Origin of the sequence: Klebsiella sp. Lac1 (genome assembly GCF_009825425.1) — a bacterium.
GTDB classification, from domain to species: Bacteria; Pseudomonadota; Gammaproteobacteria; order Enterobacterales; family Enterobacteriaceae; genus Klebsiella; species Klebsiella electrica.
The window spans coordinates 741089-856431 of record NZ_VJZJ01000001.1; the positions used below are offsets into that span (position 1 = coordinate 741089).

Annotated in this window: 94 protein-coding genes (2 of these 94 running past the window's edge); 52 read left to right on the forward strand and 42 right to left on the reverse strand. The window is 55.7% G+C overall.

Translation table 11 applies throughout. The features are described 5' to 3' along the window. A protein-coding gene (poxB, locus tag FNY10_RS03590; RefSeq protein WP_160703993.1) for a ubiquinone-dependent pyruvate dehydrogenase crosses the window boundary here: on the reverse strand, positions 1–583 show its beginning. It extends 1136 nt beyond the left edge of the window; 583 of the gene's 1719 nt are visible here — the first part of the coding sequence; its start codon is at positions 581–583; the stop codon falls past the left edge of the window. 151 nt (positions 584–734) lie between these two features. On the opposite strand from poxB, the gene FNY10_RS03595 reads away from it, so the two are divergent. After that, a complete protein-coding gene (locus tag FNY10_RS03595) occupies positions 735–1169 on the forward strand; it encodes a DoxX family protein (RefSeq protein ID WP_141965013.1) in 435 nt (144 codons plus the stop codon). Between the two features lie 523 nt (positions 1170–1692). Here FNY10_RS03595 and hcr read toward each other — a convergent pair. The 4 genes from hcr to aqpZ form a co-directional block, all read right to left on the reverse strand. Further along, on the reverse strand, positions 1693–2661 hold the full coding sequence (gene hcr, locus FNY10_RS03600) for an NADH oxidoreductase (protein WP_160703991.1): 969 nt from the start codon (positions 2659–2661) through the stop codon (positions 1693–1695). A gap of 11 nt (positions 2662–2672) precedes the next feature. Further along, positions 2673–4325, reverse strand: coding sequence for a hydroxylamine reductase (hcp, locus tag FNY10_RS03605; protein ID WP_100685454.1), 1653 nt, complete (start codon positions 4323–4325; stop codon positions 2673–2675). A 198-nt stretch (positions 4326–4523) separates the two neighbouring features. Next, positions 4524–5423: a lysine exporter LysO family protein gene (locus tag FNY10_RS03610; protein ID WP_100685455.1), complete on the reverse strand. Its 900-nt coding sequence runs from the start codon at positions 5421–5423 to the stop codon at positions 4524–4526. A 143-nt stretch (positions 5424–5566) separates the two neighbouring features. Beyond that, positions 5567–6262, reverse strand: coding sequence for an aquaporin Z (gene aqpZ, locus FNY10_RS03615; RefSeq protein ID WP_131048311.1), 696 nt, complete (start codon positions 6260–6262; stop codon positions 5567–5569). Positions 6263–6655: 393 nt separating this feature from the next. On the opposite strand from aqpZ, the gene FNY10_RS03620 reads away from it, so the two are divergent. From FNY10_RS03620 to macB, 3 genes are all read left to right on the forward strand, one after another. Then, complete coding sequence (locus FNY10_RS03620) at positions 6656–8314, forward strand: ATP-dependent endonuclease (RefSeq protein ID WP_100685457.1); 1659 nt, start codon at positions 6656–6658, stop codon at positions 8312–8314. A 101-nt stretch (positions 8315–8415) separates the two neighbouring features. Further along, entirely contained in the window at positions 8416–9531 is a 1116-nt protein-coding gene (macA, locus tag FNY10_RS03625) for a macrolide transporter subunit MacA (protein ID WP_160703989.1), read from the forward strand. Then, entirely contained in the window at positions 9528–11474 is a 1947-nt protein-coding gene (macB, locus tag FNY10_RS03630) for a macrolide ABC transporter ATP-binding protein/permease MacB (protein WP_160703987.1), read from the forward strand. Before macA ends, macB begins: the two co-directional genes overlap by 4 nt. 68 nt (positions 11475–11542) lie before the next feature. Here macB and cspD read toward each other — a convergent pair whose 3' ends face one another. Then, positions 11543–11764 (reverse strand): cold shock-like protein CspD, encoded by a 222-nt coding sequence (gene cspD, locus FNY10_RS03635; protein WP_131048314.1) that lies wholly within the window; start codon positions 11762–11764, stop codon positions 11543–11545. 325 nt (positions 11765–12089) lie between these two features. On the opposite strand from cspD, the gene clpS reads away from it, so the two are divergent. Continuing rightward, positions 12090–12407, forward strand: a complete 318-nt coding sequence (gene clpS / locus FNY10_RS03640) for an ATP-dependent Clp protease adapter ClpS (RefSeq protein WP_004860017.1) — start codon at positions 12090–12092, stop codon at positions 12405–12407. A 30-nt stretch (positions 12408–12437) separates the two neighbouring features. Next, positions 12438–14717, forward strand: coding sequence for an ATP-dependent Clp protease ATP-binding subunit ClpA (gene clpA / locus FNY10_RS03645; RefSeq protein WP_100685460.1), 2280 nt, complete (start codon positions 12438–12440; stop codon positions 14715–14717). A 130-nt stretch (positions 14718–14847) separates the two neighbouring features. Here the strand turns inward: clpA and infA are convergent, their stop codons facing one another. The 5 genes from infA to trxB all read right to left on the reverse strand — a co-directional run bounded on the left by infA (position 14848) and on the right by trxB (position 20874). Continuing rightward, positions 14848–15066, reverse strand: a complete 219-nt coding sequence (infA, locus tag FNY10_RS03650; protein WP_002211347.1) for a translation initiation factor IF-1 — start codon at positions 15064–15066, stop codon at positions 14848–14850. Between the two features lie 373 nt (positions 15067–15439). Further along, positions 15440–16144, reverse strand: coding sequence for a leucyl/phenylalanyl-tRNA--protein transferase (aat, locus tag FNY10_RS03655; protein ID WP_131048315.1), 705 nt, complete (start codon positions 16142–16144; stop codon positions 15440–15442). 158 nt (positions 16145–16302) lie between these two features. Continuing rightward, positions 16303–18024: a heme ABC transporter ATP-binding protein/permease CydC gene (cydC, locus tag FNY10_RS03660; protein WP_160703983.1), complete on the reverse strand. Its 1722-nt coding sequence runs from the start codon at positions 18022–18024 to the stop codon at positions 16303–16305. Continuing rightward, the gene (cydD, locus tag FNY10_RS03665) at positions 18025–19791 is read right to left on the reverse strand and encodes a heme ABC transporter permease/ATP-binding protein CydD (protein WP_160703981.1); all 1767 of its coding nucleotides are present in this window, start codon (positions 19789–19791) and stop codon (positions 18025–18027) included. A gap of 114 nt (positions 19792–19905) precedes the next feature. Next, complete coding sequence (gene trxB, locus FNY10_RS03670; RefSeq protein ID WP_100685463.1) at positions 19906–20874, reverse strand: thioredoxin-disulfide reductase; 969 nt, start codon at positions 20872–20874, stop codon at positions 19906–19908. 534 nt (positions 20875–21408) lie between these two features. Here trxB and lrp point away from each other — a divergent pair. The 9 genes from lrp (at position 21409) to FNY10_RS03720 (ending at position 35118) form a co-directional block, all read left to right on the forward strand. Continuing rightward, positions 21409–21903 carry a leucine-responsive transcriptional regulator Lrp gene (lrp, locus tag FNY10_RS03680; protein WP_002439523.1) on the forward strand — a complete coding sequence of 165 codons (495 nt, stop codon included), beginning with the start codon at positions 21409–21411 and terminating at the stop codon, positions 21901–21903. 135 nt (positions 21904–22038) lie between these two features. Then, the gene (ftsK, locus tag FNY10_RS03685) at positions 22039–26094 is read left to right on the forward strand and encodes a DNA translocase FtsK (protein WP_160703979.1); all 4056 of its coding nucleotides are present in this window, start codon (positions 22039–22041) and stop codon (positions 26092–26094) included. A gap of 123 nt (positions 26095–26217) precedes the next feature. Next, on the forward strand, positions 26218–26829 hold the full coding sequence (gene lolA, locus FNY10_RS03690) for an outer membrane lipoprotein chaperone LolA (protein ID WP_100685466.1): 612 nt from the start codon (positions 26218–26220) through the stop codon (positions 26827–26829). An 8-nt stretch (positions 26830–26837) separates the two neighbouring features. After that, complete coding sequence (rarA, locus tag FNY10_RS03695) at positions 26838–28181, forward strand: replication-associated recombination protein RarA (protein ID WP_100685467.1); 1344 nt, start codon at positions 26838–26840, stop codon at positions 28179–28181. A 91-nt stretch (positions 28182–28272) separates the two neighbouring features. Further along, positions 28273–29565, forward strand: a complete 1293-nt coding sequence (gene serS / locus FNY10_RS03700; RefSeq protein ID WP_100685468.1) for a serine--tRNA ligase — start codon at positions 28273–28275, stop codon at positions 29563–29565. Positions 29566–29766: 201 nt separating this feature from the next. Next, positions 29767–32205: a dimethylsulfoxide reductase subunit A gene (dmsA, locus tag FNY10_RS03705; protein WP_160703977.1), complete on the forward strand. Its 2439-nt coding sequence runs from the start codon at positions 29767–29769 to the stop codon at positions 32203–32205. A 10-nt stretch (positions 32206–32215) separates the two neighbouring features. After that, positions 32216–32833: a DMSO/selenate family reductase complex B subunit gene (locus FNY10_RS03710; protein WP_100685470.1), complete on the forward strand. Its 618-nt coding sequence runs from the start codon at positions 32216–32218 to the stop codon at positions 32831–32833. Between the two features lies 1 nt (position 32834). Further along, entirely contained in the window at positions 32835–33698 is an 864-nt protein-coding gene (locus tag FNY10_RS03715; protein ID WP_131048320.1) for a dimethyl sulfoxide reductase anchor subunit family protein, read from the forward strand. 271 nt (positions 33699–33969) lie between these two features. Continuing rightward, positions 33970–35118: an MFS transporter gene (locus FNY10_RS03720; RefSeq protein ID WP_100685472.1), complete on the forward strand. Its 1149-nt coding sequence runs from the start codon at positions 33970–33972 to the stop codon at positions 35116–35118. Positions 35119–35174: 56 nt separating this feature from the next. Here the strand turns inward: FNY10_RS03720 and FNY10_RS03725 are convergent, their stop codons facing one another. The 5 genes from FNY10_RS03725 to FNY10_RS03745 are packed head-to-tail and all read right to left on the reverse strand — an operon-like array spanning position 35175 to position 38947. After that, a complete protein-coding gene (locus tag FNY10_RS03725) occupies positions 35175–35615 on the reverse strand; it encodes a PTS sugar transporter subunit IIA (protein ID WP_160703975.1) in 441 nt (146 codons plus the stop codon). Between the two features lie 52 nt (positions 35616–35667). After that, positions 35668–36579, reverse strand: a complete 912-nt coding sequence (locus tag FNY10_RS03730) for a transketolase C-terminal domain-containing protein (protein WP_160703973.1) — start codon at positions 36577–36579, stop codon at positions 35668–35670. After that, the gene (locus FNY10_RS03735) at positions 36579–37376 is read right to left on the reverse strand and encodes a transketolase (protein ID WP_044352287.1); all 798 of its coding nucleotides are present in this window, start codon (positions 37374–37376) and stop codon (positions 36579–36581) included. Before FNY10_RS03735 ends, FNY10_RS03730 begins: the two co-directional genes overlap by 1 nt. Before the next feature lie 12 nt (positions 37377–37388). Next, the gene (locus tag FNY10_RS03740) at positions 37389–38654 is read right to left on the reverse strand and encodes a PTS ascorbate transporter subunit IIC (protein WP_095095648.1); all 1266 of its coding nucleotides are present in this window, start codon (positions 38652–38654) and stop codon (positions 37389–37391) included. A 17-nt stretch (positions 38655–38671) separates the two neighbouring features. Then, positions 38672–38947, reverse strand: a complete 276-nt coding sequence (locus FNY10_RS03745) for a PTS sugar transporter subunit IIB (RefSeq protein WP_131048323.1) — start codon at positions 38945–38947, stop codon at positions 38672–38674. A gap of 122 nt (positions 38948–39069) precedes the next feature. On the opposite strand from FNY10_RS03745, the gene FNY10_RS03750 reads away from it, so the two are divergent. After that, positions 39070–39918: a MurR/RpiR family transcriptional regulator gene (locus tag FNY10_RS03750; RefSeq protein WP_131048324.1), complete on the forward strand. Its 849-nt coding sequence runs from the start codon at positions 39070–39072 to the stop codon at positions 39916–39918. Positions 39919–40007: 89 nt separating this feature from the next. On the opposite strand, the gene pflA is transcribed toward FNY10_RS03750, so the two are convergent. From pflA to ycaO, 4 genes are all read right to left on the reverse strand, one after another. Continuing rightward, positions 40008–40748, reverse strand: a complete 741-nt coding sequence (pflA, locus tag FNY10_RS03755; protein ID WP_131048325.1) for a pyruvate formate lyase 1-activating protein — start codon at positions 40746–40748, stop codon at positions 40008–40010. Between the two features lie 348 nt (positions 40749–41096). Beyond that, a complete protein-coding gene (gene pflB, locus FNY10_RS03760; RefSeq protein ID WP_100685475.1) occupies positions 41097–43379 on the reverse strand; it encodes a formate C-acetyltransferase in 2283 nt (760 codons plus the stop codon). Positions 43380–43430: 51 nt separating this feature from the next. Further along, positions 43431–44288, reverse strand: a complete 858-nt coding sequence (gene focA / locus FNY10_RS03765; protein ID WP_100685476.1) for a formate transporter FocA — start codon at positions 44286–44288, stop codon at positions 43431–43433. 384 nt (positions 44289–44672) lie between these two features. Beyond that, positions 44673–46433, reverse strand: a complete 1761-nt coding sequence (ycaO, locus tag FNY10_RS03770) for a 30S ribosomal protein S12 methylthiotransferase accessory factor YcaO (protein WP_131048326.1) — start codon at positions 46431–46433, stop codon at positions 44673–44675. A gap of 613 nt (positions 46434–47046) precedes the next feature. Here ycaO and serC point away from each other — a divergent pair. From serC to FNY10_RS03830, 12 genes are all read left to right on the forward strand, one after another. Next, positions 47047–48135, forward strand: a complete 1089-nt coding sequence (gene serC, locus FNY10_RS03775) for a 3-phosphoserine/phosphohydroxythreonine transaminase (protein ID WP_131048327.1) — start codon at positions 47047–47049, stop codon at positions 48133–48135. A gap of 72 nt (positions 48136–48207) precedes the next feature. Beyond that, positions 48208–49491: a 3-phosphoshikimate 1-carboxyvinyltransferase gene (gene aroA, locus FNY10_RS03780; protein ID WP_131048328.1), complete on the forward strand. Its 1284-nt coding sequence runs from the start codon at positions 48208–48210 to the stop codon at positions 49489–49491. A gap of 206 nt (positions 49492–49697) precedes the next feature. Continuing rightward, positions 49698–50381, forward strand: coding sequence for a (d)CMP kinase (cmk, locus tag FNY10_RS03785; protein WP_131048329.1), 684 nt, complete (start codon positions 49698–49700; stop codon positions 50379–50381). 113 nt (positions 50382–50494) lie between these two features. Next, a complete protein-coding gene (rpsA, locus tag FNY10_RS03790; RefSeq protein ID WP_004860074.1) occupies positions 50495–52168 on the forward strand; it encodes a 30S ribosomal protein S1 in 1674 nt (557 codons plus the stop codon). A gap of 151 nt (positions 52169–52319) precedes the next feature. Continuing rightward, entirely contained in the window at positions 52320–52607 is a 288-nt protein-coding gene (gene ihfB, locus FNY10_RS03795) for an integration host factor subunit beta (RefSeq protein WP_004100704.1), read from the forward strand. A 210-nt stretch (positions 52608–52817) separates the two neighbouring features. Further along, positions 52818–55079: a ComEC family protein gene (locus FNY10_RS03800; protein WP_160703971.1), complete on the forward strand. Its 2262-nt coding sequence runs from the start codon at positions 52818–52820 to the stop codon at positions 55077–55079. A 36-nt stretch (positions 55080–55115) separates the two neighbouring features. Continuing rightward, on the forward strand, positions 55116–56864 hold the full coding sequence (msbA, locus tag FNY10_RS03805) for a lipid A ABC transporter ATP-binding protein/permease MsbA (protein WP_141964997.1): 1749 nt from the start codon (positions 55116–55118) through the stop codon (positions 56862–56864). Beyond that, positions 56861–57841, forward strand: a complete 981-nt coding sequence (gene lpxK / locus FNY10_RS03810; RefSeq protein ID WP_160703969.1) for a tetraacyldisaccharide 4'-kinase — start codon at positions 56861–56863, stop codon at positions 57839–57841. Before msbA ends, lpxK begins: the two co-directional genes overlap by 4 nt. A gap of 55 nt (positions 57842–57896) precedes the next feature. Next, a complete protein-coding gene (locus FNY10_RS03815; RefSeq protein WP_160703967.1) occupies positions 57897–59126 on the forward strand; it encodes a winged helix-turn-helix domain-containing protein in 1230 nt (409 codons plus the stop codon). A 100-nt stretch (positions 59127–59226) separates the two neighbouring features. Then, the gene (locus FNY10_RS03820; RefSeq protein WP_004860086.1) at positions 59227–59409 is read left to right on the forward strand and encodes a Trm112 family protein; all 183 of its coding nucleotides are present in this window, start codon (positions 59227–59229) and stop codon (positions 59407–59409) included. Then, entirely contained in the window at positions 59406–60152 is a 747-nt protein-coding gene (gene kdsB, locus FNY10_RS03825) for a 3-deoxy-manno-octulosonate cytidylyltransferase (protein WP_131048333.1), read from the forward strand. The genes FNY10_RS03820 and kdsB overlap by 4 nt, the downstream gene beginning before the upstream one ends. A 143-nt stretch (positions 60153–60295) precedes the next feature. Beyond that, complete coding sequence (locus tag FNY10_RS03830) at positions 60296–61189, forward strand: YcbJ family phosphotransferase (protein WP_100685485.1); 894 nt, start codon at positions 60296–60298, stop codon at positions 61187–61189. Here FNY10_RS03830 and elyC read toward each other — a convergent pair. After that, positions 61166–61945: an envelope biogenesis factor ElyC gene (gene elyC, locus FNY10_RS03835; RefSeq protein WP_100685486.1), complete on the reverse strand. Its 780-nt coding sequence runs from the start codon at positions 61943–61945 to the stop codon at positions 61166–61168. The genes FNY10_RS03830 and elyC overlap by 24 nt on opposite strands. A gap of 121 nt (positions 61946–62066) precedes the next feature. On the opposite strand from elyC, the gene cmoM reads away from it, so the two are divergent. From cmoM to FNY10_RS03870, 7 genes are all read left to right on the forward strand, one after another. Further along, on the forward strand, positions 62067–62846 hold the full coding sequence (gene cmoM, locus FNY10_RS03840) for a tRNA uridine 5-oxyacetic acid(34) methyltransferase CmoM (RefSeq protein WP_100685487.1): 780 nt from the start codon (positions 62067–62069) through the stop codon (positions 62844–62846). A gap of 3 nt (positions 62847–62849) precedes the next feature. Next, positions 62850–64172 carry a chromosome partition protein MukF gene (gene mukF, locus FNY10_RS03845; protein WP_004860096.1) on the forward strand — a complete coding sequence of 441 codons (1323 nt, stop codon included), beginning with the start codon at positions 62850–62852 and terminating at the stop codon, positions 64170–64172. Then, positions 64153–64857, forward strand: a complete 705-nt coding sequence (gene mukE / locus FNY10_RS03850; RefSeq protein ID WP_100685488.1) for a chromosome partition protein MukE — start codon at positions 64153–64155, stop codon at positions 64855–64857. Before mukF ends, mukE begins: the two co-directional genes overlap by 20 nt. Next, positions 64857–69305 carry a chromosome partition protein MukB gene (gene mukB / locus FNY10_RS03855; RefSeq protein ID WP_160703965.1) on the forward strand — a complete coding sequence of 1483 codons (4449 nt, stop codon included), beginning with the start codon at positions 64857–64859 and terminating at the stop codon, positions 69303–69305. The genes mukE and mukB overlap by 1 nt, the downstream gene beginning before the upstream one ends. Positions 69306–69489: 184 nt before the next feature. Continuing rightward, entirely contained in the window at positions 69490–71280 is a 1791-nt protein-coding gene (gene ldtD, locus FNY10_RS03860) for a L,D-transpeptidase (protein ID WP_160703963.1), read from the forward strand. Between the two features lie 180 nt (positions 71281–71460). Next, positions 71461–72012 (forward strand): YcbK family protein, encoded by a 552-nt coding sequence (locus FNY10_RS03865; protein ID WP_100685494.1) that lies wholly within the window; start codon positions 71461–71463, stop codon positions 72010–72012. A gap of 13 nt (positions 72013–72025) precedes the next feature. Beyond that, a complete protein-coding gene (locus FNY10_RS03870; protein WP_160703961.1) occupies positions 72026–72673 on the forward strand; it encodes an MBL fold metallo-hydrolase in 648 nt (215 codons plus the stop codon). Positions 72674–72731: 58 nt separating this feature from the next. On the opposite strand, the gene FNY10_RS03875 is transcribed toward FNY10_RS03870, so the two are convergent. The 4 genes from FNY10_RS03875 to pncB all read right to left on the reverse strand — a co-directional run bounded on the left by FNY10_RS03875 (position 72732) and on the right by pncB (position 78560). Then, complete coding sequence (locus tag FNY10_RS03875) at positions 72732–73922, reverse strand: amino acid aminotransferase (RefSeq protein ID WP_131048338.1); 1191 nt, start codon at positions 73920–73922, stop codon at positions 72732–72734. A gap of 184 nt (positions 73923–74106) precedes the next feature. Beyond that, positions 74107–75189 carry a porin gene (locus FNY10_RS03880; protein ID WP_160703959.1) on the reverse strand — a complete coding sequence of 361 codons (1083 nt, stop codon included), beginning with the start codon at positions 75187–75189 and terminating at the stop codon, positions 74107–74109. Positions 75190–75780: 591 nt separating this feature from the next. Further along, entirely contained in the window at positions 75781–77181 is a 1401-nt protein-coding gene (gene asnS / locus FNY10_RS03885; RefSeq protein ID WP_100685600.1) for an asparagine--tRNA ligase, read from the reverse strand. Positions 77182–77357: 176 nt separating this feature from the next. Further along, positions 77358–78560: a nicotinate phosphoribosyltransferase gene (gene pncB, locus FNY10_RS03890; protein WP_100685601.1), complete on the reverse strand. Its 1203-nt coding sequence runs from the start codon at positions 78558–78560 to the stop codon at positions 77358–77360. Positions 78561–78891: 331 nt separating this feature from the next. On the opposite strand from pncB, the gene pepN reads away from it, so the two are divergent. After that, complete coding sequence (pepN, locus tag FNY10_RS03895; RefSeq protein ID WP_131048340.1) at positions 78892–81507, forward strand: aminopeptidase N; 2616 nt, start codon at positions 78892–78894, stop codon at positions 81505–81507. 91 nt (positions 81508–81598) lie between these two features. On the opposite strand, the gene ssuB is transcribed toward pepN, so the two are convergent. Genes ssuB through ssuE form a run of 5 tightly spaced genes read right to left on the reverse strand, consistent with a single transcriptional unit; the run spans position 81599 to position 85843 of the window. Then, positions 81599–82372, reverse strand: coding sequence for an aliphatic sulfonates ABC transporter ATP-binding protein (gene ssuB / locus FNY10_RS03900; protein ID WP_100685603.1), 774 nt, complete (start codon positions 82370–82372; stop codon positions 81599–81601). Continuing rightward, positions 82369–83160, reverse strand: coding sequence for an aliphatic sulfonate ABC transporter permease SsuC (gene ssuC, locus FNY10_RS03905; RefSeq protein ID WP_141964986.1), 792 nt, complete (start codon positions 83158–83160; stop codon positions 82369–82371). The genes ssuB and ssuC overlap by 4 nt, the downstream gene beginning before the upstream one ends. A 10-nt stretch (positions 83161–83170) precedes the next feature. After that, positions 83171–84316, reverse strand: a complete 1146-nt coding sequence (gene ssuD, locus FNY10_RS03910; RefSeq protein ID WP_160703957.1) for an FMNH2-dependent alkanesulfonate monooxygenase — start codon at positions 84314–84316, stop codon at positions 83171–83173. Further along, positions 84313–85275 carry a sulfonate ABC transporter substrate-binding protein gene (locus tag FNY10_RS03915; protein WP_160703955.1) on the reverse strand — a complete coding sequence of 321 codons (963 nt, stop codon included), beginning with the start codon at positions 85273–85275 and terminating at the stop codon, positions 84313–84315. The genes ssuD and FNY10_RS03915 overlap by 4 nt, the downstream gene beginning before the upstream one ends. After that, positions 85268–85843: an NADPH-dependent FMN reductase gene (gene ssuE, locus FNY10_RS03920; protein ID WP_100685607.1), complete on the reverse strand. Its 576-nt coding sequence runs from the start codon at positions 85841–85843 to the stop codon at positions 85268–85270. Before ssuE ends, FNY10_RS03915 begins: the two co-directional genes overlap by 8 nt. Before the next feature lie 250 nt (positions 85844–86093). On the opposite strand from ssuE, the gene pyrD reads away from it, so the two are divergent. Both pyrD and zapC read left to right on the forward strand, forming a co-directional pair. After that, positions 86094–87104 (forward strand): quinone-dependent dihydroorotate dehydrogenase, encoded by a 1011-nt coding sequence (pyrD, locus tag FNY10_RS03925; protein WP_160703953.1) that lies wholly within the window; start codon positions 86094–86096, stop codon positions 87102–87104. A 166-nt stretch (positions 87105–87270) separates the two neighbouring features. Further along, positions 87271–87813: a cell division protein ZapC gene (gene zapC, locus FNY10_RS03930; protein WP_100685639.1), complete on the forward strand. Its 543-nt coding sequence runs from the start codon at positions 87271–87273 to the stop codon at positions 87811–87813. A 6-nt stretch (positions 87814–87819) separates the two neighbouring features. On the opposite strand, the gene FNY10_RS03935 is transcribed toward zapC, so the two are convergent. Next, a complete protein-coding gene (locus tag FNY10_RS03935) occupies positions 87820–88935 on the reverse strand; it encodes a YcbX family protein (protein WP_160703951.1) in 1116 nt (371 codons plus the stop codon). Positions 88936–89033: 98 nt separating this feature from the next. On the opposite strand from FNY10_RS03935, the gene rlmKL reads away from it, so the two are divergent. From rlmKL to rmf, 6 genes are all read left to right on the forward strand, one after another. Then, positions 89034–91139, forward strand: a complete 2106-nt coding sequence (gene rlmKL / locus FNY10_RS03940) for a bifunctional 23S rRNA (guanine(2069)-N(7))-methyltransferase RlmK/23S rRNA (guanine(2445)-N(2))-methyltransferase RlmL (RefSeq protein WP_160703949.1) — start codon at positions 89034–89036, stop codon at positions 91137–91139. Between the two features lie 12 nt (positions 91140–91151). Beyond that, positions 91152–93059 carry an ABC transporter ATP-binding protein gene (locus tag FNY10_RS03945; RefSeq protein ID WP_160703947.1) on the forward strand — a complete coding sequence of 636 codons (1908 nt, stop codon included), beginning with the start codon at positions 91152–91154 and terminating at the stop codon, positions 93057–93059. 14 nt (positions 93060–93073) lie between these two features. Next, positions 93074–94342: a membrane integrity-associated transporter subunit PqiA gene (gene pqiA / locus FNY10_RS03950; RefSeq protein ID WP_100685612.1), complete on the forward strand. Its 1269-nt coding sequence runs from the start codon at positions 93074–93076 to the stop codon at positions 94340–94342. Then, positions 94332–95969 (forward strand): intermembrane transport protein PqiB, encoded by a 1638-nt coding sequence (gene pqiB / locus FNY10_RS03955; RefSeq protein ID WP_100685613.1) that lies wholly within the window; start codon positions 94332–94334, stop codon positions 95967–95969. Before pqiA ends, pqiB begins: the two co-directional genes overlap by 11 nt. Further along, positions 95969–96529: a membrane integrity-associated transporter subunit PqiC gene (pqiC, locus tag FNY10_RS03960; protein ID WP_131048347.1), complete on the forward strand. Its 561-nt coding sequence runs from the start codon at positions 95969–95971 to the stop codon at positions 96527–96529. The genes pqiB and pqiC overlap by 1 nt, the downstream gene beginning before the upstream one ends. Positions 96530–96784: 255 nt before the next feature. Then, on the forward strand, positions 96785–96952 hold the full coding sequence (gene rmf, locus FNY10_RS03965) for a ribosome modulation factor (RefSeq protein WP_004871568.1): 168 nt from the start codon (positions 96785–96787) through the stop codon (positions 96950–96952). Between the two features lie 67 nt (positions 96953–97019). On the opposite strand, the gene fabA is transcribed toward rmf, so the two are convergent. Beyond that, positions 97020–97538 carry a bifunctional 3-hydroxydecanoyl-ACP dehydratase/trans-2-decenoyl-ACP isomerase gene (gene fabA, locus FNY10_RS03970; RefSeq protein ID WP_100685616.1) on the reverse strand — a complete coding sequence of 173 codons (519 nt, stop codon included), beginning with the start codon at positions 97536–97538 and terminating at the stop codon, positions 97020–97022. 69 nt (positions 97539–97607) lie between these two features. Continuing rightward, positions 97608–99365, reverse strand: a complete 1758-nt coding sequence (locus FNY10_RS03975) for an AAA family ATPase (protein WP_141964983.1) — start codon at positions 99363–99365, stop codon at positions 97608–97610. Positions 99366–99550: 185 nt separating this feature from the next. Here FNY10_RS03975 and matP point away from each other — a divergent pair, with 185 nt between their 5' ends. Then, the gene (matP, locus tag FNY10_RS03980) at positions 99551–100003 is read left to right on the forward strand and encodes a macrodomain Ter protein MatP (protein WP_004860155.1); all 453 of its coding nucleotides are present in this window, start codon (positions 99551–99553) and stop codon (positions 100001–100003) included. Between the two features lie 105 nt (positions 100004–100108). Here the strand turns inward: matP and ompA are convergent, their stop codons facing one another. Continuing rightward, the gene (gene ompA / locus FNY10_RS03985) at positions 100109–101182 is read right to left on the reverse strand and encodes a porin OmpA (RefSeq protein WP_100685640.1); all 1074 of its coding nucleotides are present in this window, start codon (positions 101180–101182) and stop codon (positions 100109–100111) included. A gap of 352 nt (positions 101183–101534) precedes the next feature. Next, entirely contained in the window at positions 101535–102044 is a 510-nt protein-coding gene (gene sulA, locus FNY10_RS03990) for an SOS-induced cell division inhibitor SulA (RefSeq protein ID WP_100685619.1), read from the reverse strand. A gap of 459 nt (positions 102045–102503) precedes the next feature. Between sulA and FNY10_RS03995 the strand changes: the two genes are divergently transcribed. After that, positions 102504–103127, forward strand: a complete 624-nt coding sequence (locus FNY10_RS03995; RefSeq protein WP_100685620.1) for a TfoX/Sxy family DNA transformation protein — start codon at positions 102504–102506, stop codon at positions 103125–103127. On the opposite strand, the gene yccS is transcribed toward FNY10_RS03995, so the two are convergent. Together yccS and FNY10_RS04005 are read right to left on the reverse strand one after the other, a co-directional pair. Then, a complete protein-coding gene (yccS, locus tag FNY10_RS04000) occupies positions 103115–105250 on the reverse strand; it encodes a YccS family putative transporter (protein WP_100685621.1) in 2136 nt (711 codons plus the stop codon). The genes FNY10_RS03995 and yccS overlap by 13 nt on opposite strands. A gap of 17 nt (positions 105251–105267) precedes the next feature. Beyond that, positions 105268–105714, reverse strand: a complete 447-nt coding sequence (locus tag FNY10_RS04005; protein ID WP_100685622.1) for a YccF domain-containing protein — start codon at positions 105712–105714, stop codon at positions 105268–105270. A 122-nt stretch (positions 105715–105836) separates the two neighbouring features. Between FNY10_RS04005 and helD the strand changes: the two genes are divergently transcribed. Further along, on the forward strand, positions 105837–107891 hold the full coding sequence (helD, locus tag FNY10_RS04010) for a DNA helicase IV (RefSeq protein ID WP_131048349.1): 2055 nt from the start codon (positions 105837–105839) through the stop codon (positions 107889–107891). A 28-nt stretch (positions 107892–107919) separates the two neighbouring features. On the opposite strand, the gene mgsA is transcribed toward helD, so the two are convergent. After that, positions 107920–108378 carry a methylglyoxal synthase gene (mgsA, locus tag FNY10_RS04015; protein ID WP_100685641.1) on the reverse strand — a complete coding sequence of 153 codons (459 nt, stop codon included), beginning with the start codon at positions 108376–108378 and terminating at the stop codon, positions 107920–107922. Positions 108379–108531: 153 nt separating this feature from the next. On the opposite strand from mgsA, the gene FNY10_RS04020 reads away from it, so the two are divergent. Continuing rightward, positions 108532–108945 (forward strand): CoA-binding protein, encoded by a 414-nt coding sequence (locus tag FNY10_RS04020; protein WP_131048350.1) that lies wholly within the window; start codon positions 108532–108534, stop codon positions 108943–108945. A 36-nt stretch (positions 108946–108981) separates the two neighbouring features. Here the strand turns inward: FNY10_RS04020 and hspQ are convergent, their stop codons facing one another. Continuing rightward, the gene (gene hspQ / locus FNY10_RS04025) at positions 108982–109299 is read right to left on the reverse strand and encodes a heat shock protein HspQ (protein WP_160703945.1); all 318 of its coding nucleotides are present in this window, start codon (positions 109297–109299) and stop codon (positions 108982–108984) included. A 59-nt stretch (positions 109300–109358) separates the two neighbouring features. Beyond that, positions 109359–110561, reverse strand: coding sequence for a 23S rRNA (cytosine(1962)-C(5))-methyltransferase RlmI (gene rlmI / locus FNY10_RS04030; RefSeq protein ID WP_100685625.1), 1203 nt, complete (start codon positions 110559–110561; stop codon positions 109359–109361). Positions 110562–110751: 190 nt separating this feature from the next. On the opposite strand from rlmI, the gene FNY10_RS04035 reads away from it, so the two are divergent. From FNY10_RS04035 to yccX, 3 genes are read left to right on the forward strand one after another with little or no spacing between them, the layout of a single operon-like run. Continuing rightward, complete coding sequence (locus FNY10_RS04035) at positions 110752–111306, forward strand: kinase inhibitor (RefSeq protein WP_160703943.1); 555 nt, start codon at positions 110752–110754, stop codon at positions 111304–111306. A 20-nt stretch (positions 111307–111326) separates the two neighbouring features. Continuing rightward, positions 111327–112115: an AraC family transcriptional regulator gene (locus FNY10_RS04040; RefSeq protein ID WP_131048354.1), complete on the forward strand. Its 789-nt coding sequence runs from the start codon at positions 111327–111329 to the stop codon at positions 112113–112115. Between the two features lie 51 nt (positions 112116–112166). Continuing rightward, on the forward strand, positions 112167–112448 hold the full coding sequence (gene yccX, locus FNY10_RS04045; protein ID WP_100685628.1) for an acylphosphatase: 282 nt from the start codon (positions 112167–112169) through the stop codon (positions 112446–112448). Here yccX and tusE read toward each other — a convergent pair. Further along, entirely contained in the window at positions 112445–112774 is a 330-nt protein-coding gene (gene tusE, locus FNY10_RS04050) for a sulfurtransferase TusE (RefSeq protein WP_100685629.1), read from the reverse strand. The two genes, yccX and tusE, sit on opposite strands and share 4 nt — an antisense overlap. Positions 112775–112862: 88 nt before the next feature. Further along, a complete protein-coding gene (yccA, locus tag FNY10_RS04055; protein ID WP_004860189.1) occupies positions 112863–113522 on the reverse strand; it encodes an FtsH protease modulator YccA in 660 nt (219 codons plus the stop codon). Positions 113523–113790: 268 nt separating this feature from the next. Here yccA and FNY10_RS04060 point away from each other — a divergent pair, with 268 nt between their 5' ends. After that, positions 113791–115343, forward strand: partial view of an ABC transporter substrate-binding protein gene (locus tag FNY10_RS04060; RefSeq protein ID WP_160703941.1) — the 5' portion only. It continues 76 nt past the right edge of the window; only the first 1553 of its 1629 coding nucleotides appear in the window; the start codon lies at positions 113791–113793; its stop codon lies beyond the right edge, outside the window.

Genomic DNA, 115343 nt, shown 5'->3' on the forward strand with positions numbered 1-115343 from the left:
CCAGCTTTTTGATCTCTTCCTCCGGCGGCGTGACCGTCGGCAGCGGCGCGGCGTACCAGTGGGTGCTGGCGCTCTCCGGTGCGGCTTTCAGCGCCACGTCGCCGGGCAGCACCACCACCGATACGCCACGGTTAATCACCGCTTTACGCATCGCGATGGCCAGCACCTGTGGGATTTGCTCTGGCGTGGAGACCAGCTCGCAATAGTGGCTGCATTCACGAAACAGCTCCTGCGGATGGGTTTCCTGGAAATAGCCGCTGCCGATTTCACTGGAGGGAATATGGGCGGCGATGGCGACCACGGGAACATGATTGCGATGGCAGTCGAAAAGGCCGTTAATGAGATGGAGGTTACCCGGGCCGCATGAACCTGCGCATACTGCCAGCTCTCCGGTTAACTGCGCTTCGGCGCCAGCCGCAAAGGCGGCGACTTCTTCATGTCGGGTGGGCATCCAGGCAATGGTGCCCATCCGGTTCAGGCTATCGCTCAGTCCGTTGAGGGAGTCGCCGGTGACGCCCCATATGCGTTTTACGCCGGCCTGTTCAAGTGTTTTTGCTATATATGCCGCCACGGTTTGTTTCATGGTTCTCCAGCTCCTTTTTGTGATAACGCCTACAAGCTTAGATGAAACTGATGGGCATGCCGGTGAATCACCCTGATAAAAATCAATTCTTCATGCGCAATGATTAGGCATAATCTGATCGGGTCTCAGGTGCAAACAGGAATCATTTCAAATGATAAAGTCACTGTTAATCAATGTTAATAAAATGCTAGCGAAAGACGATGTCGGCAAACTCTTGTTACGACTTACCGTGGGCGGGCTGATGTTGTTTCATGGATTACACAAACTGTTTGAGGGGGTAGATGGCATCAGCGGCATGCTGGTGGCGAAAGGGTTGCCGGGATTTATCGCCTACGGCGTCCTGATTGGTGAAGTGGTTGCGCCGTGTCTGATTATTCTTGGTATCCTCACCCGACCAGCAGCGCTGGTGCTGGCGTTTACGATGATCGTCGCATGGCTGATGGTTGGCACCGGTGAAACTTTTGCGTTGGATGCGGTTGGTGCATGGGCGCTCGAAAGCCTGGTCTATTTCTTTACTGGCGCGCTGGCGATTGCCTGTCTTGGGGCGGGGCGTTTCTCGGTGGCGGGAAATTCGGTCTGGCGGTGAGGCATTGCCGGATGGCGCTGCGCTTATCCGGCCTACAACGACTACAGCGATTCCCACAGGCCCGGTAAGCGTCACCGGGCATTTTTATCGGTTGGCACGGAGTTTATCCGACCGACAAATGACAACGATTCTCGTCGGTGGGACACCTCCCGGTGGCGGGAAATGCGGTCTGGCGATGAGGCATTGCCGGATGGCGCGGCGCTTATCCGGCCTACAACGACTACAGCGATTCCCACAGGCCCGGTAAGCGTCAGCGCCACCGGGCATTTTTATCGGTTGGCACGGAGTTTACCCGACCGACAAATGACAACGATTCTCGTCGGTGGGACACCTCCCGGTGGCGGTAATTCGGTCTGGCAGTGAGGCATTGCCGGATGGCGCGGCGCTTATCCGGCCTACATCGACTACAGCGACTCCCACAGGCCCGGTAAGCGTCAGCGCCACCGGGCATTTTTTTCGGTTGGCACGGAGTTTATCCGACCGACAAATGACAACGATTCTCGCCGGTCGGACACGTCTACGATCAGGCGAGAACCAGATCGCCCTGTGGATGGCAGGAGCAGGCCAGCACGTAGCCGTCAGCGATTTCTGCCTCGCTCAGCGTCATGGTGCTGCTGACCGTGTAATCGCCGGAAACCACTTTGGTTTTGCAGCAGCCGCATACGCCTGCGCGGCAGGCGACGGTCACCGGCACCTGGTTGCTTTCCAGCGCCTCCAGCAGCGTGGTGCCGACCGGCGCATAAAACGCTTTCGCTGGCTGCAGTTTGGTGAACTTCAGTCCGTCGCTGGCCGCTTGTGCCACCGGCGTAAAGAACTTCTCTTTAAAGAAGCGGGTCACGCCAAGCGCGGCGACTTCCTGTTCGACCCAGTCCATATAAGGCGCTGGTCCGCAGGTCATGACCGTCCGGGCCGCGAGATCCGGCACGCTATTCAGTAACTCGGTGGTCAGACGCCCGGCGACAAAACCGTGGGCGGCGTTGTTTTCCGCGACCAGCGTCACCGGATACTGCCGCCACTCATCGGCGAAAATCACCTCCTGAGGCGAGCAAATATTGTAAATCACCTGCACATCGGCCTGCGGACGATATTTGGCCAACCAGCGGCGCATCGACATAATCGGCGTGACGCCGCAGCCGGCGGCCAGCATCAGGAACTTATCATCGGCTTTATCTTCACAGGTGAACTCACCCATCGCGTCGGACAGCCAGAGATAATCTCCGCGTTTGAGGTCACGGGTCAGCCACTGTGAGCCCGCGCCCTCGTCAATCCGGCGAACGGTCAGCGTAATGTATTCGCTGACCCCCGGGGTCGAGGAGAGGGTATAGGCGCGCAGCGTTTCCGCCGAATGTCGTACGCTCACCAGCGCATATTGCCCGGCGCGGTACGGATAATAGTCGTGACACAGCAGCGAAATTGTCCAGACATCCGGCGTCTCCTGATGGATGTGATGAACCTGCATCCGCCACGGGCACTGATGGGTTGGCATGGTCATTCTCTTACTCCTTACGCGCTCAACAGCTGCTGCATGTCTTGTTCTACGGTCGTCACTGAACGCAAGCCAAACTTCTCATTGAGAATCGCCAGCAGGTCCGGCGTGAAGAAGCCCGGGGCGGTTGGGCCGGTCACGATATTCTTCACCCCCAGCGAAAGCAGGGTCAGCAGAATCACGATCGCTTTTTGCTCAAACCAGGAGAGTACCAGCGAGAGCGGCAGATCGTTGACGCCGCAGCCCAGTTTCTCTGCCAGCGTCACCGCCAGAATAATCGCCGAGTAGGCGTCGTTACACTGACCGGCATCCACCAGACGCGGCAAACCTTCGATATCGCCGAACTCCAGTTTGTTAAAGCGGTATTTACCGCAGGCCAGAGTCAGGATCAGGCAGTCATCCGGCACGCTGGTGGCGAAATCGGTGAAGTAATTACGTTCGCCGCGCGCGCCGTCGCAGCCGCCAACCAGGAAGATATGGCGCAGTTTTTCACGGCTCACCAGGTCGATGAGGGTATCTGCAGCGCCCAGCAGCGTCTGGCGACCGAAGCCGACGGTGATCAGATGCGGAATTTCGCTGTACGGGAAGCCCGCCATCTGCTGCGCCTGAGCGATAACCGGAGCAAAATCATCCCCTTCAAGGTGACTGACGCCCGGCCAGCCGACAATGCTGCGGGTCCAGATACGGTCATCATAGGCGCCAACGGTCGGGTCGATAATGCAGTTCGAGGTCATCACCACAGGCCCCGGGAAGCGGGCAAATTCTACCTGCTGATTTTGCCAGCCGCTGCCGTAGTTACCGATCAGGTGTTTGAATTTACGCAGCTCCGGATAGCCGTGCGCCGGCAGCATTTCACCGTGGGTATAGACGTTAACGCCGGTGCCTTCGGTCTGCTCCAGCAGGTTGTACAGATCTTTCAGGTCGTGGCCGGAGATCAGGATGCACTTGCCTTCGCTCGCTTTGACGTTGACCTGAGTCGGCGTCGGGTGACCATATTTAGACGTTTCACCGGCATCCAGAATGCTCATCACGTTGAAGTTCATCTGGCCAATTTCCATTGAACACTCCAGCAGAGCGTTCAAATCGGCGGGCCAGGTACCCAGCCAGGCCATGATTTTGTGGTACTGCGCATAGATGTCATTGTCGTACTGACCGAGAACGTGCGCGTGCTCCATATAGGCCGCTGCGCCTTTCAGACCGTACAGACACAGCAGACGCAGGCCGAGGATGTTCTCGCCAATGGCCGCTTTATCTTTATTCGGGGTAAATTCGGCCGCCTGACGCTGCAGGTCGCCGAGATCATCGCTCACCAGTTGCAGATCGGCCATCGGGTTATCGACGCTGGCGGTCGCATCCACGCTCAGGCACCGTGCTTTCAGCGCCTCGCGCATGGCAATAGCCTCACGCGCGTAGCCGACAATCCGCGGGGAGTCGAAGTTAACGTTGGTCAGCGTAGAGAAAAATGCGCGCGGGGCAAAATTATCAACCTCATGATCGATGATGCCATATTCACGGGCTTTTACCGCCCAGGCAGACAGACCTTGTAGGGAAGCAATCAGCAGATCCTGGAGATCGGAGGTTTCTGCCGTTTTACCGCACATACCCTGCGCGTAAGAGCAGCCGTTGCCTGCCGGGGTACGGATGGTTTGTTCACATTGCACACAAAACATGGTCACACCTTTTAAAGTTATATTTGATATACATGTTTAAGGTTATGCCTGCAAAAGAAGGGAGAAAAGGTATTTCTGATACAATTTAAAGGGAGATTGATTTAGCGCAAATTTGGTAGCGACAGGCTACCGCCACGAGGAGCGATCTTTTCCCCCGACGGCGGCGAATACCGTCGCAGGGGGCAGAGCGAAGGCGCTTCAGGCGGTGAAGAGGGCGATCAGCACTGGCACCAGCAGGCTCAGCACAAAACCGTGAACGATGGCGGCAGGGACAATCTCGACGCCGCCGGAACGCTGTAAAACCGGCAGGGTAAAGTCCATTGAGGTGGCGCCGCACAGCCCTAATGCCGTGGAGCGGCTGCGGCGAACCAGGCCGGGGATCAGCATGATGGCCAACAGCTCGCGGGAAAGATCGTTGAAGAATGCGGCGCTGCCGATGACCGGGCCAAAGGATTCGGTCATCAGGATCCCGGAGAGCGAATACCAGCCGAAGCCGGAGGCCATTGCCAGACCGGTCTTCAGCGGCAGGTCGAGAATAAAGGCGTTAATCACGCCGCCGGCTAATGAACTCACGGTGACAACCACCGCCACAATCATGCCGCGGCGATTAAGCACAATTTGACGTAAGGTCATTCCGTTATTACGCAGCTGAATACCAATCAGGAACAGCAGGAAGATCAGCGTATATTCGCTCGCCTCGGTGGCATGCTGTAAAAATGACAAACCGCTCAGACCAATCAGAAAACCAATAAGCACCACGCCGCACAGCTGCAGGGATTCCATCGCCATTGCGATGCGGGAAGGTAATTTCTCCTGCCGGTGCTGGTGGCGCCACGGCATTTTCTGCTCCAGCCACATTAATGCGGCAATATTACACAGTAGAATAACAACCACGCTGACCGCCGCATAATGAAGAATGGACAGCAGGTTGCTGGATAAATTGTCGAGGAAGGCGAGACTAATCCCCATGAAAAAGAGGATGACGTAGACAATCCAGCTCAACAGTCGCGCAATAAGTTTTAGTGCCGAAGGGTGACGCAGAGGAATAAGGTAGCCGACAATCAATGGCAGCAGAATGATTAATAATCCCGAAAACATGAACGATCTGGTCCTTGCAGAATGAGTTGAGCGCCACTGACACTACCCAAATCAGAGAACCGAGTAAAGCTGTGCCTGAAAAGAAAGGCCCGGCATTGCGGTAATGCCGGGCCTTGCGTGAAAGCAGATAACCCGATAAATGGTTAATCGCGTTTTTCCAGCAGCGTGCGATACAACACGCCGCCAAGGATACCGCCGATAATCGGCATCACCCAGAATAACCACAGCTGCTGCAGCGCCCAGCCGCCCTGGAAAATCGCCACCGCGGTGCTTCGCGCCGGGTTAACAGAGGTATTGGTAACCGGAATGCTGATCAGGTGGATTAAGGTCAGCGCCAGGCCAATCGCAATCGGGGCAAAGCCGGCCGGCGCGTTTTTATCCGTTGCGCCATGAATCACCAGCAGGAAGCCGCAGGTCAGGACAATTTCAATCACCATGGCCGACAGCATGGAGTAGCCGCCCGGCGAGTGTTCCCCGAAGCCGTTGGAAGCAAAGCCGCTGGCCGCGGCATCAAAACCGGCTTTACCGCTGGCAACCACATACAAAACGGCGGCAGCAATAATACCGCCCACAACCTGAGCGATAATATAGCCAACCACGTCCTTCGCCGGGAAACGACCGCCGGCCCACAGGCCTAAAGTGACCGCCGGGTTGAAGTGTCCGCCGGAAATATGACCGACGGCAAATGCCATGGTTAATACGGTTAAACCGAAGGCTAAAGCCACCCCGGCAAACCCAATTCCCAGCTCCGGGAAGGCAGCGGCGAGCACTGCGCTACCACAGCCACCAAACACAAGCCAGAATGTACCAAAACATTCCGCTGCTAATTTTCTGAACATAACCACCTCAAAAGAATAATGTATACGGGCATACTTTTTGATGCCGTTCTTTATTTATCAACGTAAAGGATGATGATAAAAATAAAACGACGCTATTTTATGGGTGTTCGTCATACTGCGGCTAGCGAAATAACTCGATATAATTTGATTTGGGGCAATGTGTCTTAATCCTTACACCATTACCAATTGTAGAAAAGTGTAGAACAAAAATAATAAAGATAACCACGTTTGCGTATAAGTTATTTTCTAAATAAATGACATGATTAATAATTATAATTGATTATTATCATTCATCGTCCCGGAGCCGCGTGTGGGCCGGTAGTGTCATGTTGACGCATGTATCGCTATACTGCTGATTATTGAAGGAGAAAGTGGTTACTGAGCGGAGGAGATATGCATCTTGAGCGGGTAGAAATCGTCGGTTTTCGCGGCATCAATCGTTTATCGTTGATGCTGGAGCAAAATAACGTTCTGATCGGCGAGAATGCATGGGGTAAATCCAGCCTGCTGGATGCGCTGACGTTACTGCTTTCGCCGGAGTTCGAACTCTATCACTTCGTCCGCGATGATTTCTGGTTTCCGCCGGGCGATGTCCAGGGACGTGAACATCATCTGCATATCATTTTGACCTTCCGCGAGAATGAACCCGGTCATCATCGGGTACGTCGTTTTCGTCCGCTGAGCAACTGCTGGGTGCCCTGCGAGGATGGCTATCAGCGCATTTTTTATCGCCTGGAGGGCGAGCTGGCCGATGATAACAGCGTCATGACGCTGCGTAGCTTTATCAACAGCAAAGGCGAGGCGCTGGCGCTGGACGATATTGACGAGATGGTGTGCCACCTGGTGCGCCTGATGCCGGTTCTGCGCCTGCGCGATGCGCGTTTTATGCGGCGAATTCATAATGATTCCGTCCCGCACTCGCCGCAGATTGAGATAACCGCTCGCCAGCTGGATTTTCTCTCCCGCGAGCTGGTGAATCACCCGCAAAATTTAACCGATAGTCAGATACGCCAGGGGCTGTCGGCTATGGTGCAACTGCTGGAACACTATTTTGCCGAGCAGAGTAGCGCGCAATCCCGTCACCGCCTGATGCGTCGTCACTCGCATGATGAACAGCGCAGCTGGCGTTACCTGGATATTATCAACCGGATGATTGATAAACCCGGCGGCCGCAGCCATCGGGTTATCCTGCTTGGTCTGTTTTCAACCCTGCTTCAGGCAAAAGGGACGGTGCGGCTCGACCGCGACGCACGGCCTCTGCTGCTGATTGAAGACCCGGAAACACGTCTGCATCCGATTATGCTGTCGGTTGCCTGGCATTTACTGAATTTGCTGCCGCTGCAGCGCATCACCACCACCAACTCCAGCGAACTCCTGTCGTTGACGCCGGTGGAGCACGTCTGCCGACTGGTACGCGAATCCTCGCGCGTGTCGGCCTGGCGGCTTGGGCCGGGAGGAATGAATGCGGAAGACAGCCGGCGCATCGCTTTTCACATCCGCTTTAACCGCTCATCCTCACTGTTTGCCCGCTGCTGGCTGCTGGTTGAAGGGGAGACCGAGACCTGGGTGATTAACGAACTGGCCCGGCAGTGTGGACACCATTTTGATGCTGAAGGGATTAAGGTTATTGAGTTTGCTCAGTCGGGCCTGAAGCCGCTGATCAAATTTGCCCGTCGGATGGGGATCCAATGGCACGTGCTGGTCGACGGCGATGAGGCGGGGAAAAAGTATGCAGCGACGGTTCGTAGCCTGCTCAACGATGACCGCGATCTTGAACGCGATCACCTGACCACGCTTCCGGCGCTGGACATGGAACACTTTATGTATCGCCAGGGTTTTAACGATGTTTATCATCGGGTGGCGCAGTTACCGGCAAATGTGCCGATGAATATGCGACGGGTGATTACCAAGGCGATTCACCGCTCGTCAAAACCGGATCTGGCCATTGAGGTGGCGATGGAGGCCGGTCGCCGCGGCGTGGAGTCGGTGCCGACGCTGTTGAAGAAAATGTTCTCCCGCGTGCTGTGGCTGGCGCGCGGCCGCGCAGATTAAACGTGGCGACAATAAGAATGATTTAAATTTAGCGTTATGTTTTTACCCTCTGCGGATAGAATTACTACCTGGCTCTGCGGGTTAAAACATCAGGAATTTTTATGAAGCTCAATGGAAAACGCAGGAAAGTCTGGTGGCTGCTGGTCGTCGTGGTTCTGGCGCTGGCCTTCTGGGGATGGCGGATACTGAATGCGCCGCTGCCGCAGTATCAGACATTAGTGGGGCGCAAAGGCGATTTACAGCAGAGCGTGCTGGCCACTGGCAAACTGGACGCCCTGCGCAAAGTCGATGTCGGGGCGCAGGTGAGCGGACAGTTAAAAACGCTGCGCGTCAATATCGGCGACAAGGTCCAGAAGGATCAGCTGCTGGGGGTGATTGACCCCGAGCAGGCGCAAAACCAGATTAAAGAAGTCGACGCGACGCTGATGGAACTGCGCGCCCGGTTGAATCAGGCGCGTGCCGAACGCCAGCTTGCCGCGGCCACCCTCGCCCGCCAGCAGCAACTGGCCCGGCGCCAGCTGGTTTCCCGCCAGGATCTGGATACGGCGACGACCGATTTGGCGGTGAAAGAGGCGCAGATCGGTACCATTGACGCGCAGATAAAGCGTAACCAGGCGACGCTGGATACCGCCAAAACCAACCTCGACTACACGCGGATTGTGGCGCCGATGTCCGGTGAAGTGACGCAAATCACCACGTTGCAGGGGCAAACGGTGATAGCCGCCCAGCAGGCGCCCAACATTCTGACCCTCGCCGATCTCAGTACCATGCTGGTCAAAGCTCAGGTATCTGAGGCGGACGTGATTCACCTTCGTGCCGGGCAAAAAGCCTGGTTTACCGTGCTCGGCGACCCGCTGACCCGCTACGAGGGGAAGCTGAAGGATATTTTACCCACCCCGGAAAAAGTCAACGACGCCATTTTTTATTACGCCCGCTTTGAAGTGCCGAATCCGCAGGGGATCCTGCGTCTGGAAATGACGGCCCAGGTGCATATCCAGATGGCGGAAGTCAAAAATGTCATCACCATCCCGCTCAGCGCGCTGGGTGATGCCATCGGCGATAACCGTTATCACGTCCGCCTGCTGCGTAATGGCGAGGTGAAAGAGCGTGAAGTGACTATCGGCGCGCGCAACGATACCGATGTGGCGGTGGTGAAAGGGCTGGATGAAGGCGATGAGGTGATCGTCGGCGAAAGTCGTACCGGGACGGCAAAATGACGGCGTTGCTGGAACTGCGTGATATCCGCCGCAGCTACCTCTCCGGTGACGGCAGTGTTGAGGTGCTCAAGGGCGTGACGCTGAGCATTGCCGCCGGTGAAATGGTGGCGATTGTCGGGGCATCGGGTTCAGGAAAATCGACGCTGATGAACATTCTCGGCTGTCTCGATAAACCGACCAGCGGCAGCTACCGCGTCGCCGGAACCGATGTCTCCTTACTCAGCGGTGATGCGCTGGCCCGCCTGCGGCGAGAACATTTTGGCTTTATTTTCCAGCGTTACCATCTGCTCTCGCACCTGACGGCAGCGCAGAACGTCGAAGTCCCGGCGGTGTATGCCGGGCGCGAGCGACGAGAACGCCTGGCCCGGGCGCATGATTTGCTGGCGCGGCTTGGTCTGGGAGAGAGGGCGGAATATCAACCTTCGCAGCTCTCCGGCGGCCAGCAGCAGCGGGTCAGTATCGCCCGCGCGCTGATGAATGGCGGAGAGGTGATTCTGGCCGATGAGCCGACCGGGGCGCTGGACAGCCGCTCGGGTGAAGAGGTGATGGCTATCCTGCACCAGCTGAAAGCGCAGGGGCACACGGTGATTATCGTCACTCATGATCCGCAGGTGGCGGCACAGGCCGAGCGGATCATTGAGATCCATGATGGGGAAATTGTGCGTAACCCGCTGGCGAAAAGTCCGACTGGCGGCGGGGTCGTCCGCCCGTTGGCCGGGGAAGAGCCTTCCGCATGGCGCCAGTTTACCAGCGGTTTTCGTGAAGCGCTGGTCATGGCGTGGCGGGCGATGGCGGCCAATAAAATGCGCACGCTGTTGACCATGCTCGGCATCATCATCGGCATCGCCTCGGTGGTGTCGATCGTGGTGGTCGGCGATGCGGCGAAACAGCTGGTGCTGGCGGATATTCGCGCGATTGGCACCAACACCATCGATGTTTATCCCGGTAAAGATTTTGGCGATGACGACCCCCGCTATCAGCAGGCGCTGAAATATGACGATCTGCTGGCCATTCAGAAGCAGCCGTGGGTGCGTTCGGCGACGCCCGCGGTGTCAAAAAACCTGCGTCTGCGTGCGGATAACATCGATGTTGCCGCCAGCGTGGAAGGGGTCGGGCCGCAGTATTTTAATGTCTACGGCATGACCTTTAGCGAAGGTAATACGTTTAATGAACTGCAGCTCAACAGCCGGGCGCAGGTGGTGGTGCTGGATAGCAACACGCGTCGCCAGCTGTTTGCGCACAAAACGCGGGTTGTCGGGGAGATTATCCTCATCGGCAATATGCCGGCGACCATCATCGGCGTCGCCGATGAGAAGCAGTCGATGTTCGGCAGCAGTAAAATCCTGCGCGTCTGGCTCCCCTACACCACCATGGCCGGAAGAGTGATGGGGCAATCGTGGCTTAATTCGATTACCGTTCGCGTCCGGGAAGGGTATGACAGCGCCGCCGCCGAACAGCAGTTGCTGCGTTTGCTTGAGCTGCGCCATGGCAAAAAAGATGTTTTTACCTGGAATATGGACAGCATCTTGAAAACGGCGGAACGGACCACACATACACTACAACTGTTTCTGACTTTGGTGGCGGTGATTGCGCTGGTGGTGGGCGGAATCGGCGTCATGAATATCATGCTGGTGTCGGTGACCGAACGAACGCGTGAAATCGGGATTCGGATGGCGGTCGGGGCGCGGGCCAGCGACGTGCTGCAGCAGTTTCTGATTGAGGCTGTTTTAGTCTGTCTGGTCGGCGGCGCGCTGGGCGTGACGTTATCGCTGATGATTGCGGTGGTTCTGCAGCTGTTTTTACCCGGCTGGGAGATAGGTTTTTCTCCGCTGGCGCTGCTGACGGCGTTTTTGTGTTCGACGTTAACCGGCGTGCTGTTCGGTTGGCTGCCGGCGCGAAACGCCGCGCGTCTCGATCCGGTGGATGCGCTGGCCCGCGAGTAGAAACAAAAAAATGCCAGTCAGAAGGACTGGCATTTTACTGGCAGGATGTACACAATGAAGCAAAAGAGTTATGCAGCCGCTTCCGCTTCCACAGGAACAATCACGCTGGCGTGATTGCCTTTCGGCCCCTGGTGAACATCAAACCGAACGGTTTGTCCGGCTTTTAGCGTTCTGTAACCATCCATCTGGATGGTGGAGTAATGGGCGAAAATGTCTTCGCCGCCGCCCTCAGGGCAAATAAAACCGAACCCTTTGGCATTGTTGAACCACTTAACAGTACCCATTTCCATACTTCGACATCCTTCGTAAATCTTTATAGGTAAGATGGAATGAACCGGTGGTGGAGTGACGAGTTGTGCAAATGCTCGCCAACTCTCGCCAGTACAATTTAGAGAAATACGGAAATGCGTCAAGCAATTGACGGTGGCAGGAGGCGAAAAATGCGTCAAAATTTGAAGCAGTTAACGCTATTGCCGGGGAATGTGACAGACATCGCGGATGGAAGTAATAGATGATAGTTATCTATGATCTATTGTAGATTTGCGATGTGCATAGCCTCTGGTCATCGACAGGCCGCCGCCTGTTGGCAACAGCAACCGATGATGAATACTGACGATGAGTAAGAGAGATTGGCTGGACTTCGATCAGCTGGTAGAAGACGAAGTTCGTAATGAGCTTAAACCACCATCTATGTATAAAGTGATATTGCTCAATGATGACTACACTCCAATGGAGTTTGTTATTGACGTGTTACAAAAATTCTTTTCTTATGATGTAGAACGTGCAACGCAACTGATGCTGACGGTTCACTATCAAGGTAAAGCGATTTGTGGTGTATTTACCGCAGAAGTGGCGGAGACCAAAGTCGCGATGGTGAATGAATACGCGAAGGAGAACGAGCATCCATTGCTGTGTACGCTAGAGAAAGCCTGAAGACAGGCGTGAAAATTGGGGGAGGTGCCTATGCTCAATCAAGAACTGGAACTCAGTTTAAACATGGCTTTCGCCAGAGCGCGCGAGCACCGTCATGAGTTCATGACCGTCGAGCACTTGCTGCTGGCGCTGCTCAGCAACCCCTCGGCCCGCGAGGCGCTTGAAGCGTGTTCCGTGGACCTGGTGGCGCTGCGTCAGGAACTGGAAGCCTTCATCGAACAGACCACACCCGTTCTGCCCGCCACGGAAGAAGAGCGTGACACCCAGCCTACGCTGAGTTTTCAGCGCGTGCTGCAGCGTGCCGTCTTCCATGTACAATCCTCTGGCCGCAGCGAAGTAACCGGCGCTAACGTCCTGGTCGCGATTTTCAGCGAGCAGGAATCACAGGCGGCCTATCTGCTGCGTAAACATGAAGTGAGCCGTCTTGACGTCGTCAACTTCATCTCTCACGGTACACGCAAAGACGAGCCGAGCCAGTCTTCCGATAACAGCGGAAGCCAGCCCAGCAACGAAGAGCAAGCAGGCGGGGAGGAACGTATGGAAAACTTCACCACCAATCTTAATCAGCTTGCTCGCGTTGGCGGGATCGATCCGCTGATCGGCCGCGAAAAAGAGCTGGAGCGCGCGATTCAGGTGCTGTGCCGTCGGCGTAAAAATAACCCGCTGCTGGTGGGCGAGTCCGGCGTGGGTAAAACCGCGATTGCCGAAGGTCTGGCCTGGCGAATCGTTCAGGGTGACGTGCCGGAAATCATGGCCGATTGCACCATCTACTCGCTGGATATTGGCTCCCTGCTGGCGGGCACAAAATATCGCGGCGATTTTGAAAAACGCTTCAAAGCGCTGCTGAAACAGCTTGAGCAGGATACCAACAGCATTCTGTTCATTGATGAAATCCACACCATTATCGGTGCGGGCGCGGCGTCAGGCGGCCAGGTCGATGCCGCCAATCTGATTAAACCGCTGCTCTCCAGCGGCAAGATTCGGGTAATGGGTTCCACGACCTATCAGGAATTCAGCAACATCTTCGAGAAAGACCGGGCGCTGGCTCGCCGCTTCCAGAAGATAGACATTACCGAACCTTCCGTCGAAGAGACGGTGCAGATCATCAACGGCCTGAAGCCGAAGTACGAAGCGCACCACGATGTGCGTTATACCGCGAAAGCGGTGCGTGCGGCGGTGGAGCTGGCGGTGAAATACATTAACGATCGCCATCTGCCGGATAAGGCCATTGACGTTATTGATGAAGCCGGGGCGCGGGCGCGGTTAATGCCGGCCAGCAAACGCAAGAAAACCATCAATGTCGCCGATATCGAGTCCGTGGTGGCGCGTATCGCCCGTATTCCTGAGAAGAGCGTCTCGCAGAGCGATCGCGATACGCTGAAAAATCTCGGCGATCGCCTGAAAATGCTGGTCTTTGGCCAGGGTAAAGCGATCGAAGCGTTAACCGAAGCGATCAAGATGGCGCGCGCGGGCCTCGGTCACGAACACAAGCCCGTCGGTTCCTTCCTTTTTGCCGGGCCGACCGGAGTCGGGAAAACCGAGGTCACCGTACAGCTGGCGAAAGCACTGGGTATTGAGCTGCTGCGTTTTGATATGTCCGAATATATGGAACGTCATACCGTCAGCCGCTTAATTGGCGCGCCTCCGGGATACGTTGGTTTCGATCAGGGCGGGCTGCTGACCGATGCGGTGATTAAACATCCGCATGCGGTACTGCTGCTTGATGAGATCGAAAAAGCGCATCCGGACGTCTTTAACCTGCTGCTGCAGGTGATGGACAACGGTACGCTGACCGACAATAACGGTCGCAAGGCGGACTTCCGTAACGTGGTGCTGGTGATGACGACCAACGCCGGCGTGCGTGAGACCGAGCGTAAATCGATTGGTCTTATCCAGCAGGACAACAGCCCTGATGCGATGGATGAGATCAAGAAGATCTTTACCCCGGAATTCCGCAACCGCCTCGACAACATTATCTGGTTCGATCATCTGTCTACCACGGTTATCCATCAGGTAGTGGATAAGTTCATCGTCGAGCTGCAGGTTCAGCTGGATCAGAAAGGCGTCTCGCTGGAAGTCAGCCAGGAAGCGCGTGACTGGCTGGCAGAAAAAGGCTACGACCGGGCAATGGGCGCACGTCCGATGGCACGCGTAATTCAGGATAACCTGAAGAAACCGCTGGCTAACGAACTGTTGTTCGGCTCCCTGGTGGACGGCGGGCAGGTCACCGTTGCGCTGGATAAAGAGAAGGGCGCGTTGACCTATGACTTCCAGAGTGCGCAGAAGCACAAACCAGAAACGGCGCACTAAGACCGCTCTGTGAGAGGAAAAACCGGCCTGCGGGCCGGTTTTTTTACGCCGTTTTTAACCGGCTGCAGATATGAAAAGACCGGGAATTATCCCGGCCTTCAGCATCTGACGCCACGAGGGCGGAAAACTATCAGCGACTACGGAAGACAATGCGGCCTTTGCTCAGGTCGTACGGGGTCAGCTCAACAGTCACTTTGTCGCCCGTCAGAATGCGGATGTAGTTTTTACGCATTTTACCGGAAATATGCGCAGTTACCACGTGACCGTTTTCCAGTTCTACGCGGAACATTGTGTTAGGCAACGTGTCAAGTACGGTGCCCTGCATTTCAATATTGTCTTCTTTGGCCATCTAGTCCTCTGGGGTATCACTACCGTAGTTTTGAACCGGCAAGATAATGCCGAAGTTCAGCGCGTAAGTAAAGGTTTACGTTTGTGCACTTTATCTTTCAGGCTGCCTTCGCTCGCTCGGTTACATAGTTATTGACGCAGCCAGGCGCTTTGCGGTGCTACCTGACGCATCGAAAATTATTCATTGAAGTAGGTTTGGCGCATTGCCCGGAATTCACACGGATAAGCCGCATGACAGGCGCAAACGTAAAGGGGAGTGACAGAACGATGGGCGTTATCTGACTCTTATTATTCCCAAACGGCGGCGGGGCAACAGGCAGAAGCTACTCTACTGCGCAATTATACCATCACGATAAAAAATGTGCTGAAAACATTTACACATTGCCGGTAAATAGCTCCCTGGGCACCCAGAATCTTTCCGGCAGACGACGGGCGCGCAATACCGACAGCGCATCGAGATAATCGCGGCGGGGGATTTCGATGGCGCCCAGCGAAGCCGTGTGTTTATTCAGGACCTGGCAATCTATTAATTTCCCGCCGTCGCGGATAAATGCCTGGCAGAATATCAGCAAGGCCGTTTTCGACGCATTTTCCGCGCGGCTGAACATCGACTCGCCGCAAAACAACGCGCCTTGCGCTACGCCGTACATGCCTCCCACCAGCGTCTCGCCTTGCCACACTTCAATCGAGTGCGCATGGCCAAGCTCATGCAACTGGTGATAGGCCTTGACGATGCCGGGGGTGATCCATGTCCCTTCATCACGATTGTCGGCGCAACCTTCAATCACCTGACCAAATGCGTGGTTTAGCGTCACGCGATAGGGCGAGCGCTGGTGAAAACGCTTCATGCTGCGGCTGAGATGGAACTGCCCGGGCCACAATACCGCCCGCGGATCGGGGGACCACCATAAAATCGGATCGCCCGGAGAAAACCAGGGGAAAATCCCGTGCTGATAGGCCATAAGCAGACGCGACGGACTGAGATCGCCGCCGAGCGCCAGCAGGCCATTGGGTTCGCGTAACGCTCCCTCCGGGGAAGGGAAGGCAATGGACTGACGAGAGAGCTGAACCAGACGCATTTTAACCTCAATACGCACCAGGCAATTGTTCAATATATTCGCGGTTTTTCAAGCGCACGGTCCGTCGCCATGCCGGCAAAGCCAGCGCAGCGGACCGCTGTTTTCAGCACGCCAGAAACTCATTGAGTATATACGCAAAACGGCGTAAATCAGCCGGACTACAGACGCTGCTTAAACTGGTAGTAACGCCCCTGTTCAGCCAGCAGCTCCGCGTGACTACCTTGCTCAATAATCTTGCCGTTGTCCATGACAATTATCCGATTAAAACGCGCCAGTCCACGCAGGCGGTGGGTCACCATCAGCACGGTTTTTTCGCGCATCGCTTCAGCCAGTAAATCGAGGATCTGGCTCTCCGTCGTCGCATCAAGACCTTCGGTCGGCTCATCGAGCAACATCAGCGGCGCATCGTGCAGCAGCGCGCGGGCAATGGCCAGTCGGCGCAGTTCGCCGCCGGAAAGCTGGCGACCGCCTTCGCCCAGCCAGGCATTGAGACCGCTATCTTCCAGTAATTTTTCCAGCCCGACGCGTTCCAGCACTTTCATCAGCTGGACATCGCTGGCACCGGGGGCGGCCAGCGACAGGTTATCGCGCAGCGTGGCGCTAAACAGATGCACACGTTGCGGAACCACGCTCATCGCCTGACGCAAGGTTGCTTCATTGAGTCGGGTTAACGGCTGGTCGTTGAGTAGAATCTCGCCTTGAGCCGGATCCCAGGCGCGGGTCAGAAGCTGCAGCAACGTGGATTTACCGCAACCGGTGCGGCCCAGAATGGCAATATGCTGCCCTGCGCCAACCTGCAATGAGATATTTTCCAGCGCCGGGGAAGGCTGCTGCGGATAGCCGAAGGTGACCTGGTTCAAGGTCAATGACACCGGTCCGAAAGCCTGCGCGTCGCCGGCGGTGAAAGTGACTTCTGGCTGTTGCCCGGTAATCTGCGTGATTCGGCGGGCGGAAGCTATAACCTGTCCAAGATGCTGAAAGGCACCGGTGACCGGCGCCAGCGCTTCAAATGCCGCCAGCGCGCAGAAGACAAAAAGGGCGATCAGCGCGCCAGGCTGGCTGTTGCCGCCCACGCCAGCGGAGGTGAGCCACAGCATAGCAACCACGGCAACGCCACCAATCAGCAGCATCAACGCCTGCGACAGCGCCGTCAGCTCTGCCTGACGACGCTGGGCATCCTGCCAACGCTGCTCGGTTTTCTCCAGCTGTTTGCGGTAGCGGTCGCTGGCGCTGAACAGCATCAGTTCAGCCTGTCCTTGCAGCCAGGCGGTGAGCTGTTGACGGTACTGCCCGCGCATTTGCGTGATGTTCTCACCGGCGGGTTTCCCGGCGCGATAAAACAGCGGCGGCAGAACCAGCAGGGTCACCAGCATAATACCGCCCAACGTCAGCGCCAGCGTAACATCGAGCATGCTCAAGCCTGCGGTGACCACCACAATGACAACCAGCGCGCCAATCAGCGGCGAGATAACCCGCAGATAGAGATGATCCAGGGTATCGACATCGGCGACTACCCGGTTAAGGAGTTCGCCCTGGCGAAAACGCGCCAGCCCGGCAGGGGAGAGGGGGAGTAGTTTACTGAAGGTAAACACCCGCAGATGCTGTAACACGCGGAAAGTGGCGTCGTGGCTGACCAGACGTTCGAAATAGCGGCCGGCGGTACGGATAATCGCCGCGCCGCGAACGCCGGCTGCCGGCAGCATATAGTTGAAACTGTAAATACCGGCGACGCCAACGACGGCAGAAGCGGATAAGAACCAGCCTGACAGCGTCAGCAGGCCGATACTGGCCAGCAGGGTGACGATAGCCAGCACCACGCCGAGGATCAGCAGCCAGATGTGCCGTTTGTATAACGCCAGATAAGGTAATAGCGCGCGCATTTAAATCTCCTCCTGACGGTGGGCTAACAGGGCGGCAAAAGGCCCGTTGGCCATAGCCAACTGGCTATAGGTCCCTTGTTCAACAATCTGCCCATCCTGCATCACCCACACGGCATCCCAGTCGGCGATACCTTCCAGCTGGTGGGTCACCATCAGCGTCGTTTGCTGCGAAGAGGCGTTAAAGAGCGCCTGCATGACCCGCTGTTCGCTATGCGCATCAAGGCTGGCGGCCGGCTCATCCAACAATAACAGCCGGCACGGTACCAGCAGCGCCCGCGCCACGGCGATGCGCTGCGCCTGCCCGACGGACAGACCAGCGGCCTGATCGCCGACCGGCGTATTAATCCCCTGCGGCAACTGGGAGATGAATTCGCTGACCCAGGCCTTATCCAGCGCGAGCTGAAGCTGCGCTTCGCTGGCTTCCGGCCAGGCCAGCACAACGTTCTCGCGTAGCGTGGCGGCGGGGAGTTGCGGGTTCTGCCCGACCCAACTGAGCAGACGATGCCACCGGCCGGCGTCAAGCTCGCGCAGTTCAACGCCGTTGACCGTCAGCGAACCGTCGTAGGGCAGAAAACCGGTCAATGTATTCAACAGCGAACTTTTACCGGAACCGCTCTGCCCGACCAGTACGACGCGTTTACCGGCAGGGAGCGTAAAGTTCAGTGGCCCCGCCAGGACTTTACCTTCCGGCGATTTGACGACCACATCGCGCGCTTCGAGACGAATCAGTTCGTTGTCGCTGAGGGTCTTCTCACCACGAGTCTCCTGCGCCAGCGGTTTTTCCATAAACGTTTTCAGACTATCCGCGGCGCCGATAGCCTGCGCTTTGGCATGGTAAAAGGTGCCTAAATCGCGCAGCGGCTGGAAAAACTCCGGCGCCAGGATCAGGGCCAGGAAGCCGGACATCAGGGTGACGCCGATGCCGTAGTGGCCAAAGTTAAGCTCTCCGAGATAGGAGAAACCGAAGTAAACCGCGACCAGAGCAATGGAGAGCGAGGTGAAAAACTCCAGCACGCCGGAGGAGAGAAAGGCGAGGCGTAACACTTCCATCGTCCGCTGACGGAAATCCTGGGAAGCATGGCGAATATTGTCCGTTTCCGCTTCGCCGCGGTGAAAGAGGCGCAGCGTTTCCATCCCGCGCAGGCGGTCGAGAAAGTGGCCGCTCAGGCGAGCCAGCGCCAGAAAGTTGCGGCGATTCGCCTCCGCCGCGCCCATGCCGACCAGCGCCATAAACAGCGGGATCAGCGGGGCGGTGCCGAGAAGAATCAGCGCCGCCGCCCAGTTGATTGGGAAAATGGTGATCACAATCAGCAGCGGGACGCAGGCGGCGAGAGTCATCTGCGGGAGATAACGCGCGTAGTAATCGTGCATGTCATCAATTTGCTCAAGCACCAGCGTCGCCCAGCTTCCGGCGGGTTTCCCCTGAATCCACGCCGGACCGGCCTGCTGCAGGCGATCGAGCACCTTGCGGCGTATTTCATAGCGAATATGTTGCCCGGCATAGAAACCTACCCGCTCGCGCAGCCATATCACCCAGGCCCGAAGAACAAAAATCAGCACCAGGATGATAAACGGCAATAGCAACGCCGTCGCCGGAATATTTTCCATAATCATGCGATGAAGGATTCGCGCCAGTACCCAGGCCTGACCGACGATCAGCAGGCCGCTAATGACGCCCAGCGCGCGGGAAATCATCAACCAGCGACGGGAGAGAATGCTTTGCTCTTTTAACCAGCGGGTTAACTCTTGTTGACGGGTTTTATTCATTGCGCACTTAGCAGGTGTAGTTATGAGGTTTTTAGGCCACGCAATGTTACAACGAGGAAAAAATAAAGGCGACTTTTCGTCGCCTTCTTTACCTTTGTTACTGACTTGTAAAGATTATTTGCAGGCGTCAGCTAAACCATCAAGATAGCGTTCAGCATCCAGCGCCGCCATACAGCCGGTACCGGCAGAGGTGATGGCCTGGCGATAGATATGGTCCATCACATCGCCCGCGGCGAATACGCCCGGAATGCTGGTCTGGGTGGCATTGCCGTGGATCCCGGACTGCACTTTGATATAGCCGTTTTCCAGCGCCAGCTGGCCTGCGAAAATAGCCGTGTTAGGGCTGTGGCCAATCGCGACAAACAGGCCCGCGACCTCCAGAGACTCAATATTGTCGGCATTCTGCGTATCACGCAGACGCAGACCGCTGACGCCCATCTGATCGCCCGTCACTTCTTCCAGCGTGCGATGGGTATGCAGCACGATATTGCCATTGGCCACTTTATCCATCAGACGATTGATCAGGATTTTTTCCGCGCGGAAAGTGTCACGGCGGTGAATCAGGTGGACTTCGGAGGCGATGTTAGAGAGGTACAGGGCTTCTTCCACCGCGGTATTGCCGCCGCCGATGACGGCCACTTTCTGGTTGCGATAGAAGAACCCGTCACAGGTCGCGCAGGCGGAAACGCCGCGTCCTTTGAAGGCATCTTCTGACGGCAGCCCCAGATAGCGCGCGGAAGCACCGGTGGCGATAATCAGCGCGTCGCAGGTGTATTCGCCGCTGTCGCCGACCAGACGGAAAGGACGGTTTTGCAGATCGACGCTATTGATATGGTCGAAAATAATCTCGGTATCGAATTTCGTCGCATGTTCGTGCATCCGCTCCATCAGCAGCGGTCCGGTCAGATCGTTAGGATCGCCCGGCCAGTTTTCCACTTCCGTGGTGGTGGTCAGCTGACCGCCTTTTTCCATGCCGGTAATCAGTACCGGCTGCAGATTTGCGCGCGCGGCGTAGACTGCAGCGGTATATCCCGCAGGTCCAGAACCAAGAATAAGCAGTTTACTGTGTTTGGTCGTGCCCATGAGATCCCCATAATTTATTGGTATACATTGGGCTGGATTGTAGGGAATTTGTTGTCGTAAAAAAAGAGCACAGCAATTTTGTTAACGATACGTGCAATAGAGGACGCCAATTAACTGGCGATTTTACGTGCGAAGAATATAACTAATTCTACTGTCAGCAGGACAATTATAAGAGGAAAACATGAGAATCACCGGGGGCGGATAATGAATATCTGGCATCTTGTACTAAAAATCGATGTTTTGCTTTGACAATCCCCTGTGCTTTTGCGAAAACATTCATGGAAGACAAAAAGCAGTGTTTCGCGTGCGGCGAATTTTCATGCACGCAAATGCCATTTTTACCGGGTTAGCGAAATCTACGCATGGTGTGGACAGACGCCATGCGTGATGTCGGTGGCTGCCGTCAGGCAACGGGCTTCTCACGTACCCCTGGGGTTACCCGATGTCGTATGCGGGTAAGAACAGGATGGACTCGGGCAGTGAAGGCTCTGAGTCGGAACAGGAGTAGGGAAGGAATACAGAGAGACAATAATAATGGTAGATAGCAAGAAGCGCCCTGGCAAAGATCTCGACCGCATCGATCGTAATATTTTGAATGAGCTGCAAAAAGACGGGCGTATTTCAAACGTCGAACTTTCTAAACGGGTGGGACTTTCCCCGACGCCTTGCCTTGAGCGCGTGCGTCGTCTGGAAAGACAGGGTTTTATTCAGGGCTACACGGCGCTGCTCAACCCGCACTATCTGGATGCATCACTTCTGGTATTTGTTGAGATTACTCTGAATCGTGGCGCGCCGGATGTGTTTGAGCAATTTAACTCTGCAGTGCAAAAACTTGAAGAAATTCAAGAGTGTCATCTGGTATCCGGTGATTTCGACTATCTGTTGAAAACCCGCGTGCCGGATATGTCAGCGTATCGCAAATTACTGGGCGAGACCCTGCTACGTCTGCCGGGCGTGAACGATACCCGCACCTACGTGGTAATGGAAGAAGTCAAGCAAAGTAATCGTCTGGTAATTAAGACGCGCTAACACGGAACAGGTGCAAAATCGACGTAGTTTGATTACACTCCTGTTAATCCATACAGCAACAGTGCCGGGGTGACCCGGCACTGTTGTCCGTTTTAGCAGCAGGCAGGAAACAGCCTGATACCTGGAGAGCCTTTTTTGAGCCAGGAATACACCGAAGACAAAGAAGTCAAACTGACCAAGTTAAGCAGCGGGCGCCGACTCCTTGAGGCGTTGCTCATCCTTTGCTCCCTGTTTGCCATCTGGCTGATGGCGGCATTACTCAGCTTTAATCCCTCGGATCCCAGCTGGTCGCAAACGGCCTGGCACGAACCTATCCATAACATAGGTGGAATCCCGGGAGCCTGGCTTGCCGATACGCTATTTTTCATTTTTGGCGTAATGGCTTATACCATTCCGGTGATTATTATCGGCGGTTGCTGGTTCGCCTGGCGTCATCAGGAGAACGACGAGTACATCGACTACTTTGCCGTTTCGCTACGCCTGATTGGCGCACTGGCGCTGATTCTGACCTCCTGCGGTCTGGCCGCGATTAACGCCGATGATATCTGGTATTTCGCCTCCGGCGGCGTGATCGGCAGTTTGCTGAGCACCACTCTGCAACCGTTGCTGCACAGCAGCGGCGGCACCATTGCGCTGCTCTGCATCTGGGCGGCGGGTTTAACGCTGTTCACCGGCTGGTCGTGGGTTAGCATTGCCGAAAAACTCGGCGGTGCGATTCTGTCTGTTCTGACATTTGCCAGCAACCGTACCCGTCGGGACGATACCTGGGTGGATGAAGACGAATACGAAGACGATGAAGACGACTACGACGACGCAGCGAAGCCGCAGGAGTCTCGTCGTGCGCGCATTTTACGCAGCGCGCTCGCGCGTCGTCAGCGTCTGGCCGAGAAATTCTCCAATCCGATGGGGCGTAAAACCGATGCCGCGTTGTTCTCCGGCAAGCGTATGGATGATGCCGAAGAGGATGTGCAGTTCAGCGCCAACGGGGCCCCCGTCGCAGCGGACGATGTCCTCTTTTCGGGGGCCAGTGCGGCACGTCCTGGCGATGCTGACGATGTGCTGTTTTCTGGCGCCAGCGCGGCGCGTCCGGGGGATTTTGACCCTTACGATCCGCTATTAAATAGCCACAGCATTGCCGATCCGCTGGCTGTAGCAGCAGCGGCAACCGCCGCGCCACAGGCATGGGCCGAACCGGTAGCTGAGCAGGTGCCGGTACAGCAGCCGGTTTACCAGCCGGAACCGTCTTACCCGCAGCATCAGGCGTATCAGCCTGAGCAGGCGCCGGTACAGCAGCCGGTTTACCAGCCGGAACCGTCGTACCCGCAGCATCAGGCGTATCAGCCTGAGCAGGCGCCGGTACAGCAGCCGGTTTACCAGCCGGAACCGTCTTACCCGCAGCATCAGGCGTATCAGCCTGAGCAGGCGCCGGTACAGCAGCCGGTTTACCAGCCGGAACCGTCTTACCCGCAGCATCAGGCGTATCAGCCTGAGCAGGCGCCGGTACAGCAGCCGGTTTACCAGCCGGAACCGTCTTACCCGCAGCATCAGGCGTATCAGCCTGAACAGGTGCCGGTACAGCAGCCGGTATATCAGCCGGAACCGTCTTACCCGCAGCATCAGGCGTATCAGCCGGTACAGCAGCCGGTATATCAGCCGGAGCCACCGGCTCCTGCCGTAGCGCCTGAAGCGCCGCAGGAGGATGTGAAGCCACAGCGTCCGCCGATGTATTATTTTGAAGAGGTTGAAGAGAAGCGAGCGCGTGAGCGCGAGCAACTGGCCGCCTGGTATCAGCCGATCCCTGAACCGGCAAGCCCGGTCGCCACACGGCCTGTTACACCGCCACCAGCGCCTTCGGTCGAAGCCGCAGCGGTAACTACCCTTGCCGCCGGCGTACAGCAGGCGACGAGCGCGGGTGCAACGGCGGCGGCCGCTTCCGCCGCGTCATCCGCTGCGCCGCTGTTCAGCCCGGCATCCGGTGGGCCGCGCGCGCAGGTGAAAGAGGGGATTGGTCCAAAACTGCCGCGCCCTAATCATGTCCGCGTCCCCACGCGCCGCGAACTGGCTTCTTATGGCATTAAGCTGCCGTCACAACGTATGGCTGAAGAGCGCGCGCGTAAAGCTGAACTCAATCAGGCCTATGACGACGAGCCGTTAACGGATGAAGAAGTGGACGCGCTGGAACAGGACGAGCTGGCTCGCCAGTTTGCCGCCACCCAGCAGCAGCGTTACGGCGAAGTCTATCAGGATGAAGAGGATGATTCCGCAGCGGAAGCTGAACTGGCCCGTCAGTTTGCGGCGTCGCAGCAGCAGCGCTACAGCAGCGAACAGCCGCAGGGCGCAACGCCGTTCTCTCCTGCGGATTATGATTTCTCGCCGATGAAAGCGCTGGTCGATGACGGTCCGAGTGAACCGCTGTTCACACCGATGCCGGAGACACAGCCGCCGGTGCAGCAGTACCAGCAGCCGGCCCAGCGGTATCAACAACCGGTGCAACCGTCGCCGGTACAACAACCGTATCAGCAACCTGCGCAGCCGGTTCAACCTCCGCAGATGGCGCAGCAGCCTCAGCCTGCCGCACAGAGCTATCAGCCGCAGCAGGCCCCTCAGGGCCATATGCCGCAGCAGACAGCCGCCGCGCAGCCGCCGCAGGATAGCCTGATTCACCCGCTGCTGATGCGTAACGGCAACAGCCAGCCGATGCAACGGCCGACGACGCCGCTGCCGTCGCTGGATCTGCTGACGCCGCCGCCGAGCGAGGTCGAGCCGGTGGATACCTTCGCGCTGGAGCAAATGGCGCGCCTGGTTGAGGCCCGTCTGGCGGACTTCCGCATTAAAGCGGATGTGGTGAACTACTCACCAGGCCCGGTTATCACCCGTTTCGAACTGAATCTGGCGCCGGGCGTGAAGGCCGCGCGGATTTCAAACCTGTCGCGTGACCTGGCCCGTTCCTTGTCCACCATTGCGGTGCGTGTCGTGGAAGTGATTCCAGGTAAGCCGTACGTGGGCCTGGAACTGCCGAATAAAAAACGCCAGACCGTTTACCTGCGAGAAGTGCTGGATAACACGAAATTCCGCGATAACCCATCGCCGCTCACCGTGGTGCTGGGGAAAGACATCGCCGGCGATCCGGTCGTTGCCGATCTGGCAAAAATGCCGCACCTGCTGGTGGCCGGTACCACCGGTTCCGGTAAATCGGTGGGGGTCAACGCCATGATCCTCAGCATGCTGTATAAAGCGCAGCCGGAAGATGTGCGCTTCATTATGATCGACCCGAAAATGCTCGAACTGTCGGTCTATGAAGGGATCCCGCATCTGCTGACCGAAGTCGTCACCGATATGAAAGACGCCGCTAACGCACTGCGCTGGAGCGTGAACGAAATGGAGCGTCGCTACAAGCTGATGTCGGCGCTCGGCGTGCGTAACCTCGCGGGTTACAACGAGAAGATCGCCGAAGCGGCGCGGATGGGCCGGCCGATTCCGGATCCGTACTGGAAACCGGGAGACAGTATGGACGCCGTCCATCCGGTGCTGGAAAAACTGCCGTATATCGTCGTCCTGGTAGATGAATTCGCCGACCTGATGATGACCGTCGGTAAGAAGGTCGAAGAGCTGATCGCGCGTCTGGCGCAGAAAGCGCGTGCGGCGGGTATTCACCTCGTGCTGGCAACGCAGCGTCCGTCGGTTGACGTCATTACCGGTCTTATTAAAGCGAACATTCCGACGCGTATCGCATTCACCGTCTCGAGCAAGATTGACTCGCGTACCATCCTCGATCAGGGCGGCGCGGAATCACTGCTGGGGATGGGGGATATGCTCTACTCCGGGCCGAACTCGACCATGCCGGTGCGTGTCCACGGCGCGTTCGTTCGCGACCAGGAAGTGCACGCCGTGGTTCAGGACTGGAAAGCGCGCGGGCGTCCGCAGTATGTTGACGGCATTACGTCGGATAGTGAAAGCGAAGGCGGCAGCGGCGGCTTTGACGGTGGTGAAGAGCTGGATCCGTTGTTCGATCAGGCGGTGAACTTCGTCACTGAAAAACGTAAAGCCTCTATCTCCGGCGTTCAGCGCCAGTTCCGCATCGGGTACAACCGCGCGGCACGTATTATCGAACAGATGGAAGCGCAGGGTATTGTCAGCGAGCAGGGCCATAATGGTAACCGCGAAGTGCTGGCGCCGCCGCCCTTCGAGTAAGTGCAAAGTTGGGTAAATAAGCGCAAAATCAGCCTGTTCTGCTGTTCCGTCGTGCCAGGCGGTCCTACATTAGGAGGCAGAAGAGGCTCCCGCGTCGGGAGTGACGCACATTAAGGAATAACAATGAAAAAACTCGCAATCACCTGTGCATTACTGTCTGGATTTGTTGTGAGCCAGGTGTGGGCGGATGCCGCCAGTGATTTGAAAAGCCGCCTTGATAAAGTGAGCAGCTTCCATGCCAGCTTCACCCAAAAAGTGACCGATGGCAGCGGTAACGCCGTCCAGGATGGGCAGGGCGACCTGTGGGTTAAACGTCCGAATCTGTTTAACTGGCATATGACCCAGCCGGATGAAAGCATTCTGGTCTCTGACGGGAAGACCCTGTGGTTCTACAACCCGTTTGTTGAGCAGGCAACCGCCACCTGGTTGAAAGACGCCACCAGCAACACTCCGTTTATGCTGATTGCCCGCAACCAGTCCAACGACTGGCAGCAGTACAACATCAAGCAAAACGGCGATGATTTTGTCCTGACGCCAAAAAGCGGCGGCGGCAACCTGAAGCAGTTTACGATCAACGTTGGCCGCGACGGGACCATCCATCAGTTCAGCGCGATAGAGCAGGATGACCAGCGCAGCAGCTACCAGCTGAAGTCTCAGCAAAACGGCGCGGTCGACGCATCTAAGTTCACCTTTACACCGCCGAAAGGGGTGACGGTGGACGATCAACGTAAGTAGAGGCGAGTGTGAGCAATCTGTCGCTCGATTTTTCCGATAATGCGTTTCAACCTCTGGCCGCCCGCATGCGGCCAGAAAATTTAGCGCAGTACATTGGCCAGCAGCATCTGCTGGCGCCGGGGAAACCTTTGCCGCGGGCGATTGAGGCCGGGCATCTGCATTCGATGATCTTATGGGGGCCGCCCGGCACCGGCAAAACTACGCTGGCTGAAGTGATTGCTCGCTATGCCAGCGCCGATGTTGAACGAATCTCGGCGGTAACCTCCGGCGTAAAAGAGATCCGCGAAGCGATCGAGCGCGCCAGACAGAACCGTAATGCCGGGCGCCGCACCATTCTGTTCGTTGACGAAGTCCATCGTTTTAATAAAAGTCAGCAGGATGCCTTTTTGCCGCATATTGAAGACGGCACCATCACCTTCATCGGCGCGACGACGGAAAACCCCTCGTTTGAACTCAATTCCGCACTGCTATCCCGGGCGCGCGTATACCTGCTGAAATCGTTGTCCAGCGAGGATATTGAGCATGTGCTGACGCAGGCGATGAACGATAAAGATCGTGGCTACGGCGGGCAAAATATCGTGCTGCCGGATGATACCCGCCAGGCGATCGCCGGGCTGGTTAACGGCGATGCGCGCCGGGCGCTCAATACGCTGGAAATGATGGCCGATATGGCGGAGACGGATGCCTCCGGCAACCGGGTGCTGAAAGCGGAACTGCTGACCGAAATTGCTGGCGAGCGCAGCGCCCGGTTTGATAATAAAGGCGACCGTTTCTACGATTTGATTTCCGCGCTGCACAAGTCCGTTCGCGGCAGCGCGCCGGATGCGGCGCTGTACTGGTACGCTCGTATCATTACCGCCGGCGGCGATCCGCTGTATGTGGCCCGACGCTGCCTGGCTATCGCTTCGGAAGATGTTGGCAATGCCGACCCGCGTGCCATGCAGGTTGCTCTCTCTGCCTGGGACTGTTTTACCCGGGTGGGGCCAGCGGAGGGCGAGCGTGCGATTGCGCAGGCTATTGTTTATCTCGCCTGCGCGCCGAAGAGCAACGCGGTTTACACCGCATTTAAAGCCGCCATGGCCGATGCCCGCGAGCGTCCGGACTACGATGTGCCGGTGCATCTGCGTAACGCGCCAACCCGCTTGATGAAAGAGATGGGCTATGGGCAGGAGTATCGCTATGCCCATGATGAGCCAAACGCCTATGCTGCCGGGGAAGCATATTTCCCGCAGGAAATGGCCCAAACTCGTTATTATCGGCCCACAAATCGGGGGCTGGAGGGCAAAATTGGCGAAAAGCTCGCCTGGCTTAGCGAACAGGATCAAAATAGCCCCATAAAACGCTACCGCTAACAGAGGCGTTGCGGTAAGGTTATCAAGATATCCCGGTGGTCGTAGTCTGCGGCCACTTTTCTTTTATTTATTCGATAAGCACAGGATAAGCATGCTCGATCCCAATCTGCTGCGTACCGAGCCAGACGCAGTCGCTGAAAAACTGGCACGCCGGGGCTTTAAGCTGGATGTAGATAAACTGCGCGCTCTGGAAGAGCGTCGTAAAGTTCTGCAGGTTGAAACGGAAAATCTGCAGGCGGAGCGTAACTCCCGATCGAAATCCATTGGCCAGGCGAAAGCGCGCGGGGAAGATATCGAGCCATTACGCCAGGAAGTTAACAAACTTGGCGAACAGCTGGATGCGGCGAAAGCCGAGCTGGACGTGTTACTGGCAGAGATCCGCGATATCGCGCTGACTATCCCTAACATTCCGCACGACGACGTGCCGGCCGGTCGCGACGAAAACGACAACGTTGAAGTCAGCCGCTGGGGGACGCCGCGCGAGTTCGATTTTGACGTCCGCGATCACGTGACGCTGGGCGAAATGCACGGCGGACTGGACTTTGCCGCTGCCGTTAAGCTGACCGGTTCCCGCTTTGTGGTGATGAAAGGGCAACTGGCCCGCCTGCATCGTGCGCTGGCGCAGTTCATGCTGGATCTGCATACCGAACAGCACGGCTACAGTGAAAACTATGTGCCGTATCTGGTCAACCAGGAGACGCTGTACGGTACCGGTCAGCTGCCGAAATTTGCCGGCGATCTGTTCCATACCCGCCCGCTGGAAGAAGAAGCCGACAGCAGCAACTATGCGCTGATCCCGACCGCTGAAGTGCCGCTGACCAACCTTGTTCGCGATGAGATCATCGACGAAGACGATCTGCCGATCAAAATGACCGCCCACACGCCGTGTTTCCGTTCTGAAGCCGGTTCCTACGGTCGTGATACCCGTGGCCTGATTCGTATGCATCAGTTCGACAAAGTAGAAATGGTGCAGATCGTGCGTCCGGAAGATTCGATGGCGGCGCTGGAAGAGATGACCGGCCATGCGGAAAAAGTTCTGCAGCTGCTGGGGCTGCCATACCGTAAAGTGGCGCTCTGCACCGGCGATATGGGCTTCAGCGCATGCAAAACGTATGATCTGGAAGTCTGGGTTCCGGCACAGAACACCTACCGTGAAATCTCCTCCTGCTCTAACGTCTGGGACTTCCAGGCGCGTCGTATGCAGGCACGCTGCCGCAGCAAGTCCGACAAGAAAACTCGTCTGGTGCACACGCTGAACGGTTCCGGGCTGGCGGTGGGTCGTACCCTGGTCGCGCTGATGGAAAACTATCAGCAGGCGGATGGTCGTATTGCGATCCCGGAAATTCTGCGCCCCTATATGCGTGGCCTCGAATTTATCGGCTGATTTTTCTACCTGCTTCTCAAAAGCGCCTTCGGGCGCTTTTTTTTAATCCCCTTATTGATGCCGGGCAATAATCCCTCTGGCGATACCCCCCATACTCCCTTGGTGTTAACGCAGCATAAAAAACTATAAAAAATTAAATTCGTTATATATGCATCTATACAACGAGTGTCAGTGAATTGTGAGCAACCAAAGCGAGTACCCATGAAAATTAAAGCCCCCGATGCTTTACTGGCTGCCGAAGTAAGCCGGCGTGGTTTAATGAAAACCACGGCAATTGGCGGTCTGGCGATGGCCAGTAGCGCATTTACCCTACCATTTACACGCATTGCCCATGCTGCCGACGCTGTGGCGCCGGTGAATGAAACGGTCACCTGGAGTGCCTGTACCGTGAACTGCGGCAGCCGCTGTCCGCTGCGCATGCATGTGGTGGATGGCGAAATTAAATACGTTGAAACGGATAATACCGGCGACGACAACTATGACGGCCTGCATCAGGTACGCGCCTGTCTGCGCGGGCGTTCCATGCGTCGCCGCGTCTACAACCCCGACCGTCTGAAGTATCCCATGAAGCGCGTTGGCAAGCGCGGTGAAGGAAAATTTGAGCGCATCAGCTGGGAAGAAGCATTTGATACTATCGCCAGCAATATGCAGCGCCTGATTAAAGATTACGGTAACGAATCGATCTACCTGAATTACGGTACCGGTACGCTTGGCGGCACCATGACCCGCTCCTGGCCACCGGGAAAAACGCTTATCGCCCGTCTGATGAACTGCTGCGGCGGTTACCTTAACCATTACGGCGATTACTCGTCGGCGCAAATCGCTGCGGGCCTGAACTACACCTATGGCGGCTGGGCCGACGGTAACAGCCCGTCGGATATCGAAAACAGCCAGCTGGTGGTGTTGTTTGGCAACAACCCTGGTGAAACACGCATGAGTGGCGGCGGGGTAACGTACTACCTGGAACAAGCGCGGCAAAAATCCAACGCCCGGATGATCATCATCGATCCGCGTTATACCGATACCGGTGCCGGTCGTGAAGATGAGTGGATACCGATTCGACCTGGCACCGACGCCGCGCTGGTTTCCGCGCTCGCCTGGGTGATGATCACCGAAAATCTGGTCGATCGGCCATTCCTCGATAAATACTGCGTCGGCTATGACGAGAAAACGCTGCCTGCCGATGCGCCGGCCAACGGCCACTACAAGGCTTATATCCTCGGTCAGGGTCGCGACGGCATTGCCAAAACGCCGCAGTGGGCATCGACGATCACCGGAATTCCGGCCGCTCGTATTGTGCAACTGGCACGTGAAATTGCGACAGCCAAACCTGCCTTTATCAGCCAGGGCTGGGGGCCGCAGCGCCACGCGAATGGTGAAATCGCCACCCGCGCTATCTCGATGCTGTCGATTCTGACCGGCAACGTTGGCATCAACGGAGGTAACACCGGCGCGCGTGAAGGCTCGTACGACCTGCCTTTCGAGCGTATGCCGACGCTGGAGAACCCCGTTGAGACCAGCATCTCCATGTTTATGTGGACTGACGCGATTGAACGCGGCCCGGAGATGACGGCGTTGCGTGACGGCGTGCGCGGTAAAGATAAGCTGGACGTGCCTATCAAAATGATCTGGAACTATGCCGGTAACTGTCTGATTAACCAGCATTCTGAGATCAACCGCACCCATGAAATCCTGCAGGATGATAAGAAGTGCGAAATGATCGTGGTGATCGACTGCCACATGACCTCGTCAGCCAAATATGCCGATATTCTGCTGCCGGACTGCACTGCTTCCGAGCAGATGGACTTCGCGCTGGATGCCTCGTGCGGCAACATGTCCTACGTTATCTTCACCGACCAGGTGATTAAACCGCGTTTTGAGTGCAAAACGATTTATGACATGACCACGGAACTGGCAAAACGCCTCGGCGTTGAGCACAAGTTTACCGAAGGCCGCAGCCAGGAAGGCTGGATGCGTTATCTGCATGAGCTTTCCCGCAAGGCTATCCCGGATTTACCGGACTTCGATACCTTCCGTCAGCAGGGGATTTACAAGCAGCGCGATCCGGAAGGCCATCATGTTGCCTATAAGGCATTCCGTGACAATCCGCAGGCTAATCCGCTGGAGACCCCGTCGGGCAAAATTGAGATCTATTCCCAGGCGCTGGCGAACATTGCCTCCACCTGGGAGCTGCCCGATGGCGATGTGATCGATCCGCTGCCGATTTATACGCCGGGCTTTGAAAACTATGACGATCCGCTGACGGCGAAATTCCCGCTGCAGCTGACCGGTTTTCACTACAAATCGCGCGTTCACTCCACCTACGGCAACGTCGATGTGCTGAAGGCCGCCTGTCGTCAGGAGATGTGGATTAACCCGCTCGACGCGAAACAACGCGGCATCGCCAACGGTGATCGCATTCGTATTTACAACCATCGCGGTGAAGTGCATATCGAAGCCAAAGTCACGCCGCGAATGATGCCTGGCGTTGTCGCGCTGGGTGAGGGCGCCTGGTATAACCCGGACGCAGGACGTGTGGATCAGGCGGGGAGCATCAACGTGCTCACCACCCAACGCCCGTCGCCTCTGGCGAAAGGTAACCCATCGCACACGAACCTGGTCCAGGTTGAAAAGCTGTAAGGAATAACCGATGACAACTCAATACGGATTTTTTATCGATTCTGCTCGTTGCACCGGTTGTAAAACCTGCGAGCTGGCCTGTAAAGACTTCAAAAACTTAACCCCGGACGTCAGCTTCCGCCGCATTTATGAATATGCGGGCGGCGACTGGCAGGAGGACAACGGCGTCTGGCACCAGAACGTCTTTGCCTATTACCTGTCCATCGCCTGTAACCACTGCGAAGATCCGGCCTGTACCAAAGTGTGCCCGAGCGGCGCTATGCATAAACGCGATGATGGTTTTGTGGTGGTGGATGAAGATGTGTGCATCGGCTGTCGCTATTGCCATATGGCCTGCCCGTACGGTGCGCCGCAGTACAATGCCGCCAAAGGGCATATGACTAAGTGTGATGGCTGCTACCAGCGCGTCGCCGAGGGTAAAAAACCGATTTGCGTCGAATCCTGCCCGCTGCGCGCGCTGGACTTTGGTCCTGTCGAAGAGCTGCGTGAGAAACACGGCAAACTGGCGGCGGTTGCACCGCTGCCATCTGCGCACTTTACCAAACCCAGTATTGTCATCAAACCGAACGCCAATAGTCGTCCGTGCGGTGATACAACCGGCTATCTGGCCAACCCGAAGGAGGTGTGAGATGGGAAGTGGATGGCATGAATGGCCGCTGATGATCTTCACGGTCTTTGGACAGTGCGTGGCGGGTGGTTTTATCGTCCTGGCGCTGGCGCTGATGAAAGGCGGTTTGTCGCATGAGCAGCAGCAGCGCGTGGTGCTGAGCATGTTTGGCTTATGGGTGCTGATGGGGATTGGGTTTATCGCCTCAACCCTGCACCTGGGGTCGCCGATGCGGGCTTTTAACTCGCTTAACCGGGTTGGTGCTTCGTCGTTGAGTAACGAAATTGCCAGCGGCGCCCTCTTTTTCGCCGTCGGTGGCATTGGCTGGTTGCTGGCGGTGGTGAAGAAACTGCCGACCGGGCTGCGCAGTCTCTGGCTGGTCGCGACGATGGTGCTGGGTATTATCTTTGTCTGGATGATGGTGCGTGTGTATAACACCATCGATACCGTACCGACCTGGTATACCGTCTGGACGCCACTGAGCTTCTTCCTGACGCTGTTGATCGGCGGCCCGCTGCTGGGCTATCTGCTGCTGCGGGTTGCCGGGGTGGATGGTTGGGCGATGCGTCTGCTACCGGTAGTCACGCTGCTGGCGCTGGTGGCCAGCATTATTGTGGCCCTGATGCAAGGCAGCGAGCTGTCGACGATTCACAGTTCTGTTCAGCAGGCTTCTGCGCTGGTGCCGGATTATGGCTCACTGATGGCCTGGCGTGTGGTTGCGCTGGTGCTGGCTGTGGCATGCTGGGTTGTTCCGCTGCTCAAAGGCTATCAGCCCGCCGTGCCGCTGCTAAGTCTGGCCTTCGTGCTGGTACTGGTGGGTGAGATGGTAGGGCGGGGCATATTCTACGGTCTGCATATGACGGTCGGTATGGCTATCGCCAGCTGATAATCCGTTGCGCCAGGACGCCCGGTTCTGGCGCAACAAAAACGTGCTGTTTTTTCATGAAATTTTTCTACTGATATTCCCGCCGTTTTTTTAAAAAAAATAAATAAAAACAATGGAATAATACAAAGAATAATTCTGTTGTCGCTCCGCTGGATGAAAAACTTCTATCGTTGCCCGTGAAACCGCCTCCTGCCTGATTTCTGGTGGATTGACAATGTTTTTAGCGGTGGCATGATGCGCACGAAATCTAAACTTCCTCACGGTTATATCCATGTCCATCTACACCCGGCCGGTGCAAATGTTGCTCTGCGGCCTGCTTCTGTTGACGCTGGCGATTGCGGTTTTAAATACCCTCGTCCCTCTTTGGCTCGCCCATGAAAATATGCCAACCTGGCAGGTCGGTATGGTGGGGTCATCCTATTTTACCGGTAATCTGGTGGGGACGTTGCTGGCAGGATGGGTCATTAAGCGTCTGGGATTTAACCGTAGTTATTATCTTGCATCGCTGATCTTTGCCGTGGGCTGCGTCGGGCTTGGCATTACCCTCGGTTTCTGGACCTGGTTCAGCTGGCGCTTTCTCGCCGGCGTTGGCTGCGCGATGATTTGGGTCGTGGTCGAAAGCGCGCTGGTTTGCAGCGGAACGTCGCGTAGCCGCGGTCGTCTGCTGGCTGCCTACATGATGGTTTACTATGTGGGAACCGTGCTGGGCCAACTGATGGTCAGCAAGCTGCCGACGGAGCTGATGAGCGTGCTGCCATGGGTGACCGCGCTGACGCTGGCGGCAATCCTGCCTATGCTGTTTACCCGCGTAGTGAACCAAAGCGATGAACAGCATGAGCCGGCGCGGATCTGGCCAATGCTCAAGCTGCGTCAGGCCCGCCATGGCGTGAACGGCTGCATTATCTCCGGGATTGTTCTCGGGTCACTGTATGGATTGATGCCGCTGTGGTTGAACCATCAGGGGGTCAGTGACTCCGGCATCGGTTTCTGGATGGCGGTTATGGTCAGCGCAGGTATTCTGGGCCAGTGGCCGATCGGCCGTATGGCCGACCGCTATGGTCGCTTGCTGGTATTGCGCGTTCAGGTTTTTATTGTGATTTTAGGCTGCCTGGCCATGCTTAGCGGCGCGGCAATGGCTCCGGCGCTGTTCATCCTTGGCGCATCGGGCTTCACGCTGTACCCGGTAGCAATGGCCTGGGCCTGTGAGAAAGTCGAGCGCCATCAGCTGGTCGCCATGAACCAGGCATTGTTGATGAGCTATACCATCGGCAGCTTGCTCGGGCCAACCTTCACCGCCATGCTGATGCAGAATTTTTCCGACAACCTGCTATTCATCATGATTGCCAGCGTGTCGTTTATTTATCTGCTGACGCTGCTGCGCAAAGCCGGCCATCATCCGACGCCGGTGGCGCACGCGTAATTTTTCTTCCGGCCTTCGCTATGGTGATAATCAAAGGGGACGTTGTCCCCTTTGATTTATTTGCCGCCAGCGACGAGCGCATCAAGCTGGCTCTGATGCTCCACCCTGATGAGCCGATGCAGCTGATCCCCCTCATCCAGCCAGCAGACTAATCGCTGGATCATCTGAATATGCTGTTCGCTATTGGCCGCGGCCAGGACGATAATCAGGCGCACATCGGGGTGATCGGGAAACGCCACGGCTTCGGCGCAGCAAACCAGTGAGAGCACGCTGTGCGGGCTCAGAACCCCTTCATCCGGGCGGGCGTGCGGGAGGGCAAATTCCGGAGTGAGTATGTACCAGGGGCCATTTTTCTCGGTAGCGCTGATGATGGCATCCGCATAGCCGGCGCTGATTTTCCCCTGCTGCGCCAGCGGACGGCAGGCCAGCTTAATCGCGCCGCGCCAGTCCAGACTATGCGCGGTGTACTGACAAGCGGCAAATAATTTTTCATCCATGTCGGCTCCTTAAATAGCGAACCGGTCAGTGGGCGACCGGCTCGTGCGACGGTCAGCGAAGCGCGTTATACAGCGCCTCGCCGGAGATGCCGTATTTTGCCTTGAGCTGCCGGCTGTTTCCCGACTCGGTGAAGGTATCCTGCGTTCCCAGGCGTGTCAGGCGCGCCGGATGGGCCGCCTGGGCCATCGCTTCGGCTACCTGACCGCCAAGGCCGCCGTTTACCGTGTGATTCTCCAGCGTGGCGATCAGCGGGCAGTCTTCTACCAGCGCATAAAATTCCTGCTGGTTAAACGGTTTGAGCGTCGCCACGTGGATGAGCTTGCCTTTTTTGCCGCTGGCAACCAGCTTTTCATAGCCTTCGCTGGCCTGTTCCAGCACCGTGCCCTCAAAGAGAATGGCGAACTCGTTGCCGCTGCTGGCGATAGCCGCGATATCGGTGACCCGGGGTATCACGCTCTTATCGCGCACCGGCATCGGTTCACGCGCCACGCGGATATAAACCGGGCCTTTGATTTTTGCCGCCTGCTCAAAGGCGTCGGCTATTTCTTCGGCATCTGCCGGCGTCAGGATCGTCAGGCCCGGTAGCACACGGGTCAGGGCAAGATCCTCCAGCGCGTGGTGCGAGGCGCCGTCCGGTCCGTCATCCATTCCCGGATGGCTACCTACCAGCTTGACGTTGGCTTTGGCGTAGCAGGCCTGTCGCAGTTGAGTCCATGCCGTCCCCGTCACAAACATCGCAAAATTGACATAGAAGGGGATATAGCCCTCAAGCGTCTGACCCACGGCAAAACTCATCGCTGAACCTTCCGCAATCCCCATTTCGAAGAAGGCCTCCGGGTAGCGAGCCTGAAACTGGTCGGTGCGGGTTGAACTGGCTAAGTCACTATCGATAGCGACGATGGGGTAGCCTTTTTCTTTCAGGGCAATCAGTGCATTACCGATCTCATCACGCGGTGCTTTCATCACTGTAACTCCTCCATTGCCTGCTGGTATTGTTCGTTGGTCGGGGTTTTTGAGTGCCAGTCGCCGTTATTTTCCATATAGCTGACGCCGGAGCCCTTGGTGGTATGGGCAACGATGGCCACGGGCTTGCCTTTCAGATGGCGGGAGAGCATCAGGGTGTCGGCCACCTGGTGCATATCATTACCGTTATGCAACTCCAGCACGTGCCAGCCGAAGCTGCGGATCTTATCCGCCAGCGGCTCGAGATTAACCACCTCATTGACCGGATCGTGGGAAGAGAAGCCGTTGTAATCGATAATCGCGACCAGATTATCCATTTTCATATGCCCGGCCTGCTGCAAGGTTTCCCAGATTTGCCCTTCGTGCATTTCGCCATCGCCGATGATGGCAAATACCCGATGAGGCTCGTCGCGCCGCTTTTTAGCGGCTGCCATACCGAAGGCGACGGATAGCCCCTGGCCGAGCAAACCGGTCGTCGCGTCGACATCTGGCAGCGATTTTATGCTGGGGTGTCCCTGCAGGCGCGAGTTGATCTGGCGGAAGGTATTGAACTCGCTGCGATCGATTTTCCCTTTTTGGTAAAGCATGGCGTACTGCGCGGCAACGGCGTGCCCTTTGCTCATAACGACGCGCGCGCGGGGCGAGGCCGCCAGGTCAACCTCCTGATAATAGATCCAGGTGAGGATATCGATTATCGATAAGGCGCCGCCCGGATGGCCAATGCCGGACTCATAAATCATCGTGACAATATCGCGGCGAGCGGCGAGCGCATGGGACTTCAGTTCATCAATGTTCATGTTGTTTCCTCCTTATGGCAGCATTTTGCCGATGTAGTACACAACCAGGCCCAGGGCGACAAAGTCGGTTTCCGGGAAGCTGGTTCCCGACAGGCCGACGGACTCCATGATGGGGTAGATCAAAGCAGGACCGATGCCGATCAGGATCCCGGTGACGAAGCTGCCGGCGATAGCTCCTTTCCAGCCGCCCGAAGCGTTACCAAATACCGCCGCGGTGGCGCCGATAAAGAAATAGGGGATCGCCACCGGAATAATGACGGTTTGCCCGAGGATCGCCAGAAAGCCCATCACCACCAGCCCGCCAACAAATGAAGAGATAAATCCCAGTACCGTGGCGGTTGGCGCATACGGGAAAACGACCGGGCAATCGAGGGCGGGTTTGGCGTTGGGAATGAATTTCTCCGAAATGCCGAGGAAGGCCGGGACAATTTCAGACAACAGCAGGCGTACCCCGGTAATGATGATGTACAGAGACGCGGTGAAAGTGAGCGACTGGAACAGAGGGTAAACCAGCCAGTGCATTCCGCCAGCCGCCGCCGTGACCGCTTCTTTCCCGGCGGCGAGCGCCGCAATGTAATAGAAAATACTGACCGAGATTGATACGGAGACGATGTAATCTTTAAAGATCCCCAGCCAGCCGGGCAGGTTCAGCTTTTCGGTCGACTGCTTAGGATCGCCCACCTTTGAACCGATCCATCCGGATGCCGCGTAGGCCAGCGTCACGTAGTGCCCCATCGCAATTTCATCATTACCGGTGATTTTTCTCATCCACGGCTGGGCAATTGCCGGGTACAGACAGGCGGCCAGCCCCAGCAGGATTGAACCGACAATAATGGTGGTCATGTCGCTATAGCCGAGCGCTTTCAAGGTGACGGTCAGCAGGGCCGAGAGATAGAGATTATGCTGTCCGGTGAGAAAGATGTATTTGAAAGGGGTCACGCGGGCAAAGAACAGGTTCCAGCCAAAACCAATCACCATAATGAGCGAGACGCACATCGCGAATTTAGTTTGCGCCAGCCCGGTCAGCGCTTCCGCCAGTGGCATAACGCCTTTCAGACCAAAGCCATCGCTGAATAATGTCTGAAAATTGCCGAGAGAGGTCACGGCCAGCCCGGCCCCACCGGCAAAAACCAGAAAGCCGACAATGGTTTTGAAAGTCCCGGAGAGCACTTTTTCAATGGGCTTTCGTTGGATCAATAAGCCAATTAATGCGATAAAACCAACTAAAAGTGGGGTGACGCCCAGAATGTCGAATACAATAAATCTGAGGAAATCCATATTGCCTCCGGGAGAGGTTAGTTGTGCTGGATTACGCGGATAAGCGCTGATTCCATTTCTTCACTGTTCATCAGGTCGGTGATACCGATAGCGTTAAACCCGGCAGCTTCGACTTCATCGGTGAGATCGCGCATCGTGATCACGAAATCAATATCTCGCCAGGTTCGTAAACCTGAGAGAACGTCGTGTTCCAGTTCGATATCCCAGCCGTGTTTATCGATGATTTTTTGTGCTTTTATTTTGAGCATTAAGGAACTACCCATACCGGTGCGACAGACGATGAGACCTTTCATGAGATGTTCTCCTGTTTGTAAAAATAATTATTTTTATTTGTTTGTGTGAGATAATAATTATTATCTTTAGTGCGAAACGAAAGATGTGACTGTGTTTGCATTTTGAGTAAGAAAGGCAAAAAATGAGCCAGATAGATAACAACCTGTTGATAAACATACGGAATGGGTCTTCAGAACTCAGCCCGATACTGGAGAAAGTGGGCCGTTTTATTGCGGAAAATCCTGATTTTGTGATGCGGCATACGATTTCAGAACTGGCCGACTCTGTTGATACCAGCGAGGGCAGTATCACCCGTTTTTGTCGGGCGTTTGGATTTAAAGGTTTCTCAGATTTCAGAACGGCACTGGCGGTTGAGCAGGGGGCTGCCCGCTCGGAAGGCGGCGATGACGACGATATTGCGCCGGTGCTGGCGAGCATTCGCGATAGCAATACCATTATCGATGCTCAGGAGCTGCAAAGCGCAGCGGTTTGGCTGAATGCGCTGAATAACATCGCTATTTATGCGGTGGGTACGGCGGTGCCCGTTGCCCTGTTTCTGCAAATGAATTTAATTAACATGGGCAAAGTTGCCAGCTTCGTCGATCGCTCTTATCCGGCGGCGATCCCGATATCAACCGATCGGCAAAAGACGGGAATTATCGTCGTGCATACCGAACAGGCCTCGGCGGATATGATGCAGGCTTTGACGCTGGCGAAGCAGCAAGGGGTGAAAATATTGTCGCTGACCCGCGGCACGTTTACGCCGCTGGCCCGTTTATCGGACTGGAACCTGCAGGCCGCGGTGGCTTTACAGGGAGAAGGTGAATCAGGATTTGCCGAAATTGCGGGAGCGATGATGGTTGCCGATCGAATGCTTCGCGCGCTGGAGGAGCAGGATGAGCGCTATGCGGAATATCGTAAGGCGCATCAGAAACGCATTTTTTCGATTGAAAGCGTGGCTAATAAGCTGTCGCAATACTTTATGTCGTAATGATTGCCGAAGCGTTTTACACCCGGATAAGACGTTCTGCGCCGCTATCCGGGGAAAATTCTGCTTAGCTGGCCACGCCGCCCGTCGGCTTAGTACATCACCTTATGACCATACTGCTCGAGAATGCCTTTGACCCGCTCCATGGTCTCTTTCTTCGGCGGGTGTACGCCATCCAGCTTGTACTCTTCACCCATCGCGACCCATTTGTGCTTGCCTAGCTCGTGATAGGGGAGCAGTTCGATTTTTTCGACATTGCCCATATCGCGGGTAAACTCGCCGAGGCGGTGCGCGGAGTCATCATCGTCAGACCAGCCGGGAACCACCACGTAACGAATCCAGACTTTGATGTTTTTATTCGATAAATAGCGGGCAAACTCCAGCGTACGGTGGTTAGAGACGCCAACCAGATTCTGATGGATCTCATCATTCATCTGTTTGAGGTCGAGCATGACCAGATCGGTCACTTCAAGCAGCTCGTCAATAACCGGGTCGTAGCGACGGACAAAGCCGTTGGTATCGAGGCAGGTATGAATGCCTTCTTTGTGGCAGGCGCGGAACCAGTCGCGCACAAACTCGGCCTGCAAAATCGCCTCACCGCCCGATGCCGTAACGCCGCCGCCGGAAGCATTCATAAAGTGGCGATAGGTCACGACCTCTTTCATCAGGTCTTCGACGGTGACTTCGGTGCCGCCGTGGGTATCCCAGGTGTCACGGTTGTGGCAATACAGGCAGCGCATCAGGCAGCCCTGGAAGAAGGTGATAAAGCGAATCCCTGGCCCATCGACAGTGCCACAGGATTCGAAGGAGTGAATACGACCAATAGTTGACATTGCGGTGATATCTCCAGATTCGGCCCTTCCGGGGCCTGTGATGCACAGCTCAAACCGGCTGTGTTTAAGAGCCAGTCCCATTAGGCTATTTTACTTGCCATTTTGAACCTGGGCAGTGCTCACAATTCTCACGTACTACGTGTACGCTCCGGTTGCTGCGCGCTGTCCGTGTTCAAACTGGCTGCGACAATGACGCCTGATGGGATAGGCTCTAAGTCTGTTTTGGCTGTTATCCATAGAGTATAGATAGCGGACAAAAGAGACTGGGGTGGAGAGGGTGTTAAAAAGGCCCCACTTGCGTGGAGCCTTTATTGTACGCTTTTTAAATCGCGATTTCAGTCACAACCATTACATGGTCTGAGTGAAGGTACGTGTGATAACGTCCTGCTGCTGTTCTTTAGTCAGGGAGTTAAAACGTACTGCATAGCCAGATACGCGGATGGTCAGCTGCGGATATTTTTCCGGGTTTTCCATCGCGTCGAGCAGCATTTCGCGGTTCATGACGTTGACGTTCAGGTGCTGACCGCCTTCGATAGACGCTTCGTGGTGGAAGTAACCATCCATCAGGCCAGCAAGGTTGGTTTTACGCACTTCGTCGTCTTTACCCAGCGCGTTTGGCACGATAGAGAAGGTGTAAGAAATACCATCTTTCGCGTAAGCAAACGGCAGTTTAGCCACGGAGGTCAGAGAGGCAACCGCACCTTTCTGGTCACGACCGTGCATCGGGTTAGCACCTGGTCCGAACGGCGCACCGGCACGACGACCGTCAGGGGTGTTACCGGTTTTCTTACCATAAACCACGTTAGAGGTGATGGTCAGAACGGACTGAGTCGGGATAGCGTTGCGATAGGTAGTGAGTTTCTGAATTTTCTTCATGAAACGTTCTACCAGGTCAACCGCCATGTCATCAACGCGAGCATCGTTGTTACCGAACTGCGGGTATTCGCCTTCGATTGCGAAGTCAACGGCCAGGCCGTCTTCGTCACGAATCGGTTTAACTTTCGCATATTTGATAGCAGACAGGGAGTCAGCCGCAACGGACAGACCTGCGATACCACATGCCATGGTGCGAATGACGTCACGGTCATGCAGCGCCATCAGAGAGGCTTCGTAGCTGTACTTGTCGTGCATGTAGTGGATAACGTTCAGCGCGGTGACATACTGCTTAGCCAGCCAGTCCATGAAGTGATCCATACGGTCCATCACTTCGTCGAAGTTCAGAACGTCGCCTTTGATAGGTTCAGATTTCGGACCCACCTGCATTTTCAGTTTTTCATCAACGCCGCCGTTGATAGCGTACAGCATGGTTTTCGCGAGGTTAGCACGCGCACCGAAGAACTGCATTTGCTTACCAACAACCATCGGGCTTACGCAGCATGCGATAGCGTAGTCGTCGTTGTTGAAGTCCGGACGCATCAGGTCATCGTTCTCGTACTGCAGAGAAGAGGTATCGATAGACACTTTAGCGGCGAATTTCTTGAAGTTCAGCGGCAGTTTTTCAGACCACAGAACGGTGATGTTCGGCTCCGGAGAAGGCCCCATGGTGTACAGGGTGTTCAGGAAGCGGAAGCTGTTTTTGGTGACCAGAGTACGGCCGTCAACGCCCATACCACCGATGGATTCCGTTGCCCAAATCGGGTCGCCGGAGAACAGTTCATCATATTCCGGAGTACGCAGGAAGCGAACCATACGCAGTTTCATGACCAGGTGGTCAATCATTTCCTGAGCGTCTTGTTCAGTGATTTTGCCTGCTTTGATATCACGTTCGATGTAGGCATCCAGGAAGGTGGATACGCGACCGAAGGACATTGCTGCGCCGTTCTGAGACTTAACCGCGGCCAGGTAGCCGAAGTAGGTCCACTGGATAGCTTCCTGTGCGTTGGTTGCCGGACCAGAGATATCGCAGCCATATTTCGCTGCCATTTCTTTGATCTGACCCAGAGCACGGTGCTGTTCAGAGATCTCTTCACGCAGACGGATAGTCGCTTCCAGGTTTACGCCGTTTTCCAGGTCAGACTGCAGAGACAGGAACTGTGCGTATTTGTCTTTCATCAGGAAGTCGATACCGTACAGAGCAACGCGACGGTAGTCACCGATGATACGGCCACGGCCATACGCATCCGGCAGACCCGTCAGAACGCCAGACTTACGGCAGTTCAGGATGTCTTTGGTGTACACATCGAATACACCCTGGTTATGGGTTTTGCGGTATTCGGTGAAGATTTTTTTCAGCATCGGGTCCAGTTCGCGATCGTACGCTTTGCAGGAACCTTCAACCATTTTGATGCCGCCGAACGGAATAATCGCACGTTTCAGCGGTTTTTCAGTCTGCAGACCAACGATTTTCTCAAGAGCTTTGTTGATGTAGCCTGCGTCATGAGAAGTGATGGTGGAGGCAAGGGCGGTGTCGAAGTCAACAGGCGCGTGAGTTCGGTTTTCCTGTTTAACACCTTCCATAACGTTGTCCCACAGCTTGGTTGTCGCTTCAGTTGCGCCAGCCAGGAAGGACTCGTCGCCTTCATACGGGGTATAGTTTTTCTGGATAAAGTCACGTACGTTGACTTCTTTCTGCCAGTCACCTTTCGCGAAACCTTCCCAGGCTGTGGCTAACTTTTCATTAAGCTCGGACATGTAACACCTACCTTCTTAAGTGGATTTTTTATTTACTGCCTGAAACGGCCCTTAGTGATGGTCGTCGCCACGCAGGTAAATGACCCAGTATGTCAACCCAACCAGCAGACCACCGCCGATAATGTTCCCGATAGTTACCGGAATCAGGTTATCAGTAATGAAGTTCATCACGGTCAGGTGAGAGAAATTTTCCGGAGCAGAACCAATCGCGGTCCAGAATTCCGGGCTTGCAAAGTCGCGGATTACGATACCCAGCGGGATCATAAACATGTTAGCGATACTGTGCTCAAAGCCGCTGGCAACAAACATCGCTACGGGGAGCACCATAATCATGGCTTTATCCATCAGGCTGCGGCCGGAGTAGCTCATCCACACCGCCAGACAGACCATCAGGTTAGCCAGGATACCCAGACACACGGCTTCAATAAATGTATGGTGCATTTTGTGGTCGGCGGTTTGCAGGACGTTAAGGCCCCAGGCTCCGTTGGCGGTCATATGCTCGCCAGATAACCACATCAGCAATACAAACAGCAGCGCGCCTATCAGGTTACCAACATAGACGTTGAGCCAGTTTCTTGCCAGTTGACCCCAGGTAATTCGTCCGCTGGCTTTCGCCACGACGATAAGAACGGTGGAGGTAAACAGGTCGGCACCGCAAATGACGCAAAGAATCAGGCCGAGTGAAAAGCAGATCCCTCCGATCAGTTTAGCAATCCCGAAAGGCATCGCGGCAGTGCCGGTTGTCGCCGTAATATAGAAGACAAAAGCGATGGAAATGAAAACACCAGCGGTAATCGCCAGATAAAACGTCTTCATCGGGTGCTTTGTCGCTTTGTAGACACCTGCTTCTTCGGCGACTTTCGCCATGGCTGCAGGGAGTAAAAGATCAAAAGGGTTGTCAGCTTTCACACTAACTCTCTCTTTATAAAAGTTGGCGGTGAGATACTAACAAAGCATTATAGAAGGGAATTTGATGTAGATCATATCCCACCGGAACTATAAGCCCTGGATATGTGTGGTTTTTACTTGTTATGGTGATAAGTGTATGTTTTAAATTAAAAAAATAAATTTTAAAATTTACAAATTATGTTGATTTTTTTCATTTTGGCCGCTGCGGACGGTTAATTAAAATGGGGTATTTTTTATTAAAATTAACAATCCTAAAGTGATGCGTAAAAAAAGTTTACTGTAAATTAACGTTGCAACTACAAATTAGCCGCAGGGCTATTTAACGATGAAAAACGGGGTCCTTATCGACCCCGTGAATAATGTGGCTGGCAGTAAAATGAAGCCTTATTTAGCCCAGAATGCCGCTTTTGCCCGCTGCAGTTTTTCATAGGCTTTCAGTAAGGACTGATGGGCCGGGAAAGCCTGCAGATCGCTATCTACGGCCTGCAGACCATAGAACGGCGCTTCACCGCTCATCGCCGCGCTGGCGGCTTCTACCGCATCAGCACCGTACATGCGGATAAAGGCATTCAGATACTGCAGAGGCTGACGTTCTTCTTCCTGACTGAGCAGCAGCAGCGTCTGCAGGCAGCGGTAGTAGTTCGCGCGCTCGGCACTGAAGATTGAGGCATTGAATTCAATGGTCCATTCCGTCCAGATCAGCGCCTGCTCCAGATCGCCGCCGGCCAGCGCCAGCATCGCCTTCAGCTCACCAATGCGCAGCGTATACCAGCCATTGTCTTTGCCTGTCGCCAGGCCCAGCAGCTCACGCACGCGGGTAAAGTCGTCATTCCCTTCATCGTCCAGCTGTTCGATCAGCGCCAGATAATCTTCTTTATCCCATTCGCTGCCCGGCAGGGAGAGAAGAGTTTCGCGCAGATGGCTGCCCATGCTGTTATTGGCCAGCCACAGATCTTCTGCCGGGTAAATGTCTGACATTCCCGGAACGATGATGCGGCAGGCGTAGACGCTCAGGTGCTCATAATCGGCGATGTAAACTTCTTTATCTTCTGCTTTAAAGATAGCCATCAGGGTGGCGAACTCTTCTTCCGTCGTGCCGGAGAAGCTCCAGTCGACGAACGGGTAGTCGGCATCCTGTTTGAACATATCCCAGGAGATCAGGCCGCTGGAATCGATAAAGTGGGTTTCAAGGTTGGCGTGTTCAGCCACTTCTTCATCATCGAAGGTTGGTGGCGTAAAGACATCGAGATCTTTCAGGCTACGACCCTGCAGCAGTTCGGTGACGGTACGTTCCAGGGCGACGCCGAAGTCCGGATGCGCACCGAAAGAGGCGAAGCAGGTTCCGTTCGTTGGGTTAAACAACACCACGCAGATAACCGGGTATTTACCGCCCAGCGAGCCATCGTAAGCAAAAATCGGGAAACCTTCGGCCTCCAGCTTATTAATGGATTCAACCACGCCCGGATAGCGCGCCATGACCTCTGCCGGAATTTCTGGCAGGCTGATGCTTTCAGCGATGATGCGGTTTTTGATATGACGCTCGAAGACTTCCGACAGCGCCTGAACGCGCGCTTCGTTCGGCGTATTGCCTGCAGACATCCCGTTAGAGACATACAGGTTGCCGACGATATTCATCGGGATATAGACGGTTTCGCCATCGGACTGACGGGTGAACGGCAGGCCGCAAACGCCGCGTTGGTCATTGCCTGACTGCAGATCGACCAGCATGCTGGCGGTCAACTGATCGTCAGGATCGTAAAATGCGCGCAGACGAGGATCCAGCAGACCTTCCGGCACCTCGTCATCGTCGGTCAGCGGGAACCATTTCTCATTGGGGTAGTGGACGAACGCTCCGTTAGCGAGGGTATCGCCCAACCAAAAGTCAGCAAAAAAGTAGTTGGTGGACAGACGCTCGAAATATTCGCCAAGCGCGGAGGCCAGCGCCGCTTTTTTGGTCGCCCCTTTGCCGTTGGTGAAACACAGCGAGCACGCTTTATCACGGATATGTACTGACCATACGTGCGGTACGGGATTCAGCCATGAGGCCTCTTCAATATCAAATCCGAGGTCGAGCAATTTCTGCTGGAAGCGAGCGATGGAATCTTCCAGGGCGGCATCTTTGCCGGGAATAAATGTTTGAGTCATGGCGATCACTTTTATCGTACGTAAAGCGCGCAATGATACGGCTTTTAGATGACCGGCGCTATCTTCATCGTCTGGCTATCCGTACTGACCTCCGATAACTGTGCAGGCGTTAACCATGCAGGCATTTGACTGGCATCGTATGGCGCTGCGGATAACGGTGTTGAACAGCTGGGGCAGGTCCGGTTGGTTATGCCGGAAACCCACGGGCAAATCATTCTCTACGATGATCGGACCCGGACGCCAAAGCCGGTCTGGCCATTTTCCCGCCGCCCCACAACGCAAGCTCGTCACCCTTGTGCGCGACGATAAATATGCCGGCGTAGGTTGTAGCGCAGTTCTTAAGCTCCGCGCCGGGGATAAACAATTATCTCCACGCTGCGCATATGCAGAATGGTCGCGGGCCAGCAGGGCGAAAAGCGTCACCTGACAGCAATTATGTCGGTTTTATGACGTCAAGCTGGCAGATTCTTTTGTGTGAGCGAGGCCGCATTTTCCCGACGCTCAGTTTTAGCCATTGCGGTGCGTGTCACTGAATGATAAAACCGATAGCCACAGGAATAACTTATGCCCGCGACGGTTCGCGGGTAAATAACATAGCAAGTGGTGAGGGGAAATGGCTCAGGTCTATAACTTCAGTTCAGGCCCGGCAATGCTGCCGGCGGAAGTACTCAAACTGGCGCAAAAGGAACTGTGCGACTGGAACGGTTTGGGGACGTCGGTGATGGAAATCAGCCACCGTGGTAAAGAGTTCATTAAGGTGGCTGAAGAAGCGGAACAGGATTTTCGCTCCCTGCTCAATATTCCTTCCAATTATAAAGTTTTATTCTGCCACGGCGGCGGTCGCGGACAGTTTGCCGGTATCCCGCTGAACCTGCTTGGCGATAAAACCGTTGCCGACTACGTCGATGCGGGCTACTGGGCGGCCAGTGCGGTAAAAGAAGCGCATAAATACTGCACGCCGAACGTGATCGACGCCAAAATCACCGTTGACGGCCTGCGCGCGGTTAAGCCGATGAGCGAATGGCAGCTGACTCCGGGGGCTGCCTACCTGCACTACTGCCCGAACGAAACCATTGACGGTATTGCCATTGAAGAAGCGCCAAACTTTGGCGACGATGTGGTCGTCACGGCGGATTTGTCATCGACGATTTTATCCCGTGAAATTGATGTTAGCCGCTATGGCGTGATCTACGCGGGCGCGCAGAAAAACATCGGTCCTGCTGGCCTGACGCTGATTATTGTGCGCGAAGATCTGCTGGGTAAAGCCAGCGTAGCCTGCCCATCGATTCTGGATTACTCCATTCTGTCCGCCAATGACTCCATGTTTAACACGCCGCCGACATTTGCCTGGTACCTGTCAGGTCTGGTGTTTAAATGGCTGAAAGAGCAGGGCGGGGTTGCCGCTATGGATAAAATCAACCAGCAGAAAGCCGACCTGCTCTATAGCACCATCGATAACAGCGCTTTCTATCGCAATGATGTCGCTGCGGCGAACCGCTCGCGCATGAACGTCCCGTTCCAGTTGGCCGATAGCGCGCTGGATAAACTGTTCCTTGAAGAGTCCTTTGCCGCCGGTCTGCATGCGCTGAAAGGCCACCGCGTAGTGGGCGGCATGCGTGCCTCTATCTATAACGCGATGCCGCTGGCGGGCGTGCAGGCACTGACCGACTTTATGCAGGATTTTGAACGCCGCCACGGCTAATCACCCTCCTGCTTTTCATCCCCGCAGCGGGTCTGCGGGGTTTTTATTCTGTTTGTTTGAGAGTTTAGTTTGATGGAATCCCTGACGTTACAACCCATTGCGCGAGTCGATGGCACCGTGAACCTGCCTGGGTCAAAAAGTGTCTCTAACCGCGCTTTGCTGCTGGCGGCTTTGGCCCGTGGCACCACGGTGCTGACCAACCTGCTGGACAGCGACGATGTACGCCATATGCTGAATGCCCTGAGCGCCCTGGGAGTTCATTACGTTCTGTCTGCTGACCGTACCCGCTGTGAAGTGACCGGCAACGGTGGGCCGCTGCTGGCCGGTAGCGCGCTGGAGCTGTTCCTGGGTAACGCAGGGACCGCCATGCGTCCGCTGGCGGCCGCGCTGTGTCTGGGTAGCAACGATATCGTGCTGACCGGCGAACCGCGAATGAAAGAGCGCCCGATTGGCCATCTGGTCGACGCCCTGCGCCAGGGCGGCGCGCAGATTGATTATCTGGAGCAGGAAAATTATCCGCCTCTGCGCCTGCGCGGCGGCTTTACCGGCGGCGAAGTGGAAGTGGACGGCAGCGTCTCCAGCCAGTTCCTCACCGCGCTGCTGATGGCTGCGCCGCTGGCACCGCAGGACACGACCATCGCCATTAAAGGCGAGCTGGTGTCTAAACCCTATATCGACATCACGCTCCATCTGATGAAAACCTTTGGCGTTGATGTTGAAAACCACAACTACCAACGCTTTGTCGTCCGCGGCAATCAGCAGTACCAGTCGCCGGGCGATTACCTGGTGGAAGGCGATGCTTCCTCAGCCTCTTATTTCCTTGCCGCCGGCGCCATCAAAGGTGGGACGGTCAAAGTCACCGGTATCGGCCGCAACAGCGTACAGGGCGATATCCGTTTTGCCGACGTACTGGAAAAAATGGGCGCAACCGTCACCTGGGGCGAGGATTTCATTGCCTGCACGCATGGCGAACTGAACGCTATTGATATGGATATGAACCATATTCCGGATGCGGCGATGACTATCGCCACCGCGGCTCTGTTTGCAAAAGGCACCACCACGCTGCGCAACATTTATAACTGGCGCGTGAAAGAGACCGACCGTCTGTTTGCTATGGCGACGGAGCTGCGTAAAGTGGGAGCAGAGGTTGAAGAGGGGGAGGATTACATTCGCATCACCCCGCCTGCGAAGCTCCGCTTTGCTGAAATCGGCACCTATAACGATCACCGTATGGCAATGTGCTTCTCGCTGGTGGCGCTTTCCGACACACCGGTAACCATTCTCGACCCGAAATGTACGGCGAAAACTTTCCCGGATTACTTCGAGCAGTTGGCGCGGATCAGCACGCTGGCGTAACGTTCGCCTGCGCATAAAAGTAAAACGAAAAAGTAAAATATTGTCATCTTCCGGGCTGACGTTCCGTCAGCCCGCTATAATTGCGCAATTCTTCTGCGTTTCATTTCTGGTAGTCCGTAATTTGCAAGCAATGCTCACTTTCCGGCGTAGAGATGCGTATAATGCGCGGCGTTTACATTCTATGCGCCTTGCTGAAGGAGAAAAAGATGACGGCAAATATTCCGGTAATCACCATTGATGGGCCTGGCGGTGCAGGTAAAGGCACCTTGTGCAAGGCAATGGCGGAAGCGCTGGGCTGGCATCTGCTGGATTCCGGGGCCATCTATCGCGTTCTGGCTCTTGCGGCGCTGCATCATCATGTTGATGTCGGATCGGAAGAGGCGCTGGTACCGCTAGCGGCGCACCTGGACGTGCGTTTTATCTCCACCGACGGCAGTCTGGAAATCATTCTTGAAGGCGAAGACGTCAGCGCCGCCATTCGTACCCAGGAAGTGGCCAATACCGCATCGAAAGTCGCCGCGTTTCCCCGCGTGCGTGAAGCGTTGCTGCGTCGCCAGCGTGGATTCCGTGAAGTCCCGGGTCTGATCGCCGACGGACGCGATATGGGAACCGTCGTCTTCCCGGATGCCCCCGTCAAAATTTTCCTTGACGCCTCTTCGGAAGAACGTGCTCAGCGTCGCATGCTTCAGTTGCAGGAGAAGGGGTTTAGTGTTAACTTTGATCGCCTTTTATCCGAGATAAAAGAGCGCGATGACCGCGATCGTAACCGCGCCGTCGCCCCACTTGTTCCCGCAGAAGATGCATTAGTTCTGGATTCAACCAGTTTAACTATTGAGCAAGTGATTGAAAAAGCGCTACAATATGCGCGCCAAAAACTGGCACTCGCGTAATCGCGACCGATTTAGCAGTACCCCCGCAGCAATGGAGTGTTAGCGGGTATGTTAAACAACCCCATCCGGCACGGAGCCAGGTGGACGTTAAATATGAAACCTGAAGATTAAACATGACTGAATCTTTTGCTCAACTATTTGAAGAATCCTTAAAAACAATCGAAACCCGTCCGGGTTCCATCGTTCGTGGTGTTGTTGTTGCTATCGACAAAGATATCGTACTGGTTGACGCCGGTCTGAAATCTGAGTCCGCCATTCCGGCAGAGCAGTTCAAAAACGCCCAGGGCGAGCTGGAAATCCAGGTTGGTGACGAAGTTGACGTTGCTCTGGATGCAGTAGAAGACGGCTTCGGTGAAACCCTGCTGTCCCGTGAAAAAGCTAAACGTCACGAAGCTTGGATCACGCTGGAAAAAGCTTACGAAGAAGCTGAAACTGTAGTCGGTGTTATCAACGGCAAAGTTAAAGGTGGCTTCACTGTTGAGCTGAATGGTATTCGCGCGTTCCTGCCAGGTTCCCTGGTTGACGTTCGTCCGGTTCGCGACACTCTGCACCTGGAAGGCAAAGAGCTTGAGTTCAAAGTTATCAAGCTTGACCAGAAGCGTAACAACGTTGTTGTATCCCGTCGTGCCGTTATCGAATCCGAAAACAGCGCAGAACGCGATCAGCTGCTGGAAAACCTGCAGGAAGGCATGGAAGTCAAAGGTATCGTTAAGAACCTCACTGACTACGGCGCATTCGTTGATCTGGGCGGCGTTGACGGCCTGCTGCACATCACCGACATGGCGTGGAAACGCGTTAAGCACCCGAGCGAAATCGTAAACGTTGGCGACGAAATCACTGTTAAAGTGCTGAAGTTCGACCGCGAGCGTACTCGTGTATCTCTGGGCCTGAAACAGCTGGGCGAAGATCCGTGGGTAGCTATCGCTAAGCGTTATCCGGAAGGTACCAAACTGACCGGTCGCGTGACCAACCTGACCGACTACGGCTGCTTCGTTGAAATCGAAGAAGGCGTTGAAGGCCTGGTTCACGTTTCCGAAATGGACTGGACCAACAAAAACATCCACCCGTCCAAAGTTGTTAACGTTGGCGACGTAGTGGAAGTGATGGTTCTGGATATCGACGAAGAACGTCGTCGTATCTCCCTGGGTCTGAAGCAGTGCAAAAACAACCCGTGGCAGCAGTTTGCGGAAACCCACAACAAGGGCGACCGTGTTGAAGGTAAAATCAAGTCTATCACTGACTTCGGTATCTTCATCGGCCTGGACGGCGGCATCGACGGCCTGGTTCACCTGTCTGACATCTCCTGGAACGTTGCAGGCGAAGAAGCAGTTCGTGAATACAAAAAAGGCGACGAAATCGCAGCAGTTGTTCTGCAGGTTGACGCAGAGCGTGAGCGTATCTCTCTGGGCGTTAAACAGCTCGCAGAAGATCCGTTCAACAACTGGGTTGCACTGAACAAGAAAGGCGCAATCGTAAACGGTAAAGTCACTGCAGTTGACGCTAAAGGCGCAACCGTAGAACTGGCTGACGGCGTTGAAGGTTACCTGCGCGCTTCTGAAGCTTCCCGTGACCGCGTTGAAGATGCGACTCTGGTTCTGAGCGTTGGCGACGACGTTGAAGCTAAATTCACCGGCGTTGATCGTAAAAACCGCGCAATCAGCCTGTCTGTTCGTGCTAAAGACGAAGCTGATGAGAAAGATGCCATCGCAACTGTTAACAAACAGGAAGATGCAAACTTCTCTAACAACGCAATGGCTGAAGCTTTCAAAGCAGCTAAAGGCGAGTAATCTTAGTCATTCAGGTTACAACAACCTGAATTACGACGAGTTTACTTGACAGATTGCAGGATTCGTCCTGTAATCAAGCACAAAGGGCGGCTACGGCCGCCCTTGTTTAAAGCAGTTAGCTAATTTTGCCTTGAAGGAAACCGGAGGAATAATGACCAAGTCAGAATTGATAGAAAGACTTGCCAGCCAGCAATCTCACATTCCCGCGAAAGCGGTCGAAGATGCTGTTAAAGAAATGCTGGAACATATGGCCTCAACGCTTGCTCAAGGTGAGCGCATTGAAATCCGCGGTTTCGGCAGTTTCTCTTTGCATTATCGAGCACCTCGCACCGGGCGTAACCCGAAGACTGGCGATAAAGTTGAGCTGGAAGGTAAGTACGTTCCGCACTTTAAGCCTGGGAAAGAATTACGCGACCGCGCCAATATTTACGAAGAGTAAGTCTCGCCAGACGGCGACAACGTACTCCGATGATAAAAAAAGCACCTCTGCGGTGCTTTTTTTATGCCCCCAGTTTGCCCTGCCTCGCAGTAGCGCCCCCGTTTTGCAGCAACATCGCAGGTTTTGCGCAAGCCGCAATCCACATCTGCCCGCCGACCGCTGACGACCTTTCGCTTTCGCGCAATACTCTCCGTCAACAGGGAGGGGGACATGCGTTTATCACAGCTTGCCGGGTGCACGGTTATCGGGATCTGCCCACTGCTGTTGTTACCCGACCTGCCCACGCTGCCCGCCGTTCAGGTGATTATCGCTGGCGCGATCCTGATAGCGTTTTACCGCTGGAGTCCATCACGTTACCTGGCGTTGACCATGCTGTTTTTTGCCTGGGGTGTGCTGAGCGCGCGTCAGGTGCTGTGGCCGATGCAGGTGCTACCCGGCGGTAACCGGCAGGTTGAAATCCAGTTGACGGCAGTCGAAGGGGAGATGACCTATCAGGGAAATATTCTCCGTTTAAACGGGCAGAGACTATGGCCGGCACCAGCGGTGACTCTGTACGGTAATGCGCTGCCCGATCCGCCATGTGCCGGGCAGCGCTGGAAGATGACCGCTCGTCTTCGCCCGGTCCATAGTCAGCTCAACGAAGGGGGCTTTGACGGCCAGCGTTTTGCCCTGGCACAACATCGTGCGTTAACCGGGCGCTTTACGTCGGCTGAAGCGCTGGACCCGACGTGCAGTTACCGCGCACGCTATCTGGCATCGCTGGCGCGCACTCTTGAGGCTTTTCCCTGGCAATCGGTGATACTCGGGCTCGGCATGGGAGAGAGGCTGGTTGTCCCGGGGGATATCAAACGGCTGATGCAGGAAACCGGCACATCGCATCTGATGGCGATCTCGGGGTTGCATATTGCGTTAGGCGCCATACTCGGCGGACTGGTGGTTCGCGGCCTGCAATTCTTTTTCCCGTGCCGGTGGATTGGCTGGAGAATGCCGCTACTTGTCGGTCTGGCCTGCGCGCTATTTTACGCCTGGCTGACCGGTATGCAGCCGCCTGCGCTGCGGACCTGCGTGGCCCTGATCTGCGTAGCGGGCCTACGGCTGTCAGCCAAACGCTGGTCGTCCTGGCAGATCTGGCTCTGTTGTATTGGCGCTATCTTATTCGCCGATCCGCTGGCGGTGTTGTCTGATAGTCTGTGGCTGTCTATCTTTGCCGTCGCGACGTTGATTTTCTGGTACCAGATGGCACCGTTGCAGCTGCGCACCAGCTGGCCATGGCGCGAAGTGCTCGCGTTAGGCCACCTGCAGCTTGGGCTGATGTTTCTGCTATTGCCGATTCAGATTCTCCTTTTCCACGGCATCAGCCTGACTTCCTGGGGGGCAAACCTGATTGCCGTGCCGTTGGTCACCTTCGCAGTGGTTCCCTTGATCCTGCTGGCGATGCTGCTGCATCTCAGCGGGCCTGCGGTGGTTGAAATGGCGGTGTGGTGGCTGGCAGACCGTCTGCTGGCGGCATTATTCTGGTTTTTGCGTCTGCTGCCGCAGGGTTGGCTCAGTCTGGATTTTCGCTGGGCGGCGTTAAGCGTATTGCCATGGCTGCTACTGCTGGTGTGGCGTTTTCACGCCTGGCGTTCGCTACCGGCACTTTGTCTCAGCAGCACGGTGCTGCTGAGCTGGCCTTTCTGGCGCCACGAAGTGAAAGATGAATGGCGGGTCACGATGCTGGACGTCGGACAGGGGCTGGCCATGGTCATCGAACGGGAGGGGGCGGCAATCTTGTATGATACGGGACTGGCCTGGTCCGATGGCGATAGCGGTCAGCAGATTATTATTCCCTGGCTACGCTGGCATAACCTGCGCCCGGAGGGCGTGTTGTTGAGCCATGAGCACCTTGACCACCGCGGTGGTCTCAATTCGCTGCTGAAGGCCTGGCCCGGGCTCTGGATCCGCAGCCCACTGGGCTGGCAGGGGCATCTTCCCTGTCAGCGAGGTGAAAGCTGGCAATGGCGTGGATTGACTTTTCGCGTGCTCTGGCCGCTGGTGGGCTCCAGCATGACCGGTAATAATCGCTCCTGCGTGGTCCGTATTGATGACGGAAAACAGAGCGTTCTGTTGACCGGAGATATTGAAATTCCGGCGGAAAGGGCAATGATGAGCCGCTACTGGCAGCATCTTGCGTCTACACTTATCCAGGTTCCGCACCACGGGAGTCAGACCTCTTCTTCGGTTGCATTATTGCAGCGGGTCGGCGGCGCGGCGGCGCTGGCTTCAGCCTCGCGATATAATGTCTGGCGGATGCCGGCGGCTAAAGTGGCGCTGCGCTACCGACAGCAGGGCTATCGGTGGTTTGATACGCCGCATCAGGGGCAAGTTACGGTTATTTTTTCTCCAGAAGGTTGGCAAATCCAAAGCTTACGAGATCAACTTTTACCGCGTTGGTATCATCAGTGGTTTGGCGAGACCGTGGATAACGGGTAGAATATGCGGCTATTTCAACATAAGCTGGTTTATTGAATGCAGAATGATAAAGATCTCTCCACGTGGCAGACCTTCCGCCGCCTCTGGCCGCTTATTGCGCCATTTAAAACCGGACTGATCGTCGCGGCCGTTGCGTTAGTCTTTAACGCCGCTAGTGATACCTTCATGCTATCGCTTCTTAAACCGTTACTGGATGATGGTTTTGGTAAAACGGATCGCTCAGTGCTGCTATGGATGCCGCTGGTGGTGATTGGGCTGATGTTGCTGCGTGGCGTCACCAGCTATATTTCGAGCTACTGTATCTCGTGGGTTTCAGGCAAAGTCGTCATGACCATGCGCCGCCGACTGTTCAGCCACATGATGGGGATGCCCGTCTCCTTCTTCGATAAACAGTCCACGGGTACCTTGCTGTCACGCATTACCTATGATTCCGAACAGGTTGCGTCATCCTCTTCCAGCGCGCTGATTACCGTTGTACGCGAAGGCGCTTCGATCATCGGCCTGTTTGTGATGATGTTCTACTACAGCTGGCAGCTGTCGCTGATTCTGATAGTCCTGGCCCCCATCGTCTCCGTGGCGATTCGCGTGGTATCGAAGCGTTTTCGTAATATCAGCAAGAATATGCAGAACACCATGGGTCAGGTGACCACCAGCGCAGAGCAAATGCTGAAAGGGCATAAAGAAGTGCTGATGTTTGGCGGCCAGGAGGTAGAAACCAAACGTTTTGATAAGGTCAGCAACAAAATGCGCTTGCAGGGGATGAAAATGGTCTCCGCGTCGTCTATTTCTGACCCGGTTATTCAGCTGATTGCGTCACTGGCGCTGGCATTTGTCCTCTATGCCGCCAGCTTCCCGAGCGTCATGGAAACGTTGACTGCCGGTACCATCACCGTGGTCTTCTCCTCGATGATTGCGTTGATGCGTCCGCTGAAATCGCTGACTAACGTCAATGCTCAGTTCCAGCGCGGGATGGCCGCCTGCCAGACGCTGTTTGCGATTCTTGATTCCGAACAGGAAAAAGACGAAGGCAGGCTGGTTCTCGATCGCGCGAAGGGCAACCTGGAATTTAAAGACGTCACCTTTACCTATCCGGGCCGCGAAACGCCGGCGTTGCGAAATATCAACCTCCACATCCAGGAAGGCAAAACGGTCGCCCTGGTCGGACGTTCGGGGTCGGGTAAATCGACCATCGCCAGCCTGATTACGCGCTTTTATGATATCGATAATGGCCAGATTCTGCTCGATGGCCACGAGCTGCGTGAATACACCCTGGCATCGCTGCGCAACCAGGTCGCGCTGGTATCGCAAAACGTTCATCTGTTCAACGATACTGTGGCGAATAATATTGCCTATGCGCGCGAGGAAGAGTACAGCCGCGAGCAGATCGAAGAGGCGGCTCGTATGGCCTATGCGATGGACTTTATCAGCAAAATGGATAATGGCCTCGATACCGTTATCGGTGAGAACGGCGTACTGCTCTCCGGCGGACAGCGTCAGCGTATTGCCATCGCGCGTGCGCTGCTGCGTAACAGCCCGATTCTGATTCTGGATGAAGCGACATCGGCGCTGGATACCGAGTCGGAACGCGCTATCCAGGCGGCCCTCGACGAGCTACAGAAAAACCGCACTTCGCTGGTTATTGCCCACCGTTTGTCCACCATCGAACAAGCCGATGAAATTGTGGTTGTGGAAGATGGCCATATTGTCGAGCGCGGTAGCCATGCCGACCTGCTGGAACACCGCGGCGTGTACGCTCAGCTACATAAAATGCAGTTTGGCCAATGATTGCGCGTATCTGGTCCGGTGAGTCGCCGGTATGGCGACTCTTGCTGCCGCTCTCCTGGCTTTATGGCCTGGTGAGCGGGCTGATTCGCCTCAGCTATCGGCTGGGGCTGAAGAAAGCCTGGCGAGCACCGGTTCCGGTGGCGGTAGTGGGCAACCTCACCGCCGGAGGCAACGGCAAAACGCCGGTGGTCATCTGGCTGGTGGAGCAGCTCCGGCAGCGCGGTATTCGCGTTGGCGTTGTCTCCCGCGGTTATGGCGGGAAAGCGGTGAGCTATCCATTATTGCTCAGCAAGCAGACCAGTACGGCGGAAGCCGGCGATGAACCGGTACTTATTTTTCAACGAACCGGCGCGCCGGTTGCGGTTTCGCCGGAGCGTCGTGAGGCGGTACAGGCGCTGCTTCATGCGCATGATTTGCAGCTCATCATCACCGATGATGGTCTGCAGCACTACAAACTGGCACGGGACAAAGAAATTGTCGTGATTGATGGCGAGCGCCGTTTTGGCAATGGCTGGTGGCTCCCGGCCGGGCCGATGCGTGAACGCGCGTCGCGTTTACGCAGTGTCGATGCCATCATTGTGAACGGCGGCGTCGCGCAGGCCGGGGAGATCCCTATGCGTCTGCAGCCTGGACTGGCGATAAATTTACGCAGCGGCGAACGGCGAAACGTGGCCTCTTTCGACAATGTCGTTGCCATGGCCGGGATCGGCCATCCCCCGCGCTTTTTCGCCACCCTCGAAAGCTGCGGCGTCCTGCCGGTAAAAACCGTCGCGCTTGCCGATCACCAGGCATTAACGCAGGCAAGCGTTTCCGCCCTTGCGAACCCGCAGCAAACGCTGCTGATGACCGAGAAAGACGCGGTGAAATGTCGTGGGTTTGCCGAAGCAAACTGGTGGTATTTACCTGTCGACGCCATAATGACGGATGAACGCGCACAGCAGCTGCTGACGGAACTGGTGACGCTGGCGCAACGTTAGTTCTGCCACGCTCGCTTCAATAACGCGGTGCCGGAGTCCTTGACGGAGAACCTGCATGTCGGTATTACAACTTTCGCTTAAAGAAGCCCGCCATCTCCATCTTGCGGCGCAGGGATTGCTGAAGAAGCCCCGGCGTCGTGCCCGCGCCAGCGATATTCTGCAAACTATTCAGCAGATGTCATTGCTACAAATCGATACCATTAACGTCGTTGCCCGCAGCCCCTATCTTGTGCTTTTTAGCCGGCTTGGCCGCTATCCGCAAAGCTGGCTGGAGGAGGCCCTGCGCAGCGGGGAGCTGATGGAATACTGGGCCCATGAAGCTTGCTTCCTGCCCCGCAGCGACTTTGCCCTGGTACGCCACCGCATGCTGACGCCCGATAAGATGGGCTGGAAATATCACAAAGCGTGGATGACTGAACACGCTGATGATATTCAGCTGCTGCTGGAGCATATCGCGCAGAATGGTCCGGTTCGTTCGGCCGACTTTGAACATCCGCGCAAAGGCGCCAGCGGCTGGTGGGAATGGAAGCCGCACAAGCGCCATCTGGAAGGCTTGTTTACCGCTGGCAAAGTGATGGTGGTGGAGCGGCGCAACTTTCAGCGGGTGTACGATCTGACGCATCGCGTCATGCCGCACTGGGACGACGGGCGCGATGCGCTGACGCAGTCGCAGGCGGAAGCGTTAATGCTGCGCAACAGCGCCCGGAGTCTCGGCATTTTTCGCCCTCAGTGGCTGGCGGATTACTATCGGCTCCGCCAGCCCGCTTTACCGGCGCTGCTGGCGAGCTGGCAGGAGGAGGGCGTGGTGGTCCCGGTGCAGGTCGAGGAGCTGGGCGAAATGTGGCTCCACCGCGAGGCGCTCGGGCAGCTGGAGGCGGCGCCCGGCGGTAAACTCGCCGCCAGCCACAGCGCGGTGCTTTCGCCTTTTGACCCGGTAGTCTGGGACCGTAAGCGCGCTGAGCAACTATTCAGTTTCAGCTATCGCCTCGAGTGCTACACGCCCGCGCCGAAGCGTCAGTATGGCTACTTTGTCCTGCCGCTGCTGCACCAGGGAAGACTGGTGGGCAGAATGGACAGCAAGGTGCATCGGAAAACCGGGGTTCTGGAGGTCTTTTCGCTGTGGCTGGAAGAGGGGGTCAAGGTTACCCTGGGGCTGGAGAGAGGGCTGCGTCGGGCGATAGAAGAGTTTGCTATCTGGCAGTCGGTACAGCGCATAACCTTCGGTCGTCTGCCGCCGGGGCTTTTCACCGACCGTCAGCAGGGCTGGGAGATTTCCCCGGTCTGAACAACGTCACCCCCGCTCAGCCTTTGCCGCAAACGGATCCCTGAGTTTGCCATCATGTGATATGCTGCTGCGGAATCTATTCGGTCCATCAGGAGGAATCATGGATCACCGTTTACTAGAAATCATCGCCTGTCCTGTCTGCAACGGTAAACTCTACTACAGCCAGGATAAGCAAGAGCTGATTTGCAAAATTGACAGTCTGGCCTTTCCTTTCCGTGAAGGCATTCCCGTCTTGCTGGAGACCGAAGCCCGCGCATTAGCCGTGGGAGAGAGCCATTCATGAGTTTCGTGGTCATCATTCCTGCCCGTTTTGCTTCCACGCGTTTGCCGGGCAAGCCCCTACAGGATATTAACGGTAAGCCGATGATCGTTCATGTTCTGGAGCGCGCGCGCGAATCCGGGGCAGAGCGCATTATTGTCGCGACGGATCATGATGATGTTGCGCGTGCGGTAGAAGCTGCCGGCGGTGAAGTGTGTATGACGCGTGCGGACCATCAATCCGGGACCGAGCGTCTGGCCGAAGTTGTTGAAAAATGCGGCTTCAGTGATGACACGATCATCGTCAATATCCAGGGCGATGAGCCGATGATTCCGCCGGCGATCGTCCGCCAGGTGGCTGAAAATCTGGCGGCCAATACCTGCGGCATGGCAACGCTCGCCGTTGCGATTCACGATGCTCAGGAAGCATTTAATCCGAACGCCGTGAAGGTGGTGATGGATGCGCAGGGCTATGCGCTCTACTTCTCCCGCGCCACCATTCCGTGGGATCGCGATCGCTTTGCACAGTCGCGCGAGACCATTGGCGATTCACTGCTACGTCATATCGGTATTTACGGTTATCGCGCCGGCTTTATCCGTCGCTATGTCAGCTGGGCGCCGAGTCCGCTCGAGCAGATCGAAATGCTGGAGCAGCTGCGGGTGCTGTGGTATGGCGAAAAAATCCATGTCGCGGTAGCCGAAGTTGTCCCGGGGACCGGTGTTGATACGCCGGAAGATCTGGAGCGCGTGCGCGCGGAGCTGCGTTAATTCGTTCATCCCCTCCGCCGTGAGGGGATATCCTCAAGCTGTTTTTCCATACCTTTTCCCTCAATTTTTTGATCTCGCCTGATGACATCCCTGCGACTGGCGCTCATTATTAAAACCAGTAGTATTCACAGGGGTAATCAGAAATGGAACAGCTGCGAACCGAACTTAGCCATCTGCTGGGAGAGAAACTGAGCCGCGTGGAGTGTATCAGCGAGAAACCCGCCTCGGCGCTGTGGTCGCTTTATGATGCGCAGGGAAACCCGCTACCGCTGCTGGCGAGAAGTTTTACCACCCCGGGCATTGCCCGCCAGCTGGCGTGGAAAATCTCCACGCTGGCGCGCAGCGGTACCGCGCGCATGCCGGTGGTCTACGGGGTGTTGACGCATGAAGAGCATCCTGGCCCGGACGTGTTGTTGATTGAGCGACTGCGCGGGGTCTCTGCGGAAGCGCCGGCCCGTACGCCGGAACGCTGGGAGCAACTGCAGGAACAGATCGTGGAGGCTCTTCTGGCGTGGCACCGGCACGATAGCGGCGGCTGCGTCGGCATGGTGGACAGCACCCAGGAAAACCTGTGGCCGTACTGGTACCGCCAGCGGGTTGAGATGCTGTGGAGCACCCTTAATCTGTACCAGGATACCGGCCTGACGATGCAGGATAAACGGATTCTGTTCCGCGCCCGCGAGTGCCTCCCGGATTTATTGAAAGATTTTAATGATAATTGTGTGCTGGTACACGGCAGCTTTACGCTGCGCAGTATGCTGAAAGATGCGCGTAGCGATCAGCTGCTGGCGATGGTCGGGCCGGGGATGATGCTGTGGGCGCCGCGAGAATATGAACTGTTTCGCCTGTCGGACGGCGGGCAGGCGGAGCAGTTGCTGTGGCACTATCTGCGCCGCGCGCCGGTGGCCGAATCCTTCCTGTGGCGACGCTGGCTCTATCTGCTGTGGGATGAGGTGGATAGCCTCGTCAATACCGGGCGCTTTGACCGCGCCCGGTTTGACCTGGCCGCGAAATCAATCCTGCCCTGGCTCGCCTGAGGTGCCCTTTAACCATTGCCAGATGCGCCCCAGCGTTTCGTAGCCGACGCGATCGCTGTGCATCAGCCAGACCGGGGAAGGGATCGCCCGTTCCCACGGGTTGAGCGGCGAGGCGATCGCCAGTTGGTTGGCGGGCGCAGGCAGCGGGTTTAGCCCGACATGTTGGAAGAAAATCATCGCTCGCGGTAAATGCGATGCGGAAGTCACCAGCAGGAACGGCGCATCGCCGATGGTCTGTTTCACCGCTTCGGCTTCCTCTTCGGTATCTTTCGGTTTATCCAGAACGATAATTTCGCTGCGCGGTATCCCGAGACTCTCTGCAACTCTGGCGCCAGCTTCTGCCGTGCTGACGGGATTGGTTTTCGCCGCCGCGCCGGTAAAGATGAGTTTTGCGCCCGGGTTTTCATACCACAGGCGGATCCCCTCCGTCAGCCGCGGCAGGCTGTTGTTGATAAGATTTGAACTGGGCGCCCAGTCCGGGTTCCAGGTGTAGCCCCCACCAAGTACGACGACGTACTGCACGCGCTTTGCATCCCGCCACGTCGGGTATTTATCTTCAATGGGTTTGAGCAAACTATCGGCGACCGGTTGCAGGCTCAACAACAGCAACAGCAGCCAGCCGAGGCTGACGCAGAGCTTGCCGCTGCGCTGGAAACGGCTAAACCACAGTAGCGCGATGCCGACCGCCATCAGCAACAGCAGCAGGGGAAGCGGCAACATCATGCCGCCTGAAACCTTTTTCAGTGTAAAAAGCATGCCAGATGGCTCCTTTTTTAACCATATAACCAAAGTTATGTCCGGATCTTATAACAGATCGCTTCATTCTCAGCGTGGGTATGACAAAATAGCGGCTTTGTGTTGGCAGGTGGATCCGTCCGTGAAAGATCGTAATTTCGATGACATGGCTGAAAAGTTTTCGCGCAATATTTACGGCACCACCAAGGGCGAACTGCGTCAGGCCATTCTGTGGCAGGATCTGCAACCGCTGCTGAACCAGTTGGGGCCCGGACCACTCCGGGTTCTTGACGCCGGCGGCGGCGAAGGGCAAACGGCGGTAAAAGTCGCGGAAATGGGCCACCATGTGACGCTATGCGATCTTTCGGCTGAAATGGTGGCGCGCGCCCGGCAGGCTGCTGCCGATAAAGGTGTGATCGACAACATGCATTTTGTACAATGCGCCGCACAGGATATTGCGCAGCATTTGGAAAGCCCGGTCGATCTGATACTGTTTCATGCGGTGCTGGAGTGGGTGGCTGAGCCGCAGGAGATGCTGCGAACGCTGTGGTCGGTTTTACGACCCGGCGGTGCGTTATCGTTAATGTTCTACAATGCTAACGGTCTGTTGATGCATAACATGGTCGTCGGGAACTTCGACTACGTACAACTCGGCATGCCGAAAAAGAAAAAACGCACGCTGTCGCCGGACTATCCGCGTTCCCCGCAACAGGTTTATGGCTGGCTGGAAGAGCAGGGCTGGCGCATTACCGGTAAAACCGGCGTGCGGGTGTTTCATGATTATCTGCGTGAAAAACGCAAACAGCGCGACGATTTTGCGGCGCTGCTGGAGCTGGAGACGCGCTACTGTCGCCAGGAGCCGTATATCAGCCTGGGTCGCTACATTCATGTCACAGCGCTTAAGCCGCAGATGCAAGGATAAACTATGAGTGAATTTTCCCAGACAGTCCCCGAACTGGTTGCCTGGGCCAGAAAAAATGATTTTTCTATTTCGCTGCCAGTAGACAGACTCTCGTTTCTGCTGGCGGTTGCTACGCTGAACGGCGAGCGGCTCGAAGGGGAAATGACCGAGGGAGAACTGGTGGATGCGTTCCGCCACGTCAGTGATGCGTTTGAGCAGACCAGCGAAACCATCAGCCAGCGCGCCAATAATGCGATCAACGATATGGTGCGCCAACGTCTGCTGAACCGCTTTACCAGCGAAATCACGGAAGGCAATGCGATTTATCGCCTGACGCCGTTGGGCATCGGTATTACCGATTACTATATTCGCCAACGCGAATTTTCTACGCTGCGTCTGTCGATGCAGCTGTCGATCGTTGCCGGCGAGCTCAAGCGCGCAGCCGACTCGGCGGAAGAGGGCGGCGATGAGTTCCACTGGCATCGCAACGTCTTTGCGCCGCTGAAATACTCGGTTGCTGAGATTTTCGACAGTATCGATCTGACGCAGCGCATCATGGATGAGCAGCAGCAGCTGGTCAAAGATGATATCGCTCAGCTGTTGAACAAAGACTGGCGCGCGGCTATCTCCAGCTGCGAGCTGCTGCTGTCGGAAACGTCCGGCACTCTGCGCGAGCTACAGGATACCCTGGATGCCGCAGGCGATAAGCTACAGGCTAACCTGCTGAGAATTCAGGATGCGACAATTTCGCGCGACGACCTGCATTTTGTCGACCGTTTAGTCTTCGATCTGCAAAGTAAACTGGACCGTATCGTCAGCTGGGGCCAGCAGGCGATTGACCTGTGGATCGGCTACGATCGCCACGTGCACAAATTTATCCGTACCGCTATCGATATGGATAAAAACCGCGTCTTCGCCCAGCGTCTGCGTCAGTCGATCCAGACCTACTTTGACGCCCCGTGGGCGTTGACTCACGCCAGCGCCGATCGTCTGCTGGATATGCGTGATGAAGAGATGGCGCTGCGTGACGAAGAGGTTACCGGGGAGCTCCCGGCGGATCTGGAATACGAAGAGTTTAACGAAATTCGCGAACAGCTCGCCGCGCTGATTGAAGCGCAACTGGTGGTTTACAAAGACAAAGGCGTCCCGCTGGATCTCGGTCTGGTGGTGCGCGAATATCTGGCGCAGTATCCGCGAGCTCGCCATTTTGATGTGGCGCGAATCGTCGTCGATCAGGCGGTACGCCTGGGCGTCGCACAAGCAGATTTCACCGGACTGCCGGCAAAATGGCAGCCGATTAATGATTACGGAGCCAAGGTACAGGCGCATGTCATCGACAAATATTGAACAAGTGATGCCAGTTAAACTGGCGCTGGCGTTGGGCAATCCGTTATTTCCGGCGCTGGACAGCGCCCTGCGAGCAGGTCGTCATATCGGCCTGGACGAACTGGATAATCACGCATTTTTGATGGATTTCCAGGATTACCTGGAAGAGTTTTACGCGCGTTATAACGTTGAGCTGATTCGCGCGCCGGAAGGGTTTTTCTATCTGCGCCCGCGCTCCACGACGCTGATTCCGCGCTCGGTGCTCTCCGAACTGGATATGATGGTCGGCAAAATTCTTTGCTATCTCTATCTCAGCCCGGAACGTCTGGCCAACGAAGGGATTTTTACCCAGCAGGAGCTCTACGATGAGCTACTGACCCTGGCGGACGAAGCTAAACTGCTGAAGCTGGTGAACAACCGTTCTACCGGGTCCGATCTCGACCGCCAGAAGCTGCAGGAGAAAATGCGCGCATCGCTCAACCGTCTGCGCCGCCTGGGCATGGTCTGGTTTATGGGCCATGACAGCAGCAAATTCCGTATTACCGAGTCGGTCTTCCGCTTTGGCGCTGACGTGCGCGTCGGCGACGATCCGCGTGAGGCGCAGCTGCGTATGATTCGCGACGGTGAAGCGATGGCGCTGGAAAACCATCTGCAGCTCAATGATGAGAACGAAGAGAATCAGCCGGATAGCGGGGAGGAAGAGTAATGATTGAACGCGGTAAATTTCGCTCGCTGACGCTGGTTAACTGGAACGGTTTTTTTGCCCGCACCTTTGATCTGGATGAGCTGGTCACCACGCTGTCCGGGGGCAACGGCGCCGGGAAATCGACCACCATGGCGGCTTTCGTCACGGCACTGATTCCGGATCTGACTCTGCTGCACTTCCGTAACACCACAGAAGCGGGCGCCACCAGCGGTTCGCGCGATAAAGGCCTGCACGGTAAGCTGCGGGCCGGGGTATGTTATTCGGTACTGGATGTGGTCAACTCGCATCACCAGCGGGTGGTTGTGGGCGTGCGTCTGCAGCAGATTGCCGGTCGCGATCGTAAAGTGGATATCAAGCCGTTTGCGATTCAGGGGCTGCCGATGTCCATTCAGCCGACCCAGCTGCTGACGGAAACCCTTAACGAGCGCCAGGCGCGCGTGCTGAGCCTCAACGAGCTGAAAGACAAGCTTGAAGAGATGGAAGGGGTGCAGTTTAAGCAGTTCAACTCAATAACCGACTATCACTCGCTGATGTTTGATCTGGGCGTGGTGGCTCGTCGTCTGCGTTCGGCGGCAGACCGCAGTAAATACTATCGCCTGATTGAAGCCTCGCTGTACGGCGGGATCTCCAACACCATCACCCGCTCGCTGCGCGATTACCTGCTGCCGGAAAACAGCGGCGTGCGTAAAGCGTTCCAGGATATGGAAGCCGCGCTGCGTGAAAACCGCATGACGCTCGAAGCCATTCGCGTCACCCAGTCCGATCGCGACCTGTTTAAACATCTGATCAGCGAAGCGACGAACTATGTCGCGGCGGACTATATGCGTCACGCCAACGAACGTCGCGTGCATCTGGATAAAGCGCTGGAGTATCGTCGCGATCTCTTTACCTCGCGGGCGCAGCTGGCGGCAGAGCAGTATAAGCATGTCGATATGGCCCGCGAACTGCAGGAACATAACGGCGCCGAAGGCGATCTGGAAGCCGATTATCAGGCGGCCAGCGATCATCTGAATCTGGTACAAACCGCGCTGCGCCAGCAGGAAAAAATCGAGCGCTATGAAGCGGATCTCGATGAACTGCAGATTCGCCTCGAAGAGCAGAATGAAGTCGTCGCCGAAGCGACCGATCGACAGGAAGAGAACGAGGCCCGCGCCGAGGCCGCTGAACTGGAAGTGGATGAGCTGAAAAGCCAGCTCGCCGACTATCAGCAGGCACTGGACGTACAGCAGACCCGCGCCATTCAGTACAACCAGGCGCTGCAGGCGCTGGAGCGGGCGAAGGCGCTGTGTCATTTGCCGGATTTAACGCCGGAAAGCGCCGATGAATGGCTGGAAACATTCCAGGCTAAAGAGCAAGAAGCGACGGAAAAAATGCTGTCGCTGGAACAAAAAATGAGCGTGGCGCAGACCGCGCACGGCCAGTTTGAGCAGGCATATCAGCTGGTGGCGGCCATCAACGGTCCGCTGGCGCGTAATGAGGCCTGGGACGTGGCGCGCGAGCTGTTGCGCGATGGCGTCAACCAGCGTCACCTTGCCGATCAGGCGCACGGGCTGCGTAGCCGTCTGACTGAGCTGGAACAGCGTCTGCGCGAGCAGCAGGACGCCGAACGCCAGCTGAGCGAATTCTGCAAGCGTCAGGGCAAACGCTACGATATTGACGATCTGGAAGCCCTGCATCAGGAGCTGGAAGCGCGTATTGCGTCGTTGTCCGATAGCGTCTCTTCCGCCAGCGAACAGCGCATGAACCTGCGCCAGGAGCTGGAACAGCTGCAGTCGCGCACCCAGTCTCTGCTGCGTCGGGCGCCAATCTGGCTGGCCGCGCAAAACAGCCTCAACCAGCTGTGCGAGCAGAGCGGCGAGCAGTTTGAATCAAGCCAGGATGTCACCGAATATCTCCAGCAACTGCTGGAGCGCGAGCGTGAAGCCATCGTCGAACGTGACGAAGTGGGTGCCCGTAAACGCGCCATCGACGAAGAGATCGAACGCCTCAGCCAGCCGGGTGGGTCTGAAGATCCGCGCCTTAACGCGCTGGCGGAACGTTTTGGCGGCGTACTGCTGTCGGAAATTTATGACGATGTCAGCCTTGAGGACGCCCCGTACTTCTCCGCGCTGTATGGCCCGTCGCGTCACGCGATCGTGGTACCCAATCTGGCGCAGATCGCCGAACAGCTGGAAGGGCTGGAAGATTGCCCGGAAGATCTCTATCTGATCGAAGGCGATCCGCAATCCTTCGATGACAGCGTCTTCAGCGTCGATGAGCTGGAAAAAGCGGTGGTCGTTAAAGTGGCCGATCGCCAGTGGCGCTACTCGCGCTTCCCGACGCTGCCGCTGTTTGGCCGCGCCGCGCGCGAAAGCCGCGTTGAAACGCTGCATGCGGAGCGGGAAAGTTTATCAGAGCGTTTTGCGACCCTTTCTTTCGACGTGCAGAAAACGCAGCGCCAGCACCAGGCCTTCAGCCGCTTTATCGGCAGCCATCTGGCCGTCGCGTTTGAAGACGATCCGGAAGAAGAGATCCGTAAGCTCAACAGCCGCCGCGGCGAGCTGGAGCGCGCCCTTAACACGCACGAAAGCGATAACCAGCAGAACCGGGTGCAGTATGAGCAGGCGAAAGAGGGGGTTTCCGCCCTCAACCGCCTGTTGCCGCGCCTTAATCTGCTGGCGGACGATACGCTGGCCGATCGCGTTGACGAAATTCAGGAACGGCTGGATGAAGCCCAGGAAGCGGCGCGCTTTATTCAGCAGCATGGCAATCAGCTGGCGAAGCTGGAGCCGATGGTTTCAGTCCTGCAAAGCGACCCGGAACAGTTCGAACAGCTGAAAGAAGATTACGCTTACTCCCAGCAAACGCAGCGCGATGCGCGCCAGCAGGCGTTTGCGCTGAGCGAAGTGGTGCAGCGTCGTGCCCACTTCAGCTATTCCGATTCGGCGGAAATGCTCAGCGGCAACAGCGATCTCAATGAAAAACTGCGCCAGCGTCTGGAGCAGGCGGAGGCTGAACGTAGCCGCGCCCGCGACGCGATGCGTACCCATTCTGCGCAGCTGAACCAGTACAATCAGGTGCTGGCGTCGCTGAAAAGCTCCTTTGATACCAAAAAAGAGCTGCTGAGCGATCTGTACAAAGAGCTGCAGGATATCGGCGTACGCGCCGACAGCGGTGCGGAAGAGCGTGCCCGTGCGCGCCGCGATCAGCTGCATACGCAGTTAAGCAACAACCGCTCGCGCCGGAATCAGCTGGAAAAAGCGCTGACCTTCTGTGAAGCCGAAATGGACAACCTGACCCGCAGGCTGCGTAAGCTTGAGCGCGACTACTGCGAAATGCGCGAGCAGGTGGTGAGCGCCAAGGCGGGCTGGTGTGCGGTCATGCGGCTGGTGAAAGATAACGGCGTCGAACGGCGTCTGCATCGCCGCGAGCTGGCCTATCTCTCTGCGGATGAACTGCGTTCGATGTCGGATAAAGCGCTCGGTGCGCTGCGTCTGGCCGTAGCGGATAACGAACATCTGCGCGATGTGCTGCGTGTCTCCGAGGATCCGAAGCGTCCGGAACGTAAAATTCAGTTCTTTGTCGCCGTTTACCAGCATCTGCGCGAGCGTATCCGTCAGGATATTATCCGCACCGACGACCCGGTAGAAGCGATTGAACAGATGGAAATCGAACTGAGCCGTCTGACGGAAGAGTTGACCAACCGTGAGCAGAAGCTGGCTATCAGTTCCCGCAGCGTGGCCAATATTATTCGCAAAACGATCCAGCGCGAGCAGAACCGTATCCGGATGCTTAACCAGGGGCTGCAAAGCGTCTCCTTCGGCCAGGTCAACAGCGTGCGTTTGAATGTCAACGTGCGGGAAACCCACTCGACGCTGCTTGATGTGCTGTCCGAACAGCACGAGCAGCATCAGGATCTGTTTAACAGCAACCGCCTGAGCTTCTCGGAAGCGCTGGCGAAGCTGTACCAGCGTCTGAACCCGCAGATCGATATGGGGCAACGCACCCCGCAGACCATTGGCGAAGAGCTGCTCGACTACCGCAACTATCTGGAGATGGAAGTGGAAGTGAACCGCGGCTCCGACGGCTGGCTGCGCGCAGAATCTGGTGCGCTGTCTACCGGGGAAGCTATCGGTACCGGGATGTCGATACTGGTGATGGTGGTGCAGAGCTGGGAAGATGAGTCTCGTCGCCTGCGCGGCAAAGACCTGTCACCGTGCCGTCTGCTGTTCCTCGATGAAGCGGCGCGTCTCGATGCCCGTTCTATCGCCACGCTGTTTGAACTCTGTGAACGTCTGGAGATGCAGCTGATCATCGCGGCGCCGGAAAACATCAGCCCGGAAAAAGGCACCACCTACAAGTTAGTGCGTAAAGTGTTTAATAACCACGAACACGTCCATGTGGTCGGGCTGCGCGGTTTTGCCGCCCAGTTGCCGGAAACGCTGCCTGGAACGGCGGATGCCTCTTAGCGGTCATCGATCGATAGAGAAAAGGGCGACTTGATGTCGCCCTTTTTGTTAGCGAATCGGTTAAGTTAACGTTTTATAATCTTTAAACTTCTTTACATTTGGGGAGGCAAAAGCTTTTGCGCCTCTATATACTGAGAGTAAAACCCGTTTTTACGGGCAGCAATGTGACAACAGGGGGCAAGGGATGTTGCTAAAGAAACGCTATGGTCGTCAATTGTCAGCGCTGAGTTTAAGCCTGGCTTTGGCATTTGCTCCGCTGTTCAATGTCCAGGCCGAAGAGCCTGAGATCGTACCCACCGACAGTTCCGCGACGACAGGAGAACTGTCGTCCGCGCTTATCCAGAGCGAGGGGCAGTCCGCGACGGTGGCGAAAATGGCCGGTGAGCAGCCGCTGGCAGCAGGCGCCGCAGAAAAAAGCCGCGCCGCGATAATGGCGCAGTTGCTGGCTGGCTATCAGCCCGTGTTTATGAATCCGCTGGTATCGCTCTATGCGGCCAGAGAGATGAAACCGATGTGGGAGAACCGCGAGGCGGTTCAGGCCTTCCAGCAGCAGCTGGCTGAGGTCGCCATCGCCGGTTTTCAGCCGCAATTTACCGTCTGGGTCAGCCTGCTGACCGATCCGGCGGTGAACGGCATGGCTCGCGATATCGTGCTGTCTGACGCCATGATGGGCTACCTGCATTTTATCAGCGGCATTCCGGTGCAGGGGAATCGCTGGCTGTACGGTACCAAACCGTACACGATGGCGACGCCGCCGCTGTCGGTGATCAATCAGTGGCAGCTGGCGCTGGATAATGGCTCTCTGGTGCCGTTTATTGCCGGGCTGGCGCCGAAGCATCCGCAATATGAGGCGATGCACCGGGCGCTGCTGGCGCTGGTGGCCGATTCCCGCCCGTGGCCGCAGCTGACCAGCAACGCGTCGCTGCGTCCGGGAGAGTGGAGTAACGACGTTGGCGCGCTGCGCGAAATTTTACAGCGCAACGGTATGCTCAATGATTCCTCGAAGATTGCGCTGCCGGGGGATGTCGTGAGTCCGTCAGCCGGGAAGAAGAGCAAAACCGCGGCGCGCGGCGTTTACGATCGTCAGCTTGTTGAGGGCGTTAAGCGCTTCCAGGCCTGGCAGGGGCTGGGCGCCGATGGCGTGATTGGTCAATCCACCCGCGACTGGCTCAATGTTTCTGCGGCCCAGCGTGCGGGCGTACTGGCGTTGAACATTCAGCGCTTGCGTTTGCTGCCGGGAAAACTGTCTACCGGCATTATGGTCAATATTCCGGCCTTTTCGTTGGTCTATTACCAGGATGGCAGCCAGGTGCTGGCATCGCGAGTGATTGTGGGGCGGCCGGATCGCAAAACGCCGATGATGAGCAGCGCGCTAAACAACGTGGTGGTTAACCCGCCGTGGAACGTGCCGCCGACGCTGGCGCGCAAAGATATCCTGCCGAAGGTACGCAATGACCCTGGCTATCTTGAGCAGCATGGTTACACGGTGATGCGCGGCTGGAACAGCAAAGAGGCTATCGATCCGTATCGGGTTGACTGGTCGACAATCACCGAAAACAATCTGCCGTTCCGTTTTCAGCAGGCGCCTGGCGGGCGTAACTCATTGGGGCGCTATAAGTTTAATATGCCCAGCTCCGATGCTATCTATCTGCACGATACGCCGAACCACAATCTGTTCCAGAAAGACGTGCGGGCCTTAAGTTCCGGCTGCGTGCGGGTCAACAAAGCCTCGGAGCTGGCGAATATGCTGCTGCAGGATGCTGGCTGGAACGATACGCGGATTTCCGATGCGCTCAAGCAGGGTGATACCCGCTATGTCAATATCCGCCAGAATATCCCGGTTAATCTCTATTATTTGACTGCCTTCGTAGGAGATGATGGACGTACACAATATCGAACAGATATTTACAATTACGATCTCACCGCGCGATCTGGCGCACAAATCCTTGCGAAAGCTGAACAATTAATCAGGTAAATGAAGTAGTTCAACGGATCCCGTTGTCCTAACTTTTGGTGAAAACAGGCCCTGATCCTCTACAGGGCCTGTATTTACTGGGGTTAGGCTACCTTGACGTTGGCAATAATGCCCGGTAAGGTGCCTTTCGTGCGCCAGAAGTGCATATATTCGATTCATTTACTTGTAGACCTGATTATCATGGACAAATTTGACGCTAATCGCCGCAAATTGCTGGCGTTAGGTGGGGCTGCGCTCGGTGCTGCCGCCATTCTGCCTGCGCCGGCATTTGCCACCCTCTCGACCCCCCGACCGCGTATTCTGACGCTGAATAACCTGCATACTGGTGAATCACTCAAGGCGGAGTTTTTCGATGGCAGAGGCTATATTCAGGATGAATTAGCAAGACTTAACCATTTTTTCCGTGATTTCCGCGCGAATAAAATAAAGTCCATCGATCCGAGTTTGTTCGATCACCTTTATCGTCTGCAGGGATTGCTCGGCACCAATAAACCTGTCCAGCTCATCTCGGGCTATCGTTCCCTCGATACCAATGAAGAGCTTCGCGCCCGAAGCCGCGGTGTGGCGAAACATAGCTATCACACTAAAGGACAGGCCATGGATTTCCACATAGAAGGCATTTCGTTAAGCAATGTTCGCAAAGCGGCGTTATCTATGGGCGCAGGTGGTGTAGGATACTACCCACGTAGCAACTTTGTGCATATTGATACCGGTCCGGTAAGGCACTGGTAACGAAAGGAGCATCATGAACTATCGTATTATTCCGGTTACCGCGTTCGCTCAGAACTGTTCTTTAATCTGGTGCGAACAAACCCGGCTTGCCGCGCTGCTCGATCCCGGCGGTGACGCTGAGCGAATCAAACAGGAAGTCACGGCAGCAGGCGTCAGCCTGATGCAGATTTTGCTCACACACGGTCATCTCGATCACGTCGGTGCGGCGGCGGAACTGGCGCAACACTATGGCGTGCCGATTATCGGACCGGAAAAAGAAGATGAGTTCTGGCTGGAAGGTCTGCCGGCGCAAAGCCGGATGTTTGGGCTGGAGGATTGCCAGCCCTTACAACCGGACCGCTGGCTCAATGAAGGCGACGTCGTCAGCGTGGGGAATATTGCGCTGCAGGTGCTGCACTGTCCTGGGCATACGCCAGGGCACGTGGTCTTTTTTGACGAGGCTTCCCGGCTGCTGATTTCCGGCGATGTGATTTTCAAAGGTGGCGTTGGGCGCAGCGATTTCCCGCGCGGCGATCACGGTCAGCTGATTGAGGCGATTAAACGTAAATTATTGCCTCTGGGTGATGATGTGACGTTTATTCCCGGTCACGGGCCGATGTCGACGCTGGGCTATGAGCGGCTGCACAACCCTTTCCTGCAGGATGAAATGCCCGTCTGGTAATAATCTTCACGGGAGATAAAAAGGCCGCGCAAGCGGCCTTTTTTGTCGGCTGGCGAGATTACAGCACGGCGACGATTGCTTCACACAGCGGCGCCATGTTATCTGGCGTCATGCCCGCAACGTTAATACGCCCGGAGGCCACGGCGTAGACCCCGAACTCTTCACGCAGACGCAGCACCTGCTCTTTGGTCAGGCCGCTAAACGAGAACATCCCGTTTTGCTTAATGATGAAAGAGAAGTCGCGGCTGGCCCCTTTTTCCTGCAGGGTATTGACGAACAGCAGACGCATGCGCTGAATACGCTGGCGCATATCGGTCAGCTCTTGTTCCCAGATAGCGCGCAGCGCGTCGTTGCTGAGAATTGTCGCCACCACCGACGCACCGTGTGCCGGCGGGTTGGAGTAGTTCGCACGAATCGTCGACTTCATCTGAGTAAAGGCGCGGTCAACGGTCTCGGCATCCGCAGCAACCAGCGTGCAGGCACCCACGCGCTCGTTGTACAGGCCGAAGTTCTTCGAGTAGGAGCTCGCGACCAGCAGCTCTTTATGCAGCGCAACGAACGCGCGCAGACCTTCGGCATCTTCTTCCAGACCGCGGGCAAAGCCCTGGTAGGCGAAGTCGAACAGCGGCAGCCAGCCTTTTTCAACGGACAGTTGCGCCAGCTGTTGCCACTGCTCCAGCGTCGGATCGATACCGGTTGGGTTATGGCAGCAGCCGTGGAACAGCACCACGTCGCCCGCCTGCGCTTCATTGAGGCTTGCCAGCATACCGTCGAAGTCGAGGGCGTGGTTGGCCGCATCGTAATAGGCATATTCGCGAACATCGAGGCCTGCGGAATTAAAGACGCTTTTGTGGTTCGGCCAGCTCGGGTTGCTTACCCAGACGCGCTTAACGGCGGTGTTCTTCGCCAGGAAGTCAGCGGCAACGCGCAGGGCGCCGGTACCGCCAGGGGTCTGGGCAGTGCGCGCGCGCTTATCGCTGACGATTGCGCTTCCTTTACCGAACAGCAGTTCCTGGGTGCAGCGGCCAAATTCCGCAATACCGTCGATACCCAGATAGTTTTTGGTGGTTTCATTTTCCAGCAGATACTGTTCTGCTTTTTTAACGCTGGTCAGGACCGGGGTTTTACCCGTTTCATCTTTGTAAACACCAATCCCGAGGTTAATTTTAGTCGGGCGGTCATCGGCACGAAACAGATCGGCCAGGCCTAAAATGGGGTCGGCAGGGGCGGCAGTAATGTTCTCAAACATGACGAGGTTCCATTGTGATTACTGAAGGGAATTTCGCTATCAGGGTAACGGGAGATCTGCAAATTGCCAACCGTTTGCGACAAAAAGCGAGAAGGTTTTCGAAAGTTACGATCTTTATCTTAGTAATGTAGAAAAGCAGGACCGAAGTCCTGCTTTTTAGGCATATCACGAAGGGGTGTAGTGATTAGAACTGGTAAACGATACCAACTGCAGCCTGGTCATCGGTGGCCACTTTAGCAGCTTTGGTATAGCTGTTGTCGTCCAGCAGGTTGAATTTGTATGCTGCGTAGACGTTCATGTTCTTGTTGAAGTAGTACCAGCTACCCACTTCGATGTATTTAACCAGGTCAGCATCGCCGCCGCCGAAGCCGGTACGACCCTGCAGGTTTTTACCTTTAGTCTGAACGTAGCCGATGGACGGACGCAGACCGAAGTCGAACTGATACTGAGCCACGGCTTCGATGTTCTGAGTTTTGCCAGCGAAGAAGTTCGCCTGTTTTTCCGGGGTCATGTTGTAGGTCTGAGAGTACATGACTGCGGCGTAGACGTTGTTTGCATCGTACTTAGCGGAGGTTGCCCATGCTTCAGCTTTGTTGCCGTTGCCGTCAGCTTTCTGCGCGACGCTACGGTTGGAGCCAGAGTAACCTGCAGACAGCGCGATACCGTTGCCAAATGCATAGGTCGCAGAGGTGCTGACGCCGTCGCCGTTCTGTTGCTGGATTGCACGGCTGCTGTCGTTTTTACCCTGGTACTGCAGCGCGAAGCTCAGACCGTCAACCAGACCGAAGAAATCAGAGTTACGGTAGGTTGCCACGCCGTTGGCACGGCCAGTCATGAAGTTGTCGGTGTTGGTCCAGCCGTCACCGCCCCACTCAACCAGCATATCGGTTGCGGATTCAACGTCGTAGATAGCGCCATAGTTACGGCCGTAGTCGAATGAACCGTAATCGCCCGCTTTCAGACCCGCGAAGGCCAGACGAGTTTTGGTCGGCTGGGAACCTTCAACGTTGGACGCATCCATGTTGTATTCCCACTGGCCGTAACCGGTCAGCTGATCGTTGATCTGGGTTTCGCCTTTCAGGCCGATACGTGCATAGGTGGTGTCGCTGTTGTTGGTGTTACCATTGGTGGTCCAGACGTGCTCACCAACCATTTTCCCGTAGAAATCCAGTTTGTTGCCGTTTTTGTTATAGATTTCTGCAGCGTTAGCTGCGCCGGCTACCAGCAGGGCAGGGATTACCACTGCCAGAATATTGCGCTTCATCATTATTTATTACCCTCATTAATATTTTTATATGAACACTCGCCACCGCCGCCAATAATTTCCGTCAATAAAAATTTACAGAACTATTGATGATAGTTTGGTGTCTGAAGGCATCTTTCCATCCGCGCCAGCGTTTCGCTAGCCGGAAAATGCTACCAATGTCGCATATGAGTAACAAAAAGAAATAGTATGTAACTAAATATGTATTTTTGGGAACTTTGTGAACTCAGTCAAAATTCCGTTCCACTTTGCTCGTAAAACAAACAGACCATATATATCTATATGAATTAATTATGATTAATTTAGATAAAGGCGCATTTGTACATTTTATGCCTGCATTTCGCTTTTTTTTTGCTCAGCATTTGTCTTTGCATCTTGTGCTGCGGAAGGTTAAAAAATGAACAAAATTATCAGGTGGTTCGTCGGTGAATGAACATAAGGTGCGGTTTATCGTGCGGGAAGAAGTCGTAATAGTGAGTAACATAAATGTGAACCGGAAGGGTTGATGTTTAAATTTCTTGATGTTCGTTAACAAAATCTGACATAAAAAAAGGCCAGCTTACGCTGGCCTCTGGCAATGATAAGAAAAATTAATCAGAATGTGGCGCTGCGCGGAGTACGCGGGAACGGGATCACATCACGCACGTTTTGTACGCCGGTGACATAGGCGATCAGACGTTCGAAGCCCAGGCCGAAGCCGGAGTGCGGTACGGTGCCATAACGACGCAGGTCGCGGTACCACCAGTAGTCTTCTTTATTCAGCCCCATTTCCGCCATACGCGCGTCAAGCACATCCAGGCGTTCTTCACGCTGAGAGCCGCCGATGATTTCACCGATACCCGGCGCCAGAACGTCCATTGCGGCGACGGTTTTACCGTCTTCGTTAAGGCGCATATAGAACGCCTTAATGTCTTTCGGATAGTTTTTCACCACCACCGGCGCTTTGAAGTGCTCTTCCGCCAGGTAGCGTTCGTGCTCGGAGGAGAGATCTACGCCCCAGTAAACCGGGTTTTCAAACTGCTTACCGCAGTTTTCGAGGATGGTTACCGCGTCGGTATAATCAACCTGGGCAAAATCGGCAGACACGAAACGCTCAAGGCGATCGATCGCATCTTTATCCACGCGCTCGGCGAAGAATTTCATATCGTCCGCACGTTCTTCCAGTACCGCCTTGAAAACGTATTTCAGCATGGCTTCCGCGAGGCCGGCGACATCGTTCAGGTTGGCAAACGCGACTTCCGGTTCCAGCATCCAGAACTCCGCAAGGTGGCGGCTGGTATTGGAGTTTTCGGCACGGAAGGTTGGGCCAAAGGTGTAGATTTTAGACAGCGCACAGGCATAGGTTTCGCCGTTCAGCTGGCCGGATACGGTCAGGAACGACTCTTTACCGAAGAAGTCTTTATCAAAATCTACTTTGCCCTGATCGTTACGCGGCAGGTTTTCCAGATCCAGCGTGGAGACGCGGAACATTTCACCCGCGCCTTCGGTATCAGAAGCGGTGATAAGCGGCGTGGAAACCCAGAAGAAGCCCTGCTCGTCAAAGAAGCGATGCAGCGCTTGCGCCAGGGTATGACGCACGCGAGCGACCGCGCCAATCAGGTTAGTGCGCGGGCGCAGGTGCGCCACTTCACGCAGATACTCGATGCTGTGACGCTTAGCGGCCATCGGATAGGTATCCGGATCTTCTACCCAGCCGGTCACTTCAACGTGACTGGCCTGGATTTCAAAACTTTGGCCCTGACCTTGAGATGCCACGATTTTACCCGTAATGACGACCGAGCAGCCGGTGGTCAGGCGCAGCACTTCCTGATTGTAATTGGGCAGAGAATTATTAATAACGGCCTGTACAGGATCAAAGCAGGAACCGTCATAGACGGCCAGGAAGGAAAAGCCAGCTTTTGAATCTCGGCGGGTACGTACCCATCCGCGCACGGTGACTTCGCTGTCAACGGCAACACGGCCCTGGAGTACGTCGGCTACAGGCACAACGCTCATAATAGTCTCTCTATTCGTAGTCCAATAAAAAAATCTGTTTCCCCCGATAATGGGGATATCTATGTTACCTGTCATCTTCCATCAGACAAGCAGATTTCGCACCATCAAGGGGAGTTTTCGGAAATAAATAAACAACAAGGAGCCAGAACGGCTCCTTGTGGCGATAAATGTGGTGATTAACTGGCCTTTTTCACCGGCGGAAGGTCAAAGGCTTTACGCAGGGCCCGGACAAAGGCCTTGTCGTGGCAGATGGTTTTCCCCGGACTGTCGGAGAGTTTCGCGACCGGCTTACCGTTACATTCCACCAGCTTTATCACGATGTTTAGCGGTTTAACCTGCGGGATATCGCAGGTTAAACGGGTGCCAATACCGAAGCTCAGATTGACCCGCGAAGAGAAGTGGCGATAGAGATCGACGGCTTTCGCCAGATCGAGGTTATCGGAAAAGACCAGCACTTTACTCATGGGGTCGATTCCCAGCTTCTGGTAATGGGCGATGGCTTTTTCGCCCCATTCTACCGGGTCGCCGGAATCGTGGCGCAGTCCCTGGTAGCGGCTGGCAAATTCCGGGCCGAAATCCCGCAGGAAGGCGTCCATAGTAATGCAGTCGGTGAGGGCGATGCCGAGCCGGTCAGGATACTCTTCCAGCCAGGCTGCCAGCGCTGCGCGCTGGCTGTTGGCTAAACTGGGGCTGATTTGCTGATGCGCCTGGAACCATTCATGCGCCTGGGTGCCCATTGGCGTCAGATGAAGCCGACGAGCCAGATCGTAGTTGCTGGTACCGATAAACCACGGTTCCTGCTGCAGACGTTTGACGATGGCCTGCTGTACTTCGCGCGAGAAGCGGCGGCGGGTGCCGAAGTCCATCAGGCGGAAGCGGCTGAGATCGAGATCGGCGGTGATTTGCGCAAAACCGGCCAGCTTGTGTTCGAGGGTTTCCAGCGCTAAATCGACGCCGATTTCCGGCGAGCGGTAATGATGGACCAGCTCACTAATCACCGCCAGCAGCGGAACTTCCCACATGATGACTTCACGCCACGGGCCGGACAGGCGAATATTCAACTTGCCATTGTCGTTGGTGACGGTGACCTGGCCCGGGTCGTAGCGGAAGTCGCGCAGCCAGTCGAGATAGTCATGGGAAAAGAACGGCAGGGTAGATAACCAGTGATATTCATCGTCCTGCAGCTTCAGGTCGCGCATGGTTTCAACCTGCTCGCGAATTGCGTCGGCATAGATACCGAGCAGATCGTCCCCGCGGCAGCGGAACTCCGCCGCAACGTGTACATCGCCGTAGCGGTGGAAGACAGCCTGTTGCATATGCAGCTTGTAGGCGTCCGTATCGAGCAGCGAGTGCAGTACAGGAGAAGTGAATTGTGTCATGGTGCGCAGTAGCGTCCTCTCACTGGAGCGTTTCCATCAAAAACCGAAGCAGAAAAAAGGAGGCGGAGTATACCTTTATTACCCGACTCTGTCCCGCAGTGACGGCCGATGGCAACGCTGACGGTCATTTGCGAGGCCTAGTTTAATATATTGAACAGGGATCACACCACAAGCTTTGCACCGGGTCGAGCGCATTTCGTGCCTCTTAGTGTTATCAATATGTAGCAATTTTCGTGTTTAGCGTTGAAAAGATGAAGATTCTGCATAGCGCGATCTACGCAACAGGAATAGACTGGGTTTGACACTTTATGGAACATGCTAAAGGTTTTTTATGACACAACAGCCCCAAGCCAAATACCGCCACGACTACCGTGCGCCGGATTATCTCATTAGCGATATCGATTTGACCTTTGACCTGGATGCCGGGAAAACCGTGGTTACGGCTGAGAGCAAAGTCTCCCGTCACGCGGCGGCGTCCGATGTGCCGTTGCGTCTGGATGGCGAAGACCTGACGCTGGTCTCCCTGCTGGTGGATGGCCAGCCGTGGAGCAACTATAAAGAAGAAAATAACCAGCTGGCGATCGGCGGATTGCCGGAACATTTCACCCTGACCATCGTCAATGAAATCAGCCCGGCGGCGAATACCGCCCTGGAAGGTCTCTATCAGTCTGGCGAAGCCCTGTGCACCCAGTGCGAGGCGGAAGGCTTCCGTCATATTACCTGGTATCTGGATCGTCCGGATGTGCTGGCCCGCTTCACCACTAAAATTATCGCCGACAAAGCGAAATATCCGTTCCTGCTCTCCAACGGCAACCGTGTGGCGCAGGGCGAGCTGGAAAATGGTCGTCACTGGATCCAGTGGCAGGACCCGTTCCCGAAACCGTGCTATCTGTTTGCGCTGGTCGCCGGCGACTTCGACGTATTGCGCGATACCTTCAAAACCCGTTCCGGGCGTGAAGTGGCGCTGGAGCTGTTCGTTGACCGCGGCAATCTCGACCGCGCGCCGTGGGCGATGACCTCGCTGAAGAACTCGATGAAATGGGACGAAACCCGTTTTGGTCTTGAGTACGATCTCGACATCTATATGATTGTCGCCGTCGACTTCTTTAATATGGGGGCGATGGAAAACAAAGGGCTGAACGTCTTTAACTCCAAATATGTACTGGCCCGCACCGATACCGCCACCGATAAAGATTATCTCGATATTGAACGCGTCATCGGCCACGAATACTTCCATAACTGGACCGGCAACCGCGTGACCTGCCGCGACTGGTTCCAGCTGAGCCTGAAAGAAGGGCTGACCGTGTTCCGCGATCAGGAGTTCAGCTCCGATCTCGGTTCGCGCGCCGTGAACCGGATTAACAACGTGCGCACCATGCGCGGTCTGCAGTTCGCCGAGGACGCCAGCCCGATGGCCCATCCGATTCGCCCGGATAGCGTCATCGAGATGAATAACTTCTATACCCTGACGGTGTATGAGAAGGGCGCCGAAGTGATCCGCATGCTCCATACGCTGCTGGGCGAAGCCAATTTCCAGAAAGGGATGCAGCTGTACTTCGAACGCCACGACGGCAGCGCCGCCACCTGCGACGATTTTGTTCAGGCGATGGAAGATGCCTCTAACGTCGACCTGTCGCATTTCCGCCGCTGGTACAGCCAGTCCGGCACGCCGGTGGTGAGCGTCCATGATGACTACAACCCGGAAACCGAACAGTACACGTTGACCATCAGCCAGCGCACGCCGCCGACCGCGGAACAGCCGGAGAAACAGCCGCTGCACATTCCGTTCGAGATAGAACTGTATGATAACGAAGGTAAGGTGATCCCGCTGCAGAAGGGGGGGCATCCGGTGCATCACGTGCTGAATGTGACCCAGGCCGAGCAGACCTTTGTCTTCGACAACGTCTACTTCCAGCCGGTACCGGCGCTGCTATGCGAATTTTCCGCTCCGGTGAAGCTGGAGTATAAATGGAGCGACCAGCAGCTCACCTTCCTGATGCGCCACGCGCGCAACGACTTCTCCCGCTGGGATGCCGCGCAGAGCCTGCTGGCAACCTACATCAGGCTGAACGTCAACCGCCATCAGCAGGGTCAGCCGCTGTCGCTGCCGATTCATGTGGCCGACGCATTCCGCGCGATCCTGCTGGATGAGAAGATTGACCCGGCGCTGGCGGCTGAAATTCTGACATTGCCTTCCGCCAATGAAATCGCTGAGCTGTTTGCCATCATCGACCCGATCGCCATTGCCGCGGTCCGTGAAGCGCTGACCCGCACGCTGGCGAAAGAGCTGGCGGACGAGTTCCTCGCGGTTTACAACGCCAACAAGCTGGCGAGCTATCGCGTGGAACACGCCGATATCGGCAAGCGTTCACTGCGCAATACCTGTCTGCGCTATCTGGCGTTCGGCGACGTTGCGCTGGCGGATAAGCTGGTCGTCGCCCAGTATCATCAGGCTGACAATATGACCGATGCGCTGGCCGCCCTGTCGGCCGCGGTCGCCGCGCAGCTGCCTTGCCGCGATGCCCTGATGCAGGAGTATGACGACAAATGGCATCAGGACGGCCTGGTGATGGATAAATGGTTTATCCTGCAGTCCACCAGCCCGGCGGACAATGTTCTGGAGACGGTACGCGGCCTGCTGAATCACCGCTCGTTTAGTATCAGCAACCCGAACCGTGTACGTTCGCTGATTGGCGCGTTTGCCGGCAGTAACCCGGCGGCATTCCACGCCGAAGATGGCAGCGGCTATCAGTTCATGGTGGAGATGCTGACCGAGCTCAACAGCCGCAACCCGCAGGTGGCCTCCCGCTTGATTGAGCCGTTGATTCGCCTGAAACGCTACGATGCTAAACGCCAGGCGCTGATGCGCGCGGCGCTGGAGCAACTGAAAGGTCTGGAGAATCTCTCCGGAGATCTGTTCGAGAAAATCAGTAAGGCTTTGGCGTAAGGCGATACCATTCCCGGATAACGGCGCGGATGCGCCTTATCCGGGCTATCAACACCCTCAGACGGTAGCCGCCCCGGTAAGCGCAGCGGGATTAACCGTGGCTCAATAAGCGCGGCGCCGATTCGCTCTTACCACGTTTCATCACTCTGTTCAGTACTTCGGCTTCCAGTTCAGCCAGTCTGGCCGAACCGGTGCGCCGCGGCCGCGGAATATCGACGGCGACATCGAGGCCAATTTTCCCTTCTTCAATCAACAGCACCCGGTCCGCCATGGCCACCGCCTCACTGACATCATGGGTGACCAGCAGTACGGTAAAACCGTATTCTTCCCACAGCGAGACGATCAGATCCTGCATCTCCAGCCGGGTTAACGCATCGAGCGCGCCCAGCGGTTCATCGAGTAGCAGCAGGCGAGGGCGATGAATCAGCGCGCGGGCCAGCGCAACGCGCTGTTTTTGTCCGCCGGAGAGCGCCGCCGGCCAGTCACCGGCGCGGTTTTCCAGACCAACGCTGGCCAGCGCCTGCAGGGCGGCATCACGCCACTGGCCCTTCAGCCCAAGACCGACATTGTCGATCACCGATTTCCACGGCAGCAGCCGCGAGTCCTGGAACATCATGCGGCTGTCATCCTGAACCTGCGCCAGCGGCGTTGAACCGGCCAGCAGCTCGCCGCCGTTAGGTTTTTCGAGCCCCGCCAGCAGACGCAGCAGGGTACTTTTGCCGCCGCCGCTGCGCCCGACCACCGCGACAAACTGCCCGGTCGGAATATGTAAATCCAGTGCGTTAAGAATGGTATTTTCGCCGTAGCGTTTGGTCACGCCGTTAAGCAACAGCGGGATCCCTGGGTTCAGACGGGCAGTCGTCATGCGTTGGCCTCCTGAAGATGATAAGCCGGGTTCCAGCGTAGCCACGCGCGTTCCAGCAGCTGCGCGCTGACGTCGGCCAGTTTGCCAAGAATGGCGTAAAGAATAATGGCGACAACCACCACATCCGTTTGTAAAAACTCCCGCGCATTCATCGCCAGATAGCCGATGCCGGCGTTAGCGGAGATGGTTTCGGCGACAATCAGCGTTAACCACATCAGCCCGAGGGCGAAGCGGATGCCGACCATTATCGAGGGCAGGGCCCCCGGCAGAATCACATGGCGGAACAGGGCGAAGCCGGACAGGCCATAGCTACGCGCCATTTCCACCAGTCCGCGATCGATATTGCGGATGCCGTGCCAGGTGTTGATGTAGATAGGGAACATGGTCCCCAGCGCGACGAGGAAGATTTTGGCGCTTTCATCAATGCCAAACCATAAAATAACCAGCGGAATCAACGCCAGATGCGGGACGTTGCGCAGCATCTGAATCGAGGTATCCAGCAGCCGCTCCCCCCAACGCGACAGGCCGCTTATCAGGCCCAGCACCAGCCCGATGGAGCCGCCGATGGCGAAGCCCAGCAGAGCGCGCCATGAACTAATGGCCAGGTGTTGCCACAGTTCGCCGCTGGCGGAAAGCGTCCAGAAGGCCTTGAGTACCCCTTCCGGAGAGGGAAGGATGCGGGTGGATAGCCAGCCGACGGAAGAGGCGAGCTGCCAGATGATGACGGTTCCCACCGGCAGAAGCCAGGGGGCGACCCGCAGCAGCAGTTTTTGCGCGGACGTAGCCATGATGTACTCCTTAGCTTTGTGCGACTTTGCGCGGAATAAACTCGTTGGCCACCGCCTCGCCCTGCAGGCGCAGAGGCTGCGGCTGAGGAATCGACGGGATAGTGATATCCAGCAGCGGGAACAGCAGTTCGCCGACGCGATAAGCCTCTTCAAGATGCGGATAGCCGGAGAAGATAAAGCTATCGATACCCAGCGCCGCATATTCATTGATTCGTTTGGCTACGGTAGGCGCATCGCCGACCAGAGCGGTTCCCGCCCCTCCACGCGCCAGCCCGACGCCAGCCCACAGGTTAGGGCTGATTTCAAGCTTGTCGCGCCGACCGTTGTGCAACGCGGCCATCCGCTGCTGTCCGACGGAATCGGTTTTGGCAAACGCGGCCTGCGCCCGGGCAATGGTATCGTCATCAAGATGCGAGATGAGGCTTTCGGCCGCTTCCCAGGCTTCTTCATTGGTTTCCCGCACAATGACATGCAGACGAATACCGAAGCGAACCGTACGACCGTGACGGGCGGCTTTTTCACGCACCTGGGCGATTTTTTCCGCAACCTGCTCCGGCGGTTCTCCCCAGGTGAGATAGAGATCGACCTGCTCGGCGGCGAGCTCTTGCGCCACATCGGACGAACCGCCAAAGTAGAGCGGCGGACGCGGCTGCTGCTGGGGCGGAAACAGCAGTTTCGCGCCGCGCACCCGCTGGTGTTTTCCATCGAAGGTGACGGTTTCGCCTTCCATCAGGCGGCGCCAGATATGAGTAAATTCAGCCGAGGCTTCGTAACGTTCGGTATGGTCGAGGAAAACCCCATCGCCGGCAAGCTCCTGCGGGTCGCTGCCGGTCACCAGGTTAAACAATGCCCGGCCGTTGGACAGGCGGTCGAGCGTCGCGGCCTGGCGGGCGGCGACCGTCGGGGAGGTGACGCTCGGGCGCAGGGCGACAAGAAATTTCAGGCGCTGGGTGACGGGAATCATCGAAGCGGCAACCAGCCACGCATCTTCGCAGGAGCGCCCGGTCGGGATCAGCACACCGGTAAAACCGAGGCGGTCCGCGGTTTGCGCAATTTGTTGCAGGTAGCCGTAATCAACCGGGCGGGCGCCTTCTTCGGTCCCCAGGTAGCGACCATCACCGTGGGTCGGTAAAAACCAGAACATATTCAGACTCATGATTTCGCTCCTTGTGCGGTTGCGGGCTGCCAGATGCGGGTGCGGATGTCGACTTTTTTCGGCACCAGTTTGTTCTCGTAGAACAGATCGGCGGTTTGCTGCTGCCGGGCGGCGGTTTCGCGACTGACCGGAGTAATGGTGGTCGGCGGCCGGTGGTCCAGATAACTGGCGATCACCGCTTCAGGGAGTCCCATCGTTTTTGCCAGCAGGGTAATACTTTGCGGGCGTTGGCTCAGCGTCAGGGCATCCGCCTGGCTGAAGGTGTCGAGCACGCCGCTAATAAAGGCGCCATTTTTCTCCGCATAGGGGCGCGAAGCCAGATAGAAAGAGCCGGTTTGTTTCAGATCGGTTCCGTCTTTGAGCACCCTGGCGCTCGCTTGTTGCAGAGCGGCGGAATAGTAGGGATCCCAGATAGCCCAGGCATCAACATTGCCCTGTTGAAATGCCGCGCGGGCGTCCGCGGGGGCAAGATAAACGGGTTGAATATCGCTGAATTTCAGGCCCGCCTGCTGTAGTGCCCTGAGCAGCAGGTTGTGGGAGCTGGAGCCTTTCTGAAACGCGACTTTGCGCCCCTTCAGTTCAGCGACGGTTTTGATCGGGCTGTTTTCCGCGACCAGAATCACTTCCGCTTTTGGCTTCGGCGGTTCCGCGCCGACATAAACCAGATCGGCTCCGGCGGCCTGGGCGAAAATCGGTGGGATATCACCGGTACTGCCCAGATCGATACTGCCGACGTTTAGCGCCTCAAGCATTTGCGGGCCGGCGGGAAATTCTACCCACGAGATTTTGGTGTTTGGGTAGCGCTTTTCCAGCAGCTGATGGCTTTTGGCCAGCACCATACTGACGCTGCCTTTTTGGTAGCCGATGCGCAGCGCATCCGGCGCGGATTGTGCCGCCTGGCTCAGGGCCGATAGCGTCAGCAACCCACTCAGCGCGAGGGTTTTGAGAAGGTTACGCATGTTCCACCCCATGGAGAGTCTTGAGCGCGGGAGCGCGGCTGGTCGGACGGTGCAGCGCCTGCCAGAAGGTCTCCAGCGCCAGATCGAGTCGCCCCTGCAGATTAGGGGTAAACTGCGGTTTATGTTGATAGTCGGTGACCTGACTATCGTCAGCGAACACGCCGTGCAGAATCTCCTGCGCTTTGAGGGCGTTGAGCACCGGTTTTAGCGCATAATCCACCGCCAGCATGTGGGCAATCGTGCCGCCGGTCGCCAGCGGCAGGACGATTTTCCCCTCCAGCGCCCGTTCCGGGAGCAGGTCGAGCAACGTCTTCAGCGCGCCGGAAAAAGAGGCCTTATACACCGGGGTGGCGATGATAAGCCCATCGGCGCCGGCCAGCTGTTCGTTCAGCGTATGTAACGCCGGATTATCGAAGCGAGCGTACAGCAGGTCTTCCGGAGCAAAATTTTGCAGATGCCAGTGGCAGACTTCAACGTCTGCCGCGGAGAGCGTCTCTCTGGCATATTCCAGAAGTGCGCTGGAACGGGAAGGGTAACGCGGACTGCCCGCAAGTGTAATAACACGCATCTTCTCTCTCCTTATAACCAAATGTTTGCATTTATCTATAATTGATAACATTTGCTGGCAGTGTGACAGAGCCGATTTATTTCCCTAAATGATTTTTCCACCCTTGTTTTGTCAAAAATTGCATAATGCGGGGGAGAAAAGTAAACGTTTGCGTTGGATGCGAGATTTTTTGTCGCAGGTCAATTCCCTTTCCGGCGTCGATCGAACATAATACGCCCCCGGTTTGCACACCGGGAATCCAGGAGAGTTCATGTACTACCCCTTCGTTCGTAAAGCCCTTTTTCAGCTCGATCCTGAGCGCGCTCATGAAATTACTTTTCAACAATTACGTCGTGTATCAGGTACGCCGCTGGAAATGCTGGTCCGTCAGAAGGTGCCGTCCAAACCGGTCACCTGTATGGGACTCACGTTTAAAAACCCGCTGGGTCTGGCCGCTGGGCTGGACAAGAACGGCGAGTGCATTGATGCGCTCGGCGCCATGGGGTTTGGCGCCATTGAAATCGGTACCGTAACGCCGCGTCCGCAGCCGGGGAATGATAAGCCGAGGATCTTCCGCCTGGTGGATGCCGAAGGTTTGATCAACCGCATGGGCTTTAATAACCACGGTGTTGATAACCTGGTTGAGAACGTAAAAAAGGCGCATTTTGACGGTATTCTCGGTATTAATATCGGTAAGAATAAAGATACGCCGGTTGAGCAGGGTAAAGATGATTATCTGATTTGTATGGAAAAAGTCTATCCATATGCCGGGTATATCGCCATTAATATCTCCTCACCGAATACCCCGGGCCTGCGCACCTTACAATACGGCGATGCCCTCGATGACTTACTCTCTGGTATTAAAAATAAGCAGCTTGAGCTGCAGCAAAAACATCAAAAATATGTCCCTGTCGCGGTGAAGATCGCCCCGGATCTTTCTCTTGAGGAATTGATCCAGGTGGCCGACAGTTTAGTTCGGCATAATATTGATGGCGTCATTGCCACCAATACTACCCTCGATCGTTCGCTGGTCCAGGGAATGAAATTCTGTGATGAAACGGGTGGCCTCAGCGGTCGTCCATTGCAATTAAAGAGTACGGAAATTATCCGTATGCTGGCGACAGAATTAAATGGTCGTTTGCCCATTATCGGAGTCGGAGGGATTGACTCGGTGATCGCGGCACGGGAAAAAATCGCTGCCGGTGCAAGCCTCGTCCAGATTTATTCCGGATTTATTTTTAAAGGCCCTCCGCTGATTAAAGAAATTGTTACCCATATCTAATCTTTTCCCCCTCTGATCCCCCCAGGGCTTTATTTCCGGCCCTGGTTGTTTTATATTCCTCCACTGTTGCTTATTTAGACATTTTAGTCTTTTCTTAATTTTGGAAATTATTCTGTTGCAGGCTGCCATTGCATTACAGATGCACGGGAAAGAGGACGGGGAAACGATGCGAATTAAACCTGACGATAACTGGCGTTGGTATTACGATGAAGAGCACGATCGCATGATGCTCGATTTGGCCAATGGTATGTTGTTCCGTTCGCGGTTTGCGCGTCGGATGTTGACGCCCGATGCCTTCGCGCCTTCCGGATTCTGTGTTGACGATGCCGCGCTGTATTTCTCTTTTGAAGAAAAATGTCGCGATATTGAGTTATCTAAAGAGCAGCGCGCGGAATTAGTTCTCAACGCGCTGGTCGCCATTCGCTTCCTGAAACCGCAAATGCCAAAAAGCTGGCATTTCACAACGCATGAAATCTCCTGGCAGCCCGCCACCGGCGATGCCGCCAGCGCCTGGCTCAGCGATAGCGGACAGCAGGTGAATCTGCTGGTGATTGAACCGGGCGAAAATGCCGCGCTCTGCCTGCTGGCGCAGCCAGGGGTAACGGTCGCCGGGCGAGTCATGCAGCTGGGGGATGTGATTAAAATCATGAACGACAGGCTGCAACCGGCACAGGGTATGACCAGCTACAGCCTGGGTCAGGCGGTTTAAAACGCGCTAAGGCACCAGCCGTAAGGCCGTTTTCGGTATACAGCTACAGCACAGAATCGTACCATCGTCAGCGACCGCGTTTTTCTTCAACGGGCTGACCTCGCCTTCTTCCAGTCTGATGCGGCAACTGCCGCAAATGCCCGCCCGACAAGAGTAGGGGATGCGAATGCCTTTTTGCTCCAGCTGTTCCAGCAATACCTGCTGATTATTGCCGCTAAACCGCTGTCCCTGCCATTCAATTTCAATCACGGAATCCGGCTGCGCGACGACCGCTGGATTCTCGTCGCTTTCGCTTTCGCCTGCGCCGTAGGCTTTTGCCGGGCCGCGAGTCAGCACTTCCACTTCATCGCCCACGCGCACTACGCCGCTGTTGCGGGCAATCAGGTTTTGCCCAAAATCGACATCGCCATTATCCAGCGCGGTACGGAACCGTTGCAGGGTGGCCAGCGGTTCGCCGGAGGGATGCTTTTGCCCCCGCTCCGGACTGACGGTGGTCAGCACGCAGCGGCTGCAGGGTTTTGCCACATCAAAAACCACCTCGCCAATGCGAATCACTTTCCAGGTATCCTCTTCCCAGGCCGCCGCGCCGGTCACCACCAGGTTAGGGCGAAACTGCTCCATTCGCACGCTGGCCGGACAGCGTTTTTGCAGATCGCGCAGCGAGGCTTCGTTGGCCAGCAGGTAGGGGAAACCATCGGCAAAGGTGAGCGGGACGGCATCATGGCGTTTCACCCGTCGGGTGAGGTGAGGGCCTAACCAGCGGAGCTGAACATCGCGGTTAAAGAAACCGCTGAGCCACTGGTTGATCGCGGGCGGAGCAATCAGCGCGGTGAAGTGATTCCCCCAGACTTCGGTCGGCGCTCCCTGCGGCGAAAAATCGCTGAAGCGCACTATCGCGCTGCTGCCGTCTACCGCCGTCAGATGAATACCGTCGTGCAACGGGGATGGCGTAAACTTCACCATCTGCGGAAACTGGCGGGCAGTAATAAAGGTGCCATCGGTTTCCGTCACCATAAAGGCGCGATCGCAGGCCAGGCCGCTAATATCGGCAAACGCGTGCGTCAGACCAATTCCACGCATGGATTTGACGGGATGAATAAAAAGTCGCGATAGCGTTATCATGCGCTGCCTCTGGGCTTAAAAATAAGCCTTTAACTTTATGACATGAGGCGCATATTGGCTATAATGCGCAACAATTTTCTTTTAGTAAAAGTGACGATATGAATTCTCTGTTTGCCAGTACGGCTCGTGGCCTTGAAGAGCTGTTAAAAACTGAACTGGAAGCACTTGGCGCGGTGGACTGCCAGGTAGTCCAGGGCGGGGTCCATTTTCAGGGAGATACGCGCCTGCTGTATCAAAGCCTGATGTGGAGCCGACTGGCTTCGCGCATCATGCTGCCGCTGGGCCAGTGCAGCGTGTATAGCGACCTGGATCTGTACCTCGGGGTGCAGGCCATTCCATGGACGGAGATTTTCACCCCTGACGCCACCTTCGCCGTGCATTTTAGCGGACTGAACGATGAGATTCGCAACAGTCAGTACGGGGCGTTAAAGGTTAAAGATGCGATCGTCGACAGCTTTACGCGTAAAAATCTGCCGCGGCCCAACGTCGATCGTGAAAATCCCGATCTGCGGATTAATGTCTGGCTGAATAAAGAAACGGCGCATATTTCACTCGATCTCAGCGGCGAAGGTCTGCATCTGCGCGGCTATCGCGACGGCACCGGTATGGCACCTGTCAAAGAGACGCTCGCGTCGGCTATCGTTATGCGCTCTGGCTGGGTTCCGGGAACGCCGCTGCTCGATCCGATGTGCGGTTCCGGTACGCTGCTGATTGAAGCCGCCATGCTGGCGACCGATCGCGCACCGGGCCTGCATCGCGGTCACTGGGGCTTCAACGGCTGGCTGCAGCACGATGACGCGGTCTGGAAAGAGGTGAAGGCCGAAGCGCAGACCCGCGCACGTAAAGGGCTGGCGGCCTATGAGTCGCGTTTCTATGGCTCTGATGTCGATGCCCGCGTCATTGAACGCGCGCGCAGCAACGCCCGTCGCGCGGGCGTCGGCGAACTGATTGCATTTGAAGCGAAAGATGTTGCCCAACTCAGCAACCCGCTGCCAAAAGGCCCGTACGGCACCGTTATCAGCAACCCGCCGTACGGCGAACGTCTTGAAAGCGAGCCGGCGCTGATCGCCCTGCATAGCCTGCTTGGGCGGACGATGAAAACCCAGTTCGGCGGCTGGAATCTGTCGCTGTTCAGCGCTTCGCCGGAGCTTCTTAGCTGTCTGCAATTGCGCGCGGACAAGCAGTTTAAAGCCAAGAATGGCCCGCTGGACTGCGTACAGAAGAACTATCACCTGGCGGAAAACGACGGCAGCGGCGCGGTCTCCCTGGCGGAAGACTTCGCTAACCGTCTGCGCAAAAACCTGAAGAAATACGAGAAATGGGCACGTCAGGAAGGGATCGAGTGTTACCGCCTGTATGATGCCGATCTGCCGGAGTATAACGTCGCGATCGACCGCTACGGCGAGTGGGTTGTGGTACAGGAGTATGCGCCGCCGAAAACGGTGGATGCGCATAAAGCGCGTCAACGTCTGTTCGATGTTATCGCCGCGACGATCTCCGTGCTCGGCATTGCGCCGAACAAACTGGTGCTGAAAACCCGCGAGCGGCAGAAAGGCAAAAACCAGTATCAGAAAATGGCCGAGAAGGGCGATTTCCTCGAGGTTCAGGAGTATAACGCGCGTCTGTGGGTCAACCTGACCGACTATCTGGATACCGGTCTGTTCCTTGACCACCGTATTGCGCGTCGTATGTTGGGCCAGATGAGCAAAGGGAAAGACTTCCTCAACCTCTTTTCCTATACCGGCAGCGCCAGCGTTCATGCCGGCCTCGGCGGGGCGCGTTCGACGACCACCGTCGATATGTCGCGTACTTATCTCGAATGGGCCGAACGTAACCTGCGCCTCAACGGCTTAACCGGGCGCGCGCATCGCCTGATGCAGGCTGATGTGCTGAGCTGGCTGCGCGATAGCGATGAACAGTTCGATCTGATCTTTATCGATCCGCCGACGTTCTCTAACTCAAAACGCATGGAAGATGCCTTCGACGTGCAGCGCGATCACCTGCGTCTGATGACGGATCTCAAACGTCTGCTGCGTAAAGGCGGCACCATTATGTTCTCGAATAACAAACGCGGTTTCCGTATGGATCATGACGGGCTGGCGCAGCTGGGGCTGAAAGCGCAAGAAATTAGCCAAAAAACGCTGTCTCAGGATTTCGCCCGTAACCGTCAGATCCACAACTGCTGGCTGATTACCGCAGCCTGAAAGGAATAAAGAATGTCATTGATTAGTATGCATGGTGCCTGGCTCTCCTTCAGCGACTCTCCGTTGCTGGATAATGCCGAGTTGCATATCGAAGATAACGAACGCGTCTGCCTGGTCGGGCGCAATGGCGCGGGTAAATCCACCCTGATGAAAATCCTTAACCGGGAGCAGGGGCTGGATGACGGGCGCATTATTTATGAGCAGGATCTGGTTGTCGCGCGACTGCAGCAGGATCCGCCGCGTAACGTGACCGGCACCGTCTATGATTTCGTTGCGGAAGGCATCGCCGAGCAGGCGGCCTACCTCAAAGGCTATCACGATGTTTCACAGCTGGTGATGATCGATCCGAGCGACAAGAACCTGAATGAACTGGCGCGTCTGCAGGAGCAGCTGGATAATTTAGGGCTGTGGCAGCTCGACAGCCGTATCAACGAAGTGCTGGAGCAGCTTAATCTCGATGCCAACGCCGAGCTCTCCTCACTCTCCGGCGGCTGGCTGCGTAAAGCGGCGCTCGGCCGTGCTCTGGTCTGCGGGCCGCGCGTGCTGCTGCTCGATGAACCGACCAACCACCTTGATATTGAAACCATTGACTGGCTGGAAGGTTTCCTCAAGACCTTCAAAGGGACCATTATTTTCATCTCGCACGACCGTTCCTTTATTCGCAATATGGCGACGCGAATTGTCGATCTCGATCGCGGCAAGCTGGTGACCTATCCGGGGAACTACGATCAGTATCTGCTGGATAAAGAAGAAGCGCTGCGCGTGGAAGAGCTCCAGAATGCGGAGTTCGATCGCAAACTGGCGCAGGAAGAGGTGTGGATCCGTCAGGGGATCAAAGCGCGTCGTACCCGTAACGAAGGGCGTGTGCGGGCCCTGAAAGCCATGCGCCGCGAACGTGGCGAGCGCCGTGAAGTGATGGGCAGCGCCAGGATGCAGGTCGAAGAGGCCGCACGCTCGGGCAAGATTGTCTTCGAAATGGAGGACGTCAACTACCAGGTTGATGGCAAGGTGCTGGTTAAGGATTTCAGCGCCCAGATCCAGCGCGGTGACAAAATTGCCCTGATTGGCCCGAACGGCTGCGGGAAAACCACGCTGCTGAAATTGATGCTGGGTCAGCTGAAAGCGGATAGCGGACGTATTCACGTCGGGACTAAGCTAGAAGTGGCCTATTTCGACCAGCACCGCGCGGAGCTTGACCCGGATAAAACGGTGATGGACAACCTTGCGGAAGGCAAGCAGGAAGTGATGGTCAACGGCAAACCGCGCCACGTTCTGGGCTACCTGCAGGACTTTATGTTCCATCCGAAACGCGCGATGACCCCGGTGCGCGCGCTGTCCGGCGGCGAGCGTAACCGTCTGCTGCTGGCGCGTCTGTTCCTGAAGCCCAGCAACCTGCTGATCCTCGATGAGCCGACAAACGATCTGGATGTCGAAACCCTCGAACTGCTGGAAGAGCTGGTTGACGGCTATCAGGGCACCGTGATGCTGGTCAGCCACGACCGTCAATTCGTCGATAACACCGTCACCGAGTGCTGGATCTTCGAAGGGGAAGGGCGCATCGGGCAATATGTCGGCGGCTACCACGACGCCCGCGGTCAGCAGGCGCAGTATCTGGCGCAAAAGCAGCAGACTACCAAAAAGACGGTAGAAGTTAGCCAACAGAAAGCAGAAAGTGTCAAACGAGCGTCAGGCAAACTAAGCTATAACCTGCAGCGCGAACTGGAACAGTTGCCGCAACGGCTCGAAGAACTGGAAACCCGGCTGCAAACTCTGCAGGAGCAGGTTGCCGATCCTTCTTTCTTTGGCCAGTCACACGACCATACGCAGCAGGTGCTGGCACAGCTGGCCGAGGCGGAACAGGCGCTGGAAACGGCCTTTGAACGTTGGGAATATCTCGAAGGATTAAAAAACGGCGCATAAGCTGAGGAGTTTTCATGTGCGATAATCATCATGCTGCGCGGCATATTCTGTGCCCACAATGTGATTTGCTGGTGGCTTTGCCGCAGCTGGAGCATCGCCAGAAAGCCGTGTGCCCGCGCTGCGGCACGACGCTGACAACTTCATGGGACGCGCCCCGGCAGCGTCCCACAGCCTATGCGCTGGTGGCGTTGTTTATGCTGCTGCTGGCCAACCTGTTCCCCTTTGTGTATATGCGGGTGAGCGGTCTCAGTAGCGAAATCAAGCTGCTGGAAATCCCCGACGTGCTGTTTAGCGAAGATTACGCCAGCCTCGGCACCTTCTTTGTACTCTTTGTACAGCTGGTGCCGGCTTTTTGTCTGGTCACCATTCTGCTACTGGTCAACCGTATTCGTATGCCGCGCGCGCTGAAGGCGTTTCTGGCGCGTATTCTGTTTCACCTCAAAACCTGGGGAATGGCGGAGATTTTTCTCGCCGGTGTGCTGGTGAGTTTCGTCAAGCTGATGGCATATGGCGATATCGGCGTCGGCTTAAGCTTTATCCCCTGGTGTTTGTTCTGCCTGCTGCAACTGCGTGCGCTGCAGTGCGTAGACCGACGCTGGTTGTGGGACGATATTGCCCCGATGCCGGCGGTGAGGCAGCCGCTGAAGGTCGGCGTGACGGGGCTCCGCCAGGGCCTACGTTCATGCTCGTGCTGTACCGCGGTTTTAGCTGTTGATGAAGCCGTTTGCCCTCGCTGTCAGACTAAAGGCACCGCGCGACGCAAACACAGCCTGCAGTGGACGATGGCCCTGCTGCTGACCTCGTGCATTCTTTATCTGCCCGCCAATATCATGCCCATCATGATTACCGATTTGCTGGGCGATAAATTGCCGTCAACGATCATGGCGGGGGTGATCCTGCTGTGGAGTGAAGGGTCGTATCCGGTGGCGCTGGTGATATTTATCGCCAGTATTATGGTGCCGACGCTGAAAATGCTCGCCATTGCCTGGCTGTGCTGGAACGCCAACGGTAACGGGCAGCGCGATTCCGAGCGTATGCACCTGATTTACGAAATTGTGGAGTTTGTTGGCCGCTGGTCAATGATTGATGTTTTTGTCATCGCGGTGCTCTCGGCGCTGGTGCGCATGGGAGGGTTGATGAGTATCTATCCTGCGATAGGGGCGGTGATGTTTGCGCTCGTTGTTGTCATGACAATGTTCTCAGCCATGACCTTTGACCCTCGTTTGTTGTGGGACCGTGAACCAGATTCAAGCCATGAGGAAAGGCAGCAGCATGGAAAATAAGAGCGGAGAAGCGAAAGTGCAAAAGGTGAAGAACTGGTCACCCGTGTGGATCTTCCCCATCGTCACTGTGCTAATCGGCGCGTGGATTCTTTTTTATCACTACAGCCATCAAGGACCGGAGGTGACGCTGATCACCACCAATGCTGAAGGGATTGAAGGGGGTAAAACCCGGATTAAAAGCCGCAGCGTGGATGTCGGGGTAGTCGAGAGCGCCACGCTGACCGACGATTTGACGCACGTAGAGATTAAAGCCCGGCTGAACGCCGGCATGAAGAAACTGTTGCATGAAGATTCGGTATTTTGGGTCGTCAAACCGCAGGTAGGACGTGAAGGGATCAGTGGACTCGGCACGCTGTTGTCCGGGGCCTACATTGAACTGCAGCCGGGGACGAAAGGTGGGGAACCCGCCCGTTTCCCGCTGCTGGATTCTCCGCCGCTGGCTTCGCCGGATGCCAAAGGGATCCGTATCCTGCTGGAGAGTAATAAAGCGGGGCAACTGTCGCCTGGCGACCCGGTACTCTTCCGCGGTTATCGCGTTGGTTCGGTGGAAACCAGCTCCTTTGATGCGCAAAAGCGCAGCATCACCTATCAGCTGTTTATCAATGCGCCCAACGATCGTCTGGTCACAACCAACGTTCGCTTCTGGAAAGACAGCGGCATTGCGGTCGATCTCTCTTCGTCCGGGATGCGCGTGGAGATGGGATCGCTGGCGACCCTGTTCGGCGGCGGCGTCAGCTTTGATATCCCGGAAGGTCTGGATATGGGAGAACCGGTGGCGAACAAAACGGGCTACCATCTCTTCGACGATCAGAAGAGCATTCAGGATTCCGTCTTTACCCAGCATATTGATTACGTCATGTTCTTTAAAGACTCCGTGCGCGGCCTGCAGCCGGGGGCGCCGGTCGAGTTCCGTGGAATCCGCTTAGGTACCGTCGGTAAAGTGCCGTTCTTTATTCCAGGACTGTATCAGCACCTGAACGAAGACTATCGCATCCCGGTGGAAGTCCGTATTGAACCAGAACGGCTGATCAGTCAGCTCGGCGGCGATCTCGATATCCGTACGCATATTGATGATCTGATTAACCGCGGCCTGCGGGGATCGCTGAAAACAGGCAACCTGGTGACCGGCGCGCTGTACATCGATCTCGATTTCTATCCGAAAGCGCCTGCGCGCGGCAAGATCCGGGAGTTTGGAACCTATCCGATCATTCCAACAATCAGCGGTGGTCTGGCGCAGATCCAGCAGCGCCTGATGGACGCGCTGGATAAGATTAACAACCTGCCGATAAATCCGCTGCTGGAGCAAGCGACCACCACGCTGGCGCAAAGTGAAAAAACGATGCAGCACGTTCAGACCACGCTGGATAGCCTGAACAAGATAGCGGCAAGCCCGTCAATGCAGCAGCTTCCTGCCGATATGCAGAATACGCTGCGCGAATTGAACCGCAGCATGCAGGGCTTCCAGCCCGGTTCGGCGGCATACAATAAGATGGTGGCAGATATGCAGCGCCTGGATCAGGTTCTTCGCGAACTGCAGCCGGTACTGAAAACGCTCAATGATAAGAGCAACGCGCTTGTATTTGAGGCGAAGGATAAAAAAGATCCTCAGCCGAAGGGAGCGAAATAATGAAAAAATGGTTAATCGTGGCTGCGGCCTGTGCGCTGGCGGCTTGCAGCAGTGGGGAGAATAAAACCTACTATCAGCTTCCGGTTGGACAAAGCGGCGCGCAAAGCACCGCCCACCAAAGCAAAAACCTGCTGTGGGTTGAACAGGTCAGTATCCCGGATTATCTGGCGGGCAACGGTGTGGTCTATCAGACCAGCGACGTGCAGTATGTCATAGCCAGTAACAATCTGTGGGCCAGCCCGCTCGATCAGCAGCTGCGTACTACGCTGGTGGCGAATCTGAGTGCGCAACTCCCGGGTTGGGTAGTTGCTTCGCAGCCTCTCGGCAGCGATCAGGATACGCTCAACGTGGCGGTCAATGGCTTTCATGGCCGTTACGATGGGCGGGTCATCGTCAGCGGCGAGTGGCTGCTGAAGCATCAGGGACAGTTGATTAAGCGCCCGTTTAACATTGAGCTTAAGCAGCAGCAGGATGGCTATGATGCCATGGTGAAGACCCTGGCTCAGGCCTGGTCTCAGGAAGCCACGGCAATTGCCAGCGAATTGAATCGCCTGCCATAAGTAAAATGAATGAAAATGAAGCGCCGCGGTGGACTGAAAAACCACCGCGGTTTTTTATTTGTCTCGTCAGGTCGTTACTTGTGCCGGTTCACATTTTTTGTACAAATGAATTTTCATGTAGCTCACAATTATGACAATGGCGTGAATTTTGCGCATTGACGTTGCCCCTGATTCGCGGTATTCGTTAACCGTGGTTGCATATTTAGTGACCACTGTTTTCTTTTCCACCAGATCAAATAATGAGGGAAACGAGGCATGAAGAGACAAAAACGAGATCGCCTGGAACGGGCACATCAACGTGGATACCAGGCCGGGATAACCGGAAGATCGAAAGAAATGTGTCCCTACCAGACCTTGAACCAAAGGTCCTACTGGCTAGGAGGCTGGCGAGAAGCCATGGAGGACAGGGTACAAACTGCCTGACTGTCTCTTTAAAAAAAGAAGCCTCCGCATAGCGGGGGCTTCGCCTTTTTCAAGCTATCGCTGCTTATCAGAATGCAGACGTATCCTGGAACAGACCCACTTTCAGATCGGTTGCGGTGTAGATCAGACGATCGTCAACCAGCACTTCACCATCCGCCAGGCCCATAATCAAACGGCGGTTTATCACACGTTTGAAATGAATGCGGTAGGTCACTTTTTTTGCCGTTGGCAGCACCTGGCCTGTGAGTTTAACTTCACCTACGCCTAACGCACGCCCTTTACCCTCGCCGCCTAACCAGCCGAGGTAGAAGCCAACCAACTGCCACATGGCATCCAGTCCCAGACAGCCAGGCATAACCGGATCGCCGATAAAGTGGCAACCGAAGAACCACAGGTCCGGGTTAATATCGAGTTCTGCTTCAACATAACCTTTATCGTAGTTACCACCGGTCTCGGTCATTTTGATGACGCGGTCCATCATCAGCATATTCGGCGCAGGTAACTGTGGGCCTTTTGCGCCAAACAGTTCACCACGGCCAGAGGCAAGAAGGTCTTCTTTCGTATAGGATTCGCGTTTATCTACCATGTTTTCAGTAAGCCTTATTTTGAGTTCGGGACGCAGGATAGCTAACACGTGTAAGCTGAACAAGTCCGATCAGTTGGAACCTGAACCGCCTAACCAGCGTAGCGGCCACGGAAAACGATGACGACTCTCTTGCTGCGTCGCCTGCGCGATCCGTTCCTGAATGGTTTGCCGTAAAGTTTGCCCTTCGCCATCCCATAGCAGCTGGGTCAGAACAGGCAGCGCTTCCGTGACATCTTCCACCGCCCAGATGAAAAACTGCTCGTCAGCGACGGCCTGCCGGAGTTCTGCCGCCAGACTCAGGTGGCGGATATTTGCCGCAGGAATAATCACCCCTTGCTTACCGGTTAATCCGCGCTGCTGACAAATGGTGAAAAAGCCTTCGATCTTCTCATTAAGGCCGCCTACCGGCTGCACGCGACCAAACTGATCGACGGAACCCGTAATGGCAATGCTCTGATTAATCGGCACGCCAGCGAGAGCGCTGATCAGCGCGCACAGTTCGGCCATCGAGGCGCTGTCGCCATCGACTTCACTGTAGGACTGTTCAAAGGTCAGCGAAGCCGTGAAGGGGAGCTGCTGTTCGAGTTCCAGCTCGGACATCAGGAACGCCTGCATGATCATCATGCCTTTGGCATGAATGTTGCCGCCCAGCTCCGCCTTACGTTCAACGTCGATAAACTCACCGTCGCCGATATGCACGACGCAGCTGATGCGCGACGGTTCGCCAAACGGACGCGGATGTCCGGGGAATTCGATGACCGACAAGGCGTTAATCTGGCCGATGCATTCGCCTTCGGTCTCAATCATTATCTGTTCTTGCAGGATTTCATCCTGAATCCGTTCGGCGAGGTAGCCTTCACGCCACTCGCGACGAGCCAGCATGGTTTGCATCTCTTCTGCGGTGATTTGGCCACCTTCGCAAAACGCCGCAGCCTCGCGCAGCTGGCGGGCTATCCACAGCGGGCACAGCGGTAATGTCTCCTGATCGCCGGTATAACGCGCGGCTTCCTCAATCAGCAGGGGCCAGGCGTCAGCGGCCAGTCCCGGTAGTCCGAGCTGCTGCGCATTTTTGCCTACCCACTGACACCACAGCTTGAGCGTGTCGGCATCGGCAATCTGGATATTCTCTTCGTATTCACTGTAAATCGCCTGGGCGGAGAGTTCGGGCTCCATCTCCTGGAAATCGGCCAATGAATCACGTTCACCCACCAGAATCACCTTCAGGCTGAGCGGCATAGAGGGAATCGCGACCGGCAGAGGACGCGACTCATCAATGGACAACCAGTCAAAGCGCTGGCGAGTGACCATACTTTTCAGGCGCATCCACAGCAGCGGCTGAGCCAGTAACGCACGCAAAGAGATAATCAGCACGCCGCCGTTGGCGCGGTGTACCAGACCTGGCTGGAGAGTGATTTCGCCGTTAAATTGCCGTACGCAGCCAAAGAGCTGCTCTGCTTCTGCCCAGTCGGTAGATTCAACCGGCGCGGAGCTGGCAAAATTATCATCGGCAGCTTTAGCCGGGGTGAGGGTGACGTTGCCGCCATTAACCTGATAGCGCACACCGTAGAGCGGTGCGGCAGGTTCATGTAAGGTTCGCGTTTCCGTCGCCAGCCACTGCAGGTATTCCGGTTCTTCCGGGGCCTTCACCAGCATGAATGGCGAAATGGTCGGAGTCACCAGAAGCTGCTCCAGACCATAGAATAAACGGGGCTGCAGTTCGCCGGAGAGGCCATCTTCTGCCTGGGATAAATCGGCTTGTGCAAACAGCGCCTGATAACTTTCCGTATCAGGAGCAAGGTCGTTTCGGGTAAGTTTCGTAATGGTCAAAGTCGCTGTTTTTTAGTCAGATGTAAAACGCGCGATTATACCTTATGCTGCGTCTGAGCACACGGGGGATTGCGTCTGCCGTGGTGATTACCGGGTTACCTGCATCACGAATGATGATTTATTCTCAGCACATTGGGAAAAAACTGATATCCTGAAATGAGTTACACGGTCACATTGAGATCGCAATGAAATATCAACAACTGGAAAATCTTGAAAGCGGCTGGAAATGGAAATATCTGGTAAAAAAACACCGGGAAGGTGAGTTGATTACCCGCTACATTGAAGCCAGCGCAGCGAAAGCCGCGGTCGATGTCTTACTGACGCTCGAAAATGAACCTGTTCTGGTGCATACCTGGATTGAGCAGCATATGAATCCGGAGTTAATGAACCGGATGAAGCAGACAATCCGCGCGCGTCGGAAACGGCACTTCAACGCGGAGCATCTGCATACGCGTAAAAAATCGATCGACCTGGAGTTTATCGTCTGGCAGCGTCTTGCGGGACTCGCGCAGCGGCGTGGGAAAACCCTGTCTGAAACCATCGTACAGTTGATTGAAGACGCGGAGCATAAAGAGAAGTACGCCAGTAAAATGTCCAGCCTGAAGCACGATTTGCAGGTGCTGCTGGGAAAAGAATAGCTGCAGAGGACAGGGCAAAGTGGTACTGGGCCTGGCTCTGTGTTGATATCCGAATTCAGGCCAAAAAAAACCCCGCAAAGCGGGGTTTTTTATCGGTAGTAAAACTTAAGCCTGCGGCTGAGTTACTACGTCTTTGTAACCTTTAACTTCGATCTCTACGCGACGATCTGGACCCAGGCAGTCGATCAGTGCAGCGCGAGCTTTCACGTTGTTACAGGTAGCGCCAGTAACCGGGTTGGATTTACCCATGCCACGTGCGGAGATTTTGCCAGCCGGGATACCTTTAGACACCAGGTAGTCAACAACGGACTGAGCACGTTTCTCAGACAGCTGCTGGTTGTAAGCGTCAGAACCGATACGGTCGGTGTAGCCCAGAACCACTGCGGAACCGTCTTTCGGATCCATGTTGCTCAGCTGGGTGTACAGCTGATCCAGAGCCTGTCGACCTTCTGGTTTCAGGGTAGCTTTATTGAAGTTGAACAGAACGTCAGACTTCAGAGTGAAGTGCTTAGTCGTCACTTCCGGAGCCGGAGCCGGAGCTGGTGCAACAACCGGAGCCGGTGCTTCATCCTGACCGAAACGGTAAGAAACACCCAGGCTCAGCATGCCGTTGTCAGGACGAGTACCAACGGTACCTGCGTCACCGATGTTGTTAACCCACTGGTATTCCAGACGGGTAGCGATGTCACGAGTCACAGCCCACTCTAAACCACCAGCAAATACCGGGGATACGCCAGTGTCGTGTTCGCTGCGGGAAACGCCGGTAGAAGCGTAGTTACCTTTAGAATCTGCACGCCAGACCATACCACCCAGACGGGTGTAGATGTCCAGATCGTCAGTGATCGGGTAACCCAGTTTAGCAGTCAGCTGAACGCCCTGAGCTTTGAAAGCGCCGTTGTCTACGCTGCCTTTATAAGCCATACGGCCCAGCCAGTCGTAACCCATTTCAAAACCGAGGTACGGGTTAACCTGATAACCACCGAACGCACCAGCGCCCAGCTGATCGTTACGGGTCGGGCCATTGTTGTTCTGGAAACCGTTACCGTAGAAACCGGTATCGTGATACTGGGACCAGCCCAGTTTACCACCTGCATACCAGGTGTTATCTTTCGGTGCGGCCTGCGCTACGGTAGCGAAGCCAGCCAGTGCCACTGCAATCGCGATAGCTGTCTTTTTCATTTTTTGCGCCTCATTATCATCCAAAATTCGCCATGAAGTTACAAAAGACCTCACGGTTAAATCCTTCACCCGGGGCGTGACTTGTTGTTAACTATGCTGATACATGCAGCGTAAGCCGATCACCCCTGGCGATGTAAAGTCTACAACTTAGTTCGAAACTTACAAGTGTGAACTCCGTCAGGCATATGAAAAAAAAGGGTTGTGTACACAACATTTAACAAATATGGTTGATTTTCAATCAGCGGATAAAGCCGCGAAACCGCATCAGACAGGCATTCCGCTACAAATCACCCTTTTTCGAAAAGGGTATTGCTGTAAGCAAAAAAAATTCCAGGATTAATCCTAATTTGGCTTAATGGTACAAATTAGAGTGAATTTTTAGCCCGCTGAGTTGTCTCCCTGCCTGGTTCGTATTTCCAACCGGCCGCATGATAAACCCCATTGCGTGACCCTCTTGCGCGGCGATAACCAGGCGTTCATGCTCTTCCGCCGTCAGCTCATCGGCCAGCCAGCCAATCACCACGCTGTAATTCCCTGTGCGCAGCGCACGGATCATCGATTCGACGGTATTGTAAGGGGAGAGCTGATTAATCTGCATAACCTTCGACAGCGGTAATCCGGAAGACTGAACCCATTCGCGACTCAATTTCTGCTTCGGCGTCAGCCAGAGCTGCCAGCGAGACTGCTGGCCGAGTTGCTGCAATAAAGGTAGCAGCAGTAATTGCGTCATCATCGGTTGATCTTCACGGTAGACAATTTCACTGATCAGCCCGCTGGCCGGTTGTTCGGCGACGTCATGTGAGGGGCGACGTACTGAAGCAGAAGTCAGTGATGAACGATTTGCGTAAGCTGAAGTAAACATAGTCTATCCCGCCTGTGGGTTACTGTATGAATATACAGTATATCCGACAGGGGAAAAGATCAACCTCATTTATCACTTCGTTGGTTGAAAATTGTACATGGTTTTTGTCAATTCCGCGCCAGACCGTTCTGGTGGGGAGTGAGGAAGATCGATTTTTATCGCCAATCGTCACGGCGGCAGCCGTGCGCCAGGTTCATAGGTCGAATCACATCGCGCAGATTTGCCACGTGGATAGCCAAACTATTCACCAGCATTTCAGTAAGCAGGGCTGGCGTATTTATTACTTATATATTGAGTATTTTCGCCCGACTGTTTTCTGAAAGCACCTCGCAAAACGATGATTAAATCTTGAACAGCGTCAAAATCATCTTGCTGCAATATACGAAGTCACTTACTTTCTATATTAACGGATCCGTTCACAAATAATCTTCTATTTACATGATTAACAAAGGAATAATCATGAAGAAAATTTCATCTTTACGGTTCCATCAATTCCAGGAATGTTTATCTCCACTCGGTAAAATAAGCTGTCGCCCGCTCTTTGGCGGCTATAGCCTTGCCATCGACGATACCGTTTTTGCTATGGTCGCCGAGGGCGAAATCTATCTTAAAATTTGTGAGCAGAGCGCGGAATATCGTGTGGTGCATGCCACCCCTCTTTTGACGATGCGGAAAAATGGTCGCCCGGTCTTGCTGAAATATTATCAGGTTGACGAGACTCTCTGGCGTGATAGCAAAACGCTTTTCAATCTATCGGCGTCCTCATTACAAAGCGCACGTAATGAAAAGCGACGACAACGCGCTTCCGGAAGATTAAAAGATCTCCCGAATATCAGTTTTCATATGGAACTGCTGCTAATTAACGCGGGGGTGAGCGATGAAAAAATGCTGCGTCAGTTTGGTGCGGAGAAAGTCTGGCTGAAATTGCGGGAGTCGAACAAAGCGCTCACGTTGAATGTTCTCTATGCGCTGGAAGGGGCGATTGCCGGAGTGCATTCCGCAGCGCTCCCGACGCAGCGGCGTCAGGAGCTTAAGGTATGGGCCGGCACCCAGCACAAAAAAATCGATGCTTACTCGGGTTGAACCGCAACCTGCTTTTGCAATCTGCAGATTTCCGGCAACAGCGCCAGCAGCAGACCAATTTGCTGAAGCACCAGCGGTTCTTTGCTGTCTGCCCGGGGCTCAAGGTGTTGGATCCGGGTCTGCAAACTATTAAGCGCCTGCTGCACCCGCTGTTCGTCGGCGGGCGTGTGGTGCAGCGCATCATCAACGTAGCAGACGGCATCATCAAGCAGGGCCAGAATTTCCGCAGTCGTGAGTTTTTCCCGGTGCGCGCCGAGCGCGGAAATATAGCTGGTAAAGGTATGGTTCAGGCACAGTAAACGGAATGCCGTTTCGCGCATGGCTGCGTTTGCCCGCGGTTCCGTCGACAGGTTCGACACCACAGAAGCCAGTTCACCATCCCGACTATGGGCATCGCGACGGGCAACGCGATAGGCCAGGCGGTTATCGCGCCCCTGGTGATACTGTTCGAGAATGGCATCAAGGTAGCGACAGTTGGCGTTGATAGCCTGATCCAGAACTCGTGGCAGGTTGCGGAACTTCCAGTCTGGCCAGATAAAACTCACGGCCGCCCAGGCGATAGCACAGCCAATCAGGGTATCGAAAATACGCGGTAGCGCGACCTCGAAACCTTCGCCTAGCAGGTTAAAGCACAGCAGAACCAGCAGGGTGATGAACATGGTCGCGTGGGCATACTGGACGTTGCGAAAAGCGAAGAACAGCACGCCGGTCAGGACAATGAGCAAGAGTTGGCCTTCAACCGATGGCACAAGCAGTAATAGCGGCAGGCCGATGGCCACCCCGATCAGGGTACCGATAATCCTCAGCGCGAGCCGATGGCGGGTGGCGTTATAGTTTGGTTGGCAGACAAACAGGCTGGTCAGCAGTATCCAGTAGCCGTGGTTTAACCCGGTAAGCTGGATAAACGCATAGCCGGTACAGAGCACCAACGACATTCTTACCGCATGGCGGAACAGCGCCGATTCTGGCGACATATTGCGGCGCAGCCGCAGCCAAATATCGCTGAAATTGTTCAGACCATCGTCCGCGAGCAGGTTTTCGGTCGCGCTGTTCACCGGGGCGCTGGTTTGCGCCGACTCAATTGTCGCCAGCTGCGCGTCAATCGCGCGGAGATTATTCAGCAGAAAGCCCAGCGCTTTCATCTGTTCTGCCGGCGCGCCGCTGGCGCGTACGCGATCGAGGGCGGCGTCAAGGTGCATAAATGCCCGCTCGAAATGGGCATCGTGCTGGTAAGGTTCGCGTAAAAGAATTGCGCGCGATAGTTTCTGGCATGCCTGCGCCTGCATCGACAGCATGCGCTGGAAGCGGAACATCACATCGCTATAGCGGAAATGATCGCGCAGCGTTTGGTACTGAATGTGCGATGAGCTGGCGCGTTCGTGAATATCCTGAGCCACAAAATAGTATTGCAACGTGCGGCGGGTGCCGCGCTGGCCGCGGTCGCCGCGCAGACGCGTCAGCAGAGAGACCTTGGTCTGATTGAGCGTCGTCACCAGTTGACCATTGGCAATGGCTAAATCATAGAGCGGTGCCTGGCTCTCATCCTCAATATCCGGGTCGAACAGGCGGGATTTAAGTTCCAGGTAATGCGCCAGCTGCTCATAGCTGCGCGCAAGATTATCCTGCAGAGGACGGATCGGGAAAATCAGGTGTCCGCAGAGCGTCAGCAGGTTGTACCAGACCGCACCGGTCAGCAGAAAAAACGGCTGCAGATACCAGCGATCGTAGAGCGTTACGCCCAGCATGGTATAAATGGCGATCAACAAGGCGCCAAATGCGATAGTGGCGTAACGCTGTCCCAGACCGCCGAGCAAAATAAATCCGGTGGTCGATACGGTTAACCCCAGCGCAAACAGCCAGGGCCAGGGGAACAGCAGCTCCACCGAGGCGGAAGCAATAAAGAAACACACTAGCGTGATGGCCAGGTTGCGCAACCGGCCGGCCAGACGATCGTCGAGGTCGGTCAATGCTGCGGCCACCACGCCCAGCGTCAGGGGAATGGTCAGTTTGATTTCGCCAAGCCACCATGGAACGGCGGTTGTGCCGCAGAGTGCGATAAAAATCCTGGCGTTGTACAGCCAGGCGCTGTTCCATGTATAACGGCGTAGCAAGGGGCTAAGCATGGTCGTGTTCCGTCCGGTTACTGAAAGCGACGACGCGCATTCGCTTCACGCGCTGCACGAGCCGTTTCGACAGAAACCACTCTACGTCCCACCGGCCATAATGCAATAGCGGCAATTTTAAAATTGGCAATACCGACCGGGATGCCGATGATAGTCAGGCATTGGGCGATACCGCTGAAAATATGCATCAGGCACAGCCACCAGCCGAAAAAGAGAAACCACAAAATATTCAGAATCGTGCCGCCGGCATTCAGCAGGCTATTTTTGCCTTGCGGTTCAAGTTCATCGACATGAATAGCTTCATTACCGTAAGGCAGCAAGGAGAGACGGGTAATTTCCCAGCATGAGCGGGTTAATGGCAGGGTGAAGATCAGGATGATGCTGACCAGCGTTGCCAGCAGCCATCCCAGCGTGGTGGCGAAACCGCCAAGGATAAAGTTCAAAATATTCAGAATGGTACGCATAAACCCTCAGTTCAGTCCTGGAGATAATAAGACCTGACCATTGTAACGTTTTTTACGCTGGAGCACCTGGTCGCTGGCGGTTAAACTTAAAAACATCCAACCTGATTGAAATTCGGCATGATATGGAACTTAAAGCGACAACATTGGGCAAACGTATGGCACAGCACCCCTACGACCGGGTGCAATTGCTTAACGCGGGAGTAAAAGTTTCGGGTGATAACCATGAGTATCTTATCCCTTTCAATCAGTTATTGTCAGTTCAATGTAAGCGCGGCCTGGTCTGGGGTGAGCTGGAGTTCGTTTTACCGGACAGCAAAGTTGTGCGTTTACACGGTACCGAGTGGAATGAAACGCAGCGTTTTTATCATCATCTGAATACCCTCTGGCAGCAGTGGAGCGTGGAAATGAGCGACATTGCCGCCGGTGTTCTCCGCCAGCAGCTGGAGGAGGTCGCCCGCGCCAGTGCGGAGGGTAAGTGGCTGACCCGGCAGCAGGTGACTGACATTCAGGTGAAGATTCGCCGCGCCTTGACCGGCCTGCCGATGCCGACCAGCCGCCTTGACGCTTTCGACAACTGCCGTGAGCTGTGGCGGCAGTGCCAGGGCTGGCTGGCCAATACGGAAGAGGCCCGGCAGGTACATAATCAGGCTTTTACGGCATCGATGCTCGAGCAGTATCGCGGATTTTTTGCCAGCGTCGAAACCTCGCCACTGAATCCCGCGCAGGCGCGGGCGGTGGTCAACGGCGAGCGCGCTTTGCTGGTGCTGGCCGGTGCCGGAAGCGGCAAAACCTCCGTGCTGGTGGCGCGAGCCGGATGGTTATTAACGCGGGGAGAAGCCGCCGCCGATCAGATTCTGCTGCTGGCATTTGGCCGCCAGGCGGCGCAGGAAATGGATGAACGTATTCGTGAGCGGCTGGGCTCAGAAGAGATAGCGGCGCGTACCTTTCACTCTCTGGCATTACATATTATTCAGCAAGGCAGCAAAAAAGTGCCGACCATCAGCGAGCTGGAGAGCGACAGCGCGGCTCGTCAGACGCTGCTGCTGCAAAACTGGCGCCAGCAGTGTCAGGAGAAAAAAGCGCAGGCTAAGGGATGGCGGCAATGGCTGGAAGAAGAGATGGACTGGCAGGTGCCGGATGGCGAATTCTGGCAGGATAAAAAAATTCAGCGGCGAATGGCCAGTCGCCTCGATCGCTGGGTGAGCCTGATGCGAATGCACGGCGGATCGCAGGCGGAGATGATCGCCGGCGCGCCGGAAGAGGTGCGCGACCTGTTCGGCAAGCGCGTTAAGCTGATGGCGCCGCTGTTGAAGGCATGGAAAACGGCGCTGAAAGACGAGGGCGCGGTCGATTTTTCCGGGCTGATACACCAGGCGATTAATATTCTGGACAAAGGGCGCTTCGTCAGCCCGTGGAAACATATTCTGGTCGACGAGTTTCAGGATATCTCGCCGCAGCGCGCCGCCTTGCTGGCTGCGCTGCGGCGACAGAACACGCAGACGACGTTATTCGCCGTTGGTGATGACTGGCAGGCTATCTATCGCTTTAGCGGGGCACAGCTCTCTTTGACCACCGCATTTAATCACTATTTTGGCGAAGGCGATTGCTGCGCGCTGGATACCACCTACCGGTTTAACGGGCGTATTGGTGAAGTAGCGAACGGCTTTATACAACAAAATCCGCATCAGCTGAGCAAACCATTGAACAGCCTGACGGCCGGAGACAAGAAAGCCGTGACGCTGCTGGCGGACGATAAGCTCGACGATCTCCTCGATAAGCTCAGCGGCTATGCGAAACCGGAGCAGCGGATTTTATTGCTGGCGCGCTATCATCATTTGAAACCCGAGGCGCTGGAAAAAGCGGCGACGCGCTGGCCGCATCTGCAGCTCGATTTTATGACCATTCATGCCAGTAAGGGCCAGCAGGCGGATTATGTTATTGTGCTGGGGCTGCAGGATGGCGATGATGCGTTTCCGGCCCCGGCGCGTGAATCCATTATGGAGCAGGCGCTGCTGCCGCAGCCGGAGGATTTTCCGGATGCGGAAGAGCGGCGGTTGCTCTATGTCGCTATCACGCGCGCGCGGCTTCGCGTCTGGTTATTGTTCAACAAAGCGCGGCCTTCGCCGTTTGTCGGCATGTTAGAAGAATTGGCTGTGCCGGTGGCGAGAAAACCGTAAGTGCCGGCGGGTGGGCCGCCGGCCGGAATTACTTCAGACGGTCGGCGAGGTAACGTTGATAATCCGGGATCAGAATATCGAGAGGTTCGCCGAAGGTCGGCGACAGAATGATAAAGTCGGCCGTTGAGGCATTGGTGGCGACAGGGATGTTCCACACCGTCGCCAGGCGCAGCAGCGCCTTGACGTCCGGGTCATGCGGTACGGCGTTGAGCGGATCCCAGAAGAAAATCAGCACATCGATTTTACCTTCCGCGATTAGCGCGCCGACCTGCTGATCGCCACCCATCGGTCCGCTCAGCATCGCGTTAACCTCCAGCCCGGTTGCGCGGGAGATAAGGTTACCGGTAGTGCCGGTTGCATAGAGTTCATGCTGGGCCAGCAGCGGCTGGTGGCGCGCAACCCATTTCATCAGCATATCTTTACAGTGATCGTGAGCAACCAGCGCAATATGTTTGCGTGCGGGTAACGTACGTGTCGTCAGTTCCATATTTTCATTCCACATTTTGACCTGCAGACAGATTACTGGAAGTGACTGCTGCTGCAAGCATCCGGGTGAAAATTTTTGACGCATCCGTAAGTCAGGATGAATGGCTCGTTCGTTCTGATTAACATACACTTGGGCTAAAGAGTGGAGGATAAAATGAAAGAGAACGATATCGCAGGCATTCTCACCTCAAGCCAGACGATTGCGCTGGTCGGGGCGAGCGACAAACCGGATCGCCCGAGTTATCGGGTGATGAAATACCTTCTTGAACAGGGGTATCACGTTATCCCTGTGTCGCCGAAAGTCGCGGGCACCACGCTGATGGGGCAGAAAGGCTACGCGACCCTTGGCGATGTGCCGGAAAAAGTGGATATGGTCGATGTCTTCCGCAACTCCGATGCGGCGCTGGCCGTTGCTCAGGAAGCCATCGCCATTGGGGCGAAAACGCTGTGGTTGCAGCTGGGAGTGATTAACGAACAGGCGGCGGTCCTGGCGCGCGAGGCTGGGCTGAATGTGGTGATGGATCGCTGCCCGGCGATTGAAATACCGCGCTTAGGGCTGGCGAAGTAAATAATAAACCCCGCGATAGCGCGGGGTTTCTTGACATCAGTTACGTAGCCGCGGGGCCTGCAACTGTCGGCGAATCGTTCTGGCCAGCTCGTCCATCGACGGCTGTTCCGGATGTTCATCGCTGGCTTCACTGCTCAGCTGCGCTTCCGCAAGATAGGTGTGGATCGGCTGACCGTCATCATCTTCCATGACCACATGATACCAGGGCGCTGCGCGCAGTTCGTCATTGGCCGCAATTTCATCCTCTTCCGGCTCGGCGAGCGAGTAGACGGCATCGATATCAACAACCACGCCGAGGTAGCCCAATAGCGTATGGCGAACCTGCTGGCCGATACCGAATTTGCTGGCAATCATAGGCACCTCCTGGGAAACGTTATTACCTGCTATATGCGGGCAATGTTCCGCTTTTCAAGTTACATGATGCGACAGGCAAACCCTTTCAGATACAGCCCTTCCGGGTAGGTTGCAATCACCGGGTGATCGGCAGCCTGACGGAACTGTTCTATAAATTGTACATCACGTCCGGCATCAATTGCGGCATCGGCAATGATTTTCTGAAATAAATCGGTCGCCATCAAACCTGAGCAGGAGAAGGTCAGCAGGATCCCGCCGGGATTTAACAGCTGAATCGCCAACATATTGATATCTTTATAGCCACGGCAGGCGCCCATCAGCTGGTTTTTGTTCTCAACGAACTTCGGCGGATCCATGACGATAACGTCAAATTTCTCCCCCTGATCGCGATATTTACGCAGCAGTTTAAAGACGTCGTCACGAACAAATTCCGCTCTGGAAAGATCCAGCTTATTCAGCTCAACGTTTTGTTTTGCAACGTCCAGCGCCTCCTGGGAGGTATCGACGCTGATAACCTGACGGCAGCCGCCCATCAGGGCGGAAACCGCGAAACCGCCGGTGTAGGAGAAACAGTTCAGAACGCGCTTGTCGGCGACATAGCGGCGGGTTGCCAGACGGCTATCGCGCTGGTCGAGATAGTAACCGGTTTTGTGGCCGCCCTGAATGTCGACCAGCAGCTGCATACCGTGCTCGGTAATCGGCAGCAGGGCAGGCGGCAGTTCGCCGACAACCAGACCCTGCGCCAGCTCCAGCCCCTCTTTTTTACGCACCGCGACGTCGCTGCGATCGTAGATAGAGCAGTTCGGGAACAGCGTTTGCAACGCGCTGACGATGGCGGCACGCTGGTATTCAGCACCGGCGCTCAGCAGCTGCAGCACGAAAAAGTGACCAAAGCGATCGATGGTCACGCCCGGCAGACCGTCGGATTCGCCGGCGATCAACCGATAGCTGTCAAGGCCATCGCGGGCTGCCAGCCATTCGCGCCAGCTCTGCGCCTGCTGCAGACGACGCTCGAAAAAGGCGTTATCGATAGCTTCATTGCGATCGAAGCTCCAGACGCGGGCGCGGATCTGCGAAGAGGGCGAATATGCGCCGCGGGCCAGCCATTTTCCCTGTGAATCAACGATATCGATGGTTTCACCGGAACGAGCTTTACCTTCCATCCGGGCGACGGCGCCGGAGAAAATCCACGGATGGCGACGCAGCAGGGATTTCTCGCGTCCTTTAGTCAACACTAAGCGGGGGAAAATGGAATCTGTCATGGAGCTACCTTTAAGCAACGGGAATATCGGCACCGAAAAATGGCGCGTAGGTTAGCACAAGTGACCGACGCAAGCATCATTCCACCTGCGCCGTCAGATGAGCGTTTCGGCACAAAACGCAGGCGCTTTGGCACAATAAAAACCTTCCCGCGATCTTACAGTGATTCCTCACCCAACGGAGGAAAATACGATGAAAACAGGAACCGGGTTAGCAGCCATTTTGATGGCGGTTATCAGTACCAGCGCGGCAGCAGCGCCATTTCGCGTCACCAGCAGCGATATGCGCGAAGGCGAGAGCCTGGCGGTATCGCAACAGTTTAACGGTTTTGGGTGCAACGGGGGGAATGTCTCGCCCCAGTTGACCTGGGAACATGCGCCGACGGGCACCCGCAGTTTTGCGGTGACCGCCTACGACCCGGATGCCCCTAGCGGTAGCGGGTGGTGGCACTGGACGGTTGTGAATATACCGTCGACGGTTTCCAGCCTGGCGACTGGTGCCGGAGATAAAAATAACGCTAAACTGCCTGCAGGCGCCGTGCAGGGGCGAAATGATTTCGGTTATGCGGGGTTTGGCGGAGCCTGCCCTCCGCCGGGCGATAAGCCCCATCATTATCACTTTACGGTATGGGCGCTGAATACGCCGTCGTTACCGATTGATGCCCAGGCCAGCGGCGCGTTGGTGGGCTTTATGCTGCGCAGCCACGCTATCGCCAGCGCGCAGCTGACGGCCATGTCAGGACGCTAAACGACGGACAGAGAGCTCAAATGCGCAATATTCACTTTCAGCATAATGCGTTATCGGCGGCGGAAATCACCTCCCGGCGATTATACAAACTGCATCGCGTCAGGCTTTTTTCGCCGGCGCTGTGCCGGGTCAATCGCGGAAGTAAAATCATCGTGCAGGGGACCAGTCAAATGCAGGCCACCCCGCAGCAGCTGATTATTTTGCCCGCCGACGTTGAGCTTGAGGTCATTAATCAGCCGGACAATGGGTTATTTTGTTCCGACCTGCTGTCATTGACCGCAGACCTGCTCGCGGATTTTAAAGCGCGCTATATGAGCGAACCGCCTCCCGGCCGGCTGACGTCATTATGCGCGCCGATGACCCCTGAACTGTCGTTTATGTGGCAGAACGTGTTGCAAGCGGTGCGAGGGGGACTCTCGACGGAGCTGCAGCATCACCAGACGATGGGGCTGCTGCTGGCGTTGCAGCAGGCGGGATATGCCGGGCCGCTGCTGAACGAAAGACAGCAGGATCTGACCGCTCAGGTTCGGCAAATTATCATGCTGTCGCCGGCGGAAGCGTGGAGCGTTCCTCGGGTGGCAAAGATGTTGTTTGTGGGAGAATCGACGCTGCGCCGCCGTTTACAGCAGGAATCGCAAAGCTTTCGCCTGATTGTTGAGGAGGTGCGCATGGCGTACGCCTTAGGCCAGCTGCAGTCAACGTCGCTGCCCATCGGCGAGATAGCGCTCAACAGCGGCTATCAGTCAGGGTCACGCTTTACCGCGCGTTTTCGTCAGCACTATGGCCTGTTGCCGAAGCATGTACGCTGACGAGAATTTGCTATTCTCTGCATCAGGGCAGGGCAAAAAAGGGGCGTAACGATGGCGACAATCTGCACAATGGCATGGGTGTATGGATCGGTTCAGGGCGTGGGGTTTCGCTACTCGACGCAGCGGGAGGCGCTACGCCTGGGGCTGGCGGGCTATGCCCGTAATCTTGATGATGGCAGCGTGGAGGTGCTGGCCTGCGGGGAAGACGAGCAGGTGGCGGCACTTATCGCCTGGCTGAAAGCCGGCGGGCCGCGCAGCGCGCGGGTTGACCGGGTGAATACCGAGCCTCATCAACCCACCAGAGAATGGCAAAAATTTGCCATTCTCTATTAGATACACTTCACCGGTTTAGGCAGGCCGGCAATTTTTGTCGCCTGTTTGGCTGGCCCTTTCGGGAACAGGCGGTAGAGATAGCGGCTGTTGCCTTTCTCTTCGCCAAACTTATTCGCCATCGCCTTGACTAACATGCGAATGGCGGGCGAGGTGTTGAACTCCAGATAAAATTCGCGTACAAAGCGCACCACTTCCCAGTGTTCAACGGCAAGGGTAATGCCTTCCTGCGCGGCGATAACTTCCGCCATGGCTTCGTTCCACTGTGTCGTCTCTTTCAGATAGCCGTCGCTATCGGTCTCAATTTCGTTGCCTTCAAAGATAAACATAATTCTTCACATACCGTCCAGACTGGCCGCAGTGTAGCAAAAAATAAGGCCCCGCATAAGCGGGGCCTGAGCACAGCGTCGGCAGAGGTTAGTCCCGGCTTGCGAAGCCAAGGATGCTCAGCAGGCTGACGAAGATGTTGTACAGCGACACGTACAGGCTGACGGTAGCGCGGATATAGTTGGTCTCACCGCCGCGGATGATATTGCTGGTTTCAAACAGGATTGCGCCTGAAGAAATCAGGATAAACACCGCGCTGATGGCCAGGTGCAGAGCCGGCAGCTGCAGGAAGATGTTAGCCACCATACCGATCAGCACCACCACTACGCCTGCCATCAGCATACCGCCGAGGAAGGACATGTCTTTACGAGTGGTCAGCACATAGGCCGAGCAGCAGAAGAAGACCAGTGCGGTACCGCCCAGCGCCAGACCAATCAGGTCACCCATGCCCGCAGACAGATAGGCGTTGAGCATTGGCCCAAGGATATAACCCAGGAAGCCGGTGAAAGCGAAGGCCGCCAGAATACCCGTCGGCTTATTGGCCAGTTTATAGGTCAGGAACATCAGACCATACATCCCCACCAGCGTCAGAATCAGCCCTGGAGAAGGCAGCATCAGCACCGTGCTGGCCGTTGCCGTAATGGCGGAAAATGCCAGCGTCAGACTGAGGAGGAAATAGGTGTTCCGCAGAACTTTATGCGTACTGAGCAGCGATGAACGGTCACGCGACGACGTAATAATACGATCCATGAGTCACTCTCTTATGACAGATGTAATTAATAATGAAGCATAAAAAAACCACGACGGAAGCCATAGTGCTTTTACCCATCTTTACTTAGACCCCCGAGGCAATCATGCAGCATATTATGCTAATAAATGATGAAAAGGTGGTGTGTTTGTGTGTTTGGTTTCAGGAACCCGATCGGAATCTGATAGGTTACTGAAAAATATTGCGGTATTGCTGTTCTGTGGCTAAGTGTGGAGAGGGTACAAACGAAGCATAATAAAGGCAAGGGATATGAAATCACAAAAATACAATCACATCACGCAGGCTTTGCTGGCTCTCGGTTTACTCTGCACGACGGCCACGGTATTTGCCGCTCAGGTTCCCCCGGGGACGGTGCTGGCAGAGAAGCAGGAGCTGGTGAGAAATAACGGCAGCGAGCCGGCATCTCTGGATCCGCATAAGGTCGAGAGTGACGTTGAGTTTAATATTATCAGCGATCTTTTCGAGGGGCTGGTCAGCGTCTCACCGGCAGGTGAAATACAGCCGCGGCTGGCGGAAAAGTGGGAAAATAAAGAGAACACCGTCTGGACCTTCCATTTACGTCCGGGCATGACCTGGTCTGACGGGACCGCCATTACCGCGCAGGATATTGTCTGGAGCTGGCAGCGTCTGGTCTCTCCTCTGACGGCATCACCTTATTCCAGCTACCCGGGCAATATGCATATTGTCAACGCGCAGGAGATTGCCGAGGGGAAAAAAGCGCCGGAGACGCTGGGCGTGAAGGCGGTTGATGATGCGACGCTCGAAGTTAGATTAACGCAGCCGAACGCGGCGTTTTTAGCGATGCTGGCGCACCCTTCGCTGGTTCCGATTGATAAAGTGCTGGTAAACCGCTTTGGCGAACAGTGGACCAAACCGGAGCATATCGTGACCAGCGGTCCGTATAAGCTGTCCGCGTGGGTCGTGAACGAGCGCATCGTGGCCGAACGTAACCCGCGTTATTGGGACAATGAGCATACGGTCATCAATAAAGTGACCTGGCTGCCGATTCATTCTGAAGCGGCGGACGTTAACCGTTATAAAGCGGGTGAAATCGACATTGTTTATACGCTGCCGATTAACCAGTTCGCGCAGCTTAAAAAGACCATGGGCGATCAGCTGAACGTGTCGCCGCAGCTGGCGACCTATTATTACGAATTCAACACCACCCGGCCGCCATTTAACGATCCGCGTGTCCGGCTGGCGCTGAACATGGCGCTGGATAAAGACATCATTGCGGAAAAAGTACTGGGGCAGGGACAACGCCCGGCCTGGCTGATTAGCCAGCCTGATATCGGTGGCGTAAAACTGCAAAATCCGGATTATGCCAGCTGGCCGCGCGCGAAACGCATTGCCGAAGCCAAAAAACTGCTGAGCGAAGCGGGGTACTCGGATAGTCACCCGCTGGTGTTTAATCTGCTGTACAACACGTCGGAATCACACCAGCGCGTGGCGATTGCCGCCAGTTCGATGTGGAAGAAAAACCTTGGTGTGGAGGCGAAGCTGCAAAACCAGGAATGGAAGACGATGCTCGACACCATGCACACGCACAATTTTGACGCGGTGCGCTATGCGTGGATTGCCGACTATGACGATGCCGCTACTTTCCTGAATAACTTCCGCACCGGCGATAGTGAGAATACCAGCCAGTACAGTAATCCTGCCTATGACGAAGCCTTACAGAATGCCGCCAAAGCGTCGGATGTGGTGGCACGAGGCAAGTACTACCAGCAGGCGGAGGATCTTTTGGCGAAAGAGGTGCCGGCGGTTCCGGTTTATCACTATGTCCGCACGCACCTGGTGAA

Coding starts and splice junctions, on each gene's coding strand:
- FNY10_RS03595 (WP_141965013.1), top strand. CDS start 735: ATGATAAAGTCACTGTTAATCAATGTTAATAAAATGCTAGCGAAAGAC.
- hcr (WP_160703991.1), bottom strand. CDS start 2,661: ATGACCATGCCAACCCATCAGTGCCCGTGGCGGATGCAGGTTCATCAC.
- hcp (WP_100685454.1), bottom strand. CDS start 4,325: ATGTTTTGTGTGCAATGTGAACAAACCATCCGTACCCCGGCAGGCAAC.
- FNY10_RS03610 (WP_100685455.1), bottom strand. CDS start 5,423: ATGTTTTCGGGATTATTAATCATTCTGCTGCCATTGATTGTCGGCTAC.
- aqpZ (WP_131048311.1), bottom strand. CDS start 6,262: ATGTTCAGAAAATTAGCAGCGGAATGTTTTGGTACATTCTGGCTTGTG.
- FNY10_RS03620 (WP_100685457.1), top strand. CDS start 6,656: ATGCATCTTGAGCGGGTAGAAATCGTCGGTTTTCGCGGCATCAATCGT.
- macA (WP_160703989.1), top strand. CDS start 8,416: ATGAAGCTCAATGGAAAACGCAGGAAAGTCTGGTGGCTGCTGGTCGTC.
- macB (WP_160703987.1), top strand. CDS start 9,528: ATGACGGCGTTGCTGGAACTGCGTGATATCCGCCGCAGCTACCTCTCC.
- cspD (WP_131048314.1), bottom strand. CDS start 11,764: ATGGAAATGGGTACTGTTAAGTGGTTCAACAATGCCAAAGGGTTCGGT.
- clpS (WP_004860017.1), top strand. CDS start 12,090: ATGAGTAAGAGAGATTGGCTGGACTTCGATCAGCTGGTAGAAGACGAA.
- clpA (WP_100685460.1), top strand. CDS start 12,438: ATGCTCAATCAAGAACTGGAACTCAGTTTAAACATGGCTTTCGCCAGA.
- infA (WP_002211347.1), bottom strand. CDS start 15,066: ATGGCCAAAGAAGACAATATTGAAATGCAGGGCACCGTACTTGACACG.
- aat (WP_131048315.1), bottom strand. CDS start 16,144: ATGCGTCTGGTTCAGCTCTCTCGTCAGTCCATTGCCTTCCCTTCCCCG.
- cydC (WP_160703983.1), bottom strand. CDS start 18,024: ATGCGCGCGCTATTACCTTATCTGGCGTTATACAAACGGCACATCTGG.
- cydD (WP_160703981.1), bottom strand. CDS start 19,791: ATGAATAAAACCCGTCAACAAGAGTTAACCCGCTGGTTAAAAGAGCAA.
- trxB (WP_100685463.1), bottom strand. CDS start 20,874: ATGGGCACGACCAAACACAGTAAACTGCTTATTCTTGGTTCTGGACCT.
- lrp (WP_002439523.1), top strand. CDS start 21,409: ATGGTAGATAGCAAGAAGCGCCCTGGCAAAGATCTCGACCGCATCGAT.
- lolA (WP_100685466.1), top strand. CDS start 26,218: ATGAAAAAACTCGCAATCACCTGTGCATTACTGTCTGGATTTGTTGTG.
- serS (WP_100685468.1), top strand. CDS start 28,273: ATGCTCGATCCCAATCTGCTGCGTACCGAGCCAGACGCAGTCGCTGAA.
- dmsA (WP_160703977.1), top strand. CDS start 29,767: ATGAAAATTAAAGCCCCCGATGCTTTACTGGCTGCCGAAGTAAGCCGG.
- FNY10_RS03710 (WP_100685470.1), top strand. CDS start 32,216: ATGACAACTCAATACGGATTTTTTATCGATTCTGCTCGTTGCACCGGT.
- FNY10_RS03715 (WP_131048320.1), top strand. CDS start 32,835: ATGGGAAGTGGATGGCATGAATGGCCGCTGATGATCTTCACGGTCTTT.
- FNY10_RS03720 (WP_100685472.1), top strand. CDS start 33,970: ATGTCCATCTACACCCGGCCGGTGCAAATGTTGCTCTGCGGCCTGCTT.
- FNY10_RS03725 (WP_160703975.1), bottom strand. CDS start 35,615: ATGGATGAAAAATTATTTGCCGCTTGTCAGTACACCGCGCATAGTCTG.
- FNY10_RS03730 (WP_160703973.1), bottom strand. CDS start 36,579: ATGAAAGCACCGCGTGATGAGATCGGTAATGCACTGATTGCCCTGAAA.
- FNY10_RS03735 (WP_044352287.1), bottom strand. CDS start 37,376: ATGAACATTGATGAACTGAAGTCCCATGCGCTCGCCGCTCGCCGCGAT.
- FNY10_RS03740 (WP_095095648.1), bottom strand. CDS start 38,654: ATGGATTTCCTCAGATTTATTGTATTCGACATTCTGGGCGTCACCCCA.
- FNY10_RS03745 (WP_131048323.1), bottom strand. CDS start 38,947: ATGAAAGGTCTCATCGTCTGTCGCACCGGTATGGGTAGTTCCTTAATG.
- FNY10_RS03750 (WP_131048324.1), top strand. CDS start 39,070: ATGAGCCAGATAGATAACAACCTGTTGATAAACATACGGAATGGGTCT.
- pflA (WP_131048325.1), bottom strand. CDS start 40,748: ATGTCAACTATTGGTCGTATTCACTCCTTCGAATCCTGTGGCACTGTC.
- pflB (WP_100685475.1), bottom strand. CDS start 43,379: ATGTCCGAGCTTAATGAAAAGTTAGCCACAGCCTGGGAAGGTTTCGCG.
- ycaO (WP_131048326.1), bottom strand. CDS start 46,433: ATGACTCAAACATTTATTCCCGGCAAAGATGCCGCCCTGGAAGATTCC.
- serC (WP_131048327.1), top strand. CDS start 47,047: ATGGCTCAGGTCTATAACTTCAGTTCAGGCCCGGCAATGCTGCCGGCG.
- aroA (WP_131048328.1), top strand. CDS start 48,208: ATGGAATCCCTGACGTTACAACCCATTGCGCGAGTCGATGGCACCGTG.
- cmk (WP_131048329.1), top strand. CDS start 49,698: ATGACGGCAAATATTCCGGTAATCACCATTGATGGGCCTGGCGGTGCA.
- rpsA (WP_004860074.1), top strand. CDS start 50,495: ATGACTGAATCTTTTGCTCAACTATTTGAAGAATCCTTAAAAACAATC.
- ihfB (WP_004100704.1), top strand. CDS start 52,320: ATGACCAAGTCAGAATTGATAGAAAGACTTGCCAGCCAGCAATCTCAC.
- FNY10_RS03800 (WP_160703971.1), top strand. CDS start 52,818: ATGCGTTTATCACAGCTTGCCGGGTGCACGGTTATCGGGATCTGCCCA.
- msbA (WP_141964997.1), top strand. CDS start 55,116: ATGCAGAATGATAAAGATCTCTCCACGTGGCAGACCTTCCGCCGCCTC.
- lpxK (WP_160703969.1), top strand. CDS start 56,861: ATGATTGCGCGTATCTGGTCCGGTGAGTCGCCGGTATGGCGACTCTTG.
- FNY10_RS03815 (WP_160703967.1), top strand. CDS start 57,897: ATGTCGGTATTACAACTTTCGCTTAAAGAAGCCCGCCATCTCCATCTT.
- FNY10_RS03820 (WP_004860086.1), top strand. CDS start 59,227: ATGGATCACCGTTTACTAGAAATCATCGCCTGTCCTGTCTGCAACGGT.
- kdsB (WP_131048333.1), top strand. CDS start 59,406: ATGAGTTTCGTGGTCATCATTCCTGCCCGTTTTGCTTCCACGCGTTTG.
- FNY10_RS03830 (WP_100685485.1), top strand. CDS start 60,296: ATGGAACAGCTGCGAACCGAACTTAGCCATCTGCTGGGAGAGAAACTG.
- elyC (WP_100685486.1), bottom strand. CDS start 61,945: ATGCTTTTTACACTGAAAAAGGTTTCAGGCGGCATGATGTTGCCGCTT.
- mukF (WP_004860096.1), top strand. CDS start 62,850: ATGAGTGAATTTTCCCAGACAGTCCCCGAACTGGTTGCCTGGGCCAGA.
- mukE (WP_100685488.1), top strand. CDS start 64,153: ATGTCATCGACAAATATTGAACAAGTGATGCCAGTTAAACTGGCGCTG.
- mukB (WP_160703965.1), top strand. CDS start 64,857: ATGATTGAACGCGGTAAATTTCGCTCGCTGACGCTGGTTAACTGGAAC.
- ldtD (WP_160703963.1), top strand. CDS start 69,490: ATGTTGCTAAAGAAACGCTATGGTCGTCAATTGTCAGCGCTGAGTTTA.
- FNY10_RS03865 (WP_100685494.1), top strand. CDS start 71,461: ATGGACAAATTTGACGCTAATCGCCGCAAATTGCTGGCGTTAGGTGGG.
- FNY10_RS03870 (WP_160703961.1), top strand. CDS start 72,026: ATGAACTATCGTATTATTCCGGTTACCGCGTTCGCTCAGAACTGTTCT.
- FNY10_RS03875 (WP_131048338.1), bottom strand. CDS start 73,922: ATGTTTGAGAACATTACTGCCGCCCCTGCCGACCCCATTTTAGGCCTG.
- FNY10_RS03880 (WP_160703959.1), bottom strand. CDS start 75,189: ATGATGAAGCGCAATATTCTGGCAGTGGTAATCCCTGCCCTGCTGGTA.
- asnS (WP_100685600.1), bottom strand. CDS start 77,181: ATGAGCGTTGTGCCTGTAGCCGACGTACTCCAGGGCCGTGTTGCCGTT.
- pncB (WP_100685601.1), bottom strand. CDS start 78,560: ATGACACAATTCACTTCTCCTGTACTGCACTCGCTGCTCGATACGGAC.
- pepN (WP_131048340.1), top strand. CDS start 78,892: ATGACACAACAGCCCCAAGCCAAATACCGCCACGACTACCGTGCGCCG.
- ssuB (WP_100685603.1), bottom strand. CDS start 82,372: ATGACGACTGCCCGTCTGAACCCAGGGATCCCGCTGTTGCTTAACGGC.
- ssuC (WP_141964986.1), bottom strand. CDS start 83,160: ATGGCTACGTCCGCGCAAAAACTGCTGCTGCGGGTCGCCCCCTGGCTT.
- ssuD (WP_160703957.1), bottom strand. CDS start 84,316: ATGAGTCTGAATATGTTCTGGTTTTTACCGACCCACGGTGATGGTCGC.
- FNY10_RS03915 (WP_160703955.1), bottom strand. CDS start 85,275: ATGCGTAACCTTCTCAAAACCCTCGCGCTGAGTGGGTTGCTGACGCTA.
- ssuE (WP_100685607.1), bottom strand. CDS start 85,843: ATGCGTGTTATTACACTTGCGGGCAGTCCGCGTTACCCTTCCCGTTCC.
- pyrD (WP_160703953.1), top strand. CDS start 86,094: ATGTACTACCCCTTCGTTCGTAAAGCCCTTTTTCAGCTCGATCCTGAG.
- zapC (WP_100685639.1), top strand. CDS start 87,271: ATGCGAATTAAACCTGACGATAACTGGCGTTGGTATTACGATGAAGAG.
- FNY10_RS03935 (WP_160703951.1), bottom strand. CDS start 88,935: ATGATAACGCTATCGCGACTTTTTATTCATCCCGTCAAATCCATGCGT.
- rlmKL (WP_160703949.1), top strand. CDS start 89,034: ATGAATTCTCTGTTTGCCAGTACGGCTCGTGGCCTTGAAGAGCTGTTA.
- FNY10_RS03945 (WP_160703947.1), top strand. CDS start 91,152: ATGTCATTGATTAGTATGCATGGTGCCTGGCTCTCCTTCAGCGACTCT.
- pqiA (WP_100685612.1), top strand. CDS start 93,074: ATGTGCGATAATCATCATGCTGCGCGGCATATTCTGTGCCCACAATGT.
- pqiB (WP_100685613.1), top strand. CDS start 94,332: ATGGAAAATAAGAGCGGAGAAGCGAAAGTGCAAAAGGTGAAGAACTGG.
- pqiC (WP_131048347.1), top strand. CDS start 95,969: ATGAAAAAATGGTTAATCGTGGCTGCGGCCTGTGCGCTGGCGGCTTGC.
- rmf (WP_004871568.1), top strand. CDS start 96,785: ATGAAGAGACAAAAACGAGATCGCCTGGAACGGGCACATCAACGTGGA.
- fabA (WP_100685616.1), bottom strand. CDS start 97,538: ATGGTAGATAAACGCGAATCCTATACGAAAGAAGACCTTCTTGCCTCT.
- matP (WP_004860155.1), top strand. CDS start 99,551: ATGAAATATCAACAACTGGAAAATCTTGAAAGCGGCTGGAAATGGAAA.
- ompA (WP_100685640.1), bottom strand. CDS start 101,182: ATGAAAAAGACAGCTATCGCGATTGCAGTGGCACTGGCTGGCTTCGCT.
- sulA (WP_100685619.1), bottom strand. CDS start 102,044: ATGTTTACTTCAGCTTACGCAAATCGTTCATCACTGACTTCTGCTTCA.
- FNY10_RS03995 (WP_100685620.1), top strand. CDS start 102,504: ATGAAGAAAATTTCATCTTTACGGTTCCATCAATTCCAGGAATGTTTA.
- yccS (WP_100685621.1), bottom strand. CDS start 105,250: ATGCTTAGCCCCTTGCTACGCCGTTATACATGGAACAGCGCCTGGCTG.
- FNY10_RS04005 (WP_100685622.1), bottom strand. CDS start 105,714: ATGCGTACCATTCTGAATATTTTGAACTTTATCCTTGGCGGTTTCGCC.
- helD (WP_131048349.1), top strand. CDS start 105,837: ATGGAACTTAAAGCGACAACATTGGGCAAACGTATGGCACAGCACCCC.
- mgsA (WP_100685641.1), bottom strand. CDS start 108,378: ATGGAACTGACGACACGTACGTTACCCGCACGCAAACATATTGCGCTG.
- FNY10_RS04020 (WP_131048350.1), top strand. CDS start 108,532: ATGAAAGAGAACGATATCGCAGGCATTCTCACCTCAAGCCAGACGATT.
- hspQ (WP_160703945.1), bottom strand. CDS start 109,299: ATGATTGCCAGCAAATTCGGTATCGGCCAGCAGGTTCGCCATACGCTA.
- rlmI (WP_100685625.1), bottom strand. CDS start 110,561: ATGACAGATTCCATTTTCCCCCGCTTAGTGTTGACTAAAGGACGCGAG.
- FNY10_RS04035 (WP_160703943.1), top strand. CDS start 110,752: ATGAAAACAGGAACCGGGTTAGCAGCCATTTTGATGGCGGTTATCAGT.
- FNY10_RS04040 (WP_131048354.1), top strand. CDS start 111,327: ATGCGCAATATTCACTTTCAGCATAATGCGTTATCGGCGGCGGAAATC.
- yccX (WP_100685628.1), top strand. CDS start 112,167: ATGGCGACAATCTGCACAATGGCATGGGTGTATGGATCGGTTCAGGGC.
- tusE (WP_100685629.1), bottom strand. CDS start 112,774: ATGTTTATCTTTGAAGGCAACGAAATTGAGACCGATAGCGACGGCTAT.
- yccA (WP_004860189.1), bottom strand. CDS start 113,522: ATGGATCGTATTATTACGTCGTCGCGTGACCGTTCATCGCTGCTCAGT.